Origin of the sequence: Microbacterium sp. T2.11-28 (assembly GCF_950097975.1) — a bacterium.
In the GTDB taxonomy this organism is placed as follows: Bacteria; Actinomycetota; Actinomycetes; order Actinomycetales; family Microbacteriaceae; genus Microbacterium.
The window spans coordinates 166618-279014 of sequence record NZ_CATNHF010000012.1; the positions used below are offsets into that span (position 1 = coordinate 166618).

General features: G+C 71.8%; 107 protein-coding genes (2 of these 107 only partly in view). 56 read left to right on the forward strand and 51 right to left on the reverse strand.

From position 1 onward, the window contains the following. Nucleotides 1-391, forward strand: partial view of an SPFH domain-containing protein gene (locus QQZ13_RS07855; RefSeq protein ID WP_284528466.1) — the end only. Its footprint begins 1082 nt before the window's first position; the window shows 391 of its 1473 coding nt (coding positions 1083-1473); the start codon falls outside the window, past its left edge; the stop codon is at nt 389-391. On the opposite strand, the gene QQZ13_RS07860 is transcribed toward QQZ13_RS07855, so the two are convergent. After that, entirely contained in the window at nt 349-1059 is a 711-nt protein-coding gene (locus QQZ13_RS07860; RefSeq protein ID WP_284528467.1) for a VIT family protein, read from the reverse strand. The two genes, QQZ13_RS07855 and QQZ13_RS07860, sit on opposite strands and share 43 nt — an antisense overlap. Nucleotides 1060-1403: 344 nt before the next feature. On the opposite strand from QQZ13_RS07860, the gene QQZ13_RS07865 reads away from it, so the two are divergent. Genes QQZ13_RS07865 through QQZ13_RS07875 form a run of 3 tightly spaced genes read left to right on the forward strand, consistent with a single transcriptional unit; the run spans nt 1404 to nt 3979 of the window. Then, nucleotides 1404-2087, forward strand: coding sequence for an ATP-binding cassette domain-containing protein (locus QQZ13_RS07865; protein ID WP_284528468.1), 684 nt, complete (start codon nt 1404-1406; stop codon nt 2085-2087). Between the two features lie 36 nt (nt 2088-2123). Then, the gene (locus QQZ13_RS07870; RefSeq protein WP_284528469.1) at nt 2124-3398 is read left to right on the forward strand and encodes a hypothetical protein; all 1275 of its coding nucleotides are present in this window, start codon (nt 2124-2126) and stop codon (nt 3396-3398) included. Continuing rightward, nucleotides 3395-3979 (forward strand): hypothetical protein, encoded by a 585-nt coding sequence (locus QQZ13_RS07875; RefSeq protein ID WP_284528470.1) that lies wholly within the window; start codon nt 3395-3397, stop codon nt 3977-3979. The genes QQZ13_RS07870 and QQZ13_RS07875 overlap by 4 nt, the downstream gene beginning before the upstream one ends. A 33-nt stretch (nt 3980-4012) precedes the next feature. Here QQZ13_RS07875 and QQZ13_RS07880 read toward each other — a convergent pair whose 3' ends face one another. Continuing rightward, entirely contained in the window at nt 4013-4654 is a 642-nt protein-coding gene (locus QQZ13_RS07880; RefSeq protein WP_284528471.1) for a GntR family transcriptional regulator, read from the reverse strand. 342 nt (nt 4655-4996) lie between these two features. Here QQZ13_RS07880 and QQZ13_RS07885 point away from each other — a divergent pair, with 342 nt between their 5' ends. Further along, nucleotides 4997-5203, forward strand: coding sequence for a cold-shock protein (locus tag QQZ13_RS07885; RefSeq protein ID WP_144806772.1), 207 nt, complete (start codon nt 4997-4999; stop codon nt 5201-5203). A gap of 7 nt (nt 5204-5210) precedes the next feature. On the opposite strand, the gene QQZ13_RS07890 is transcribed toward QQZ13_RS07885, so the two are convergent. From QQZ13_RS07890 to QQZ13_RS07905, 4 genes are all read right to left on the reverse strand, one after another. Continuing rightward, complete coding sequence (locus QQZ13_RS07890; RefSeq protein ID WP_284528472.1) at nt 5211-6467, reverse strand: hypothetical protein; 1257 nt, start codon at nt 6465-6467, stop codon at nt 5211-5213. Continuing rightward, complete coding sequence (locus tag QQZ13_RS07895; protein ID WP_284528473.1) at nt 6464-7144, reverse strand: HAD hydrolase-like protein; 681 nt, start codon at nt 7142-7144, stop codon at nt 6464-6466. The genes QQZ13_RS07890 and QQZ13_RS07895 overlap by 4 nt, the downstream gene beginning before the upstream one ends. Before the next feature lie 92 nt (nt 7145-7236). Next, the gene (gene nucS, locus QQZ13_RS07900; RefSeq protein ID WP_284528474.1) at nt 7237-7932 is read right to left on the reverse strand and encodes an endonuclease NucS; all 696 of its coding nucleotides are present in this window, start codon (nt 7930-7932) and stop codon (nt 7237-7239) included. Between the two features lie 79 nt (nt 7933-8011). Next, on the reverse strand, nt 8012-9235 hold the full coding sequence (locus tag QQZ13_RS07905; RefSeq protein WP_284528475.1) for an MFS transporter: 1224 nt from the start codon (nt 9233-9235) through the stop codon (nt 8012-8014). A gap of 58 nt (nt 9236-9293) precedes the next feature. On the opposite strand from QQZ13_RS07905, the gene QQZ13_RS07910 reads away from it, so the two are divergent. The 7 genes from QQZ13_RS07910 to mnhG are packed head-to-tail and all read left to right on the forward strand — an operon-like array spanning nt 9294 to nt 16627. Next, a complete protein-coding gene (locus QQZ13_RS07910; RefSeq protein WP_284528476.1) occupies nt 9294-10346 on the forward strand; it encodes a LacI family DNA-binding transcriptional regulator in 1053 nt (350 codons plus the stop codon). Between the two features lie 40 nt (nt 10347-10386). Next, nucleotides 10387-13326 carry a Na+/H+ antiporter subunit A gene (locus tag QQZ13_RS07915; protein ID WP_284528477.1) on the forward strand — a complete coding sequence of 980 codons (2940 nt, stop codon included), beginning with the start codon at nt 10387-10389 and terminating at the stop codon, nt 13324-13326. Next, entirely contained in the window at nt 13323-13859 is a 537-nt protein-coding gene (locus QQZ13_RS07920) for a Na(+)/H(+) antiporter subunit C (protein ID WP_284528478.1), read from the forward strand. Before QQZ13_RS07915 ends, QQZ13_RS07920 begins: the two co-directional genes overlap by 4 nt. Next, nucleotides 13856-15418, forward strand: coding sequence for a Na+/H+ antiporter subunit D (locus QQZ13_RS07925; protein WP_284528479.1), 1563 nt, complete (start codon nt 13856-13858; stop codon nt 15416-15418). Before QQZ13_RS07920 ends, QQZ13_RS07925 begins: the two co-directional genes overlap by 4 nt. After that, nucleotides 15415-16008 carry a Na+/H+ antiporter subunit E gene (locus QQZ13_RS07930; protein WP_284528480.1) on the forward strand — a complete coding sequence of 198 codons (594 nt, stop codon included), beginning with the start codon at nt 15415-15417 and terminating at the stop codon, nt 16006-16008. Before QQZ13_RS07925 ends, QQZ13_RS07930 begins: the two co-directional genes overlap by 4 nt. Continuing rightward, on the forward strand, nt 16005-16274 hold the full coding sequence (locus QQZ13_RS07935) for a monovalent cation/H+ antiporter complex subunit F (RefSeq protein WP_284528481.1): 270 nt from the start codon (nt 16005-16007) through the stop codon (nt 16272-16274). The genes QQZ13_RS07930 and QQZ13_RS07935 overlap by 4 nt, the downstream gene beginning before the upstream one ends. Next, complete coding sequence (gene mnhG, locus QQZ13_RS07940; protein ID WP_284528482.1) at nt 16271-16627, forward strand: monovalent cation/H(+) antiporter subunit G; 357 nt, start codon at nt 16271-16273, stop codon at nt 16625-16627. The genes QQZ13_RS07935 and mnhG overlap by 4 nt, the downstream gene beginning before the upstream one ends. Before the next feature lie 154 nt (nt 16628-16781). Here mnhG and QQZ13_RS07945 read toward each other — a convergent pair whose 3' ends face one another. The 4 genes from QQZ13_RS07945 to QQZ13_RS07960 all read right to left on the reverse strand — a co-directional run bounded on the left by QQZ13_RS07945 (nt 16782) and on the right by QQZ13_RS07960 (nt 22797). Next, on the reverse strand, nt 16782-19391 hold the full coding sequence (locus tag QQZ13_RS07945) for a penicillin acylase family protein (RefSeq protein ID WP_284528483.1): 2610 nt from the start codon (nt 19389-19391) through the stop codon (nt 16782-16784). A gap of 150 nt (nt 19392-19541) precedes the next feature. Continuing rightward, nucleotides 19542-21485 carry a YhgE/Pip family protein gene (locus tag QQZ13_RS07950; protein ID WP_284528484.1) on the reverse strand — a complete coding sequence of 648 codons (1944 nt, stop codon included), beginning with the start codon at nt 21483-21485 and terminating at the stop codon, nt 19542-19544. After that, nucleotides 21482-22171, reverse strand: coding sequence for a hypothetical protein (locus QQZ13_RS07955; RefSeq protein WP_284528485.1), 690 nt, complete (start codon nt 22169-22171; stop codon nt 21482-21484). Before QQZ13_RS07955 ends, QQZ13_RS07950 begins: the two co-directional genes overlap by 4 nt. Then, the gene (locus QQZ13_RS07960) at nt 22171-22797 is read right to left on the reverse strand and encodes a TetR/AcrR family transcriptional regulator (protein WP_284528486.1); all 627 of its coding nucleotides are present in this window, start codon (nt 22795-22797) and stop codon (nt 22171-22173) included. The genes QQZ13_RS07955 and QQZ13_RS07960 overlap by 1 nt, the downstream gene beginning before the upstream one ends. Before the next feature lie 248 nt (nt 22798-23045). Here QQZ13_RS07960 and QQZ13_RS07965 point away from each other — a divergent pair, with 248 nt between their 5' ends. Next, nucleotides 23046-23339, forward strand: a complete 294-nt coding sequence (locus QQZ13_RS07965) for a GIY-YIG nuclease family protein (RefSeq protein ID WP_284528487.1) — start codon at nt 23046-23048, stop codon at nt 23337-23339. 93 nt (nt 23340-23432) lie between these two features. Here QQZ13_RS07965 and argG read toward each other — a convergent pair whose 3' ends face one another. The 5 genes from argG to QQZ13_RS07990 form a co-directional block, all read right to left on the reverse strand. Continuing rightward, nucleotides 23433-24875, reverse strand: coding sequence for an argininosuccinate synthase (gene argG, locus QQZ13_RS07970; protein WP_284528488.1), 1443 nt, complete (start codon nt 24873-24875; stop codon nt 23433-23435). Nucleotides 24876-24938: 63 nt separating this feature from the next. Next, nucleotides 24939-25760, reverse strand: a complete 822-nt coding sequence (locus QQZ13_RS07975; RefSeq protein WP_284528489.1) for a MetQ/NlpA family ABC transporter substrate-binding protein — start codon at nt 25758-25760, stop codon at nt 24939-24941. A gap of 11 nt (nt 25761-25771) precedes the next feature. Further along, a complete protein-coding gene (locus QQZ13_RS07980; RefSeq protein WP_284528490.1) occupies nt 25772-26488 on the reverse strand; it encodes a methionine ABC transporter permease in 717 nt (238 codons plus the stop codon). After that, nucleotides 26485-27471, reverse strand: coding sequence for a methionine ABC transporter ATP-binding protein (locus QQZ13_RS07985; protein ID WP_284528491.1), 987 nt, complete (start codon nt 27469-27471; stop codon nt 26485-26487). Before QQZ13_RS07985 ends, QQZ13_RS07980 begins: the two co-directional genes overlap by 4 nt. Before the next feature lie 137 nt (nt 27472-27608). Continuing rightward, complete coding sequence (locus tag QQZ13_RS07990; RefSeq protein WP_284528492.1) at nt 27609-28322, reverse strand: Pr6Pr family membrane protein; 714 nt, start codon at nt 28320-28322, stop codon at nt 27609-27611. Nucleotides 28323-28405: 83 nt separating this feature from the next. Between QQZ13_RS07990 and QQZ13_RS07995 the strand changes: the two genes are divergently transcribed. Further along, a complete protein-coding gene (locus QQZ13_RS07995; protein ID WP_284528493.1) occupies nt 28406-29692 on the forward strand; it encodes an adenylosuccinate synthase in 1287 nt (428 codons plus the stop codon). Nucleotides 29693-29695: 3 nt separating this feature from the next. Then, nucleotides 29696-30880 (forward strand): beta-propeller fold lactonase family protein, encoded by a 1185-nt coding sequence (locus QQZ13_RS08000; RefSeq protein ID WP_284528494.1) that lies wholly within the window; start codon nt 29696-29698, stop codon nt 30878-30880. Between the two features lie 48 nt (nt 30881-30928). Here QQZ13_RS08000 and QQZ13_RS08005 read toward each other — a convergent pair whose 3' ends face one another. Continuing rightward, a complete protein-coding gene (locus QQZ13_RS08005) occupies nt 30929-32122 on the reverse strand; it encodes an AI-2E family transporter (RefSeq protein WP_284528495.1) in 1194 nt (397 codons plus the stop codon). A gap of 94 nt (nt 32123-32216) precedes the next feature. Here QQZ13_RS08005 and QQZ13_RS08010 point away from each other — a divergent pair, with 94 nt between their 5' ends. Beyond that, nucleotides 32217-32507, forward strand: coding sequence for a chorismate mutase (locus tag QQZ13_RS08010; protein ID WP_284528811.1), 291 nt, complete (start codon nt 32217-32219; stop codon nt 32505-32507). A 31-nt stretch (nt 32508-32538) separates the two neighbouring features. Here the strand turns inward: QQZ13_RS08010 and QQZ13_RS08015 are convergent, their stop codons facing one another. The 3 genes from QQZ13_RS08015 to QQZ13_RS08025 are packed head-to-tail and all read right to left on the reverse strand — an operon-like array spanning nt 32539 to nt 34510. Then, nucleotides 32539-33225, reverse strand: a complete 687-nt coding sequence (locus QQZ13_RS08015) for a hypothetical protein (protein ID WP_284528496.1) — start codon at nt 33223-33225, stop codon at nt 32539-32541. After that, complete coding sequence (locus QQZ13_RS08020) at nt 33225-34130, reverse strand: ABC transporter ATP-binding protein (RefSeq protein ID WP_284528497.1); 906 nt, start codon at nt 34128-34130, stop codon at nt 33225-33227. The genes QQZ13_RS08015 and QQZ13_RS08020 overlap by 1 nt, the downstream gene beginning before the upstream one ends. Further along, nucleotides 34127-34510: a GntR family transcriptional regulator gene (locus QQZ13_RS08025; protein WP_284528498.1), complete on the reverse strand. Its 384-nt coding sequence runs from the start codon at nt 34508-34510 to the stop codon at nt 34127-34129. The genes QQZ13_RS08020 and QQZ13_RS08025 overlap by 4 nt, the downstream gene beginning before the upstream one ends. A 412-nt stretch (nt 34511-34922) precedes the next feature. On the opposite strand from QQZ13_RS08025, the gene QQZ13_RS08030 reads away from it, so the two are divergent. From QQZ13_RS08030 to QQZ13_RS08040, 3 genes are all read left to right on the forward strand, one after another. Then, complete coding sequence (locus QQZ13_RS08030) at nt 34923-36239, forward strand: glycine betaine/L-proline ABC transporter ATP-binding protein (protein ID WP_284528499.1); 1317 nt, start codon at nt 34923-34925, stop codon at nt 36237-36239. After that, complete coding sequence (locus QQZ13_RS08035) at nt 36239-37153, forward strand: proline/glycine betaine ABC transporter permease (RefSeq protein ID WP_284528500.1); 915 nt, start codon at nt 36239-36241, stop codon at nt 37151-37153. The genes QQZ13_RS08030 and QQZ13_RS08035 overlap by 1 nt, the downstream gene beginning before the upstream one ends. A 104-nt stretch (nt 37154-37257) precedes the next feature. Then, complete coding sequence (locus QQZ13_RS08040) at nt 37258-38145, forward strand: glycine betaine ABC transporter substrate-binding protein (protein ID WP_284528501.1); 888 nt, start codon at nt 37258-37260, stop codon at nt 38143-38145. 81 nt (nt 38146-38226) lie between these two features. On the opposite strand, the gene QQZ13_RS08045 is transcribed toward QQZ13_RS08040, so the two are convergent. The 5 genes from QQZ13_RS08045 to QQZ13_RS08065 all read right to left on the reverse strand — a co-directional run bounded on the left by QQZ13_RS08045 (nt 38227) and on the right by QQZ13_RS08065 (nt 43257). Further along, the gene (locus tag QQZ13_RS08045; protein ID WP_284528502.1) at nt 38227-38976 is read right to left on the reverse strand and encodes a hypothetical protein; all 750 of its coding nucleotides are present in this window, start codon (nt 38974-38976) and stop codon (nt 38227-38229) included. A gap of 10 nt (nt 38977-38986) precedes the next feature. Then, nucleotides 38987-40084: a hypothetical protein gene (locus QQZ13_RS08050; RefSeq protein ID WP_284528503.1), complete on the reverse strand. Its 1098-nt coding sequence runs from the start codon at nt 40082-40084 to the stop codon at nt 38987-38989. A 177-nt stretch (nt 40085-40261) separates the two neighbouring features. Further along, complete coding sequence (locus QQZ13_RS08055; protein ID WP_284528504.1) at nt 40262-40414, reverse strand: hypothetical protein; 153 nt, start codon at nt 40412-40414, stop codon at nt 40262-40264. Further along, complete coding sequence (purL, locus tag QQZ13_RS08060; protein WP_284528505.1) at nt 40411-42744, reverse strand: phosphoribosylformylglycinamidine synthase subunit PurL; 2334 nt, start codon at nt 42742-42744, stop codon at nt 40411-40413. The genes QQZ13_RS08055 and purL overlap by 4 nt, the downstream gene beginning before the upstream one ends. Before the next feature lie 210 nt (nt 42745-42954). Further along, nucleotides 42955-43257, reverse strand: coding sequence for a hypothetical protein (locus QQZ13_RS08065; protein WP_284528506.1), 303 nt, complete (start codon nt 43255-43257; stop codon nt 42955-42957). A 251-nt stretch (nt 43258-43508) separates the two neighbouring features. On the opposite strand from QQZ13_RS08065, the gene QQZ13_RS08070 reads away from it, so the two are divergent. The 5 genes from QQZ13_RS08070 to QQZ13_RS08090 all read left to right on the forward strand — a co-directional run bounded on the left by QQZ13_RS08070 (nt 43509) and on the right by QQZ13_RS08090 (nt 46916). Further along, a complete protein-coding gene (locus tag QQZ13_RS08070) occupies nt 43509-43844 on the forward strand; it encodes a TraR/DksA C4-type zinc finger protein (protein WP_284528507.1) in 336 nt (111 codons plus the stop codon). 75 nt (nt 43845-43919) lie between these two features. Beyond that, nucleotides 43920-44423, forward strand: a complete 504-nt coding sequence (locus QQZ13_RS08075; RefSeq protein WP_284528508.1) for a MerR family transcriptional regulator — start codon at nt 43920-43922, stop codon at nt 44421-44423. Further along, nucleotides 44420-45487, forward strand: coding sequence for an aldehyde reductase (locus tag QQZ13_RS08080; protein ID WP_284528509.1), 1068 nt, complete (start codon nt 44420-44422; stop codon nt 45485-45487). The genes QQZ13_RS08075 and QQZ13_RS08080 overlap by 4 nt, the downstream gene beginning before the upstream one ends. A gap of 77 nt (nt 45488-45564) precedes the next feature. After that, nucleotides 45565-45924 carry a helix-turn-helix transcriptional regulator gene (locus QQZ13_RS08085; protein ID WP_284528510.1) on the forward strand — a complete coding sequence of 120 codons (360 nt, stop codon included), beginning with the start codon at nt 45565-45567 and terminating at the stop codon, nt 45922-45924. A gap of 32 nt (nt 45925-45956) precedes the next feature. Further along, nucleotides 45957-46916 carry an SRPBCC family protein gene (locus QQZ13_RS08090; RefSeq protein WP_284528511.1) on the forward strand — a complete coding sequence of 320 codons (960 nt, stop codon included), beginning with the start codon at nt 45957-45959 and terminating at the stop codon, nt 46914-46916. A gap of 133 nt (nt 46917-47049) precedes the next feature. Here QQZ13_RS08090 and sufU read toward each other — a convergent pair whose 3' ends face one another. The 7 genes from sufU to QQZ13_RS08125 all read right to left on the reverse strand — a co-directional run bounded on the left by sufU (nt 47050) and on the right by QQZ13_RS08125 (nt 56011). Next, a complete protein-coding gene (sufU, locus tag QQZ13_RS08095) occupies nt 47050-47493 on the reverse strand; it encodes a Fe-S cluster assembly sulfur transfer protein SufU (RefSeq protein WP_284528512.1) in 444 nt (147 codons plus the stop codon). Further along, entirely contained in the window at nt 47490-48752 is a 1263-nt protein-coding gene (locus tag QQZ13_RS08100; protein WP_284528812.1) for an aminotransferase class V-fold PLP-dependent enzyme, read from the reverse strand. The genes sufU and QQZ13_RS08100 overlap by 4 nt, the downstream gene beginning before the upstream one ends. A 207-nt stretch (nt 48753-48959) precedes the next feature. Further along, nucleotides 48960-51014: an APC family permease gene (locus tag QQZ13_RS08105; RefSeq protein ID WP_284528513.1), complete on the reverse strand. Its 2055-nt coding sequence runs from the start codon at nt 51012-51014 to the stop codon at nt 48960-48962. 133 nt (nt 51015-51147) lie between these two features. Further along, nucleotides 51148-51870 (reverse strand): hypothetical protein, encoded by a 723-nt coding sequence (locus QQZ13_RS08110; RefSeq protein WP_284528514.1) that lies wholly within the window; start codon nt 51868-51870, stop codon nt 51148-51150. Then, nucleotides 51867-53132: an amidohydrolase gene (locus tag QQZ13_RS08115; protein ID WP_284528515.1), complete on the reverse strand. Its 1266-nt coding sequence runs from the start codon at nt 53130-53132 to the stop codon at nt 51867-51869. The genes QQZ13_RS08110 and QQZ13_RS08115 overlap by 4 nt, the downstream gene beginning before the upstream one ends. 151 nt (nt 53133-53283) lie before the next feature. Next, on the reverse strand, nt 53284-54300 hold the full coding sequence (locus tag QQZ13_RS08120; protein ID WP_284528516.1) for a LacI family DNA-binding transcriptional regulator: 1017 nt from the start codon (nt 54298-54300) through the stop codon (nt 53284-53286). A gap of 1 nt (nt 54301) precedes the next feature. Then, nucleotides 54302-56011 carry a glycoside hydrolase family 13 protein gene (locus QQZ13_RS08125; RefSeq protein ID WP_284528517.1) on the reverse strand — a complete coding sequence of 570 codons (1710 nt, stop codon included), beginning with the start codon at nt 56009-56011 and terminating at the stop codon, nt 54302-54304. A 240-nt stretch (nt 56012-56251) separates the two neighbouring features. Between QQZ13_RS08125 and QQZ13_RS08130 the strand changes: the two genes are divergently transcribed. Beyond that, the gene (locus QQZ13_RS08130) at nt 56252-56788 is read left to right on the forward strand and encodes an adenine phosphoribosyltransferase (protein ID WP_284528518.1); all 537 of its coding nucleotides are present in this window, start codon (nt 56252-56254) and stop codon (nt 56786-56788) included. Nucleotides 56789-56812: 24 nt separating this feature from the next. Here QQZ13_RS08130 and QQZ13_RS08135 read toward each other — a convergent pair whose 3' ends face one another. Genes QQZ13_RS08135 through QQZ13_RS08150 form a run of 4 tightly spaced genes read right to left on the reverse strand, consistent with a single transcriptional unit; the run spans nt 56813 to nt 60418 of the window. Continuing rightward, nucleotides 56813-57628: an ABC transporter permease gene (locus tag QQZ13_RS08135; RefSeq protein WP_284528519.1), complete on the reverse strand. Its 816-nt coding sequence runs from the start codon at nt 57626-57628 to the stop codon at nt 56813-56815. Further along, complete coding sequence (locus QQZ13_RS08140) at nt 57625-58449, reverse strand: ABC transporter permease (protein ID WP_284528520.1); 825 nt, start codon at nt 58447-58449, stop codon at nt 57625-57627. The genes QQZ13_RS08135 and QQZ13_RS08140 overlap by 4 nt, the downstream gene beginning before the upstream one ends. 1 nt (nt 58450) lies before the next feature. Beyond that, on the reverse strand, nt 58451-59284 hold the full coding sequence (locus QQZ13_RS08145; RefSeq protein ID WP_284528521.1) for an ABC transporter ATP-binding protein: 834 nt from the start codon (nt 59282-59284) through the stop codon (nt 58451-58453). Nucleotides 59285-59302: 18 nt separating this feature from the next. Continuing rightward, nucleotides 59303-60418 (reverse strand): ABC transporter substrate-binding protein, encoded by a 1116-nt coding sequence (locus tag QQZ13_RS08150; RefSeq protein WP_284528522.1) that lies wholly within the window; start codon nt 60416-60418, stop codon nt 59303-59305. 196 nt (nt 60419-60614) lie between these two features. Here QQZ13_RS08150 and QQZ13_RS08155 point away from each other — a divergent pair, with 196 nt between their 5' ends. After that, nucleotides 60615-62120 (forward strand): chromosome partitioning protein, encoded by a 1506-nt coding sequence (locus QQZ13_RS08155; protein WP_284528523.1) that lies wholly within the window; start codon nt 60615-60617, stop codon nt 62118-62120. A gap of 12 nt (nt 62121-62132) precedes the next feature. Here the strand turns inward: QQZ13_RS08155 and QQZ13_RS08160 are convergent, their stop codons facing one another. Then, the gene (locus QQZ13_RS08160; RefSeq protein WP_284528524.1) at nt 62133-63050 is read right to left on the reverse strand and encodes a 2-hydroxyacid dehydrogenase; all 918 of its coding nucleotides are present in this window, start codon (nt 63048-63050) and stop codon (nt 62133-62135) included. 80 nt (nt 63051-63130) lie between these two features. Here QQZ13_RS08160 and QQZ13_RS08165 point away from each other — a divergent pair, with 80 nt between their 5' ends. Continuing rightward, entirely contained in the window at nt 63131-63562 is a 432-nt protein-coding gene (locus QQZ13_RS08165) for a DUF1761 domain-containing protein (RefSeq protein WP_284528525.1), read from the forward strand. A gap of 726 nt (nt 63563-64288) precedes the next feature. On the opposite strand, the gene purQ is transcribed toward QQZ13_RS08165, so the two are convergent. Then, nucleotides 64289-64996: a phosphoribosylformylglycinamidine synthase subunit PurQ gene (purQ, locus tag QQZ13_RS08170; RefSeq protein WP_284528526.1), complete on the reverse strand. Its 708-nt coding sequence runs from the start codon at nt 64994-64996 to the stop codon at nt 64289-64291. Next, the gene (purS, locus tag QQZ13_RS08175) at nt 64993-65238 is read right to left on the reverse strand and encodes a phosphoribosylformylglycinamidine synthase subunit PurS (RefSeq protein WP_284528527.1); all 246 of its coding nucleotides are present in this window, start codon (nt 65236-65238) and stop codon (nt 64993-64995) included. Before purS ends, purQ begins: the two co-directional genes overlap by 4 nt. 307 nt (nt 65239-65545) lie before the next feature. Between purS and QQZ13_RS08180 the strand changes: the two genes are divergently transcribed. The 5 genes from QQZ13_RS08180 (at nt 65546) to QQZ13_RS08200 (ending at nt 71415) form a co-directional block, all read left to right on the forward strand. Further along, entirely contained in the window at nt 65546-66826 is a 1281-nt protein-coding gene (locus QQZ13_RS08180; RefSeq protein WP_284528528.1) for an ABC transporter substrate-binding protein, read from the forward strand. An 86-nt stretch (nt 66827-66912) separates the two neighbouring features. After that, complete coding sequence (locus tag QQZ13_RS08185; protein WP_284528529.1) at nt 66913-67968, forward strand: carbohydrate ABC transporter permease; 1056 nt, start codon at nt 66913-66915, stop codon at nt 67966-67968. Continuing rightward, entirely contained in the window at nt 67965-68882 is a 918-nt protein-coding gene (locus QQZ13_RS08190; RefSeq protein WP_284528530.1) for a carbohydrate ABC transporter permease, read from the forward strand. Before QQZ13_RS08185 ends, QQZ13_RS08190 begins: the two co-directional genes overlap by 4 nt. Before the next feature lie 45 nt (nt 68883-68927). Beyond that, entirely contained in the window at nt 68928-70394 is a 1467-nt protein-coding gene (locus QQZ13_RS08195) for a GH1 family beta-glucosidase (protein ID WP_284528531.1), read from the forward strand. A gap of 7 nt (nt 70395-70401) precedes the next feature. Next, nucleotides 70402-71415, forward strand: coding sequence for a LacI family DNA-binding transcriptional regulator (locus tag QQZ13_RS08200; protein WP_284528532.1), 1014 nt, complete (start codon nt 70402-70404; stop codon nt 71413-71415). 118 nt (nt 71416-71533) lie between these two features. Here the strand turns inward: QQZ13_RS08200 and QQZ13_RS08205 are convergent, their stop codons facing one another. From QQZ13_RS08205 to QQZ13_RS08220, 4 genes are all read right to left on the reverse strand, one after another. Further along, nucleotides 71534-72880 (reverse strand): uracil-xanthine permease family protein, encoded by a 1347-nt coding sequence (locus tag QQZ13_RS08205; protein ID WP_284528533.1) that lies wholly within the window; start codon nt 72878-72880, stop codon nt 71534-71536. 117 nt (nt 72881-72997) lie between these two features. Next, nucleotides 72998-73891: a phosphoribosylaminoimidazolesuccinocarboxamide synthase gene (locus QQZ13_RS08210; RefSeq protein ID WP_284528534.1), complete on the reverse strand. Its 894-nt coding sequence runs from the start codon at nt 73889-73891 to the stop codon at nt 72998-73000. Between the two features lie 84 nt (nt 73892-73975). Next, nucleotides 73976-75307 carry an HNH endonuclease signature motif containing protein gene (locus QQZ13_RS08215; RefSeq protein WP_284528535.1) on the reverse strand — a complete coding sequence of 444 codons (1332 nt, stop codon included), beginning with the start codon at nt 75305-75307 and terminating at the stop codon, nt 73976-73978. 62 nt (nt 75308-75369) lie between these two features. Continuing rightward, on the reverse strand, nt 75370-75687 hold the full coding sequence (locus tag QQZ13_RS08220) for a TfoX/Sxy family protein (protein ID WP_284528536.1): 318 nt from the start codon (nt 75685-75687) through the stop codon (nt 75370-75372). Between the two features lie 122 nt (nt 75688-75809). Here QQZ13_RS08220 and QQZ13_RS08225 point away from each other — a divergent pair, with 122 nt between their 5' ends. Then, nucleotides 75810-76415 carry a M23 family metallopeptidase gene (locus tag QQZ13_RS08225; RefSeq protein ID WP_284528537.1) on the forward strand — a complete coding sequence of 202 codons (606 nt, stop codon included), beginning with the start codon at nt 75810-75812 and terminating at the stop codon, nt 76413-76415. 25 nt (nt 76416-76440) lie between these two features. Here QQZ13_RS08225 and QQZ13_RS08230 read toward each other — a convergent pair whose 3' ends face one another. After that, nucleotides 76441-79515: a C25 family cysteine peptidase gene (locus QQZ13_RS08230; protein WP_284528538.1), complete on the reverse strand. Its 3075-nt coding sequence runs from the start codon at nt 79513-79515 to the stop codon at nt 76441-76443. 178 nt (nt 79516-79693) lie between these two features. On the opposite strand from QQZ13_RS08230, the gene QQZ13_RS08235 reads away from it, so the two are divergent. Together QQZ13_RS08235 and QQZ13_RS08240 are read left to right on the forward strand one after the other, a co-directional pair. Further along, a complete protein-coding gene (locus QQZ13_RS08235; RefSeq protein ID WP_284528539.1) occupies nt 79694-80323 on the forward strand; it encodes a PadR family transcriptional regulator in 630 nt (209 codons plus the stop codon). Beyond that, the gene (locus QQZ13_RS08240) at nt 80320-81849 is read left to right on the forward strand and encodes a DHA2 family efflux MFS transporter permease subunit (RefSeq protein WP_284528540.1); all 1530 of its coding nucleotides are present in this window, start codon (nt 80320-80322) and stop codon (nt 81847-81849) included. Before QQZ13_RS08235 ends, QQZ13_RS08240 begins: the two co-directional genes overlap by 4 nt. A gap of 150 nt (nt 81850-81999) precedes the next feature. Here QQZ13_RS08240 and purD read toward each other — a convergent pair whose 3' ends face one another. Next, complete coding sequence (gene purD, locus QQZ13_RS08245; RefSeq protein ID WP_284528541.1) at nt 82000-83271, reverse strand: phosphoribosylamine--glycine ligase; 1272 nt, start codon at nt 83269-83271, stop codon at nt 82000-82002. Between the two features lie 149 nt (nt 83272-83420). Between purD and QQZ13_RS08250 the strand changes: the two genes are divergently transcribed. Beyond that, on the forward strand, nt 83421-83777 hold the full coding sequence (locus QQZ13_RS08250) for a sterol carrier family protein (protein WP_284528542.1): 357 nt from the start codon (nt 83421-83423) through the stop codon (nt 83775-83777). A gap of 108 nt (nt 83778-83885) precedes the next feature. After that, nucleotides 83886-84212: a potassium transporter Trk gene (locus QQZ13_RS08255; protein WP_284528543.1), complete on the forward strand. Its 327-nt coding sequence runs from the start codon at nt 83886-83888 to the stop codon at nt 84210-84212. A 76-nt stretch (nt 84213-84288) separates the two neighbouring features. Here the strand turns inward: QQZ13_RS08255 and QQZ13_RS08260 are convergent, their stop codons facing one another. After that, nucleotides 84289-84891 carry a zinc-binding alcohol dehydrogenase gene (locus QQZ13_RS08260; protein WP_284528544.1) on the reverse strand — a complete coding sequence of 201 codons (603 nt, stop codon included), beginning with the start codon at nt 84889-84891 and terminating at the stop codon, nt 84289-84291. Nucleotides 84892-84974: 83 nt separating this feature from the next. Here QQZ13_RS08260 and purM point away from each other — a divergent pair, with 83 nt between their 5' ends. From purM to QQZ13_RS08275, 3 genes are read left to right on the forward strand one after another with little or no spacing between them, the layout of a single operon-like run. After that, complete coding sequence (gene purM / locus QQZ13_RS08265) at nt 84975-86093, forward strand: phosphoribosylformylglycinamidine cyclo-ligase (protein WP_284528545.1); 1119 nt, start codon at nt 84975-84977, stop codon at nt 86091-86093. Nucleotides 86094-86115: 22 nt separating this feature from the next. After that, nucleotides 86116-87621, forward strand: a complete 1506-nt coding sequence (gene purF / locus QQZ13_RS08270) for an amidophosphoribosyltransferase (protein ID WP_284528546.1) — start codon at nt 86116-86118, stop codon at nt 87619-87621. A 37-nt stretch (nt 87622-87658) separates the two neighbouring features. Beyond that, nucleotides 87659-88888 carry a CynX/NimT family MFS transporter gene (locus tag QQZ13_RS08275; protein ID WP_284528547.1) on the forward strand — a complete coding sequence of 410 codons (1230 nt, stop codon included), beginning with the start codon at nt 87659-87661 and terminating at the stop codon, nt 88886-88888. Nucleotides 88889-88915: 27 nt separating this feature from the next. On the opposite strand, the gene QQZ13_RS08280 is transcribed toward QQZ13_RS08275, so the two are convergent. Continuing rightward, the gene (locus tag QQZ13_RS08280) at nt 88916-89095 is read right to left on the reverse strand and encodes a DUF3073 family protein (protein WP_144806857.1); all 180 of its coding nucleotides are present in this window, start codon (nt 89093-89095) and stop codon (nt 88916-88918) included. A gap of 197 nt (nt 89096-89292) precedes the next feature. On the opposite strand from QQZ13_RS08280, the gene QQZ13_RS08285 reads away from it, so the two are divergent. Beyond that, nucleotides 89293-89838 carry a universal stress protein gene (locus QQZ13_RS08285; RefSeq protein WP_284528548.1) on the forward strand — a complete coding sequence of 182 codons (546 nt, stop codon included), beginning with the start codon at nt 89293-89295 and terminating at the stop codon, nt 89836-89838. A 39-nt stretch (nt 89839-89877) separates the two neighbouring features. Here QQZ13_RS08285 and QQZ13_RS08290 read toward each other — a convergent pair whose 3' ends face one another. Further along, nucleotides 89878-90507, reverse strand: coding sequence for a PadR family transcriptional regulator (locus QQZ13_RS08290; protein WP_284528549.1), 630 nt, complete (start codon nt 90505-90507; stop codon nt 89878-89880). 2 nt (nt 90508-90509) lie between these two features. Continuing rightward, nucleotides 90510-91361 carry a DUF4097 family beta strand repeat-containing protein gene (locus tag QQZ13_RS08295; RefSeq protein ID WP_284528550.1) on the reverse strand — a complete coding sequence of 284 codons (852 nt, stop codon included), beginning with the start codon at nt 91359-91361 and terminating at the stop codon, nt 90510-90512. Nucleotides 91362-91775: 414 nt separating this feature from the next. Between QQZ13_RS08295 and QQZ13_RS08300 the strand changes: the two genes are divergently transcribed. After that, a complete protein-coding gene (locus tag QQZ13_RS08300; protein WP_284528551.1) occupies nt 91776-92540 on the forward strand; it encodes a MerR family transcriptional regulator in 765 nt (254 codons plus the stop codon). 110 nt (nt 92541-92650) lie between these two features. Here QQZ13_RS08300 and QQZ13_RS08305 read toward each other — a convergent pair whose 3' ends face one another. Then, a complete protein-coding gene (locus QQZ13_RS08305) occupies nt 92651-92815 on the reverse strand; it encodes a hypothetical protein (protein WP_284528552.1) in 165 nt (54 codons plus the stop codon). Between the two features lie 268 nt (nt 92816-93083). On the opposite strand from QQZ13_RS08305, the gene QQZ13_RS08310 reads away from it, so the two are divergent. The 5 genes from QQZ13_RS08310 (at nt 93084) to QQZ13_RS08330 (ending at nt 98751) form a co-directional block, all read left to right on the forward strand. Then, complete coding sequence (locus QQZ13_RS08310) at nt 93084-93353, forward strand: Rho termination factor N-terminal domain-containing protein (protein ID WP_284528553.1); 270 nt, start codon at nt 93084-93086, stop codon at nt 93351-93353. 49 nt (nt 93354-93402) lie between these two features. Next, nucleotides 93403-94365 carry a DNA topoisomerase IB gene (locus QQZ13_RS08315; protein ID WP_284528554.1) on the forward strand — a complete coding sequence of 321 codons (963 nt, stop codon included), beginning with the start codon at nt 93403-93405 and terminating at the stop codon, nt 94363-94365. Between the two features lie 20 nt (nt 94366-94385). After that, a complete protein-coding gene (locus tag QQZ13_RS08320) occupies nt 94386-94835 on the forward strand; it encodes a CrcB family protein (RefSeq protein ID WP_284528555.1) in 450 nt (149 codons plus the stop codon). Further along, nucleotides 94832-95209, forward strand: coding sequence for a fluoride efflux transporter CrcB (gene crcB, locus QQZ13_RS08325; protein ID WP_284528556.1), 378 nt, complete (start codon nt 94832-94834; stop codon nt 95207-95209). Before QQZ13_RS08320 ends, crcB begins: the two co-directional genes overlap by 4 nt. Nucleotides 95210-95364: 155 nt before the next feature. Then, a complete protein-coding gene (locus QQZ13_RS08330) occupies nt 95365-98751 on the forward strand; it encodes an efflux RND transporter permease subunit (protein WP_284528557.1) in 3387 nt (1128 codons plus the stop codon). 964 nt (nt 98752-99715) lie between these two features. Here QQZ13_RS08330 and QQZ13_RS08335 read toward each other — a convergent pair. Then, nucleotides 99716-100318: an antibiotic biosynthesis monooxygenase gene (locus QQZ13_RS08335; protein ID WP_284528558.1), complete on the reverse strand. Its 603-nt coding sequence runs from the start codon at nt 100316-100318 to the stop codon at nt 99716-99718. 309 nt (nt 100319-100627) lie between these two features. Between QQZ13_RS08335 and QQZ13_RS08340 the strand changes: the two genes are divergently transcribed. The 3 genes from QQZ13_RS08340 (at nt 100628) to QQZ13_RS08350 (ending at nt 104365) form a co-directional block, all read left to right on the forward strand. After that, nucleotides 100628-102826 carry a DEAD/DEAH box helicase gene (locus tag QQZ13_RS08340; RefSeq protein WP_284528559.1) on the forward strand — a complete coding sequence of 733 codons (2199 nt, stop codon included), beginning with the start codon at nt 100628-100630 and terminating at the stop codon, nt 102824-102826. 84 nt (nt 102827-102910) lie between these two features. After that, nucleotides 102911-103564 (forward strand): hypothetical protein, encoded by a 654-nt coding sequence (locus tag QQZ13_RS08345; RefSeq protein ID WP_284528560.1) that lies wholly within the window; start codon nt 102911-102913, stop codon nt 103562-103564. 87 nt (nt 103565-103651) lie between these two features. Further along, nucleotides 103652-104365 (forward strand): hypothetical protein, encoded by a 714-nt coding sequence (locus QQZ13_RS08350; RefSeq protein ID WP_284528561.1) that lies wholly within the window; start codon nt 103652-103654, stop codon nt 104363-104365. 145 nt (nt 104366-104510) lie between these two features. Here QQZ13_RS08350 and QQZ13_RS08355 read toward each other — a convergent pair whose 3' ends face one another. Continuing rightward, entirely contained in the window at nt 104511-105554 is a 1044-nt protein-coding gene (locus tag QQZ13_RS08355; RefSeq protein ID WP_284528562.1) for an Rv2578c family radical SAM protein, read from the reverse strand. A 103-nt stretch (nt 105555-105657) separates the two neighbouring features. Here QQZ13_RS08355 and QQZ13_RS08360 point away from each other — a divergent pair, with 103 nt between their 5' ends. From QQZ13_RS08360 to QQZ13_RS08385, 6 genes are all read left to right on the forward strand, one after another. Further along, nucleotides 105658-106644, forward strand: coding sequence for a M15 family metallopeptidase (locus QQZ13_RS08360; RefSeq protein ID WP_284528563.1), 987 nt, complete (start codon nt 105658-105660; stop codon nt 106642-106644). Between the two features lie 95 nt (nt 106645-106739). After that, a complete protein-coding gene (locus QQZ13_RS08365; RefSeq protein WP_284528564.1) occupies nt 106740-107903 on the forward strand; it encodes an acyl-CoA dehydrogenase family protein in 1164 nt (387 codons plus the stop codon). Nucleotides 107904-108266: 363 nt separating this feature from the next. Next, entirely contained in the window at nt 108267-109898 is a 1632-nt protein-coding gene (locus QQZ13_RS08370; RefSeq protein WP_284528565.1) for a TIGR04028 family ABC transporter substrate-binding protein, read from the forward strand. 54 nt (nt 109899-109952) lie between these two features. Next, nucleotides 109953-110930, forward strand: coding sequence for an ABC transporter permease (locus tag QQZ13_RS08375; RefSeq protein ID WP_284528566.1), 978 nt, complete (start codon nt 109953-109955; stop codon nt 110928-110930). Further along, on the forward strand, nt 110927-111850 hold the full coding sequence (locus tag QQZ13_RS08380) for an ABC transporter permease (RefSeq protein ID WP_284528567.1): 924 nt from the start codon (nt 110927-110929) through the stop codon (nt 111848-111850). Before QQZ13_RS08375 ends, QQZ13_RS08380 begins: the two co-directional genes overlap by 4 nt. Further along, nucleotides 111847-112397, forward strand: the 5' portion of a protein-coding gene (locus tag QQZ13_RS08385; RefSeq protein WP_284528568.1) for an ABC transporter ATP-binding protein. Its footprint extends 1111 nt past the window's final position; only the first 551 of its 1662 coding nucleotides appear in the window; it begins with the start codon at nt 111847-111849; the stop codon falls past the right edge of the window. The genes QQZ13_RS08380 and QQZ13_RS08385 overlap by 4 nt, the downstream gene beginning before the upstream one ends.

Consider the following 112397-nt stretch of genomic DNA (forward strand, 5'->3'; position numbering starts at 1 on the left):
GGAGAAGTCGGTCGCCGAGGCCGAGGCCATCCGTGCGATTGGTGAGGCCAAGGCCGCCGCCATCCAGGCCGAGGCCGAGGCGCTCCGCGAGAACCAGGATGCCGTCCTCGCCCGCGAGCTCGTCTCGCAGCTGCCGTCGCTCATGGCCGAGTTCGCCAAGGGCTACGCGAACGTCGGCGGCGTCACGCTCATCGGCGGCGACACCGCCGGCACGCACATCGCGCGCGAGCAGGCGGCGAGCCTCACCGCGACGTTCGAGTCGGTCAAGTCCGCCACGGGCGTCGACCTGAGCCAGATCCTCTCGGGGCATGCCCTCGGACGGGGGATCGCCGCAGGAGCCGCCCCGGCTCAGACGACGCCGGAGGCCCCGAGCAGCGACCCGACGATATAGGTCGCGATCAGCGCGAGCGCGCCGCCGAGCACCACGCGGACGATCGCGCGGATCTTCGAGCTGCCGCCGATCCACGCCGAGATCCCGCCGGTGAGCGCGAGCGCCACGAGCACGGCGACGAAGGTCACCGGCACGCGCACGCCCGCCGGCGGGAGGAGGATCGCGAGCATTGGGAGCAGCGCGCCGAGGGTGAACGCCGCCGCTGAGGCGATCGCGGCGTGCCATGCGCTGACGACGTCGTTCTCGTCGATGTTGAGCTCCGCCGAGAGGTGCGCGGCGACCGCGTCGTGGGCGGTGAGCTCGATCGCGACCTGGCGCGCCGTCTCGGGGGTCAGGCCCTTCGCCTCGTAGAGCCCGGTGAGCTCGTCGAGCTCCTCGTCGGGCATCTCGCGCAGCTCGCGCTTCTCCTTCGCGATGAGCGCCCGCTCGCTGTCGCTCTGACTGCTCACCGACACGTACTCGCCGAGGGCCATCGAGATCGCGCCGCCGACGAGCGCCGCGACGCCGGCGGTGAGGATGGGCGCGATCTCGCTCGTCGCGCCCGCGACGCCGACGACCACGGCGGCGACGGAGACGATGCCGTCGTTGGCTCCGAGGACCCCGGCCCGCAGCCAGTTGAGTCGCTGGGCCAGGCCCTGCTGATGCGGTTCGCCGACATGTGCGGTCATGTGTCCACTCAACCACCGGAGGCGCGTCCGGCACAGAGCAAAGGCCGGGAGAAGGACGCCCTGCCGAATCCGCCGTGGGAAGCCGGGAGACCGGCAGGGGGCGCGGCAGCTTCGCGTCCCAGATCCTCACCGAGCCTGCGCTCCGAGGCATCTGTCGCGCTTACGCCGGTTGACGTGCCGGACTTGTGCCACGACGCTCCTGTCATGACACGCATCTACGAGCGCGTGTGAATGAGCAGGCGCATGCACACACCCGATCGACCAGGAAGACAGGGTATTGAGTGACGGCCCCGGTGCTCGATGTTCATGTCGCCCGGTTCTCGTATCGGCGCGGGGAGCCCCGCTTGATCGATGTCTCCGTCGCGCTCGACCGCGGCCGCACGGTGCTGCTGGGTCCGAACGGGGCGGGCAAGACCACGCTGCTGAAGGCCATCGCCGGCGTGGTCGGCTTCGAGGGCTCGCTCTCCCTCGACGGGCGGGCGCTGACGACGACCCGCCGACGCCCGCCATTCTTCCGGCGACGGGTGGGGTGGTTGCCGCAGCACGTCACCGCGTTCCCCGGGCTGAGCGTCCATGAGCACGTGGCATACGTCGCCTGGCTGAAGGGGATCCCGATGCGGCGCGCGTGGCCCGAGGCGGAACGAGCGCTCGACGCCGTCGGGCTCGGTCCGCGACTCGACGAGAGCGCCGGGAGGCTCTCGGGCGGGCAGACGCGGCGCCTGGGAATCGCCGGCGTGCTCGTCCACGATCCGGCCTACCTGCTTCTCGATGAGCCGACGGCGGGACTCGATCCCCGCGAGCGCGAGCGACTCGTCGGCATCCTGCGGCGGATCGAAGAGGATCGTGCGGTCCTCGTATCGACGCATGACAGCGACGCGCTCATCGAAGACGGCGTGCAGGTGCACGTGCTCGCCGAGGGATCGACGCAGTTCGTCGGAGGGTTCGACGCCTTCCTCGCAGGCCACACCGGCGCGACGACGGCGGATCGGGTGCGCCGCGCGTACGCCACGCTGGTGCCGGAGGACTGAGCCCTGCGGTCGCCCATTCCCCTCCGCCGCCGGACCGTGTTCTGGCTCCTCCTTCCTGCTGCGCCCCTGCTGCTGATCACGGCGCAGTTCTCCCCGATCCTCGCTCCGCCGCCGCAATGGTGGACGTGGAGCATCGGACGATCCGTGCTGCTGATCCTTGTCCCTGCCGCGGTCGGCGCCACCGGAGCTGCCCTCGAGGCGTCGCGCCTGCGCGTGCGACGGACGGAGAGCGTCCTCGGCGTGCGCTCGCCGGTGTCCATCATCGCGGTGGCGCTCTGGCCGAGCCTCGTCTGCGCGCTCGTCACGATGGTGATCGCCGTCGGCGTGATCGTTGTCGCCGGTGGTGGCGGCACGGAGGGCGCGATCCCCTGGGGCATCGTCGGCGCCGTTGCGGCGATCCTGGTCTTCCACACGTGCCTCGGGTTCGCCCTCGGGAGCATCGTCCGCCCCGTGTTCGGCATCCCGATGGCGCTCGTGGCCAGCTACAGCTGGCTCGGCTTCACCGGCACGGTCGACTGGTTCGAGCTGCGGCATCTCTCGGGGCTGGTCATCGAGACGTGCTGCGAGTACGAGCAGCAGCCCATCGCCGCATCGCTCCTGTCGGCGACGCTCTTCTCCGTGATCGGCGGGATCGGGCTGCTCCTCTTCTCGTGCGCCGTCCTGCGCATCACCGGTCGGCACGGCATCGTCGTCGGCGCCACAGGTGTCACCCTCGTCACGGGTGCGCTGGCGGTCGGGCTCGCCGTCGCGACGGGGCTGGGGCCGTCCTCGGCCGGGCCTCGTGACCCCGACGCGCTGGTGTGCAGCGCCGGCGAGGTGACGGTGTGCCTCTTCCCCGAGCAGATCGCGGCCGACGCGGCGAGGACCGATCGCAGCGTCGCGAGTCTCCCCACACGGGTGTCCGCTCTGATCAGCCGAGCGCGCGCCGCGGGGGTGGACCTGCCGACGCGGGTGTCCGCCTACCCCGGCAGAGAGGAGGACCGGAATGTCGTTCGATTGATCTATCTGGAGGGGATGACCGACGAGCAGCTGGCCGCGTCGCTGGCGAGCGACATCCCTGGAGACATCTGCCCTCCGCACGCCGGCGACGAAGCGGCGCATCGTGAGACCTCTCGTGCCGTTGCGGTCGCGCAGCTGCGGGCGATCATGCTGGGTCGCGACGCGACCCTGGACGATGTCGACGACCTCTACGGGCAGGCTGCGGAAACCCTCGAGGCGGTCGTCTCCCTGCCGCTCGACGCGCAGGCCGCGTGGGTGGACGGAGTGATCGCGGCGCTCGAGGACTGCGCTCTCCACCCTCCCGTCCCGTGAAGCTCGCGCTGAAGACGCATCGCGTCGCGCCGATCGGACTGCTCCAGGCAGGGTTGGCCGCCCTCGCCGCCCTCGTCGGCGGCCACCTCGTCACGCTGCCCGGGCCGGCCGGTGAGGCGCCGCTCGGAATGTTCCTCGCCCTGGTCGGCACCCTGCTCATCGCGCCTGCGCTCGTGCGCGCGTGGCCGTCGACGCGAACGGACGCCGTGCGCAGCGCCGGACTGCTGGCGGCGGTCATGGTGAGCCTGCAGATCGGTCCCGCCCTCGTCGCGTCAGCACTCGCCGCGCTGCTCGCCGGGCCTGAGGTGCTGGCATACGTCGGAATGCTCACCTGGCTGCTGGCGCTGCAGATCGTGGGCGGCGTGCTGGTGAGCGCGACCCATCAGGGGCTGGTGCCTGCGGTGTACGTGCTGATCTGCGCGCTGCTCGGGCGCATCGACGGCGTCGTGCAGCCGTGGGCGTGGCCGCTCGCGGACATCGCCCCGGCCGTCATGGCGCTTCTGGGCATGACCGCGCTGATGTCGTCGCTCGGGCTGCTCGTGTCGTGCGGACTGCGCGTGCGCCCTGTCTCCGCGTCGTAGCGTCGGCATGCGCCGCGTCGGCGCGGCCCGACGTCAGCGCAGGCCGTGGATCATCCGGAGGGTCTGCTCCGCGCCGTCGCCGTCGCGACGGGCGATGCAGTCGCGCAACGCGACGTACGAGTCCGCACGGGCGATGGGGACGTCGAGGAAGGCGTCCCAGCCGCGCAGGTTCCGCTGGATCGCGAGCGCCGTCTCGCGCATGATGCCGATGAACACCGAGTTGCCGGTGGCGCGGGTGACCCCCTCGAACATCGTGACCGAGAGGTCGAACAGGGCGAGGCGGTCGCCGGACCGCGCCGCGCTCACCACGGCGTCGGCCGCAGTGAGGATGTCGTCGAGCTGGGCATCGCCGCAGACGGCGAGCGACATCCGCAGCGCGTTTCCCATCAGATGGACCGTCACGTCGGCGGTCTCGGCCCGCAGCCGCTCGTCGGGCTCGGACACGCGGGTGTAGCGCCCGACCGCGACCTCCACCAGACCGAACCGCTCCAGGCGCTGCAGCGCCTCGCGCACCGGGGTGCGGGAGATCCCGAGCTGCGCGGCGAGCTCGACGTCGCGCAGCCGCTGGCCGGGACGCAGCCGGCCCTCGAGGATGGCCGTGCCGATGGTCGCGTAGACCTCGTCGCTGAGGATGCCGCCGTGGGAGAGATCGAGTGGTGGCAGGGTCTCAGTCATGACGGCATCAGTGTACGACCGGCGCCTATGCGTTCCTCGGACCCGGGCCTCGTTCGCTCCCCGGCGTTTCTCGGCGGATTCTCATCGAGCACCATCTGCCCGACGTCGCCCGTTGACAGTAAAGTGAGCCCCGTCACGCTTTGCGTGGCCTATCCGGGGGGATCCGTCGACGCCCGGGCGAGCGCTCTGGCGTGACGCCCGGGCGTCGAATGGTTAACCGGACCGTCGTGCAACATTTGTGTCACCATCTTGAGCCCGGGTATGGCGCTGTCGGTGGCTTTCGTTACCGTGGGACTCGTCGGCGTGCATCCCTCTCCGACTTCAGCACAAGTAAGGCAGTTCATGAGCAGCAGCGGTACCGTCAAGTGGTTCAACTCGGAGAAGGGCTTCGGTTTCATCGCCCCCGACGAGGGTGGCGCTGACGTCTTCGCCCACTACACCGCGATCGAAGCGAGCGGCTACCGCTCGCTCGAGGAGAACCAGCGGGTCGAGTTCGAGATCGCCCAGGGCCCCAAGGGCCTGCAGGCGGAGAACATCCGCCCCATCTGATCGGACGCTAGCGTCCGTTGAGACGGTCGTAGTCCGCGAGGGCGACGGCGTCCTCGGCGTGCCGCAACGCGCGCCGAGCCGCGTCCAGCGCTGCGACCGGGTCCTGCGCCGACCGCGCGGCGGCCAGTTCGGCGTGAGCCGACGAGAGCCGCACGCGCGCGTCGGCGCTCGACGTCGATGCCGCAGCCTCCGCGCGCGCCACCGCCGCCCGCGCCGCTGCCAACGTCCCGGGCAGCGCCGTGCGTGCACCGCGCATGCGCTGCTGCGCGGTGCGGGCATCGCCCACGGCGGCGTCCAGGCGGTCCCGCATTCTCGCGACGCCGGCGATCGTGCTCGTCGGTCGCCCCGCCGCCCGAGCCTCCACCGCGTCGAGGTCGTCGGCGAGCCGGCGCAGCTCTCCGCCCAGCCGCTCCGCGTCCTCCGGCTCGAGGTCGGCGCGTAGCGCCTCCGCCTGCCGCAGGGCATCGCGCGCCGCGGCCAGCTCTCCCGGTGCCGCGCGGGCCGCCTCGGTCACCAGGCGATGCTGCTCTTCGAGGGCGCGCGCCGCGGTGCGAGCCCGGCGCAGCGCCCGCTCGGCGCGGGCCAGGGCGGGCAGCGCCGAACGCGTCGGGTCGCTCAGGAGCTCCGCCGCCTCCGAGAGGTCGGCCTCCGCATCGCCGAGCGCGGCCTTCGCCTGATCCGCGGCGGCGCGCGCCGCCTGCGCCTCGTCGTCCTCGACCTGCCGGGCGATGTCTGCGACGAGCGCCTCGGGGTCGCCGAGCTCGGCGCGCAGCGTCTCCAGCCGCGCTCGGGCCTGGACGAGTTGCGCATCGGCGGTGCGGTGCGCGGTCATCCACGCGGCATGCTCCTGACGGGCCTGCGCGATCTGCCCGGCGGCGACGTCGACGCGCGTGCGGATGCCGCGGGCGAGGCGGCGGATCTCGTCGGGGTGCGCATCGCCGGCCAGGTCGCGGAGCTGCGCAAAGCCGTCGTCCCGCGCGTGCTGGGCGGTCATGCGCGCGCGCCGCAGGGCGGGCGGGGCCGTGCCGTCGTAGAGCGCGCCCGAGAGCGCGACCTCGAGATCGAGCTCTTCGACGGCATCATCGAGGGCGATGAGGGCTGAGCCGGCGGCCGCGCGATCGAGCGCGGCTGCGGCGCGGGCGCGCGGGCCTCGGCGCGCACGGCGCAGCGCCCAGAGTCCGGTGACGGCGAGCAGGGCGGCGACCCCGAAGACGACGGCGGCCGGGACGCCCCAGCGCACCACCTCCTCCAGGGTCTCGTTCACTCGTCGTCCTCGATGAGCAGCAGGGCGCGCAGCTGGGCGGCGTCGTCGACGATCGCCTGCGCCCCCTCGGACTCGTGCGGCCAGCTGAATCCCCAGCGGACGAAGATCACCGGCACATCGTGCACGGCGCCGCCCTCGATGTCGTGGTGACGGTCGCCGATGAGCACGGGACGGCTCGTGTCGACGCCCTTCTCGCGGAGCTGGCGGAGCGCCTCGGCGACGATGTCGGCCTTGGTGGCGAGCGTCTTCTCGTCGGGGGTGGCGCCGACGATCACGCGCAGGTGCGGGGCGAGCGCGAAGTGGTCCATGAGCACGCGGACCTGGTTCTCCGGCTTGGAGCTGGCCGTGGCCTGCGGGACGCCGGCGGCGTCGAGCTCGGCGATGAGCTCCCCGACGCCGGGGTAGAGGCGTGCGCCGGTGGCGTAGCCGTCCTTCTTGCCGATCTCGCGGTAGTAGGCCACGGCCTCCGAGGCGCGCGCGCCGGTCATGCCGACGTTCGCCTGGAACGAGTCGTACAGCGGCGGGCCGATCCAGTGGACGAGCTCCTCACGGGTGGGTGCGGGGAGTCCGAAGTGGGTGAGCGCGATGGTGAGGCGGCGGAGGATGCCCTCGGACGCGTCGACCACGGTCCCGTCGACGTCCCACAGAATGCACGTCCACGGAGATCTGATCGTCATGCCTGCCAGCCTAGCCAGCGGGCCGACGGCACCGCCGCCCGCGAGGGCCGGGTCAGCGGGTCGGAACAGCCCCTGGCCGGAACAGATCCAGGTCAGAACAGACGGGGTGCGCCGGACTCGACGCCCTTCATGCCGTCGTAGTCGAGGGTCACGCAGCGGATGCCCCGGTCGGTGGCCAGCACCCGGGCCTGCGGCTTGATCTCCTGCGCCGCGAACACGCCGGTGACCGGCGCCAGATGCGGATCGCGCCCCAGCAGCTCGAGGTAGCGGGTGAGCTGCTCGACGCCGTCGATGTCGCCGCGACGCTTGACCTCGACGGCGATCGTGCCGCCCTCGGGATTGCGCAGCAGCAGATCGACGGGGCCGATCGCGGTCGGGAACTCGCGCCGCACGAGGGTGAGGCCGTCGCCGATCACGTCGACCTGTTCGGCGAGCAGGCGCTGCAGGTCGGCCTCGACGCCGTCCTTCTGCAGGCCCGGATCGATCCCGAGCTCGTGGGAGGAGTCGTGGATCACCTCGTAGATGCGCACGAGCAGGGCGTCGCCGGTCTTGGCGTGGGTGACCCGCCAGTGCTCGATGACACCGGCCGACGCGGATTCGGCATCCGGCTCTTCGACGGTCAGCGTGCAGGGCGGACTCATCCAGTTGAGCGGCTTGTACGAGCCGCCGTCGGAGTGCACGAGCAGCGACCCGTCTCCCTTGTGGACGAGAAGCCTGGTCGCCAGGGGCAGATGGGCGTTGAGCCGACCGGTGTAGTCGACGGAGCAGCGGGCGATCACGAGACGCACCCGACGAGCCTACCCGCCGCGTGCGACGTGTCTCCGGCGTCGCGTCCCTGGTCAGCCGCGCGTCGGGGAGGACGTCGGATCAGTGGTGTCCGGCGCCCACCTTCGACCCGGCGATCGGCTTGGCCGCGCCGGAGGCCAGCCCCGACAGAGCGATGAGGCCGACGATGATCCACAGGGTGGAGAGGATGCCGATCTGGTGGCTGATCCAGCCGAGCACCGGCGGACCGCACAGGAAGGCGAGGTAGCCGATCGTCGCGGCCGCCGACACCGAGGCGGCGGCCTTGGCGGGGTCGTCGGCCGCGGCGGACATGCCCAGCGGGAAGCCGAGCGAGGCCCCCGCGCCCCACAGCGCGACGCCGATGAAGGCGATCGGGGTCGACGGGGCGAGGATGAAGAGGATGAGCCCCACGCCGGCGGCGACGGAGAGGATGCGGAGCGTCCACACCCGGCCGATGCGGTCCACGAGCGGGCCGCCGAGCATGCGGAAGACGGTCATCGCCACCGAGAAGACGGTGAGCGCGATCGCGCCCGTCGCCTCGGTCTCGTCGTGGCCGTCGACGACCGCGATGGTCAGCCAGTCGTTGGCGCTGCCCTCGGCGAAGGCCATGCCCAGCATGATGACGCCGATCGCGTAGGTGCGCGGGTCGCGCCACACCACGAGCATGGCGCGGAAGCGCTCGCCGCGGGTGAGCTCGGGCGCATCCTCGGCGGGGGCGCCGTCGTGCGCCGGCACGTACGCCAGCGCGATGAGCCCCGCCGCGAGCACGACCAGTCCCGCGATCCACAGGTGCCAGGCGACCCCGACGCCCCACGCGGCCATCGCGACGCCGACCCCGGCGCCGGCGACGGTACCGAGGCTGAAGAAGGCGTGGAACATCGGCATGAGGGTGCGCTCGAAGCTCTGCTCGACCGCCGCCGCCTCGACGTTCATCATCACGTCGGTGCTCGCCATGCCGAGCCCCATGAGCGACAGCCCGACGGCAGTGATCGCGTACGACTCGGCGAACTGCACCCCGAAGCCGGTGATCAGCACGCCGACACCGAAGGTCGAGATCGTGAACAGCATCCCGCGGCGCGAGCCCCACCGGGCGACGATGACGTTGGCCAGCGACAGGCCGACGATCGAGGCGACGCCCATCACGAAGAGCAGGATGCCGACCCCGAAGTCGTCGATCGACAGGGTGGCCTTGACGGAGGGCAGGCGCGAGGCCCACGACGCGAAGCCGAGGCCCGTGACGAAGAAGATCGCGAAGATGGCGGTGCGCCAGTGGACCAGTTGCGCGCGCGTCAGGGTGTTGCTCACCGCCACAGCCTACCGAATCGATTCGACGACCGAAATCCCACGGGTTACGATCGAGGCGATGAACAGCCGCCGCGCCACCATCGCCGACGTCGCCCGCGAGGCGGGCGTCTCGCCGTCGACCGCGTCCGTCGTGTTCTCGGGCAAGACGCCGGTCTCGGATGCCACGCGTGCCCGCGTGCTCGACGCCGCCGCCGCCCTCGGCTACACCGGACCCGACCCGCTCGCGGCTTCGCTGCGGCGAGGACGCAGCGGCATCGTCGGCGTGCTCCAGCGCGGCCCCCTCGGCATCGCGTTCACCGATCCGGTGCAGCGCACGACCATGGACGGCCTCGCCGACGCCGTCGCCTCGGTCGATGCCAGCCTCCTCCTGCTGCGGCCGGTGCCGGGCGGGCCGGTAGGCGACTCCGGCACCGCTCCCGGCCCCGCGACGGGCGCGGCGACGCTGGCGACCGTCCCGCTCGACGCCGCCGTGCTGATCGGCACCATCCCCGAGGCCGCCGCCGATGTGGCGGCCCTGCGTGCGCGAGGCGTGCCCGTCGTCGTGATCGAAGGCGACGCCGGCGAGGGGGTGCCGCGGATCGGGCTCGACAACCACGACGCCGAGCGCTGCCTCGCCGAGCACGTGCGCCGCCTCGGGCACACCGACGTGGCGATCGTGACCCTGCGGAGCGAGCTCAACGTCACGCACGACCGGCTCGGCGGCGCCCGCGACGTCTTCCCCGACGCGCCCGCCTTCGCCACCCTGGCCAGCTCGATCGACGAGGGCCTGCGCGTCGGACGCCAGGTGTTCGCCGCCGGGCGCCCCACCGCCGTGCTCGCGCAGAGCGACCTGCTGGCGGCCGGCGTCATCCGCGCCGCCGAGGAGGCGGGGCTGTCCGTGCCGGGGGACGTGAGCGTCGCGGGCTTCGACGGCGTGCCCGTCGACGGCCTCGCCCCGTACGAGCTCACCACGATGGTCCAGCCCGCCGTCGAGAAGGGACGCGCGGCCGGCGCGGCGGTGGTCGCCATGCTCCTCGGCGAGCAGCCCGCGTCCGTGACCTTCACGAGCGTCTTCCGCGCGGGCAACACCACCGGTCCGGTGCCGGAGTCCCGCGGGGTCTCGCCCCGGTAGACTGGACGTCCGACCCCCGCGAACCCGTCTGGAGGCCAGATTGCTCGTGCTCCTGGCTGCGTTCGCGGTGATACCGCTGGCGCTGCCGTGGCTGGTGGGGCGGATCGGGTCGAGGGCGTTCTTCGTCGCCGCGGTCGTGCCGATCGCCGCGTTCGCCCATGCCGTCCTGCAGGCGCCGGCCGTCTTCGCGGGCGAGGCGCCGTTCGAGTCGTTCGCGTGGATCCCGTCGCTGGGCATCGATCTGTCCATGAAGATGGACACCCTCGGGTGGATCATGACGCTCATCGTCACCGGCGTCGGCGCGCTCGTGATGGTCTACTGCCGCTGGTACTTCGACGGCAAGAAGGACGGCGTCGGGCTCTTCTCGGCCGTCCTCCTCGCCTTCGCCGGGGCCATGTACGGCCTCGTGCTCACCGACGACCTCATCGTGCTCGTCATGCTGTGGGAGGTCACGAGCGTCCTGTCGTACCTGCTGATCGGCTTCTACCACGCGCGCGGCGCGAGCCGCCGTGCCGCTCTGCAGGCGCTGCTGGTGACGACGCTCGGCGGGCTCGTGATGTTCGTCGGCGCGGTGATGGTCGTCGTCCTCTACGGCACCACGAGTCTCACCGAGATCCTGTCGGCGGCGCCGCCGGTCGGCGTGGCCCACGGCGCCGATCAGGGCCTGCTCCTGAACATCGCGATCGTGTGCCTGCTGGTGGGCGCGCTCAGCAAGTCCGCGATCTTCCCCTTCCACTTCTGGCTGCCCGGCGCGATGGCGGCGCCCACGCCCGTGAGCGCCTACCTGCACGCGGCCGCGATGGTGAAGGCGGGCATCTACCTCATCGCCCGCCTGGCGCCGGCGTTCGCCGACAGTGAGCCGTGGCGGCCGATCATCCTCTCGCTCGGCCTGTTCACGATGCTCCTCGGAGGCATCCAGGCATTGCGCGAATCGGACCTCAAGCGCGTGCTCGCCTTCGGGACGGTGAGCCAGCTCGGCATGCTCACCGTGGTCCTCGGCTACGGCGAGCGCAACACGGCGCTGGCCGGCCTCGCCCTCCTCGTCGGCCATGCGCTGTTCAAGTCCTCGCTCTTCCTCGTCGTCGGCGTCATCGACCGTCAGCTCAACACCCGAGACGTCGGCGAGCTGTCGGGGGTCGGCCGCCAGGCCCCGACGCTCGCGGCGTTCTCGATCATCGCCGTGGCCTCGATGGTCGGCGTCGCCCCGACGGTCGGGTTCGTCGCGAAGGAGGCCACGCTCACCGCGCTCCTGGAAGGCGGCGCCGCCCCGCTGGCCCTGGCCCCGCTCATCGGCATCGTGCTCGGCTCCGTGCTGACCACCGCCTACGGCATCCGCTTCGTCTGGGGAGCCTTCTGGACGAAGAAGGACGCCGCCGGCGATCGGATGCCCGCCACGCCCTGGCCCGATCCGCCGCTCGGCTTCCTGGCGGCGCCGGTGCTGCTGAGCGGACTCACGGTGGTCGCCGGCATCGCCTCGCCGTTGCTCGACGCCGCGCTGGCCGGCTACGCCGACACCATGCCCGAGGCGGGCGACGCGTATCCGTACCACCTCGCCCTCTGGCACGGGCTCGAGCCGGCCCTGTTCCTGTCGCTCGGCTCCATCGCCGCCGGCGCCGCCCTCTTCTGGCTCGTGCAGCGCACGCAGTGGCACTCGCGCGTGCTCCCCTTCACCGCCGCCGACGGCTACAACGCCGTGCTGCGCGGCATCGCGAAGGTCGCGGTGTGGACCACGACCTTCACGCAGCGCGGCTCGCTGCCGGTGTACGTCGGCACGATCTTCGTCGTCTTCGTGGCGGCCGAGGGCACGGCGCTGCTCGCGAGCCCCTCCTGGCAGATCAGCCTCGAGGCGTGGCAGACGCCGATGCAGCTCGTCGTGGCGCCGATCATGATCCTCGCCGGCTTCGTCGCGGTGCGGGCGCGCAAGCGCTACACCGGCGTCGTGCTCGTGTCGGTCACGGGCCTCGGCATGGTCCTGCTGTTCGCCACCAGTGGCGCGCCCGACCTCGCTCTCACCCAGATCCTCGTCGAGACGGTGACCCTGGTCGCGTTCGCCCTGGTGCTGCGCCGCATTCCCGCGCGGCTGGGCGAGCACAACGCGTCGGTGCTGCCGGTCGCCCGCGCGGTCATCGCCGTCGCGGTCGGCGCGACCATGGCGCTCATCGCGATCGTCGCGACCGGCGCGCGCGTGGCCGAGCCGATCTCGCAGCGCTTTCCGGAGCTCGCCTACGAGCTCGGGCACGGCAAGAACGTCGTGAACGTCGCGCTCGTCGACCTGCGCGGCTGGGACACGATGGGCGAGCTGTCGGTGCTGATCCTCGCGGCGACCGGCGTGGCCTCCCTCGTCTTCGTCACCCACCGCTCCGATCTGCTCTCGCGCACCATCTCGTCGCTGCCGACGGGGGCCACCCGCACCCGCCGTCCCCTCATCGAGACGGTCGACGGACCGCGCCCGCGGGCCTCGGCGCCGGGGAGCACCCGTCAGGCCTGGCTCGTCGGCGGACAGCGCGTGCGTCCCGAGAACCGGGCGATCATGCTCGAGGTGATCGTCCGGATCCTCTTCCACACGATCATCGTCGTCTCGATCTACCTGCTGTTCGCCGGGCACAACCTGCCCGGCGGCGGCTTCGCCGGCGGTCTGGTGGCCGGGATGGCGCTCGTCATGCGCTACGTCGCGGGCGGCCGCTACGAGCTGGGCGCTGCCGCGCCGACGGATGCCGGACGCCTGCTCGGGGCGGGGATGACGCTCGCCGTCGCGTGCGCCGTCGTGCCGCTGCTGTTCGGCGCGGCGCCCCTCACGAGCACGTTCTGGGAGGCGGACATCCCGGTCCTGGGGCACGTCGAGTTCGTCACCTCGACACTGTTCGACGTCGGCGTCTACCTGGTCGTCGTCGGGCTCGTCCTCGACGTGCTCCGCTCCCTCGGCGGCGAGGTCGACCGCCAGGCGCAGGAGCTGCGCGAGCGGGGGGTGGTCGTGTCGTGACCGCCTCCCTCATCCTCATCGTCATCATGGGCGCCCTCTTCGCCGCCGGCGTCTACGCGATGCTCGAGCGCAGCCTCACCCGCGTGCTCATCGGCTTCCTGCTGCTGGGGAACGCGGCCAACCTGTTCCTGCTCGTGGTCATGGGAGAGCCGGGCGTCGCCCCGTTCTTCGGCGCCGCCGACTCGCCGGACGAGATGAGCGACCCGCTGCCGCAGGCCCTCACCCTCACCGCGATCGTCATCACCTTCGCGGTGTCGGCGTTCCTCCTCGCGCTCATCTACCGCTCCTGGCAGCTGGGACAGGCCGACACGGTCGAGGACGACGAGGCCGACCTGGCGCTGCGCGAACGCGACGCCGAGGACCAGGACACGATGGGCGACGAGATCACCGACGAGGACGACGACGCGACCACAGACTTCATCGGCACCGACACGGCCCCGATCGTCGTGCTGCACCACCGCGACCTCGACGCCATCCGCGACGACGCACCGACCGATTCGCCGCGGAACCCGACGAGCGGAGACGACCGATGAGCGCCCTCGTCCCGCTGCTGGTGGCGCTGCCCCTGCTGGGCGCGGCGATCGCGCTCATCTTCGGACGCCAGCGCAAGGTGCAGGTCGGCGTCTCGACGATCACCCTGACGCTGGTCCTCGCGATCGCCGCCGTGCTGCTGTACGCGGTGGACTCGTCGGGCAAGGCGATCGCCGTGTCGGTCGGCGGCTGGCCGATCCCGTTCGGCATCGTCCTCTACGTGGACCGGCTGTCGGCGCTGCTCGTCGTCGTCTCCAGCATCGTCCTGCTCGCCGTCCTGCTCTTCTCGGTCGGGCAGGGAGCGGCCGACGGCGACGACGAGACGCCCGTCACGATCTTCCACCCGTCGTACCTCATCCTCGCGGGCGGCATCTTCAACGCGTTCATCGCCGGAGACCTCTTCAACCTCTACGTCGGCTTCGAGATCCTGCTGGTCGCCTCGTACGTGCTGATCACGCTCGGCTCCACGGAGTCGCGCATCCGCACCGGCGTGGTCTACATCGTCGTCTCGCTCGTGTCCTCGATCCTCTTCCTCGCGGCCATCGCCGCGATCTACGGCGCGCTCGGCACCGTCAACATGGCGCAGCTGGCCGAGCGGATGTCGGAGCTGCCGCAGGACGTGCAGCTCGTGCTCCACCTCATGCTGCTGCTGGCCTTCAGCATCAAGGCCGCGGTCTTCCCGCTGTCGTTCTGGCTGCCCGACTCGTACCCGACGGCGCCCGCGCCGGTCACGGCGGTCTTCGCGGGCCTGCTGACCAAGGTCGGCGTCTACGCGATGATCCGCACCGAGACGCAGATCTTCCGCGACAACGACGTCAACACGCTGCTGCTGATCGTGGCGCTCGCGACCATGATCGTCGGCGTGCTCGGCGCCGTCGCGCAGGCGGAGCTCAAACGCATCCTGTCGTTCACCCTCGTCAGCCACATCGGCTACATGGTGTTCGGGCTCGCGGTGGCGACCCCGGCGGCCCTTGGCGCCACGATCTACTACATGATCCACCACATCGTGGTGCAGACGACCCTGTTCCTGGCCGTGGGACTGGTCGAGCGCCGCGCCGGATCGACGTCGATCCTCAAGGTCAAGGGACTCATGCGCGCCGCGCCCGTGATCGCGGTGCTCTACTTCATCCCCGCGATCAACCTCGGCGGCCTCCCGCCGTTCTCGGGCTTCATCGGCAAGTTCGCACTGTTCGACGCCGCCGCGCAGGTCGGCACGCCGCTCATGTACGCGCTGATCGTCGGGGGCATCGTCACCTCGCTCCTCACGCTCTACGCCCTCATGCGCGCGTGGAACCTGTCGTTCTGGCGGGAGGACGAGGAGCAGGGCGACGAGGGCGACGCCCCCGACCGCATCTCGTACCTCGGCGGAGCGCCCGCGGCGACGACCACGACCGAGCGGCGCGTCATCCCGCGCATCATGACCCTGGCCACCGCCGGCATGGTCGCCGTCACCGTCGCCCTGACCGTCTTCGCCGGGCCGCTCTACCAGCTGTGCGCGAGCATCGGGGAGGCGCTGCAGGATCCGGTGATCCTCGTCGAGATCGCGGAGGAGGCGCCATGACCCCGCAGTCGCTTACCCCGAAGGCCGTGGCCGTCACCGTCTGGCGCCAGCTGCCGTTCTTCATCTGGCTGATCGCGCTGTGGATGCTCCTGTGGGGGCAGTTCACGGTGCTGTCCTTCCTCACGGGCCTGGCGGTCGCGGTCGTCGTGACACGCGTGTTCCGCCTGCCGCCGGTGGAGCTGTCGGGCCGCGTGAACCTCTGGTGGGGACTCGTGTTCGGGCTCGAGTTCGTGCTCTCGCTCGTGCGCGGGTCGCTGACCGTCGCGTGGCAGGTGCTCGACCTGCGGCGTCAGCCGGGCACCGCGATCATCGCGGTGCCGCTGGTCACCGACGACGACCTGATCATGACGCACGTCGGCGTCACGGCATCCCTCATCCCGGGCTCCCTGATCGTCGACATCGACCGCGACCGCCGCATCCTCTACCTGCACGTGATCGGCGTGCGCGATGCCTCGCAGGTCGAGGCGCAGCGGCGGTCCGTGCAGCACTGGGAGGAGCGGATCGTCCGCGCCGTCGGCTCGCGCGCCCAGGTGGAGGCCATGCGGCAGGCGCTGGACTCCCGCGTGGGCGAGAGGAGGTTCGCCGGATGAGCGTGCTGCTGGCCGTCGTCTACATCGTCTTCGCCGTCTCGGCCCTGCTGACGGTGTGGCGGATCATCGTCGGACCCTCGATCCTCGACCGCGCCGTCGCATCCGATGTGCTGCTGACGCTCATCATGTGCGTGCTCGGGGCCGAGATGGCGCTGAACCACCACACCCGCACCCTGCCGCTGCTGCTGATCGTCGCCGCGGTGGGCGTGTTCGGATCGATCTCGATCGCCCGCTTCGTGGCCCGGCGCGACGGGGTGACGCGATGAACGAGGTGCGCGAGATCGCCGTGCTGGTGCTGATCCTCATCGGCGCGCTGCTCTGCCTGACCGCGGCCATCGGCCTGCTGCGGTTCCGCGACGTGCCCACCCGCCTGCACGCGGCGACGAAGCCCCAGGTCCTGGGACTCCTCCTCATCTGCATCGCGATCGCGCTGGCACTGGAGTCGTGGGCGGTGACGGCCTTCCTCGTGCCCATCATGCTCATCCAGCTGGCCACCGCGCCGCTGTCGGCGCACATGGTGGGTCGCCAGGCGTACCGCAACGGCACGATCGACGAGCGCTCACTGGTGGTCGACGAGCTCGCCGACGACAAGCGCACCCCTCCCGCCGCCGGCGGCTGACCCTCGCCATGGCCCCCCGCCCCCCGCGCGCCCCCGCTCGCGCTCATTCCGCCGAGCCGACACGTCGCGTGCGAGCCGACACGCTTCTGCGCGCTCGCAACGTGTCGGCTCGCGCGGAGCGTGTCGGCTCGGCGCCAGCCGGGGGGGTGGCGCCTCAGGGGGTGAGGGTCAGGATGTGGGTGGCGGCGGATTCCACGGCGTCGCGCGAGAACGGCCACGGCGTCTGCCGCTTCTGCTGCCACGCCTCGAACTGGTCGGCGTAGTTCGGGTGGAAGGCGTGGCCGCTGGCCCCGGTCAGGTGGTTCCACCGCGATGCGTCGAGGTCGGCGAGGTCGACCGTCATCCGCATCGAGGGCACCGTCGAGGTCGCGAACCCGTCGCCGAGCGCCCAGCCCGTGGCGTCCACCACCGACGCCCCGCCGCCCACCGGGAACGGGCCGCGGTTGAACAGCGCCTCGATCGGGGCGATGCCGCTCTCGCCGAAGGACTCGTTGGTGAGGGTGAGCGCGTGGAGCGAGCCCCAGTTCCAGCGCGCCGGGTTGTCGCCCTGCAGCTCGACGAGCCGGTCGTACGCATCCTCCGCGCTGCGGGCGAGCATCTCGCGCTGACCCGAGACGCCGATGTCGGCGTTGACCCACCACGAGGAGTCCGGGTCATCCAGCAGCCGGTCGACGACGAGGAACAGCCGGCCCTGACCGGCGAGGGATGCCGGAGCCTCCCGCCGCGAGAACAGGTTCTGCGCGAGCTCGTCCCACAGGACGTTGGCGTACGCGGCCGCGGCACTGTCGGCGGCGTTCTGCGCGTCCCACTGCTCCAGCAGCGCGACGGCCGCCTGCGCGCCCGCTCCGTCGACCTCGACGCCGGCCAGCGCGGCCGTGATCCGCTTGCCGATCCAGAACTCGTCGTCGGCCTGGATCGCGGTCATGTCGTCGGCGGTGAGCTTCGCGCTCGCCGCCGCCCGCTCGATCAGGTGGACGATGCGTGCGGCGCGCCAGCCGTAGTCCCAGTCGTTCGTGAGGAAGTAGGGGTAGTCCTCGTCGACGATGGCGTTGTTGGCCGTGACGATGTAGCCGCTCTCGGGGTTGTAGGACATCGGCAGCTCCTCGAACGGGATGAAGCCGCGCCAGTCGTACGCGGAGTCCCAGCCCGGCTGCGGCATCGAGCCGTCGCCGGCGCCGCGGATCGGCAGCCGGCCGGGCGTCTGGTAGCCGATGTTGCCGCGCACGTCCGCGTAGACGAGGTTCTGCGCCGGCACGTCGAAGAGCGACGCGGCGGTGCGGAAGTCCTCAATGTCGGCCGCGGTGTTGAGCGCGAAGATCGCCTGGGCGGTGGTGCCCGGCTCGAGCGCCGTCCACTGCAGCGACACGGCGTACTCGCCGGTGCCGGGGGCGTCCGACGGAGCGGTGACGGCGTCCGTCTCGCCCGTGTAGGGGTCGTCCGCGATCGCGGTGAAGTCGCCGGTGAGTCCCGAGACGATCGGGCCGTGCACCGTCGAGCGGATCTCGAGCTCCTCCGAAGCGCCCCCGGCGACCTCGATCGTCTCGGTGCGCACCTCCAGCGGCACGAGCTCCCCGTCGCGCCAGTACTGGTCGCCCTCGATCCTCTCGAGGTAGAGGTCGGTCACATCGGTGGTCAGGTTCGTGAAGCCCCACGCCACCTCGGCGTTGTGGCCGATGATCACGCCGGGCATCCCCGAGAAGCCGAATCCGGCCACGTCGAAGGCGCAGTCCTCGGTGACGACGCGGCAGCGCAGCCCGATCTGGTGCCAGACGCTCGGCATCGACGCGCCGAGGTGGGGATCGTTGGACAGCAGCGGCATGCCGCTCTCGGTCAGTGCTCCCGACACCACCCACGAGTTCGAGCCGATCCCCTCGCCGGTGCCGCCGAGCAGCGCGCTCGCCGCCTCGACGACGTCGCCGACCTCGGTCCAGTCGACGCGGAGCGAGGCCGTGTCGGCGTCGGGCTCCTCGTTGCCGCCGCCGGCGGGCGGTCCGGTGATGACGGGCACGATGACCGGGTTGGTGTCGTACGGGTAGCCGGGATACAGCTCGGCGATCTGCTCGGGCGTGTGGGTCTGGGCCAGGAGCGCGCGGGCGGTCTCGTCCTCGATGTTGCCGCGGAGGTCCCAGGCCATCGCCTTCAGCCAGGCGACCGAGTCGACCGCCGTCCACGGCTCGATCTCGTAGTCGGGGTTCTGCAGGCCCAGCACCGCGTACTCGAGTGAGGCGGCGCTGCCCTGGTGGTCGGCGATATAGGCGTTCACCCCGGCCGCGTACGCGTCGTAGTAGCCGCGCTCGCGATCGTCCAGCGCGTCGACCTCCTGCGCGGCGATCTCGTGCCAGCCGAGGGTGCGCAGGAAGCGGTCGGTGCCCAGCTGCGAAGCGCCGAACAGCTCCGAGAGCCGGCCCGCGGTCACGTGGCGGCGGAAGTCCATCTCCCAGAAGCGGTCCTGTGCGTGGACGAAGCCCTGCGCGAAGAACAGGTCCTCCGACGTGTCGGCGACGATCGTGGGGACGCCGAGGTCGTCGCGCAGCACCGTCACCTCGGCCTCCAGGCCGGGCAGCGCGATCTCGCCCTCCAGCTGCGGGAACGAGCGCTGCACGTGCCACAGCACGATGCCGGCCGCGATCAGGGCGAGGACGGTGATCCCCGCCACCACGCCGAAGGCCCATCGTCCGATGAGGCGGCCGATCCGCCGCCGCGGCGCGGGGGGCGCGGACGCCGTCGGATCGGTGGGTGCAAGCGCGTGTGAGGCGTCGGACATCGGCGTCGAGAGCTCCTCCGGGGCATCGGCTTCGTCGCTTCGGGTCGCGACCCGGCCGCACGCCCCAGCGGCGCGGCCGTCTCTGGCATCGTACCCGGAGGGTGAGACTCGGTGTCACGGGGCTTTCGCCTGCCGGATCAGACGTCGAACTCAGCCGATGAGGCTCGGCTGCAGGTCGCGGAGCGTGCGGCGGTGCGTCATGCGCGTGACGCCGATCGCAGCGACGGCGAGAGCCGCTCCCATCCAGAGGAGGAGCACGCCGACGTCGCCGGCGACCCGGTCGATCGCGCCGCCGTACATCAGCTGGCGCATGGCGTCCACGACATAGCCCATCGGGAGCACGTGGTGCAGCGCGGCGAGCGGGGCCGGCAGGGTCTGCCACGGGAAGGTGCCGCCGGCGGTCACGAGCTGCAGGACCATCAGCACGAGCCCGACGAACTGGCCGACCGAGCCGAGCCAGACGTTCAGCGCCAGGATGATCGTCGCGTAGGTGAACGAGGCGAGGATGAGGATGCCGAGGGTCCCGAGCGGGTGCGCGAAGCCGAACCCCAGGGCGATCGACAGCACACCGAAGAGCACGACCATGCCCACGGCGCCGAGGAGCGCGGGGGTGAGCCAGCCGGCGATCGTGACCCGGATCGGCGACCGCAGTGCCGTGACGGCCCGGCGCGAGACGGGCTTCACGATGAGGAAGAGCGCGTAGATGCCGATCCATGCCGCGAGGGCCGCGAAGAAGGGCGCCAGGCCCGCGCCGTAGTCCGAGGCGTGCGCGGTGGTGCTCGTGTCGACCGCGACCGGATCGGCGATCGTCTCGGCCTGCGCCGCCCGCAGCGCGGCGGAGCTGTCGGGGATCGCCGCGACCCCGTCGGAGAGTCCCTCGCGGAGCTCTGCCGCGCCGCCTCGCAGGGTGGTGAGTCCCGCCCGGAGGGAATCCGCCCCATCGTCGACCCGCGTGGCGCCGGCGGCGAGGTCGGCCGAGCCCGACGCCAGCCGTCCTGCTCCGGCCGAGAGCGTCCTCGCGCCGTCGGAGACGCGGGCAGCACCGGCGGCGACCTGGTCGGCGCCGTCTGACACCGTCGCGGCCCCTGCGGCGAGGCGGTCCACCCGCCCGACGGCGTCGGCGACCCGGTCGGCGCCCGAGGCGAGCGCGTCGCCGACAGGGTCGAGCTCGGCGAGCACGGCGGCGACCTCGGCATCCGACAGGCCGTGGTCCGCGAGCACGCGGGCGATGTCGGCCCGGGCGTCCGGGAGCAGCGCGGCCGCGTGCGCGACGGCGTCTCCCGCCCGGTCCGCGTACCCCGCGAGCGTGGCGGTGCCGTCGGCGACCTGCTGCGCTCCCGCGGCGACGCGCGCCGCGCCGCCGGCGACCTGCGCCGACCCGTCCGCGAGCGTGTCCGCGCCGTCCGAGAGGTCGGCCGCCCCGTCGGCGAGACGTCCGGCTCCCTTCGACAGCGAGGCGGTTCCCTCCGCGAGCCGTGTCGCGCCCGAGGCCGCGTCGGTCGCTCCCGCCGCCAGCCTGGTGGCGCCGTCGGTGGCGGTGACCAGCTGCGCGCGGATGTCGGCGACGCCGTCGAGCAGGCGGCCGGCCGCCTCCTCGGCCACCAGCTCGGCGACGGAGCGGCGGATCTTCTCGACGGCCTGCGTGCCGATCGACGACGCCAGGTAGTTGTTGGCGTCATTGGTCGCGAGCACCAGCGAGGCCTGATGGGGATGCTCGCCGGCCGCGCTCGTGAGCGCTTCGGAGAAGTCCGCGGGGAGGGTCACCGTGAAGTCCACCTCGCCGTCCCGGAGCGCCTGGGCTGCGGCGTCGGCGCCGAGGAGGCGCCAGTCGAACGCCTGGCCGTCGAGCAGCTGATCGGCCACGCGCGCACCGTAGTCGGCGGCGTCCTGATCGCCCGACGCCGGGACGCCCTCGTCGAGGTCGACGAGCGCCACCGGCACGTCGGCGAACTTCCCGTACGGGTCCTGGTTCGCCCACAGGTAGAGGCCGCCGTAGAGGACGGGGACGAGCATGAGCGCGATGAGCGCGATGACCGACATCCGGGTCGCGGTGAGGCGGCGGAGCTCGGCGGACAGGAGGGCGGGGATCTTCATCGGGCGCCTCCCGCGAGGTGACCCGCGACCTGCCCGCGGCGGCCGCGGATCCGGACGGCGCTCGCGCGCGGACGACGACGCCGCTCGGTGCCGCCGACCGTCTCGGCGACCACGGCGGCCGCGGTGCGCCCGGCGATCACGAGGACGGCGAGGCCGCGGTCCGCGAACTCCTCCGCCAGCGGCCACCACTGCGACGGCTCGGCGCCGTGGCGGTCCGGGGAGACGAGGACGAGCGCCTCGACGCCGGGTCGCCGTGCCGCGAGCTCGAGCAGCACGCGGAGGCGGTCCACGGGCTCGACGTCGGCGATCGGCACGCGCGAGAGGTGGCGCAGGCCGTGCTCGTCGAGCCAGCGGCGGGCGGCGATCGGGTCGGCGGGCAGCCCGGCGAACATCAGCTCCTCGGCGACGACACCGGCGAGGGCGATGTTCGGGGCGGGCTCGCTGACATCGGGGGCGTCGACGAGGGCGGCGCGGCGGCGGAGGTCACGAGGGCGCGAGACGCCGTCGAGCGTGACTGTTCCGGTGTCGGGGCGCATCCGGCCGGTGGCGATGAGGCCCAGCACGGTGGGACGCTGCTCCGTCTCGGCGATGGCGAGCGTGGCGCGACCGGAGCGGTAGACGAGCGACGTCGAAGGCAGCGCGAGACCGCGCCGACCCTTCGAGACGTCGGCGAGAGCGACGAGCATCAGGGCTCCTGAGGGGAGGGCGGAAGGGAAGAGAGCACGGCATCCGCCTCACGCCACGAGAGCCCGGCGATCGAGAGGACGGCGCGCACGGCCAGAGTCCCGGCTTCGGGGGAGGAGGCGTCGAGGCGCGTGACGACGGTGCGTGCCGTCTCCTCCACGAGGCGGGCAACGGTGGCGGCGGTCAGATCGGTGCGGATCGTCCCGTCGTCCTGTCCGCGTCGTACGACCGCGGCGACCGTGCGGCGCAGCGGCGCCAGGGCGGCGGCGGTGCTCTCCACGTGGGTCTCGTCGAGGGCGATCGCCGCCGCGACCTGCACGTGCGCGGCCTCGGTCCACAGCCGGGAGGTCAGGCGGGCCAGCGCGACCGGGGCCGGGTCGGACTCGTCGACGGTGGCGGCGATCGCGTTGAACCGCGGGGCGCCGGCCATGATGAGCTCGTGGAGCAGCGCATCGCGGTCGTCGAAGTGACCGTAGAGGGCGCGGCGGGAGAGCCCGGCGGCGCGCGCGATCGTGTCGATCGACGCGTGCGGGTCGTGGGCGATGGTGGTGGCCGCCGCCGAGAGGATGCCCGCCCGGTTGGCCGCGGCATCCCTCCTCGGGCGACGCGCCGGCGCGGTCGTGCTCATGCCTCCAGCGTACGAACGTGCACAGCGGTGTGCAAGTTATCTGGGCGAACTCCCAGCGGGCCGGAGGCGTTTCGTCTCGCTGCGCTCGCTCAACGGCCGGGAGGCTGGCGGGGGCGTTTCGTCTCGCTGCGCTCGCTCGACGACCGGGGGTGACGGTCTCGGTCGTTGAGCGAGGGCGCGCAGCGCCCGAGACGAAACGGCTGTGGAGGGACGGAGCGGATGCCTCACCGCATCCGTACGCTCATCCGATGCCTCACGTCTACATGCTGCTCTGCTCCGACGCAACGCTCTATGTGGGGAGCACGCGCGACCTCGCGCGGCGGCTGGCACAGCACCAGGCCGGCGAGGGTGCCGCGTACACGAGGCGACGACGACCGGTCGAGCTCTTCTGGTCGAGCGAGTGCGCCCGCGTCGAGGAGGCGTTCGCATGGGAGAAGCGGCTGCAGGGATGGAGTCACGCCAAGCGCGTCGCCTTCGCGGAGGGTGGAGTGGACGCCGTGCGCGGCTGGAGCGCCCGTCACCGCCGCACCTCCGGCGACTGACGGCGTTTCGTCTCGCTGCGCTCGCTCAACGACCGGGGAGGCGCTCGCTCAACGACCGGGCGGCTGGTACGGCGGTGGCGAACGGGGCGGCGGTCAGTCGGCGCCGAAGTCGAACGACGCCGACTCGGAGGCCTCGTCGACCGCCTCGGCGAGCTCCTCGCGCTTCACGTCGAAGGGGAGCGCGTGTCCGGTGATCTCGGCCGAGCCCCCGGTCGCGAGCTCGCCGACGAGTTCGGCGGTCGCGCCGCCGATGAGTCCGAGACCGGCGTACTGCTCGAGCCGGGCGCGCGAGTCGGCGATGTCGAGGTTGCGCATCGTCAGCTGTCCGATGCGGTCCACCGGGCCGAAGGCCGCGTCGCCGACCCGCTCCATCGACAGCTTCTCGGGAGAGTACGACAGGTTGGGGCTCGTGGTGTCGAGGATCGTGTAATCCTCGCCGCGCCGCAGCCGCAGGGTCACGGTGCCGGTCACGGCGGAGCCGACCCAGCGCTGGATCGACTCGCGCAGCATGAACGACTGCGGCTCGAGCCAGCGGCCCTCGTACATGAGGCGACCGAGGCGGCGACCCTGCTCGTGGTAGGTGGCGAGGGTGTCCTCGTTGAGGATGCCGTTGACCAGGCGCTCGTAGGCGATGAACAGCAGCGCCATGCCCGGCGCCTCGTAGATGCCGCGCGACTTCGCCTCGATGATGCGGTTCTCGATCTGGTCGCTCATCCCGAGGCCGTGACGGCCGCCGATCGCGTTCGCCTCCTGGACGAGCGCCACGGCATCCGCGAACTCGACGCCGTTGATGGCCACCGGGCGGCCCGCCTCGAAGGTCACGGACACGTCCTCGGTCTCGATCTCGACCGCCGGATCCCAGAAGCGCACGCCCATGATCGGGTCGACGATCTCGAGCGACACGTCGAGGTGCTCGAGCGTCTTCGCCTCGTGGGTCGCGCCCCAGATGTTCGCGTCGGTGGAGTAGGCCTTCTCGACCGAGTCGCGGTACGGGAAGTCGTGGGCGACGAGCCACTCGCTCATCTCCTTGCGTCCGCCGAGCTCGGTGACGAAGTCGGCGTCCAGCCACGGCTTGTAGATGCGCAGGGCGGGGTTGGCGAGCAGGCCGTAGCGGTAGAACCGCTCGATGTCGTTGCCCTTGTAGGTGGAGCCGTCGCCCCAGATGTCGACGCCGTCCTCCTTCATCGCGCGCACGAGGAGGGTGCCCGTGACGGCGCGGCCGATCGGCGTCGTGTTGAAGTAGGTGCGGCCGCCGGAGCGGATGTGGAACGCCCCGCACGCGAGCGCGACGAGACCCTCTTCGACCAGCAGCGGCTTGCAGTCGATCAGGCGCGACGCCTCGGCGCCGTACTGGAGCGCACGACCGGGGATCGACGCGATGTCGTCCTCGTCGTACTGGCCGAGGTCGCCGGTGTAGGTGAAGGGCACCGCGCCCTTGTCGCGCATCCAGGCGACCGCGACGGACGTGTCGAGGCCTCCCGAGAAGGCGATGCCGACGCGCTCGCCGACGGGCAGGGACTGAAGGACCTTCGACATGCGCTCAAGTCTACTGAGGCCGCCGCGGCGCGATCGGCCGCGTGACGGCGGCACCGACGCGCTTCAGTCGGTCACGGGGACGACGAGGCCGCCCCAGGTCTCCTGCTCGTAGTCGGCGGTCTCCTGCGAGGTGAGCAGGTCGTACAGCGCGGTGATGCGGGGGTCGTCCGCGAGCTCGGGACGCGTCGCGAGCACGTTGTAGTAGTCGCTGTCCGAGCCCTCGATGAGGATCGCCTGCTCGGCGGTCAGGCCCGCGGGCAGCGCGAAGCTGATGGTGACGAACGCGGTGTCGACATCGGGCAGCGCCTGCGGCAGCGTGGCGTTCTCGATCTCCTGGAACTGGAAGCCGCGCGGATTCGCGATGATCCCCGAAAGGTCCACGACGTCGTCGGCGGCCTCGATGAGCCCCTCGGCGGCGAGCATCTTCAGGGCGCGGCCCTCGTTCGTCGGATCGTTGGGGATGGCGATCGACGCGCCGTCCTCGAGCTCGTCGAGGCTCGAGATCTTCGTCGAGTAGAACGCGGCGGTCGGGAGGTACGCCTCGCCGACGCTGACCAGGTCGGCGCCCGCGTTGGTGTTGAAGTTCTCCAGGAACGTGGCGTTCTGGAACAGGTTGGCGTCGATCGATCCGTCGGCGAGCGCCGTGTTGGGCGTGTTGTAGTCGGTGAAGGGGACGAACTCGATCGTCAGGCCGAGCTCGGCCGCCCCGTTCTCGGCGACGTGCTTCAGGATGTCGCCGGCGGGCGTCTGGAGCGCCCCGACCTTGAGGGTGCCGAGGTCGTCGCCTTCCGCCTCGGGTGCGGTGCCGGTGGTGCCGCCGGCGCAGCCGGTCAGCAGGACGGCCACGGCGGCGGCCGCGGCGAGCAGGGGGAGTGTGCGGGTCATGTCGGGTCCTCTCAGAATGCCGCGGTCGCGGCGGGCGTGGTGGAACGGGGCGTGCGCCGGGCGAGGCGGCGGGCGCCCCAGGTGGCGAGCGACTGCAGGATCATGACGATCGCGAAGATGATCACGATGACCGAGACGATGTGGATCCAGCTGTACTGCTGGTAGCCGTAGCGGATGGCGACGTCGCCGAGGCCCCCGCCGGCGACGGTGCCGACCATGGCCGAGAAGTTGATGATCGAGGTGACCGTGGTCGACAGGCCCAGCAGCATCGGCGGCGCGGCCTCGGGCAGCAGCACCTTCGTCACGAGCTGCCAGCGATTGGCGCCGAGAGAGGACGCCACCTCGAGCAGCCCCGGATCGACCTCCTTGATCGCGATCTCGACCATGCGCGCGAAGAACGGGATCGCCACCACCGAGAGCGGGACGATGGCCGCCGTCGGCCCGATGAAGGTGCCCACCACGACCCGCGTGAACGGGATCAGCGCGACCATGAGGATGATGAACGGCACAGACCGGCCGAGGTTCACGATGAAGTCGAGCAGCCTGTTGATCACGATCCCGAGCCGCCTCGACCCGAACGGCGCCTCGAGGAACCGGCCCTGCTCCGTGCCGACGAGGACGACCCCGAGCGGCAGGCCGACGATGACGGTCGCCAGCAGCGCGAACCCGACCATGTAGAGGGTCTGGCCCGTGGCGACCAGGAGCACGGAGAACAGCTGATCGTTCATGCCGCCGCCCCCGTCCGCAGGACCTCGACGAGCAGGCCCTGACCGCGGAGGTCGGCGACGACGGCGGAGGCCGCCGCGCCCGGCACCTCCAGCCTCGTGCGTCCCGCCTGCGTGCCGCCGATGCGCTCGATCAGCGCACCGAGGATCGACACGTCCAGGCCGTGGTCCCGGGCGAGCTGCGCGATGACGGGGCGGTCGGCGGTCCCGCCGGCGAAGGTGATGTCGATGACCGTCGCCTCGGCGGGGACCGAGTCGGGGATGGGACCCAGCGGGAACAGCTGCGCGGTGAGCCGGGACCCCGGGGTGCGGATGAGATCGACGAGGCGTCCGCTCTCCACGACGCGGCCGGCCTCGACGAGCGCCGCCGAGTCGCACACCGCCTTGACGACGTCCATCTCGTGCGTGATCAGCAGCACGGTGAGGCCGAGCTCGGCGTTGATGCGGCGGTACAGCTCGAGGATGGATGCCGTCGTCTCGGGGTCGAGCGCGCTCGTCGCCTCGTCGGACAGGAGCACGCGCGGACGCGCCGCCAGCGCGCGGGCGATCCCGACGCGCTGCTGCTGACCGCCGGACAGCTCGTGGACCGAGGCGTCGGCGCGGTGGCTGAGGCCGACGAGGTCGAGCATCTCGAGCGCGCGCTCGCGGCGCTCGGCGCGCGGCGTGCCGTCGAGCTCCAGGGCGAGCTCGACGTTTCCGCGCACGGTGCGGCTCCCGAGCAGGTTGAAGCGCTGGAAGACCATGCCGATCCGGCGGCGGGCGGCGCGCAGCTCGCCCTCGCCCAGGGCGGTGAGCTCGGCGCCGTCGACGGTGACCGTGCCGGCATCCGGACGCTCGATGAGGTTCACGAGGCGCGCGAGGGTGCTCTTGCCCGCCCCGCTCTGGCCGACGATGCCGAAGATCTCTCCGGTCGGGATCGTCAGCGACACGTCGTCGACCGCGGCGACACCGCCGTATCGCTTGGACACGTGTTCGAGCGCAATCACGCGGGCAGGCCTCTCTGCTGGGGGGCGCGCCCGGTGGAGCGTCGACGCGTGCTCCGAGTCTTGCGGGGCACCGGCGCCATCGGCGAATCGCTGTTACGCCCTGTGTCGTCGCCGCTGGACGCGGGTGCGCCCGTGCGTCAGGAGGTGACTGTGACCGGCTCCGCCGCAGCGGCGCGCCGCCGGCCGATCCAGACGGTGAACGCGCCGACCGCGACGAACGCGATCGAGATGCCCGCGATGTACACGAGCACGGACGGCCACCCGCCGGGGTTGTTGGGGTTGAGGAACGGATACGGGTACCACCACGGGTCGCCCGTCGCCGGGTTGGTCACGAGCGGCCCGCGCAGGAGCGTGTACGTCACCCATACGAGCGGGAAGGCCAGCACCACGAGCACCGACCGCCACGGCAGATCGCGCCGACGCGGGCCGAACAGCAGGTCGAGGAGCAGGAACAGCGGGCCGATCAGGTGCAGCACCTCGTTCGACCAGGGCACGGGCTCGCTCCCCTGCGGCAGGGTGATGCCGCGCAGGAGCAGGTTGTAGACGATCCCGGTGATGATCATCGCCGTGGTGGCGCACGCCAGAGCCGTCGCGAGGGCCGGGCTCTCGACGGCCGTCCGGTCGCGCCGTCGCGCGTCGATCCCCGCCCACAGCAGCACCGACGCCGCGAGCACGTTGGAGAGGATCGTGAAGAAGCTGAAGAAGTTGGCGATCACGGTGCCGAGATCGCGGCCCAGCTCGACCGTCGTGGCGACCGATGCCACCAGCTGGGTGACCACGGCGGCGACGATGACGAGGCCCATCACGAGCCGCAGGATCGACCACGTCGTCGTGAATGCCGGGGAGCGCATGAAGGGAGGCTACTGGGTGTCGGGGCGTATCGGGGAGCACTCGATAGAATGGGGACTCACCGTCCATCCACGGGGGAGCATCCATGCCAGGCATCGTCATCGTCGGAGTCCAGTGGGGGGACGAGGGCAAGGGCAAGGCCACCGACCTCCTCGGTGAGCGGACCGACTGGGTCGTCAAGTTCAACGGCGGCAACAACGCCGGGCACACCGTCGTCATCGGCGACGAGAAGTACGCCCTGCACCTGCTGCCCTCCGGCATCCTCTCCCCGGGGGTGAACGCGGTGATCGGCAACGGCGTGGTCATCGACCTCGAAGTGCTCTTCGCCGAGCTGTCCGCGCTCGCGGCCCGCGGGGTCGACATCTCGCGACTCAAGGTGAGCGCCAACGCGCACGTCATCACCCAGTACCACCGCACCCTCGACAAGGTGACCGAGCGCTTCCTCGGCAAGCGGATGATCGGCACCACCGGCCGCGGCATCGGCCCGAGCTACGCCGACAAGATCAACCGCGTCGGCATCCGCATCCAGGACCTCTTCGACGAGAACATCCTGCGCCAGAAGGTCGAGGGCGCCCTCGACCAGAAGAACCACCTGCTCGTGAAGGTCTTCAATCGCCGCGCGATCAGCGTCGACGAGATCGTCGAGGACCTCCTGTCGTACGCCGACCGGCTGCGTCCGATGGTGTGCGACACCGGCCTGCTGCTGCACGAGGCCCTCGACGCCGGCGACGTCGTCGTCTTCGAGGGCGGCCAGGCCACCATGCTCGACGTCGACCACGGCACCTACCCGTTCGTGACGTCGTCGTCTGCCACCGCCGGCGGCGCGGCGACCGGCTCGGGCGTGGGACCGAACCGCCTCGACCGGATCGTCGGGATCGTCAAGGCCTACACGACGCGCGTCGGCTCGGGTCCCTTCCCGACGGAGCTGTTCGACGACCAGGGCGAGTGGCTGCGCACGCGCGGGTTCGAGTTCGGCACGACGACCGGTCGCCCGCGCCGCGTCGGCTGGTACGACGCCCCGATCACCCGGTATGCGACGCGCGTGAACGGCATCACCGATCTCGTGCTGACCAAGCTCGACATCCTCACCGGGCTCGACGAGATCCCGGTGTGCGTCGCCTACGACGTCGACGGGCAGCGCTTCGACGAGGTGCCCGTCAACCAGAGCGACTTCCACCACGCGAAGCCGATCCTGGAGTACTTCCCCGGCTGGAAGGCCGACATCTCCGGTGCGCGCACCTTCGAGGACCTGCCGCTGGAGGCCCAGGACTACGTGCTCGCGCTCGAGGCGATGAGCGGCACGCGGATCTCGGTCATCGGCGTCGGCGCCGCGCGCGACGCCGTGATCGTGCGACACGACCTCATCGACTGACGCGTGCGCTTCTTTCTGGGCGCGTACACGGACGACGGCGACGGCGCGGCCGCGGGCATCGGGGTGCTCGACGCGGGCGACCCGGACGGACCGCTCGCCGGCGGGCAGCTGTCGGTGCGCGCCGACGCCGTCCGCATCGGGGGCTCGCCGTCGTGGCTGGCGTGGCATCCGACGCTGGACGTGATCTACGCCGCCCGCGAGGGCGACGGCACGGTGCAGGCGTTCCGCCGCACCGGACCCGCATCCTTCGCCCCGCTCGGGCGACCGGTCGAAGCGGGCCCGCTGGTCTGCCACGTCGCGGTGGACCCGTCGGGCGCGTGGCTGGTCGCCTCGTGCTGGGGAGACGGACGGGTGGTGCGGATGGCGTTGGACGCCGAGGGCGCCCCGGTGTCGGCGCGGGTCGCCGAGCCGCGCGAGGACCTGGATGCCGAGGACGGCATGTTCCGGCAGGGACCCTTCGACGGGCTCGAGGGCGTCGACGGGCTCGAGGGCTTCGGCGGGGTCGGGGATCGACATGGCCCCGAGGATCGACGCGGGGTCGGGGATCGACATGGGGCCGGGGATCGACGTGGGGCCGAGGAGCGGGTGTCGCGGGCGCACCAGGGGCGCTTCGTCGGCGCGCGGACCCTGGTCACCACCGACATGGGCCTCGACCAGGTGCGCTTCTGGCACGCCGCCGGCGACGGGCTCCGCGAGGTCGACCGGATCGTGCTGCCGTTCGGCTCCGGGCCGCGTCACACCGTGTGGCACCCCAGCGGCCATCTGTACGTCGTCACCGAGCTGTCCCACGAGGTGTTCGTGCTCTCGCCGCCCCGCGACGGGCACGGCTGGCGCGTCGTCGGCGGCACGCCCCTGACAGCGGCGGCCGTCCCGGGCGCCGACTTCGCCGCCGAGATCGCCCTGTCGCGCGACGCCGGATTCGTCTACGTCGGGCTCCGGGGATCCGACACGATCGCCACCCTGCGGGTGCGCGGGGCCGGTGCCGAGCTGTCGCCGGTCGCGCTCGTGGAGGCGGGGGTCACCTGGCCGCGCCACCACGTCATCGCCCGCGACACCCTGCTCGTGGCCGGTCAGCGCTCCGACGAGGTGGCCTCGCTCGGACTCGACGAGCGGACCGGAGTGCCCGGCCGCGTCCGTCACCGGGTCGCCACCCCGTCGCCGAGCTGCCTGCTGCCCGATCGCGCCTGAGCGGGCCCGACGCGTCGCCGACCCGTGGGAGCGGTGCGCCGCCGGCGGCTAGATCTTCGCGTCCTGGCGCGGGATCCACACCTTCTTGATGATCAGGAGGATGGACGCCGTGACCGGGATCGCGATGAGGGCGCCGAGCAGGCCCATGAGGGTACCGCCGACGAGTGCGCCGATCACGACGAGCGAGCCCGGCACCGAGATGGTCTTGTTCATCACGCGCGGCGTGGCCACGTATGCCTCGAGCTGCATGTAGACGAGGTACACGCCCGCGAACACCAGGGCCGACAGCGGACTGGTGAACAGCGCCACCACCGAGCCGATGCCCCAGAACAGCACCGTTCCCACGAGAGGGATGATCGTGATGCAGAACGCGACCACCGCCAGCAGCAGCGGGAAGGGCAGCCCGAGCACCGAGTAGAGGATGAACGTCGTGATCGAGTTCAGCAGCGCCAGGATGACCATGCCGCCGAGGTAGCCGCCGACCGAGGCCGTGATCTCCTCGGTGAGCTCGGCGGTCAGCGCACGGTTGCGCGCCGGCACCAGGCGGTTCAGCGCGCGCTTCATCTCGGGCAGCGACGCCAGGAAGTACAGGCTCAGCACGATGATGATGATGATCCCCGAGATGGTGGTGCCGATCGAGATGCCGACCTGCAGGACACCCCCGCCGATCGCGGCGATGTGGGAAGGGTCGCTCAGGAAGCGCTGGATCTCGCTGAGCAGCGCCGGCACCTGGTCGCCGAACTGATCGCGTGCCCACAGATAGAACTCCGTGCGCTGGAACCCGGCGACCGTCGAGGGCAGGTCGCGGATGAACTGCGCGATCTGCCCGACCACGGTGGGGATGATGAGCCACAGCACACCCACCATCACGAGGGCGAACACGAAGTAGACGATGACGATGCCCCACGTGCGACCGATGCCCCGCTGCTCCAGCCGCCGCACGATCGGATCGAGCCCGAGCGCGGCGAACAGCGCGAACGCGATGTAGATCCAGATGGTCGCCAGGTCGGCGAAGGCCGACGAGAGGCCGACGGCGAGCAGGCCCCCGAGCACCAGCAGGAAGCCGACCGCGAAGGGCCGCTGCAGGATCGCGCCCACAGAGCGGATCGGCTCGGCCGGCGAGAGGGACGGGTCGGCGGGAGTCACGGCCGAGGCGCGGGGGGCGGGAGCATCGGCCGCCTTCGCCCGGCGGCGCGCGGCGCGGCGCGGGACACGGCCCGGATCCCGGGGAGCTTCGGTCATGGTCACACTCTAGGGGCGGCTCCCCGCCGGGTGCATCGGCTCCTGCGCGGCGCGTGGCGGTAGGGTCGGGCGGGGAGGAACCATGACCGACGACATGACCCAGGCCGCCGCTCGCCTGCAGAGCCTGCGCGCCAGCATCGACAACGTCGACGCCGCGCTCATCTTCCTGCTCGCGGAGCGGTTCCGCTGCACGAAGCAGGTCGGCGTGCTCAAGGCCGAGCACGGGATGCCGGCCTCCGATCCCGCCCGCGAGGAGCAGCAGATCGCGCGCCTGCGACGCCTGGCCATCGACGCCGACCTCGATCCCGAGTTCGCCGAGAAGTGGTTCAACTTCGTCGTCGCCGAGGTCATCCGCCATCACACGGCGGCGGCCGGACGCGACTGACGCGCCCGGCCGCGGTCGGCGTCCCGGTCGGTCAGGGTGTCGCCCGGCGGAGCGGCGCGAACGACAGCGCACCGACGACGACGGCGACCACCAGCGTCCACGCGGCGATGCCCGCCGTCCCCTGGGTGGCGATCCATGCCCCGACCGCCGGCCAGCCGTCCGCGCGTCCGATCAGCCACCCCACTCCCACCAGCGACAGGCCGATGCCGACGAGCAGCACCGTGAGCCCGACGCTGCCGAAGCGCTTGTAGAAGGTCGCGGAGCCGAACCCGATCATGAAGAACAGCATCGGGACGGCGAAGTACAGCAGCCATGCCGCGGCCGGTCCCGCATCCCAGATCCAGCCGATCGAGAAGAAGTAGCCCTCCATGCCCCAGCCGCCGGTGGCGCGCTCGACGAAGGCGCCCCCCACATAGATCGACGCCAGCAGTGCCGAGGTGAGGATCGCGGTGAGCGTGGTGCCGAAGAAGTACTCCCGGCGCGTGACGCTCATCGCCTGCGAGAACGGGAAGGTCAGCGTCAGCGCCTGCACGCCCACGACGCCGAAGTACCAGTACACGGCCTGCGCGCCGCCGCTGTACTTCTGGCCCCCGAACGGCACCATCGACCAGATCAGCAGCGTGAGGACGAACGAACCCGCGAGCACGATCAGCGGCACCCACACGTAGGTCTGCTTGTTGATCAGCTGCAGACGTACGACGTTCCAGGTGCGGTTCATCACAGGACTCCTTCCGCTGCCGCGGGCTGCGCGGTGTCGGCGTGCTGGGTGGTGCGGACGATGAGCTGCTGCAGCGAGACGGGCGCGATGTCGAGCCCTTCGGCGGCGACGCGGGCGCGATCGGCGTCGGTCAGCTCGCCGAGGACGGTCACCGACGTCACCCGGCCGAGGCTCTCTCGATGGATCACCTCGCGACCGGCGACGAACGACTCCACCCGTGCGGTGTCGCCGACGATGTTGGCGGCGCGGCCGCGGACGGCGTCGGTCTCCTCGTCCATGAGGATCCGGCCCTTGTCGATGACGATCACGCGCTCGAGGAGGTTCGAGACCTCGTCGATCAGGTGACTCGACAGGATGATCGTGCGGGGATGCTCCGCATAGTCCTCGAGCAGGCGGTCGTAGAACAGCTGACGAGCCACCGCGTCGAGGCCCAGATACGGCTCGTCGAAGAAGGTGATCTCGGCCCGGGACGCCAGGCCGATGATGACGCCGACGGCGCTCAGCTGACCGCGCGAGAGCTTCTTGATCGTCTTCTTCATCGGGAGCTGGAACTCGGCCACCAGCCGATCGGCGAGCTCCTGGTTCCACCGGGGGAAGAAGAGACGCGCCATGCGCAGCGCGTGGGTCGCGGTGGCGTCATCGGGGTACTTCTGGCTCTCGCGGACGAAGCACATGCGGCTGAGGACCCGCGCGTTCTCGTACGGGTGCTCCCCGAAGATGCGCACCTCGCCGCTCGTCGCGAAGTTCTGCGCCGTGAGGATCGACATGACGGTCGTCTTGCCGGCGCCGTTGCGGCCGAGGAGGCCGTAGATCGTGTCCTTCTCGATGGAGAAGCTCACGTCATCGGCGGCGACCGTGTCGCGGTAGCGCTTGGTGAGGTTCTTCACCTCGATCACGGTGGTCATCGTGCGGTTCCTTCCGTCGTGGTGCGGGCCGCGCGCTCGGCCAGGAGTCGCGCGACGTCGTCGGGGCCGAGGCCGAGGGTGCGGGCCTCTGCCAGGAGCGGATCGAGGTAGCGGTCGGCGAACGCCGCGCGCCGCTCGCCCAGCAGCAGCTCGCGCGCGCCGGGCGAGACGAACATGCCGATCCCGCGGCGCTTGTGCAGCACGCCCTTGTCGGTGAGCATCGCGATTCCCTTCGCGGCCGTGGCGGGATTGATGCGGTAGAAGGCCGCGAGCTCGTTCGTCGAGGGCGCCTGCGCGTCCTCCGCGAGCGATCCGTCGAGGATCGAGTCCTCCACGCTCTCCGCGATCTGCAGGAAGAGCGCGCGTCCTTCGTCGATCATCCGGCCCTGCCTCCTTGGTTACTTACTTGACTAACTAACCATGCAACGGCAGAGGCTGGATGTCAACCCCTCCTCGGCCATGTCCCACTTCCGGCTGATTCCGGACCTCGAATCCGACCGGATGTGGGACACGACGCGCGGAGAGTGGGACATCCTCGGTTTGCGGGTTGCTCTCGGGCTCGTTACGTTGGAAAGAGGGCCGAGAGGCCCCGACGACCAGTCCGCGGCTGCTCGAGCCGAGCGTCTCCGACGCCGCACGAGCGGGCGTACGGTCGGCGGTCTGGGCGACGGACCCGATGTGCGTCGCCGGAGCGCGACGTCCCCCGCGTCCGATGATGAGACGCGCGGCGGGTCGCGCCGGTGACCGTCACCCGGGCGTAACCGATGCTGTCGCGCGTGCGCGACCGCCGAGGTGAAGCACGTGATCGCACCCACCCCCGCATTGGAGGCGAAGGGCCTTTTCAAGGTCTTCGGCCGCAACCCCCGAGAAGGCGTCCGCCGGCTACGCGCCGGCCAGTCCCGCTCCGAGATCGCCGACGTCGGCACCGCCGCGGTGATCGACGCCGGCTTCACCGTGAACCCCGGTGAGATCTTCGTCATCATGGGCCTGTCGGGCTCCGGCAAGTCCACCATCATCCGCATGCTGAACGGACTGCTCGCGCCCACGGCGGGCGAGGTCCTCGTGGGCGGACGCAGCGTCACCGCCGCCTCGCCGTCCGAGCTGCGCGACATCCGCCGCTCGTCGGTGTCGATGGTCTTCCAGCACTTCGCGCTCCTTCCCCACCTCACGGTGCTCGACAACGCCGCGTATGCGCTGGAGATCCAGGGCGTCGGCCGCGCCGAGCGCCGCCGCCGTGCGCAGGAGATCCTCGATCGCGTCGGCCTCGGCGACCGTGCCGACGCCATGCCCGACGAGCTGTCGGGCGGCATGCGGCAGCGGGTCGGGATCGCCCGGGCCCTCACCGCCGGCACCGACATCCTGCTGATGGACGAGGCCTTCTCGGCGCTGGACCCGCTGATCCGCCGCGAGATGCAGGAGCAGCTCGTCGAGCTGCAGCGCGAGCTGGGCCGCACGATCGTCTTCATCACGCACGACCTCAACGAGGCGATGTTCCTCGGCGACCGGATCGCGGTCATGCGCGACGGCCGCATCGTGCAGAACGGCACGCCCGAGGAGATCCTCACCGACCCGGCCAACGACTACGTCGCGCAGTTCGTGCAGGACGTGGATCGCGCCCGCGTGCTAACCGCCGGCTCCGTGATGGAGCCGCCGCACCTCACCACGCCGCTCACCGCCGGGGTGCGCGGCGCGCTGCGGACGCTCCGCTCCCAGCAGGCCGGTGCCGTGTTCGCGACAGAGAACCGCCGGCTGGTCGGCGTCGTCACCGACCGCGCCGTCATCCGCGCCGTGAAGGCGGGGCAGACGGACCTCCGCGAGATCGTCGACGCATCGGTGCCCACGGTCGGACCCGACGACCTGCTGACCGACATCGTCGAGACGGCGGTCGAGGCCACCGTGCCGCTGGCCGTCGTCGATGCCGAGCGCCGCCTGCTCGGGGTGATCCCGCGGGTCACGCTCCTCGCCGCGCTCGGCAACGTGCCGGCGATCACGCGGGAGATGCCGATCATCCAGACGCCGATCGACATGGTCGCCGAGTTCACCACGCTGGTCGATGCGGCCGCCGCTGCTCCGCCGGCGGAGCCCGCGATGGACGGGGGTGCCCGCTGATGGAGCAGTTCGAGCAGCTCATCCGCATCCCGCTCGGCCAGTGGGTGCGCAGTCTCATCGACTTCCTCAAGGAGTACCTCGGCGGTCTGTTCGACGCGATCGCGACGGTCTTCACGTCGATCTACGACGTCGCGGCCTGGGTGTTCACGACACCCCCGTTCTGGGCCGTCATCGTCGTCTTCGCCGCCGCCGCCTGGCTGGTGAAGGGCTGGCGGCTCGCCGTCGGCACCGTGCTCGGCTTCGTCGTGATCCTGGCCGTTGACCAGTGGGAGAACGCGATGCTGACGCTCGCGCTCACCATCGTCGCCGTGCTGATCGCGACGGCGATCGCGATCCCGCTCGGGATCTGGGCCGCTCGCTCGCAGACGGTCTCCCACGTGGTCCGGCCCGTGCTGGACTTCCTGCAGACGATGCCCGCCTTCGTCTACCTGCTGCCGGCGATCTTCCTCTTCAGCGTCGGCGTGGTGCCCGGCATCGTCGCGACGATCATGTTCGCGATCGCCCCCGGAGTGCGGCTGACCGAGCTCGGCATCCGCGGCGTCGACCCCGAGGTCGTCGAGGCCGGGCAGGCGTTCGGCGCGACGCCTGGCCGCGTGCTGCGCCAGATCCAGCTGCCGCTGGCACTGCCGTCGATCATGGCGGGGATCAACCAGATCATCATGCTCTCGCTGTCGATGTCGGTCATCGCCTCGATGGTCGGCGCGCCCGGCCTCGGGCGGCCCATCGTGCAGGCGCTCAGCTCCGTCAACGTCCCCCTCGGCTTCGAGGCGGGTCTGGCGGTCGTCATGATCGCGATGATCCTCGACCGCCTCACCGGCGCCCTCGGATCGCGGCGCCCCTCCCGGCGCCCCGCCGCCACGGCGCGCGCGGCGAGCGACGCCCCCTCCGACGCGGTCGTCCCCGCCACCGCCTGAGTCCCCCGGAACACCGGCGCGTCCGTCCGTCGCGCCGGCGGCCCGTGGCATTCCTGCGGGCCTCCCCACACCCGTGACACAGCACACGGGAGGAAAGGAAGAACATGAACAAGCGACACCTCCTGAGCACCCTTGCGCTCGGATCCGCCGCCGCCCTCGCCCTGACCGGCTGCGCCGGTTCGACCGGCGACGACGCAGCGGCCTCGAAGGAGATCACGATCGGCGTCTTCAACGGCTGGCCCGAGGGCGAGGCCGTCTCGTACCTGTGGAAGCTGATCCTGGAGGACGAGGGCTACGACGTCGACCTCGAGTACGCGGACGCCGGGCCGGTGTTCCAGGGCGTCGCGGGCGGCGACTACGACGTGGCGCTCGACGGCTGGCTGCCGATGACCCACGCCGCCTACTTCGAGCAGTTCGGCGACGACATCGTCGACCTCGGCTCGTGGAACGACGACGCCAAGCTCACGGTCGCCGTGAACGCGGACGCCCCCGTCGAGTCGCTGAGCGACCTCGCCGCCGCGGCCGACCAGTTCGACAACCGCCTCATCGGCATCGAGCCGGGCGCCGGCCTCACCGCCGCCACGCAGGACGAGGTCATCCCGACCTACGGCCTCGACGGCATGGACTTCGTCACCTCGTCGACGCCCGCCATGCTCGCCGAGCTCGACAGCAAGCTCGCCGCCGGCGAGAACGTCGCGGTGACGCTGTGGCGTCCGCACTGGGCCTACGACGCGTACGACATCAAGGACCTCGCCGACCCCGAGGGCACCCTCGGCGACGCGGAGTCGATCCACACCTTCACCCGCACCGGGTTCGAGACCGATCACCCCGAGGTGAACGAGTGGCTCGCGGAGTTCCGCATGGACTCCGAGGTGCTGTTCTCGCTCGAGAACGTCATGTACAACACCGGCGAGGACGTCACCGACTACACCGACATCGTGCGCCAGTGGATGACCGAGAACCAGGAGTGGGTGGACTCGCTCACCGCGTGAGCCGCGTCCCTCTTCGCCGAACCGACACGCTCCGCCCGAGCCGACACGTCCCGCACGTCGCGGAGCGTGTCGGTTCGGCGTTTACGTGTCGGCTCGCGGGGCCTCGGCAGCCGGGACCTCGGAGGCGGGGAGTTCGAGGGCGACCTTCTTCTCGAGCACGACGATGGCCTCGTCCGAGAGGGAGATGAGGCCGTCGAGCTCCCGGCGGGCGCGCTTGTACGCGCTCTGCCGCTCGGCGGGTGTCGCCGCTTCGTCGACGGCGACCGACAGCAGCTGCTTCGCCGTCGCGAGGCGCTTGCGCTCGGCCTCGCTGAGACCGCTTGTGCTCTGGCGGCGGGCGTCACGCTCGGCGAGCTCGAACGCCACCTCGTAGTCGGTCACGGCGGCGCGGTACTCGGCGACCTGCTCGGGCGTCACCTTGGCGGACGCCGAGGCGGGACGCGCGCGGTCGGCGACCTTCTTCGCCTTCAGGAACGCGGCCGTGAGCGGCTGGCGACCATCGCTCATGGCGGGATAGTCGATGAGCTTGGCGACATCGAGCTCGTACTCGAGCCAGCGCGCGGTGACGTCGTCGTGCGTCTCGAACAGCTTCTGCAGCTGGTCCGGCAGCGGCGACGGGCGCGTGATCGGCTGCGGTTCCGAGGAGTGGGCGACCGCCTTGTGGCCGGCCTGCACGGCCTTCAGCTCGCCCTTGACCCGCAGCAGCTCCAGCCGCCGGTTGTGCCGGCGGGTGGCGAGGTAGTCCCAGCGCTTCACGGCGGCGCCGGCCACGCCCATCAGCGGGAAGGCCAGCCACCAGTAGTGGCCGAGGAAGGTGAGGATCTGATCCACTCGCCCGACCCTACCCTTCCGTCGTCGGGGGACGCGTCCGCGAGCGCGCCGGAACGGGCCAGACCGGCTCGGGGCCGGAGGTGGACCCCGGACGCCGCCGGGGTTCGCCCGCGGACTCGGGATCGCCCGCGGCCTCGGAATCGGTGGGGCCGCGGTCCTGGTCGTGCGCCGGCGGCCGGGGAGCTGCCTGCGGGGAGGGCGACGGCCGACGACCGTCCGCGGACGACAGCCGCGCATCCAGGGCGGATGCCGCCGCCTCCGCGGCCCGGGTGAGCGCCTCGGTCGAACGGGCGACCGCCGTCTGGGCGAGCACCGACCAGGGTGCTGATCCCGGTTCGGCGGGCGCGTCGCCCGTCGTGCTGCGCGGCGGTGCCGATGCGCCGGCCGGGGCGGTGCCCGCCGCGCGCGCCTGGCGCCACGCCTCCTTCTCGGCGGCGTCGAACGCCCGCTCCAGCCGCTGCACCGCATCCCGGTACGCCGCGAACTGCGCCGCCGCCACCTGCGATCGAGCGACCTGCGTCGGCGTCGGCCGCAGGCTCGAGGCCTCCGCGCGCACCGTCAGATACGCGGCGGTCAGCGGCTGCCGGCCGTCGCTCATCGCCGGGAAGGCGAGCACCCGTGCGGCATCGGTCTCGTACTCCATCCACCGTGCGGTCACCGCGTCGTGGGCGGCGGTGAGGCGGGCCAGCGGCAGCTCCTCGGTCGCCGAGGCCCCGCGGGCCGCATGGGAGAGTGCGGCGCGTGCAGCGGTCATCCGCGCGCGTCCCGCCCGCACGGCCGCCGTGGCTGCGCGGGCCTCGCGCTGGGCGGACTGCAGCTCGAGCCGCGCTGCGGCCACATCGGCGGCGGTTGCGTGCGACGCGGTCCGCTCGGCCTGCACCCGCGCGAGGTCGGCGCGGGCCACCCGGGCGGCGCCGCGGGCGGCGACGGAGCGCTGCCGGGCGATGCGCAGCTCGTGCTTGGCGGCCTCGTGCGCGAGGCGCCGGGCGCGCTCGGAACGCTGGTGCCGAAGCCCCAGCCATCCGAGCCAGCCGGCGGTGCCGGTTCCGATCACGGCCGGCCCCAACCACCAGAACTCGGCGATCGTCGTCCAGACGAGCGGGTCCATGTCCTCATGCTAACCAGCATGGCTGAATCCCCACCGGGCGTCTCGGGTCGTCTCCGCGGCGCCGTGTCCCATTTCCGGTCGGTCGCGTGGGCGAGGAACGACCGGAAATGGGACACGTGCCGCCGATGAGGGGACATGCGTCCGGTGCGTGCGAACCGGCGGGGACGGGGCGGGGGCTCAGCCGAAGAGCAGGGCCAGGACGGTGGCGCCGCCGCCGACGAGGATCAGCGACACGATCGCGATCCACGCGACGATGCGGGTGCGGCGCGTGCGCGCCTCGTTCATGCCGGCGTACTCGTCGGGTTCGGGAGACGACTTCGACAGGCTCATGCGCCCACCTCCTGGATGACATCGCCGAAGACCGCAGGCAGCGTGCCGCGCGACGTCTCGCGCAGCTGCGACAGCGGGATCGTGAACACGTCCTGCACCTCGAGCGCGGGCTCGTCGCCGTCGGCGGCCGGGTCGGTCACGCCGATGCGGAGCACGGGGTAGCCGCGGCCCTCGCAGAGGCCGCGGAACTTGACGTCCTCCTCGCGGGGCACCGAGACGATGACGCGGCCCGTGGACTCGCTGAACAGCGCGGTCGCGGCATCCACGCCGTCGCGCTCCATGATCTCGCGCAGCCACACGCGGGCGCCGACGCCGAAGCGCAGGACGCCCTCGGCGAGCGCCTGGCCGAGACCGCCTGCCGACAGGTCGTGCGCGCTGGAGACGAGCTCCTGCTGCGATGCCGCGTGGATCAGCTCGGCGAGCTTCTTCTCCTGGGCGAGGTCGACCGCCGGCGGGCGTCCGCCGAGGTGGTCGTGGACCGTGCCGGCCCATGCGGAGCCGCTGAGCTCGGTGGCGGTCACGCCGAGGAGGTAGATGTTCTCGCCGGCGTCCTGCCAGCCCGACGGGATGCGGCGGGCGACATCGTCGATGATGCCCAGCACGCCGACCACCGGGGTCGGGAAGATCGGCTGGTCGCCGGTCTGGTTGTAGAAGCTCACGTTGCCGCCGGTGACCGGCACGCCGAGCTCGAAGCACGCGTCGGCGAGGCCATCGACGGCCTGCCCGAACTGCCACATGACCTCGGGGTTCTCGGGGCTGCCGAAGTTGAGGCAGTCGGTGACGGCGGTGGGCACCGCGCCGGTGACGGCGACGTTGCGGTACGCCTCGGCGAGGGCGAGCTGCGCGCCAGCGTACGGGTCGAGCTGGCAGTAGCGGCCGTTGCAGTCGGTGGCGATCGCGAAGCCCAGGCCCGACTCCTCGTCGACGCGGATCATGCCGGCGTCGTCGGGGAAGCTCAGGGCCGTGTTCCCCATGACGTAGTAGTCGTACTGGTTGGTGATCCACGAGGTGTCGGCCAGGTTCGGGCTCGACAGCAGCTGCAGGAATTGCGTGCGCAGCGTCTCGGGGTCGTCGGTGCGGGGCAGGGCGGATGCCGAGTCGTCGCGCAGCGCGTCGATCCACGTCGGATAGGCGACGGGGCGCTCGTAGACCGGGCCGTCGACGGCGACGGTCGAGGGGTCGACGTCGACGATCTGCTCGCCGTGCCAGAAGATCTGCAGGCGTCCGTCGCCGGTGACCTCGCCGAGCACGCTCGTCTCGACCTGCCACTTGTCGACCACGGCGAGGAACGCGTCGAGCTTCTCGGGCGCGACGATCGCCATCATGCGCTCCTGGCTCTCGCTCATGAGGATCTCCTCGGGCGTGAGCGACGGGTCGCGCAGCAGCACGTTCTCGAGGTCGACGCGCATCCCGCTGCCGCCGTTGGCGGCCAGCTCGCTCGTCGCGCACGAGATGCCGGCGGCGCCCAGGTCCTGGATCGCCTCGACCAGCTCATCCCGGTACAGCTCCAGGCAGCACTCGATGAGCACCTTCTCGGCGAACGGGTCGCCGACCTGCACGGCCGGACGCTTGGTCGGGCCGCCGTCGGCGAACGTGTCGGAGGCGAGGATCGACGCGCCGCCGATGCCGTCGCCGCCGGTGCGCGCACCGAACAGCACGACCTTGTTGCCGGCGCCCGAGGCGTTCGCGAGCTTGAGGTCCTCGTGGCGCAGCACGCCCACCGCGAGCGCGTTGACGAGCGGGTTGCCCTGGTAGACCGAGTCGAACACGGTCTCGCCGCCGATGTTGGGCAGTCCGAGGCAGTTGCCGTAGAACGAGATGCCGCTGACGACGCCGTGCACGACGCGCGCCGTGTCGGGGTGGTCGATGGCGCCGAAGCGCAGCTGATCCATGACCGCCACGGGGCGGGCGCCCATCGAGATGATGTCGCGGACGATGCCGCCGACACCCGTGGCGGCACCCTGGAAGGGCTCGATGTAGCTCGGGTGGTTGTGCGACTCGACCTTGAAGGTCACCGCCCATCCCTCGCCCACGTCGACGACGCCCGCGTTCTGCCCCATGCCGACCATCAGGCGCTCGCGCATCTGGTTGCTGACCTTCTGTCCGAAGCGGCGCAGGTAGATCTTGGACGACTTGTAGGAGCAGTGCTCGCTCCACATCACCGAGTACATCGCCAGCTCGCCGCTGGTGGGGCGGCGGCCGAGGATCTCGCGGATGCGGTCGTACTCGTCCGGCTTGAGGCCCAGTGCGGCGTACGGCTGCTCGCGCTCGGGAGTGGCGGCGGCGTTCTCGACGGTGTCGGCAACGGCAGAGGGGGCAGGGGTGCTCACGCGGCTGGGCTCCAAGACTCGGGATGCCGGCGGGGGATCGGCCTCCAGTCTAGTTCGCGGCACCGCGCCGCCGCCGCCCTCCGCTGCTCATGCTCATGCTCATCCGCCGAGCCGACACGCTTCTACCGAGCCGACACGCTGCGTGCGGTTCATACCGTGTCGGCTCGCACGGCGCGTGTCGGCTCGGCGGCTGCGGTGGGGGGCCGGGGCTCAGGCCTCGTCGATGACGCCGATGCCGGTCGCCTGATGGCTGGGCTCGGAGTCGTCGTGCGCGGGTGCCTTCGGCTCCTCGCCCGGCGCCTTCTCGGTGCTGGGCTCCTCGAGCTCGGCGGTCGAGGGCACCTCGGCCTCCGTTCCGCTGTCGGCGGCGGGAGCCTCGTCGATCGCGGCGTCGGCGGTGCCGTCCGCGTCGGACGTGGACTCGGTCGCGTCGGGTGTCGACTCGGTCGCGTCGGGTGTGGACTCGGTCGTGTCGGGTGTGGACTCGGTCGCGTCGGGTGTCGATTCGGTCATGGCGCATCCCTCTCTCGACGGCGCAGGACCCCGCGCCGATGTGGACTCGTGCCGTCAGTGTCACTCCCCGGCATCCGCCGCGGTACGGGGTTGACACCGCGCGCCGAGCCGACACGGTCCCGCCGAGCCGACCCGAATCCACACGACCGCATCCAGGCGGCGCGCGCGCACCGTGTCGGCTCGGCGGCGGGGAGAGGGGCCGCGGGGGCGGGGGCGGAGAAACGGCGGCGAAACGGGCGTAGCCTCGGCCCATGACCCGGGCGATCCTCGAGGCGCGATTGCGCGAACTCGATACGGCGCTGGCGCGACTGGACGCCGACGACGCGTCGCTGCGTCACGACCGCGCCGACGCGACGGCCGACGACGAGCACGACCCCGAGGGGTCGACGCTGTCGGGCGAATGGCAGCGGGTCGACGCCCTCCGCCGGGCCCGGCTCGATGAGCGCGCCGAGGTGCTCGCCGCACTCGACCGGGTGGAAGCCGGCACGTACGGCATCTGCGCCGTCTGCGGCCGGCCGATCCCGGCGGCGCGGCTCGAGGTCCGCCCGATGGCGACGACCTGCGTCGCCTGCGCGGCAGCCGTCTGACGCCCACGAGACTGCCGCCCCAGCCGGCAGCCCCCGCCTTGACTTCAAGCGCATGAAGTACCGCAGGCTGGGTGCATGACGTCGATGAGCACCGCCGTGGTGGCGGGCACCCTCTCCATCCAAGAGACCTCGCGCCGGACCGGCCTGAGCGAACCGACGCTGCGCTACTACGAGCAGGTCGGGATCATCCCGCCGGTCCCCCGCGACCGGGAGAGCGGCCATCGCCGCTTCCCCGCGGCCGTGCTGACCACCCTGCAGACCCTCGCCTGTCTCCGCGCGGGAGGGATGCGGATCAACGACATGCGGCGCTACGTGGAGCTGATGGGCCGGGGGGATGCGGCGGCGGCCGAGCAGCGCGAGCTCTTCACCGTGCAGGCGGGGCGCCTCGCGGCGGACATCGACCGCATGCAGACGCAGCTGGCCTACCTGCGCGCCAAAGCGGCCCTGTGGGACGCGCGGGTGCGCGACGACACCGAGGCGGAGCGGCGGGCGACGGCGGAGGTCGTCGCCATCGCCGAGCGACTGAATCCCGAGGGTCGCGAACCGGTGGGCCCATCCGACGACAGGAGACGACCATGACGACCGACACCACGCCGACGACTGCCGGCCGCGAAGGTGGACCGGCGCCGCTCGTCCTCGTCACCGGCGGCTCCGGCTACGTGGGCGCCCACACCGTCGCAGCCCTCCTGCGGCAGGGCTATCGTGTCCGCACGACGGTCCGGTCCGCCGATCGCTCCGACGAGGTGGCGTCGCAGCTGGCCGCGGCGGGCGTCGACGCGAGCGGGCTCGAGTTCGCCGTGGCCGACCTCAGCGCGGATGCCGGATGGGGGGACGCGGTGGCAGGAGCGGATCACGTGCTGCACGTCGCGTCGCCCTTCCCTCCCGCCGGGACGGTGGACAACGACGACGAGATCATCGTTCCGGCTCGCGACGGCACGCTGCGCGTCCTGCACGCGGCGCACGACGCGGGCGTGCGACGAGTGGTGATGACCTCGTCCTTCGCCGCCGTGGGCTACGGAGCGGTTCCCCGAGACCTCTACACGGAGGCGGACTGGACCGAGCCCACCGATGACAACACCGCCTACATCCGCTCGAAGGCGATAGCGGAGCGTGCCGCGTGGGACCTGGTGGCGGGATGGGGCGGGTCCACGGAGCTCACCGTCGTCAACCCCGTCGGGATCTTCGGTCCGGCGCTCGGGCCGAAGCTGTCGGTGTCGCTCGGATTCGTGAAGGCCCTGCTCGAGGGGGCGATGCCGGTGGTGCCTCGCCAGATCTTCGGCGTCGTCGACGTGCGGGATGTCGCCGACCTGCACATCCGCGCCATGCTCCATCCGCGAGCCGGAGGCGAGCGCTTCCTCGCGGTCAGCGGCATGTCGAGCTTCTACGGGGTGGGGCAGATCCTTCGACGCCGACTCGGCGACCTCGCCGCGGCGGTGCCCGAGCGCGAGCTCACCGACGACGAAGTGCGCGAGCGCGCCACCTCGGATCCCGCCCTCAGGGAGTCCGTCAGCCAGCTCGGGCGGACGCCGGTCATCAGCAGCGAGAAGGCCCGCCGCGTTCTCGGATGGTCGCCGCGCGACGTCGAGGACACGATCGAGGACTCCGCGCGCAGTCTCATCCGGCTCGGCCTCGTGCAGGGATGACCGGTCGTCGCCGGGTTCGCACTCGGCGCACCCGGGGGTGTTGACACGGAGCTCCGCGCGGTCTAACGTGCAACCAAATGGTTGTACATGACACCTCCCACGGACGCAGTGAGCTGACCGACGATGAGACCGACCGCCTGTTCCACGCACTCGCGGCGGCGACCCGCCGCGACATCCTGCGCCGCACGATCGAGGCGGAGCAGTCCGTCTCGGCGCTCGCCGCGGCGTACGACATGTCCTTCGCCGCCGTCCAGAAGCACGTGGCGGTGCTCGAAGCGGCGCACCTGGTCGTCAAGCGCGCCGAAGGGCGCGAGCGGCTCGTGCGGGCGGATCCGGACATGATCGCCCGGGCCCGCGCGCTGCTGTCCCGCTACGAGGACCTCTGGAGGTCGCGCATCGACCGCCTCGACGCCCTGCTCGCCGACCCCGAACGCTGAACCCACCGGACCGACACAGAGAAGGAACCGCCATGCCCGTCACCGACATCACCACCGACGCCGAGGCGCTCACGATGAGCCTCACGGCCGACTTCGCCGCGCCCGCCGACCGGCTCTGGCGCGCGTTCACCGACCCCCGCCAGCTGGAGCGCTTCTGGGGCCCGCCGGGATGGCCGGCGACCTTCACTGCCTTCGACTTCACCGTCGGGGGACGCGCCGACTACCGGATGACCAGTCCCCGCGGCGAGGCGTCGCGCGGCGGCTGGGAGTTCCTGCGCATCGACGCCCCGTCGTCCTTCGAGGTGCTCGACTCCTTCCTCGGCGAGGACGGCGCGCCCATGGAGGGGTTCCCCTCGATGCGGATGGTCTTCACCTTCGAGCAGACGGATGCCGGCTCGCGCCTGCGCAACGTCACCTACTTCGACTCGCTCGAGGCGCTGGAGCAGACGGTCGCCATGGGCGCCGTCGAAGGATCGCGCATGGCGATGGACCAGCTCGACGCGGTGCTGCAGGACCTGCGCGACTACGCGGAGGGCAAGGGCACACGCACCGAGATCCTCGACGACCAGCACGTCCGCATCACCCGCCTGATCGACGGGCCCCGCGACCTCGTCTGGCGTGCGCACCACGAGCCGGAGCTCCTCAAGAAGTGGCTGCTCGGCCCGGACGGCTGGCAGATGGTCGAGTGCGAGGTCGGCGACACCTACCGCTACGTCTGGCAGCAGGGCGACGACGAGTCCACGCGGTTCGGCTTCGAGGGCGAGACCGTGCTCAGCGAGCCCACCCGCCGCGCGGTGACGACCGAGCAGATGATCGGGATGCCGGGGCCGTCGACGCTCAACGACCTCCAGCTGTACGAAGAGGACGGCGCGACCCTGCTCACCCTCCTCATCGAGTACCCCGACAAGGAGACGCGCGACATGATCCTCGCCACCGGCATGACCGACGGCATGGAGGCCTCGTACGCCCGCCTCGAGGGTGCGCTGGTCTGACGGCCCCGGCCAGGCAGTTGTTGTCCCACTTTCGGCGGGGCTCGTCCCCAATTCGGCTGATTGACCCGGGCCGAATCAGCCGAAAGTGGGACATGCCCCGGCGGTGACCCGGTGGGCCACCGCTGGCAGCGGCTCAGGCGCGGGCGAGCGCGTCTTCGAGCGCGACCCAGGCGAGCATGGCGCACTTCACGCGCGCGGAGAACTTCGAGACGCCGGTGAGGGCGGCGGCGTCGCCGTACACGTCCTCGTCGAGCTCGATCTGGCCGCGCGAGCGCAGCGCCTCGCGGAAGCCCTCGATGAGGGTGGCGGCCTCGGTGCGGGTCTGACCCTCCACGAGCTCCGAGAGCATCGATGCCGACGCCTGCGAGATCGAGCAGCCCGAGCCCTCCCAGGTGACGTCGCGGATGGTCTCGCCGTCGGTGTCGACGCGGGCGCGCAGCGTGATCTCGTCGCCGCACACCGGGTTCTTCTGATGGGAGGTCGCGTGCGCCCCCTCCGCCTCGGCGAGACCGAAGTGCTGCGGGTGCTTGGAGTGATCGAGGATCAGCTCGCGGTACAGGGTGTCGAGCTCGCTCATGACTCCACTCCGAAGTAGGCACGGATGCCGCGGACGGCGTCGACGAGCTCGTCGACCTCGTCGGCGGTGTTGTACAGCGCGACCGAGGCGCGCACCGAGGCGGTGATGCCGTACTGACGGTGCAGCGGGGCGGCGCAGTGGTGCCCGACGCGCACGGCGATGCCGCGGTCATCGAGGAACTGACCGGCGTCGTGGGCGTGGACGCCGTCGACGTCGAAAGCCCACAGGCCGACGCGCTCGGCATCCGCGTCGCCGAGCAGGCGGATGCCGGGGATCTCGATCAGGCCGGCGCGCATCCGCGCCGCCAGCGCCTGCTCGTGCGCGTGGATCCGGTCGAGCCCGACCTCGTCGAGGTAGCGGACGGCCGCGGCGAGCCCGATCGCGGGGCCCACCGGCTGCGTGCCGGCCTCGAAGCGCTGCGGCGGCGGGAGGTACTCGGCGGAATCGAGGGTGACGGTGGTGATCATCGAGCCGCCGGTGAGGAACGGCGGCAGCGCCTCGAGCCGCTCGGCGCGTCCGTACAGGCCGCCGACCCCGTAGGGCCCGAGCATCTTGTGGCCGCTGAAGACGGCGAAGTCGACCCCGAGGGCGGCGAGGTCCAGCGGCAGATGCGGCGCCGACTGGCACGCGTCCATCACGGTGATCGCGCCCACCTCGGCGGCCAGGGCCACGAGCTCGGCCACGGGGTTCACGATGCCGAGCACGTTCGAGACGTGCGTGAAGGCGACGACGCGGGTGCGCGGACCGATGAGGTCGCCGGCGGCATCCAGGTCGAGGGTGCCGTCGGCGCGCGCGGGGACGTGGCGGAGCGTCGCGCCGGTGCGCGCGGCGAGCTCCTGCCACGGGATGAGGTTTGCATGGTGCTCGATCGCCGTCGTGACGATCTCGTCGCCGGGCCGCAGCGCGAGGGAGGCGGAGTCCGCGCCGCCACGACCCGCCGTCGCGTTGCCGATCGCGTAGCCCAGGAGGTTCAGTCCCATCGTGGCGCCGCTGGTCCACACCAGCTGTTCGGCCGGTGCGCCGACGAACCCCGCGACGGTGGCGCGCGCGTCCTCGAACAGGTCGGTCGCCTCGGCCGCGAGGGTGTGCGCACCGCGGTGGACGGCGGCGTTGGCGTGCGTGAGGAAGTCGTACTCGGCCTGCAGCACCTGGCGCGGCTTCTGGCTCGTCGCGGCGGAGTCGAGGTAGACGAGGGGGCGGCCGTTCACGGTCTCGCCGAGGATCGGGAAGTCGGCGCGGATGCGGGCGACGTCGAGCATCGCGGGGGCCTCGGTCACGGGCGTTGTCTCGGTCGCGGAACTCACCCCTCTAGGCTACGCCCCGGCATCCTCCCCGGCTCCGGCGATGATCCTCCGATGCATCCTCGCTGCCGACTGGGTGATGTCCCACTTTCGGTCGCTTCACCCCTGCCCCAGCGACCGAATCTGGGACACGCCCCACCGGAAGTGGGACATCGCGGTCAGGGCTCAGACGGGATCGTCGGTGTGGGCGACCAGGCCGTAGCTGGTGATGCGGCCGGCGCGGTCGTCGCCGGGAAGCGGGCGCGAGCGGCGGCCGTAGACGAGCTCGGACGAGTCGAGCAGCCACGGCACCAGGGTGATCGAGACGCCGTGGACGAGCATGAGCTGCTGGGCGATCCGCTTGGCGCGACGGTTGTGGAGGAGCGACTCCCACCAGTGGCCCACGATGTACTGCGGCAGATAGACCGTCACCATCGTCGACCCGTGCTTCTCGCGGTAGGCCTTGATGAACTGCGCGACCGGCGCGGCGTACTGGCGGTAGGGCGACTCGATGATCACGAGCGGCACGCGCATGCGGTGCACCTCCCAGTCGGCCTGGAGGGCGGCGGTCTCCTCCGCGGTCACCGACACGTGCAGGGCGATCGTCTTCTCGTGGCGCGCGGCGAGGGCGTAGTCGATGGCCTTCGCGACGGGCTTCTGCAGCTTGCCCACGAGGATGAGGGCGACGTCGCCGCTCGCGCCGAAGCTGACGGTATCGTCCATGCTCGTCTCGTGCTCCACGTCGCGGTAGTAGCGGTGCACGCCGACCATGAGCACCGACAGCACCGGGATCGCGAGGAAGACGAGCCAGGCTCCGTGGGTGAACTTCGTGACCGTGACGACGACGAGGACGAAGACCGTGAACGCGGCGCCGACGGAGTTGATGAGCAGTCCGGTGACGATGCCGCGCCGCTCGGCGACGTGCTTGGGGTGGACGAGCCGCAGCTCGCGCCGCCAGTGCTTGACCATGCCGATCTGCCCGAGCGAGAACGAGACGAAGACGCCGATGATGTACAGCTGGATGAGCGTCGTCAGACGGGCCTGGAAGACGATGAGCACCACGATCGCGGCGGCACCGAGGATGAGCATCCCGTTGGAGAAGACCAGGCGGTCGCCGCGCGTGTTCAGCGACTTGGGCGCGTAGCCGTCGCGCGCGAGCACGGCGCCCAGCAGCGGGAAGCCGTTGAAGGCCGTGTTGGCGGCCAGCAGCAGCACGCAGGCGGTCGCGGCCTGGATCACGTAGAAGGGGATCGACCCCGCTCCGAACGTGGCGGAGGCGACCTGCGCCATGAGGGAGGGCTGCGGGGTCCCCGCGCAGTCGAAGCCGATCAGCTGGCACGGGTTCTCGGCGTAGTGGACGCCCGTGATGAGAGCCAGCGCCGTGAGGCCGGCGAACAGGAGCGTCGCGATCGAGCCCATCGTCACGAGGGTCAGCTGGGCGTTGCGGATCTTCGGCTTGCGGAAGGCGGGCACGCCGTTGGAGACCGCCTCGACGCCGGTGAGCGCCGAGCATCCGCTCGAGAAGGCCCGGAGGATCAGCAGGAGCACGGCGGCCTGGCTGAGGTCCTCGGCCTGGACGGCGTACTGCGCGCTCTCGGCCACGGGCGCGTCGCCGAGCAGCCAGCGGATGAGGCCGGTGACGATCATGATGCCGACCGATCCGATGAACACGTAGGTCGGCACGGCGAAGGCCGTCGACGCCTCCCGCACGCCGCGCAGGTTCACGACGATGATGAGGACCACGAAGCCCACCGCGAGCTCGATCCGCCAGGGGTCGAGCTCGGGCACGGCGGAGATGATGTTGTCGACGCCCGAGGCGACCGACACGGCGACGGTCAGGATGTAGTCGACGAGGAGGGCGGATGCCACGACCACGCCGGCCTTCTCGCCGAGGTTCGTGCGCGCCACCTCGTAGTCGCCGCCGCCCGACGGATACGCCTTGATGAGCTGCCGGTAGCTGAGCACGACGACGATCAGCAGCGCGACCACGGCCGCCGCCACCCACGGGGTGAAGGCGAGGAACGCGGTGCCGCCGATGAGGAGGATCATCACGAGCTCCTGCGGCGCGTACGCCACCGACGACAGCGCGTCGGAGGCGAAGATCGGCAAAGCCCTGCGCTTGGGCAGGGCTTGGTCGTCGAGCTGCTCGCTGGTGAGCGGATCCCCCAGCAGGATGCGTTTCGCGATCGGCGTCGTCTCGTCGGACGGATCGCGACTGTCGTCAGTCACGACGCGCGACATTACGCCTGCGCGCCCGCGCGCGCAACGTGGAAGCGCCGGGCAGTCGCAGGCGCCAAGAGAAGGTGGCGCAAATCGCGGCCTCCACACGCGGGAATCACCCGATCGCGCCACCTTCTCGGCGGGGTGGCGAACCTCAGAGCTCGGGCGCGTAGGTGTAGGTGATCCAGAACGACGAGTCGTCGATGGTGACGACGGCGCCGAACGTGCGCTTGCCGTCCGCGTAGAACGTGGCGCGGTCCTTCCCGAAGAGGTACGCGGCGGTGCCGCCGTCGGCGTGCGCCTCGTCGGGGTTCAGCGCATCGAGCTCGTCGGGCGTCATGCCGATCTCGATCCCGAGATCGTTGGTCACGTCGACGGGCACACCCGTCCCGTACGACACGTAGGTCGGCGCGGGCACCTCCGACCGCTGCCGGTCGCTGCCGTCGAGGAACACGTCGAAGAAGCGGAATCCCTCCCACTCGTACACGTCGTAGGCCCAGTTCTCGGCGTCGCCGTTCTGGAAGTCCTCGGTCGGCTCCGTGCCGAACAGCGCCGTGAGCGCGTCGATCGCCGGCTGCGGATCGTCCGCCCACTCGTGGGTGAGGCTCTCGCCGTCTTCGCCGGTGATGGTGAACCCCGTCGCCGTGACGTCGATGCCGGCGTCGCTCGACGAGGACTCGGTGGGGCCCGGCGCGGGGTCCGCCTGCGTCGAATCCGGTGCCTGAGGCGCCGGCGACGAACCCGTGGACGCGGGCGAGTTCGGGCGGAGGAAGTACACCGACAGCGCGATCACGACGGCGACGGCGAGAATGCCGGCGATGATGCCGAGGATGAGCGGCGTGCGGTCGCGCCGCGCGGGGACCTGGGGCGCGCTCATGCGTCCGCCTCTCCGTGGCTCTCCTCCGCGAGGAACTCGCGCGCCGCGACGACGAGCGTCTCGACGCCGCGTTCGATCGTGGGATGCAGGATCGGGGCGAAGTACGGGGAGTGGTTGGTCGGCACGTCGACGTTCACGGTGCCGCCGGCCACGGCGTCCGCGTAGGCCTGCGGGTCGTGGCCTCCCCAGAACCAGAACACCAGCGGGACGCCCGACTCGCGGGCGAACCAGGACACGTCCTCGCTGCCCGTGAACATCCCGGGGTCCACGACCGCGCCCTCGCCGAACGCGCGCTCGAACGCGGAGGTCAGTCGCGCGGTCGCCGCCGGGTCGTTGATGGTCGGCGGCAGGGAGTGGTCGACGGTGATCACGGGGGACTCCTCGGCGCCGGAGGCCGCCGCCTCGGCGCGGACGATCCGCTCGACGCGCGCCATGACGTCGGCGCGGGCGTCGTCGTCGGGGTAGCGCAGGCTCAGCTCCAGGGTCGCGTCGGCCGGGATGATGTTGTTCTTCAGGCCCGCGTGGATCGAGCCGACGGTGACGACCGCCATCTCGCGGGGATCGATCTCGCGGGAGACCACCGTCTGCAGGCGCATGACGGTCGCCGCCGCCATGACCACGGGGTCGATCGTCGCGTGCGGTCGCGATCCATGGCCGCCGCGGCCCAGGAGCTTCACGGTGAGGCCGTCGCTAGCGGCCATCTGGGTGCCCGGCCGCACGCCGATGATGCCCGCCGGGAGCGGGGTCAGGTGCTGGCCGAGCACGATGTCGGGCTTCGGGAAGCGGTCGAGCACGCCGTCGGCGATCATCGCCTGCGACCCGGCGCCGTACTCCTCGGCGGGCTGGAAGACGGCGACGACCGTGCCCGACCACTGGTCCTTCGTGGCGACGAGCCGCTCGAGGGCGCCGAGGAGCGCGGTGACGTGCATGTCGTGCCCGCACGCGTGCATCACGGGCACGTCGTTGCCGGCGGGATCGGTGCCGCGCGCCGTCGAGGCGTACTCGAGTCCGGTGAGCTCGCCGACCGGCAGCCCGTCCATGTCGGCGCGCAGCCAGACGACCGGGCCCTCGCCGGCCCCTCCTGAGCCTGTCGAAGGGTTGACGATCGACGTCGCCACGCCGGTCTTGCCGAGGCCCTCGACGTACTCCAGCCCGAGGGCGGCGAGCTCGCGGGTGATGACCCCCGCGGTGCGCGTCTCCTGGAACGACAGCTCCGGATGCCGGTGAAGGTCGATGTAGAGGGCTTCGAGATCGATCGTCATGCCTTCGAGCCTACGCGCCGTCGCGAGAGCGACTGGGGCGTTTCGTCTCGCTGCGCTCGCTCAACGACCGGTGGGGCGGGTGTCGTGCCCCGGTCGTTGAGCGAGGAGCGCAGCGACGAGACGAAACGCCACCGGGGGGCTGACCGGCGGCTCAGCGCGGCGGGGCGGTCGAGGAGCGGATCACCAGTTCGAACGGCAGAGCCGGATCGGGGGGCGCCACATCCTCGCCGAGGGCGGCCAGCGCGGCGTCGGCGGCGCGCTCGCCCTGCGCGTGCGGGAACTGCTCGACGGTCGTCAGTCCGAAGAAGCCGCTCAGCTCGTGACCGTCGACGCCCACGATCGAGATGTCGCCCGGCACGGCCAGGCCGGCGTCGCGCGCGGCGAACATCGCCCCGAACGCGAGCTCGTCGGAGGCGGCGAACACCGCCGTGGGGGCCCGGCGGTCCACCGGCTCCCCGCCGGCGGTCGTGCGCAGGAGCTCGCCCATGGCGCGGTGGCCGTCCTCGATCGTGAAGTCGGTGGCCACGAAGCGCGCCGGCACCACGCCGGCACCGGCCATCGCCGCCTCGAAGCCGCGCCGGCGCATCGTGGGGATGTCGGGGTCGCCGCCGTCGCGGCTGCGCCCGATGTGCGCGATGTCGCGGTGGCCGAGCTCCAGCAGGTGCGCGGTCGCGAGCCGGGCGACCGCCTCGTCGTCCACCCGGAGCGACGACAGCCGCGGGTTGGGGGTGCCGAGGCCGACCAGCGGCAGCCCGAGCTGCTCGAGCACGCCCAGCTCACCGGCGTCGAACTCCAGCGACAGGGCGATGACGGCATCCACCCGCCCGCGGCGCAGCGACGTCTGGAACAGCTGGCGCCGCTGCGCCGCGTCGTCGGTGACGTTGTAGAGCGTGATGTCGTAGCCGTGAGGGGCCAGGCGCGACGCGATGCCGTCGAGCACGTTGGCGAAGAACCAGCGGTCCACCAGCGGGACCAGCACGCCGATCGACCGCGTGCGGCCGGTCGCCAGGCTCGACGCGGTGGCCGAGACCACGTACCCGAGCTCGGCGGCCGCCGCCCGCACCCGCGCACGCGTCGCGTCGGACAGCCGCCCGCGCCCGCTCAGGGCGCGCGAGACGGTCGCCGTCGAGACCTGTGCGCGACGGGCGACCTCCTCGAGGCTCGACATGTCAGTCGGTCGCCAGCCACACCGCCGTGTCGACGGGGAGCAGGCCGCCCTCGAACGGCTCGCTGGCCACCAGCACGGTCGCCGCCGGCAGTGCCACCGGCTCGGTCCCGACGTTCGCGATCACGGTCACCGCGCCGCCCTCGGCCTGCACGCGGAACGCGAGGACGTCCTCGCCATAGCCGTCGAGCCACTCCAGCGTTCCCGCCCCGAGCCCGGTGGACCGGCGGGTGGCGAGGAGGCTCCGGTACAGCCACAGCGTGGAATCGGCGTCGCCCTCCTGCGCCGAGCGCGCCAGCGGCGCCCAGTCCGCCGGCTGCGGCAGCCACGATGCGCCCGTCGGGCTGAAGCCGTAGGCGGGGGCGTCGGCATCCCACGGGATGGGCACCCGGCAGCCGTCGCGACCGTAGCGCTCGTGGGCCGTGCGGAACCACGTCGGGTCCTGGCGGGCGTCGTCGGGCAGGTCGATGACCTCGGGGAGGCCGAGCTCCTCGCCCTGGTACACGTACGCCGAGCCGGGGAGCGCGAGCATCACCGTCGTCGCGGCGCGCGCTCGGCGCAGGCCGACGTCGGGGATCGGCTGGCCGGGGGAGTCGGGGCCGATGCCGTGGCCCTGCGGGTTCTCCGCGGTCAGCGCGAGCCGCGAGGCGTGCCGGACGACGTCGTGGTTGGAGAGCACCCACGTCGCCGGGGCGCCGACGGCGGGGAAGGCCCGCAGCGACTCCGAGATGACCTCGCGGATGGCCGCGGCGTCCCATGCCGTCATGAGGTACGGGAAGTTGAACGCCTGGTGCATCTCGTCGGGACGCACCCACAGGGCGGTCTTGTCGACGGTCGGCAGCCACGCCTCGGCGCACAGCGCGCGGTCGCCGCCGTACTCGGCCAGCACGCGGTTCCAGTCGCGGTAGATCTCGTGGACGCCCTCCTGGCCCCAGTACGGGACGTCCTCGTCGCCGCCGCCCATGCTGTCGGCGTCGACCGCCGGCAGGTGATCGGGCAGGCCGTCGGACTTCACGAGGCCGTGGGCGACGTCGACCCGGAAGCCGTCGACGCCGCGGTCGAGCCAGAAGCGGAGGATCCGGCGGAACTCCTCCTGGACGACGGGGTTCGACCAGTCGAAGTCGGGCTGGCTGGAGTCGAAGAGGTGCAGGTACCACTGCCCGGGCCGGCCGTCGGCCTCGGTCACGCGAGTCCAGGCCGGACCGCCGAAGACCGACTCCCAGTTGTTGGGGGGAAGCTCGCCGTCCTCGCCGCGGCCGTCGCGGAACATGTAGCGGGCGCGCTCGGCGCTGCCGGGACCGGCGGCCAGCGCCTCCTGGAACCAGACGTGACGGTCGGAGCTGTGGTTGGGCACCAGGTCCACGATCACGCGGATGCCGCGTCCGTGGGCCTCGGCGAGCATCTCGTCGACGTCGGCGAGCGTGCCGAACAGCGGGTCGACGTCGCAGTAGTCGGCGACGTCGTAGCCCGCGTCGTTCTGCGGTGACCGGTAGAACGGGCTCAGCCACACGGCGTCGACGCCGAGCGAGACGAGGTCATCGAGGCGGGCGGTGATGCCCGGGATGTCGCCGATGCCGTCGCCCGAGGCGTCGGCGAAGGACCGGGGGTAGATCTGGTAGATCACCGCGGTGCGCCACCACTCGGAGCCGGGCCGGCGCTCGTCGGAGTTCTCCGCCGCGGAGGGCGCGAAGGCAGAAGTCGTCGTCGAAGTCATGGCATCCATCGTAGAGCAAGCGCTTGCGCACGTCGACCACGGCCACCGCACCTCGACCTCACGGCTCGGACGCGTCCTCAGCCCCGCGGGTGTCGGTGGTCCGCCGTTCACGACTCCGGAAGCCCGACGCCGGACCGCTGCGGAACCAGGGCTGCGGGCCCGATTCCCACCAAACTTCCGGAGTTGCGCGCACCCCGCCTCCGAGCCCCGCGGCGACGGGCGGCTCCGGGCGCCGCCGTGATGCCCGCGTACGCTGGTGCGGTGACTCCCGACCTCGCGCGCGCCGAATCCCTCATCGCCCGGATCCCCGACTTCCCCGAGCCGGGCATCCTGTTCCGCGACATCTCGCCGCTGCTGGCCGACGCGTCCGCCATGCGCACCGTGATCGATGCGCTGGTGGCGCCGTTCGCCGGGGAGTTCGACGTCGTCGCGGGCGTCGAGGCGCGCGGGTTCCTGCTGGCCGGGGCGGCCGCGGTCGCGGCGGGGGTGGGCATGGTCCCGATCCGCAAGGCGGGGAAGCTCCCGCGCCCGGCCGCCGGGGTCACCTACGACCTCGAGTACGGGCGGGCCACCATCGAGATGGCCGCCGACCTTCCCGTCGGGACGCGGGTCCTGCTGGTCGACGACGTGCTCGCCACGGGCGGCACGCTGCGCGCGGGGCAGCGCCTGCTGGACGAGCTCGGCTACCGGCTCGCCGGAACCGCCGTGCTGATGGAGCTCGCCGACCTCGGCGGCCGCGAGGTGTGCGGCCCGGTCCACAGCGTCTTCACCGTCTGACGCCGCCGGTCGGGCCGCCCGCGGTCAGGTCAGGGTGCCGGTCATGCCCATCCGGGCGAGCACCGCGGTCTCCACGATCTGCACGACGTTGTAGAGCACCAGGGTCACCAGCGTGATCACGGCCACCGACGCCCACAGCTCCTCGAAGCGGGCCGAGGCGTTGAACTTCTGGATCATGCCGCCGATCCCCTGACCCGTCGAGAGCCACTCCGCCAGGAGCGCACCGGTCACCGCACCGGGCACCGACACCCGCGCGGCGGCGAACAGCGAGGGGAGCGCCCCGGGCACGTTCACCTTGCGCAGCGCGGTCAGCCGCGACCCGCCGTACACATGGACGAGGTCCAGGCTCTCGGGGTGGGCGCGGCTGAGCCCGAACAGCACGGACGCCAGCGCCGGGAAGAGCACGACGATGCTCCCGATCACGGCCACCGACGCGGCCGAGCCGCGCCCGGTGATGAGGATGATGACCGGCGCGAGGGCCACCAGCGGCACGCTGCGCAGCAGCAGGGCCAGCGGCATGACGCCCGCCTCCACGCCGCGCGAGAGCGAGAACAGGATCGCGAGGGCGATCGCCGCGAGGATGCCGATGACGAAGCCGAGCGCGGCGTCTTGCAGCGTCTGAGCCAGCAGCGGCGCGAGGGCGGCGCGGTTCTCCGCGGCGCTTCCCGGCTCGTCGCCGTCGCTGAAGAGGAACGCCCACACCTCGGCGGGGCCCTTCGCGACGTAGGCGGAGATGCCCGTGAGGCTCACGACGCCCTGCCACAGCAGCAGGATGATCGCGAGGGTCACGACCGCGTTGAGCGCGGCCCGCCCGACCGCGCGCCACATCGCCCGGTTCATCGGCGCGCCCCCGCTCCGCTCGCGCGACCCGACACCCACGGGGTCACGAGCCGGGACAGGAGGCCCACCAGCGCGTAGCCGGCCAGGGCGATGAGGGCGCACAGCAGGAAGACGACCCACACGCGGGCGGAGTCGAGGTTCCCCTGCAGGCGGATGAGGGTGATCCCGACGCCGCGATCGATCGCGCCCATGTACTCGCCGAGCACCGCGCCGAGGAAGGCGCTGGGCACCGCGATCTGGAGGGCGTTGAGGATCGACGGGAGGGCGGCGATCAGCCGGACCTTCCGCAGCTGGGTCAGCCGGGAGCCGCCGTAGACGCGGACGACGTCGAGCGAGGCCCGGTCGGCGGCGGTGAAGCCGAGGACGGCGCCGACGACGGTCGTGAAGAAGACCGCCAGGGCGGCGAGGAAGACGGCGGTCGAGCTGGCGTCGCCGGGCTGCTTCGCTCCCCCGAGGGTCACGATCGCGATGCCGCCCACGGCGACCACCGGGAGGCAGTAGCTCACGACGGCGATCTGCATGACGATCGGCTCCAGCCGGGGCAGCAGCAGCACGGTCGCCGCGAGCAGGAGTGCGATCCCGTTGCCCCAGGCGTACCCGATCGCCGCCTCGCGCACGGTGACGCCGAAGACCGACCAGTACGCGGCGGGACCGTCGGAGACGAGTGTCGTCACGACCACCCACGGCGAGGGCACCGGGGTGTAGTCGGTGCCGGGCGCGGGGGTGAACACGGTGGCGGAGAACACCCACCACACGGCGATGAGCACGGCGGTGCCGATCACGGCGGCGACCCATCCCGGCATCCGGGTGCGGGCACGCACGTCAGGCCTCCGCGGCGGCGCGCCCGTCGGCGCCGAAGAGCAGCTCCGACGCGCGGTCGACCAGGGCGTGGAACTCGGGTGTCCGCTGCATCTCGGGCGTGCGGGGCCGCGGCAGGTCGACCTCGATGATCTCCTTCACGCGGCCCGGCCGCGGCGACATGACGGCCACGCGGTCCGACAGGAAGATCGCCTCGGAGATGCCGTGGGTCACCAGCAGCGTCGTGGCCGGCTTCTCGCTCCAGATCCGCAGCAGCTCGAGGTTGAGGTTCTGGCGGGTCATGTCGTCGAGCGCGCCGAACGGCTCGTCGAGCAGCAGCACCGAGGGCTTCAGGGCCAGCGCCCGCGCGATCGAGACGCGCTGCCGCATGCCGCCCGACAGCTGCGACGGCCGGGACTTCTCGAACCCCTGCAGGCCGACCAGCGCGATGAGCTCGTCGATGTAGGCGTCGTCGACCGGGCGCCCGGCGACCTCGAAGGGCAGGCGGATGTTGCTGCGCACGCTCCGCCACGGCAGGAGCGCGTGGTCCTGGAACGCGATGCCGAGCTCGCCCGAGGCGCGCAGCTCGTGCGGGGTCTTGCCGTCGACGCGCACCTCGCCGCCGGTGGGCGTCTCGAGGTCGGCGAGGATCCGCAGGATCGTGGACTTCCCGCACCCCGAGGGGCCGAGGAGGGCCAGGAACGAGCCCTGGTCGGTGTGCAGGTCGGTGTCCTGCAGGGCCGTGACGGTGCGGCCGCGACCGGTCGCGAACGTCTTGGTCAGACCGTCGATCCGGATGCCGGTGCCCCCCTGCGCGGGGAAGGCACCGGCATCCGTCGTCGTGGAGCTCTGGTTCATGGATTCAGGTGCGGCTGATCAGGGCAGGTAGTTCTTGAGCTCGGCGTCCTCGGCGTAGATCTCGTCGATGATCGTCGTGTCGAAGAGGTCGTCGACCGAGACCTCCCACCCGGCGGCGGCGAGCGAGTCGACCGTCTGCTGCTTGAGCTCGTCGGAGATGGTGAACAGGCCGTTCGCCTCGGTCTCGGGGGTCGAGATGAGGAGCTTCTCGGCCTCGAGGCCCATGCCGGTCTTGACCGGGTCGAGGGCGCCGAACACGGCCTCGAGACCGTCGGCGGACTCCTCGGCGGCCGCGTTGTAGTACTTCTCGATGAGCTCGACCGAGTCGTCGGTGGAGTTCTGGAAGACGTCCGTCCAGCCCTTGATCTCCGCGGTGAGGAACGCCTTCAGCAGATCCTTGTTCTCGGCCAGGTACTGATCGGTCACCGAGAACGTCTCGGCCACGTAGGGCACGCCGTTGTCGGCGTACGACAGGTTCGTGATCTCGTAGCCGGCGAGCTCCACGGTCAGCGCCTCGTTGGTGAGGTAGGCCATGAAGCCGTCGACGTCGCCGTTCATGAGCGGTGTCGGGTCGAAGTCGACGGGGACGACGGTGACGTCGGCCGGGTCGATCCCGTTCGCGTTCAGGAGCGCCTGGAAGACCGACGCGTTGGAGTCCTGCACGCCGATCGTCTTGCCGACGAGGTCCTGCGGGGTGGTGATGTCGGCGCCGTCGGCCAGCGACAGGATCGTGAAGGGGTTCTTCTGGAACGTCGCGCCGATGATCTTCAGCGGGGCGTCCTGCTCGGCGATCGCCGCGCCGATCGAGGCGGCGTCGGAGAGGGCGACCTGCACGGTGCCCGACAGGAGCTTCGCGACACCGGTGTCGGGGCCGGAGATGCCGATGACGTTCGAGAAGCCGGCCTCGTCGTAGTAGCCGTTCTCGTAGGCGTAGAACTCGCCGGCGAACTCCTCGTTCTTGATCCACGAGTACTGGACGCTGATCTCGCCGAAGTCGGCCGCCGCGTCGCCGGAGCCCGACGGGGCCGGGTCGCCGCTTCCCGCGCAGGCGGAGAGTGCGAGAACGGATGCCACGGCAACGGCTGCCGTGGCGAGGACGCGGGCGCGCGGGCGCCGGGTGCTGTGGATCGCCATCGAAGTCCTTCGGAGGTGGTGTCGGGTGCGGTGTCGGTGGAACGGATTGCGGTGCAGGTGGCACCATGATCGCGCCGTCGTGTGTACGGCTACGGCCGCTCGTGTTTCCACCGTGTGACAAGTGCGGCAGCCGGGGGCCTCGGCGGCGGGGGGTCGCGGGTGGGATACTCGTTGTGCCCTTCAGGAAAGGACCGCTGTGGGAACCACCACCTACGAACCGACCGTGCACATCACCTCGAGCACGGGAGCCCAGATCCACGTCGGCGGCGAGATCGACGAGGTCTTCGCATCGACCGAGGAAGGTCTGCGCGCGCGGGTCGTCGAGGCGATCCGTCAGCTGGCGGCGTCGGCGGGCGAGCCCGTGACCGCCACCGTCGTCGACGGGGCCGCACGCTGGCCGATGATCGTGCACCCCGACGGCACCTTCCTGGAGGCGACGTCGCTGTCGTCGGCGGGCGAGGCGGCGCCGATCGGCGAGGGCGACGTCCCGACCCCGGTCGCTGCGGCCGCACCCGTGCCCGCCGACGCTCCCGCGCCCGCGCCGGTCGCCGAGGAGGCGCCCGAGCCGGTGGCGGCGGCTCCTGTCGCGGCGGCACCGGCGGCCGAGGACGCACCCGCTCCTGTGGCGGCGGCACCCGTGGCGGCGGCCCCTGTCGCGGCGGCGCCCGTGGCGGCGGCGGCCCCGGCGGCCCCAGCCCCGGTGGCGTCCGCGCCGTCCGGCGCACTGCGCGGCGACGGTCTCCGCCGCGAGCAGTCCGCACCGCGCACCGCGCCCACGGTCGACGACCTGCTGAGCTCGCGCAGCGACCGCTCCCGCCCGCGCGCCACCGAGGGGTGGCAGGGCTCGATCCGCCGGTTCACCGGCGGTGCGATCTCCCCGCGCCCCGGCCGGGCCGAGCGGTCCCGCCTGGAGCGGGAGCGCAAGGTGCAGCGCCGGCTCGACGCGCCCCGCACGATCGTCATCCTCAATCCCAAGGGCGGCGCGCACAAGACCACGAGCACGCTCCTGCTCGCCGCGACCTTCGGCACCCAGCGCGGCGGCGCGACCCTCGCCTGGGACAACAACGAGACCCGTGGCACGCTCGGCTGGCGCGCGCAGCACGCCCCCCATCACCGGACCGCCGTCGACCTGCTCGCCGACCTCGACCGGTTCACCGAGCCCACCCACGCGAGCCTCGCCGGACTCGACACGTACGTGCGCACCCAGGTCGACGCCCGTTTCGACGTGCTCGCCTCCGACGAGGACGCCGCGGCATCGTCGACGATCGACGCCGCCGCGTTCGACCGGCTCCACGGGGTGCTCTCGCGCTACTACCGTCTGCTCATCGTCGACACCGGAAACAACATGCGGGCGTCGAACTGGGTCGCGGCCGTGGCCGCCGCCGACCAGCTGGTCATCGTCTCGACCGTGCGCGAGGACACCGCGGCCAGTGCCGCGTGGCTGCTCGACGGCCTGCGCGAGAAGGGCTTCGACCACAAGATCGACCAGGCGGTGACGATCCTGGCCGCCCCGTCCGCGCGCCCCGACAAGCGCCTGTCGGAGCGTCTGGAGCGCCACTTCGAGCAGGTGACGTCGGCGGTCGTGCACGTGCCGTTCGATCCCGCGCTCGTCGACGGCGGACCGATCGATTTCGACGCGCTGTCGGCCGAGTCGCGCGACGCGTGGCTGACGGTCGCGGCGACGGTGGCCGACCGGCTCTGAGCCGAGGACGGCTCAGGCGGGGAGCACCACGTTCTCGTACTCCTCGCCGGCGCGCAGGTGCGCGATCTGACGGCGCAGCAGCGCAGCCAGCCGGGGCCGCATCGCGCTGGACGCCCCGCCCACGTGCGGTGCGATCAGCACGCCGGGCAGGGTCCACAGCGGATGGTCCTGCGGCAGGGGCTCGGGGTCGGTCACGTCCAGGGCGGCGCGGATGCGCCCGTCGGCGACGTGCCGCACGAGCGCGTCGGTGTCGATGAGGGGGCCGCGTCCGACGTTGACGACGAGCGCGCCGTCGGGGAGCGCGGCGAGCTCGGCGTCGCCGATGAGGTGACGGGTGGCCTCGCCGCCCGGCAGCGACGCGACGACGATGTCGACGGTCGGCAGCAGCTCCGCGAGCTCGTCGATGCCGTGGACGTGGACGCCGTCCTCCTCGCGCGCCCGGGAGGCGACGGGGACCAGCTCGACCTCGAAGGGCGCGAGGCGGGCGCCGATCGCGGTGCCGACGCCGCCGTAGCCGAGCAGCAGCACCCGCCGGTCGGCGAGGCTGTCGGCGAAGACCGGCGCCCAGGTGCCCGTCTGCCCGTCGATCGCGAAGCGGTGCACGTGTCGCTGCACGGCGAGGGTCAGGGCCACCGCCAGCTCCGCGGTCGACGTCTCGTGGACGGTCGAGGCGTTGGCGAACGGGATGCCCGGGGGCAGCACGTCCTCGACGCCCTCGTAGCCGATCGCCTGCCCCTGGACGAGGCCGATCTCGGCCTCGCCCAGGCGGGCGAGGAGCCCCTGCTGCGTCATGTACGGCGGCACCACGATGTCGAGCCGTTCGCGCGGCGCCGGTGACTGCAGGTCCCACACGATCACCTCGACGTCGTCGGGGACGGAGGCCAGGTCGGCGGCGAGCTCGGCGGTCGGGACAGTCACGGCGAAGGTCATCCTCCACACGCTACCGGCAGCCGCAGCGGCAGGACGCGACGGAGTAGCCTGCTCAGTACCCTGCGACAAGGAGATCGCCGATGATTCCCGAGATCAACTACTGGGCCGTGATCGTGGCCACCGTCGCCGCGATGGTGGTCGGCTCCGTCTGGTACGTCCCCAAGGTGTTCGGGGAGCGCTGGAAGCGGCTCGCCGAGGTGCGCGACCCCGAGACGTCGCTCCAGGCGATCCTCCCCCTCATCGTGTCGATCACCCTGTCGTTCCTGCTCGCGTGGGTGCTCGCCGGATCGGTCGCGATCGCGTGGCACTTCTACGGCGGCGGCTACCTGTCGTCGGCGCTCGTGACGGGACTGACCCTGTGGGCGGGCTTCACCGCCGGCCGCATGATCGTCCACGACGTCTTCGCCGGCCGCCCGTCGCAGCTGACGGTGCTCAACATCGCCCACGAGCTCGTGCTCATCGTGGTGATGTCGCTGATCATCGGCATCTGGCCGCCCGCCGGCACCGTCTAGCCCAGCCCGGCGCCGGGGATTGGTTGTCCCACTTTCGGTGGTGGGTTGTCCCAGTTTCGGTGGTGCATGTCCCAGTTTCCGCTGAATCGGGCGGTGTGAACCAGCCGAATGTGGGACACGCCCGGCGGTGGGTGTGTGCGGTCACCGAAGGTGGCGCATCAGTGCCCTGACCCTGAGGGGATGTCCCAACTTCTGCAGTGGATGTCCCAGATTCGGCTGACTGGACAGGGGTGAACCAACCGAATGTGGGACATGGCCCCCGGCGCAACCAACCGAATGTGGGACATGGCCCCCGGCGCAACCAACCGAATGTGGGACATGGCTGGCGGTGGGTGTGTGTGCGGGGTCACCGAAGGTGGCGCATCAGTGCCCTGACCCTGAGGGGATGTCCCAACTTCTGCAGTGGATGTCCCAAATTCGGCTGACTCGACAGGGGTGAACCAGCCGAATGTGGGACATGCCCCCGGCGCAACCAGCCGAATGTGGGACATGGCCGGCGGTGGGTGGGTGTGTGCGGTCACCGAAGGTGGCGCATCAGTGCCCTGACACTGAGGGGGTGTCCCAGCTTCTGCAGTGGATGTCCCAAATTCGGCTGACTGGACAGGGATAAACCGGCCGAATGTGGGACATGGCCCCGGCGCAACCAGCCGAATGTGGGACATGGCCCCCGGCGCCAGCAGCCGAAAGTGGGACATGGCCCGGCGCAACCGGCCGAAGGGGGGAGCGTCAGGCGGCGGCGGATGCCAGGGAGGCGATCGCCGACGTGAAGAAGCCGAGCCCGTCGACACCCGATCGCATGGCGGCGGTCGTGTCGGGGCCGAAGCCGGCCTCGACGGCGTGCTCGGGGTGGGGCATGAGGCCCACGACGTTGCCGCGCTCGTTGGTGAGGCCGGCGATGTCGTCGAGCGACCCGTTGGGGTTCACGCCCACGTAGCGGAACGCGACGAGGCCCTCGCCCTCGATCCGCGCGAGGGTCTCGGCGGAGCAGATGTAGCCGCCGTCGCCGTTCTTCAGCGGGATCGTGATCTCCTGACCGGCCGAGAAGTGCGAGGTCCAGGCGGTCGACGCGTTCTCGACCCGCAGGCGCTGATCACGGCGGATGAACTGCTGGTGGGCGTTGCGGATGAGGCCGCCGGGCAGCAGGTGCGCCTCGACGAGCATCTGGAAGCCGTTGCAGATACCGAGGATGGGCATGCCCTGGGCGGCGGCGTCCTTCACCTCGGCCATGATCGGCGACAGCGCGGCGATGGCGCCCGCCCGCAGGTAGTCGCCGTAGCTGAATCCGCCGGGAAGGACGAGCGCGTCGACCCCCTCGAGGTCGTGCGAGCCGTGCCAGAGGGCGACGGGCTCGGCGCCCGCGAGGCGGATGGCGCGCTGGGCATCGCCGTCGTCGAGCGAGCCGGGGAAGGTGATGACCCCGATGCGCGCGGTCACTCGACGACCTCGATGCCGACCACGTCCTCGATCACGGCGTTGGAGAGGATCTCGTCGGCGATCCGCTTGACCGTGGCCAGCGTCTGCTCGTCGGCGGTGTCGACGGTGAGCTCGAACCGCTTGCCGATGCGGACGCCGGAGATCCCGCCGACCTCCAGGCGCGAGAGCGCTCCGGCCACGGCCTTCCCCTGGGGGTCCAGCAGCTCGGCCTTGGGCATGACGTCGACGACGATGGTGGGCATCTGGTCCTCCAGGCGGCCGCGTTTCGCGGCCGCGGCTTCGGTCGTTGAGCGACGAGCGTCGCGAGGAGTCGGAACGCCGGGAAGTCGCGGAAAGGGGTGCGCGACCAGTCTACGGGGCGGCGGCTCGGCGGCGGAGCGGTAGCTGTGACCGAACCGTGACCTCGTTCGTGGGAGCGCTCCCTTGACAGCCGTGGGAGCGCTCCCGTACGGTCGAGGTCGTTCGGTGAGAGCGCTCCCAAACCCGCGGAGTCACCGTCGCCGACGACAGCGAACACGCAGCAAGACCCACACCACAAAGGAGTGACACGTGAATTCACGCGCACTGCGCCGCATCGGGATCATCGCCGGCGCCGCCACCACCACCGCGATCGTGCTCGCCGGCTGCGCCGGCGGGGCGACCCCCACCGAGAGCTCGCCGGCCGGCGAGGAGAACTTCGAGGGCGTCGAGCTGACGCTCGCGACGTTCAACGACTTCGGCTACACGGACGAGCTGCTCGCCGAGTTCACCGAGGAGACCGGCATCACGGTCGTCCACAACAAGGCGGCGACGTCCAACGACGCCCGCGCGAACTTCTTCCAGAAGCTCGGCAAGACCGGTCTGGCCGACGTCGAGGCCGTCGAGATCGACTGGTTCGCCGAGATGATGCAGTACGCCGACCTGCTCGCGCCGGTCTCCGACGACCTGAAGGGCCGCTGGCTCGACTGGAAGGAGGCGTCGGCCACCGACGGCGAGGGCAACCTCGTCGCGTACGGCACCGACATCGGCCCGCAGGGCATCTGCTACCGCGCGGACCTCTTCGAGAAGGCGGGCCTGCCGACCGACCGTGCCGAGGTCGCCGAGCTCTTCCCGACGTGGGACGCGTTCTTCGACGTGGCCGACGACTACAAGGAGAAGACCGGCCAGCCGTTCATCGACTCCGCCAACGCCGTGCTGCAGGGCATCCTCAACCAGGAGGAGATCACCTACGAGAACACGGACGGCTCCATCGTCGCCACCGAGAACCCGGTCGTGAAGGAGGCCTACGAGACGGTCGTCGACCGCGCCGTCCCGATCGCCGCCTACGCCGGCCAGTGGAGCGAGGACTGGTTCGCGTCGCTCGCCAGCGGCGAGTTCGCCACCATGCTCTGCCCCGGCTGGATGCTCGGCGTCATCTCGGGCAACGCGCCCGACACGACCGGCTGGGACATCGCCGACGGCTTCCCGGGCGGCGGCGGCAACTGGGGCGGCTCGTACCTCGTGGTCCCGGCCAACGGTGAGAACGTCGCGGCCGCGCAGAAGCTGGCCGACTGGCTGACCGCGCCCGAGACGCAGATCAAGGCCTTCACCAACGCGGGCACCTTCCCGAGCCAGAACGACGCGCTCGCCAGCCCCGAGCTCGCCTCGGCGACCAACGAGTACTTCAACGACGCCCCGTCGGGCGAGATCCTCACCAACCGCGCGAACGCCATCACCGTCGCGCCGTTCAAGGGACCGAAGTACTTCCAGTTCCACGACGCCCTGCAGAACGCGGTCACCCGCGTCTTCGACGGACTCGAGGACAAGGACACCAGCTGGAACACCTGGGTGACCGAGGTCAGCGCGTTCTGACCCGGCCCCTGCTCGGCCCCTGATGCCGGGGCGCGGCGACCCGAACGCCGCGCCCCGTCATCCCCTCCCCGACCCGAAGGACGATCGTGACCACGACCACGCCGCGACCGGCGGCACGCACCCGGACCCCCGAACCCGGCCCCCGCCAGCCGCGAGTCATCTCGTTCTCGCAGAAGCTCAGCAAGTGGGACCTGAAGTTCTCGCCCTACCTCTACATCTCGCCGTTCTTCCTGATGTTCGCGGTGGTGGGCCTGTTCCCCATCGGCTACACGGCCGTGATCTCCTTCATGGACTGGGATCTCATCCGCAACTCCGGCGAGTTCATCGGCTTCGACCAGTACGTCTGGATCCTCACGCAGCCGCACTTCTGGACGGCCCTGCGCAACACGTTCAGCATCTTCGTGCTCTCGAGCGTCCCGCAGCTGATCCTGGCGATCTTCATCGCCGCGGTCCTCGACCGCAACATCCGCGCGAAGACGTTCTGGCGCATGAGCGTGCTGCTCCCCTTCGTCGTGGCGCCCGTCGCCGTCGGCCTCATCTTCACGGCGATCTTCGCCGACAACTTCGGCCTGGTGAACAACTGGCTCACATCGCTCGGCCTCACGCCGATCCCCTGGCACAAGGACCCGTTCTGGAGCCACATCGCGATCGCGACGATGGTCAACTACCGCTGGACCGGCTACAACACGCTGATCCTGCTGGCCGCGATGCAGGCCGTCAACCGCGACTTCTACGAAGCGGCGACCGTCGACGGCGCCGGCCCGGTGCGCCAGTTCTTCTCCATCACGCTGCCGTCGCTCAAGCCGACCCTCATCTTCGTGATCATCACCTCGACGATCGGCGGCCTGCAGATCTTCGACGAGCCCCGCGTGTTCGACCAGTTCGGCCGGGGCGGCGCCGCCCAACAGTGGCTGACGATCTCGCTCTACCTCTACGACATCGGCTGGGGCCAGTGGAACTTCGGCCGCGCCGCGGCCATGGCGTGGATCCTCTTCCTCATCATCCTGCTCATCGGGCTGCTGAACCTCCTCATCACCCGCACGCTCGTGCGCGACGAGGGGCTGCACCGCGAGCTCACGAAACGACAGCAGCGCGCTCTCGAGAAGACGGCGAAGCGCGACGCGAAGGAGGGCTCGCGATGAGCACGCTCGGCACCCCCACCCCGCTCGCGACGGTCGAGGAGACCATCCCCGACGCCGGCGCGCGCCGCAAGGCCGGACGCACCGTGAAGATCCGCGGCTCCCGCCCCGGCTGGGTGGTCTACGGCATCCTGTCCGTCGTCTTCCTCACCGGCGTCTTCCCGCTGTACTGGTCGTTCATCATCGGCTCCGGCGACGCGTCGTCGCTGCGTCGCCCGTTCAGCTGGGTCCCCGGCGGCAACTTCTGGGACAACGCGCTCGCCGTGATGAACAACCCCGCGGTGAACTTCTGGCCGGCGCTGTGGAACTCGATCTACAGCTCGTTCCTCATCGCCGCCGCCGTCGTGATCACCTCCACGCTCGCCGGCTGGGCCTTCGCGAAGCTCCGGTTCCACGGCGGGCCCGCGCTGCTCGTCTTCGTCGTCGCGACCATGGCTGTCCCGCAGCAGCTGGGCGTGGTGCCCCTCTACATCCTCTTCAGCGAGCTCGGCTGGACGGGACAGATCGGCGCGATCATCATCCCCGCGCTCACGAGCGCGTTCGGCGTGTTCTGGATGACGCAGTACCTGCGTCAGGCCGTGCCCGACGAGCTCATCGAGGCGGCGCGCGTCGACGGCGCGTCGATGATCCGCACCTTCTGGACCGTCGGCGTCACCGCCGCCCGGCCGGCTGCGGCCATGCTGTTCCTGTTCACCTTCGTCGGGGCATGGAACAACTTCTTCTGGCCGTTCATCGTGCTCGACCGCCAGAACCCGACCCTGCCCGTGGCCCTGTCGCTGCTGCAGTCGAACTACTTCGTCGACTACTCCATCGTCCTCGCCGGCGTCATCCTCGCCACGATCCCGCTGCTGCTGCTGTTCATCTTCGCCGGCAAGCAGCTCGTCAGCGGCATCATGGCGGGCGCGGTCAAGGGCTAGGCGGTACTCTCCATGAGCCACGTTCCTCGAGAGGACTCTGCCTCCATGTCCCGCACCTTCCCCCAGGGCTTCCTGTTCGGCGCCGCCACGGCGGCCTTCCAGATCGAGGGCGCCGCCTTCGAGGACGGCCGCACGGCGTCCATCTGGGACGCGTTCTGCCGCGTCCCCGGAGCGGTCATCAACGGCGACCACGGCGACGTCGCGTGCGACCACTACCACCGCTACCGCGACGACGTGGCCCTCATGAAGGATCTCGGTCTCGACACGTACCGCTTCTCGGTGTCGTGGTCGCGCGTGCGCCCCGACGCCGGACCCCTCAACCCGAAGGGCCTCGACTTCTACAAGCGCCTGGTGGACGAGCTGCGGGATGCCGACATCCTGCCCTGGCTCACCCTCTACCACTGGGACATGCCGCAGGCGCAGCAGGAGCGCGGGGGATGGACGGCGCGCGAGACCGCCGACCGCTTCACGGAGTACGCCCTCGACGTGCACGACGCGCTCGGGGACCGTGTGCAGAACTGGACGACGCTCAACGAGCCGTGGTGCTCGTCGTTCCTGAGCTACACCGGAGGCATCCACGCGCCCGGTCACTACTCGGTCACCGAGGGCGTCCTCGCCGCCCACCATCTGCTGCTGGCCCACGGCCAGACGGTGCAGGCGCTGCGTGGGCGCGACGACTCCCTCGACCTCGGCATCACGCTGAACCTCACCGTCGCCGAGCCCGCCGACCCGACCGACCCGGCCGACCTCGACGCGGCGCGGCGGATCGACGGTCAGTTCAACCGCTGGTTCCTCGACCCGATCTTCCGCGGGAGCTATCCGGCCGACATCGTGGAGGACTTCCGGGCCGTCGACGCGGCGGCGGTGGACGCGCTCGAGGCGGCGACGCTCCCGGGCGACCTCGACGTCATCTCGACGCCGCTGGAGGCGCTGGGCGTCAACTACTACCACGGCGAGTACGTGGGCGGACGCCCCGACCCGAACCCGCCGACGCCCGGTGACGCGCCGACCAGCCGCCCCACCGCGTCGCCCTTCCCGTCGCACCAGGACATCCACTGGCACGAGCGGGGCCTGCCGCGCACCTCGATGCACTGGGAAGTGCAGCCCGAGGGGCTGACCACGCTCCTGCAGCGGGTGTCGGACGAGTACACGAAGGATGCCGGGACCGCGCTCTACGTCACCGAGAACGGCGCCGCCTACGACGACGTCGTGACGGGGACCGGCGGCGAGACCCGCGTGCACGACGTCGAGCGCACCGACTTCCTCCGGGGGCACCTGGGCGCAGTGCTCGACGCGGCCGAGGCCGGCGTCGACGTGCGCGGCTACTTCTACTGGTCGCTCCTGGACAACTTCGAGTGGGCCTGGGGATACGAGAAGCGGTTCGGCATCGTCCGCGTCGACTACGACACCCAGCAGCGCACGATGAAGGACAGCGCGCTGGAGTATCGTCGGGTCATCGCCGCCCGCGCGATCGACATCCCCGCCCGCCCCGCCCTTCGCCTGCAGAGGTAGCCCCGCCGTGACCATCGATTCGACGCGCTCCGCCGCGACCATCGAAGAGGTGGCTGCTGCGGCGGGCGTGTCCCGGTCGACGGTCTCGCGCGTGGTGAACGGCTCCACGGCCGTGAGCCCGGCCGCGCTGGAGGCGGTGCACCGCGCCATCGCCGAGCTGAACTACGTGCCCAACCGGGCGGCGCGCTCGCTCGCCAGCCGGGCGACCATGGCGCTCGCGCTCGTCGTCCCCGAGGACACCACGCGGTTCTTCGGCGACCCGTTCTTCGCGGCGATCGTCTCGGGGATCAACGCGCGGCTCAGCCGGTCGGACTACGTGCTCAACCTGATCATCGCCAGCGACGATCCGCAGGACAAGGCGACGGCCTACCTGCGCAGCGGCGCGGTCGACGGGGCGATCGTCGTCTCGCACCACACCAGCGACACGTTCATCGACCGCATCGCCGCCGCAGTGCCCGTCGTCTACGGCGGCCGTCCCGTGCGCGAGCGCGAGCGCGACCACTACGTCGACGTCGACAACGTCGCCGGCGGCCGCCGGGCGACCGAGTACCTGATCGGCAGGGGACACCGCCGGATCGCGACCATCGCCGGGCCGCTCACGATGCCCGCGGGGGAGGACCGGCTGCTCGGCTATCAGCAGGCGCTCGCCGCGGCCGGGCTCGAGGAGGTCGCGGTCGAGGACGGCAACTTCACCGCCGACGGCGGCGCCGCGGCGATGCAGCGGATCCTCGACCGGGGGGCCGACTTCGACGCCCTCTTCGTCGCCAGCGACCTCATGGCCCGCGGCGCCCTGGCCACCCTCGGGCGCGCCGGCCTCCGTGTGCCCGACGACGTGGCCATCATCGGCTTCGACGACTCGCCGGTCGCGCAGACGGTGAGCCCGCAGCTCACGACCATGCGGCAGCCGTCGTTCCAGCAGGGCGAGCGGATGGCCGACATCCTGCTGTCGATCCTCGCCGGCGGCAACCCGCCGCACGTGACCATCCTCGAGACCGAGCTGATCGTCCGCGTCTCCGCCTGACGCGACGGGGGTGTGCCGGTGCTTCCGGCGCCGACCCCACCCCGACGCGACGACCCCACCTCGTGCGCGCGGTGCGCAGCGGGTGGGGTCGGCGCGAGCGGGTGGGCTCGGCGGAGGGTTACTGCGGGTCGCCGCCGAGCTGGCCGATGGGGACGATCGGGCCGCCGTCGTCGGCGCCGGTCTTGCGCCACCGGGCGATCGCGTTGCCGCCGTGGTAGATCACCAGGGCCGCGAGCGTGCCGAGGACGATGGCGCCGAAGCTCAGCGTGCCGAGGTTCATCGTGAATCCGGCGATCGCGATCACGAACGCGACCGCCACGGTGTACTGGTTGACGGGGCGCGAGAAGTCGACCTGGTTGTCGACCCAGATCTTGATGCCGATGACGCCGATGAGGCCGTAGAGCGCCGTCGTGACGCCGCCGAGCACGCCGGCGGGCATCGCGAAGATCACGGCGCCGACCTTGGGCGAGAAGGCGAGCAGCACGGCGACGGCGCCCGCCACCCAGTAGGCGGCGGTCGAGTACACGCGGGTGGCGGCCATGACGCCGATGTTCTCGCCGTAGGTCGTGGTGCCCGATCCGCCGAACGCGCCGGCGAGGGTCGTGGCCAGGCCGTCGGCGGCGAGCGCGCGCCCGGTGTGGCGGTTGATGCCGGGGTCGCCGGTCATGGTCGCGACGCCGCGCACGTGTCCGACGTTCTCGGCGATGAGCACCAGCACGACCGGGAGGAACATCGGCAGCATGCTCCAGGCGACCGCGTCGCCGAAGGCCGGGAGGTGGAACTCGGGCAGCCCGATCCAGGCGGCGTCCGCCACCCCCGAGAAGTCCACCCGGCCGAGGATGATCGCCACGAGGTAGCCGACGACCACCCCGAGGAAGATCGAGATGCGGCCGAGGAAGCCGCGGAAGAGCACCGCGAACAGGATGCACGCCGCGAGGGTGATCGTGCCGAGGAGGGCGTCCTGGCTGAAGTTCTGCCAGGCGACCGGGGCGAGGTTCAGGCCGATGAGCGCGACGATCGCGCCCGAGACGACCGGCGGCATGAGCTTCTCAATCCAGCGGGTGCCGGTCGCCTGCACGAGGAAGCCGACACCGGCCAGCAGCAGACCGGCGACGAACACGCCGAGCAGGGCCTGGCTGATCTGCTCCGCCGTCTCGAGCGGCGCGCCGTCGCCGGGGCCCAGAGCCAGGATCGGCGCGATGAACGCGAACGACGAGCCGAGGTAGCTGGGGAGGCGGTTGCGGGTGAGCAGCAGGAAGAGGAAGGTGCCGACACCCGAGAACAGCAGGGTGGTGGAGACGGGGAAGCCGGTCAGCAGCGGGACCAGGAAGGTCGCGCCGAACATGGCGACGACATGCTGGGCGCCGATGGCGATCGTGCCCGGCCAGCTCAGGCGCTCGTCGGGCTTGACGACGGCGCCGCGCTCGACGTGGCGGCCGTCGCCGTGGAGTTTCCAGGTGGGCATGGCGATGCTCCTCAGAATCAGGGGGAGGTCGGGCGTGGTGCTCGACGTCAGGCTACCTGGGAGATCGCTGGGAGCGGGTGAGCGGCACGCAGCCGACGGGCGCGCGGGAAGGCCGGCTCAGGCGGAGAGGAGCTGCAGCAGCTCGCGGTACTTGCCCGCCGTGCGCGCGACGATGTCGGCGGGAAGCTCGGGCGGCGTGCCCGTCTTGTCCCAGTTCGCGGCGAGCCAGTCCCGGACGATCTGCTTGTCGAAGCTCGCCATCCGCTCGGCCGGGGTCGTTCCGGTCCGCCACGCCTCGGCGTCCCAGTACCGCGACGAGTCGCTGGTGAGCACCTCGTCGGCGAGGGTGAGGACGCCGTCGGCGTCGAGGCCGAACTCGAACTTGGTGTCGGCGAGGATCAGCCCCTTCGCCTCGGCGACGGCGGCGGCCCGGGCGTAGATCTCCAGCGAGGCGTCGCGCAGCTCGGCCGCACGGTCGGGTCCCACGATCTCGGCGGTGCGGGCGAAGCTGATGTTCTCGTCGTGCTCGCCGAGCGGCGCCTTGTACGCCGGCGTGAAGATCGGCTCGGGAAGGCGGTCGCCGTTGGCGAGACCGCCCGGGAGGCCGATGCCGCACACCGTCTGGGTCGCGCGGTACTCCGCCCATCCCGATCCGGTGAGGTAGCCGCGGACGACGCACTCGATCGGCTGCATCTCGAGCGCGCGGACGACCATCGCGCGGTCCGCGACCTCGGCGGGCGGCTCCGTCCCGGGGACGAGGTGGTTCGGGATCGCGCGTCCCCCGTCGGCGCCGGCGAGCTGGTCGAACCACCACAGGCTGAGGCGGGTGAGCAGCGCGCCCTTCTCGGGGATGCCGGGGCTCAGCACGTGGTCGAACGCGCTCACGCGATCGCTCGCGACGACGAGCATGATCCCCTCGGCGGCGTCCGCGTCCTCCGCGGGACGGTACAGGTCGCGCACCTTGCCCGAGTACACGTGGGTCCAGCCGGGGAGTTCGCGCGCGTCGGTCACCCGTCCATTATCCGGGTCGCCGCGTCAGGGCGGTGCGTCTGGTCGCGGCGTCGATGAGCGCGGCGGTGCCCGGAGGCCGGCCGTTCACGCCGTCAGCTCGTAACGCGCGCGACCTCCGCGGCGCGGCGCGCGGGTGGGGTCGATCCAGGGTGGCGGGATGAGCCACACCGTGGCGGTCGTACCCGTCCCGTCGACCTCGACCTCCCAGCCGTCGTCGTGGATGCGGTGGTGGCACCCGGAGCACAGCAGCACTCCGTTGGCAAGGTCGGTCGTCCCGCGGTCTCGCTCCCACCATCGGATGTGGTGCACGTGGGTCCACGCGGCGGGCGCCCCGCAGGACGCGCAGCCGCCGTCGCGCTCCCCGAGGGCGAGCTTCTGCGAGCGGGTGAAGAGGCGCTTGGCTCTTCCCCAGTCGAGGATCTCGGACTCGCCGCCCAGCACGCACGGGATGAGCTCGGCGTCGGCGGCGATCCGGCGCGCGGTCCGGGCGCTGACGGGGGTGTCGATTCCGTCGATGGTCGCCACGCCCTCACCGGAGATCAGGGCGTCGAGCGCGACGCGCACGACCACGGTCGCCGACGGGGCAGCGGGCAGCGCATCGCAGCCGAGCGCGTGACGGCAGAGGTCGGCGAGCGCGTCTGCCTGCAGCTGCTTCACGCTGCGCTGGTCGCGCTCCGCCTCCTCGCGGTGCTCGTTGCGGCGCAGCGCGCCGGTGACGATCCCGTCGATCGCCGCCCGGACCGGCGCGGCAGTCTCGGGGTCGAGTCGGGCCGTGAGGAGTGTCATACCATCACGCTCCTGGATCATCAGCGAGCGGTCGTCGCGTCGCTCGTGCTCGCGGGGTTCGACGCCGTCGGGGTCGAGGTGCGCCTCGGCGCGCGCGATCACCCGCGTGAGTTCATCGGGACGGAGCCCGGGGGCGAGATCGACCAACTGCCGCTCGGCGTCGTCGCGCCGGGCGGCGTTGACCCGGAACGCGAGGCGGTCGAGCAGCCCCACGATCTGCGACGCGGCCCAGGTGCCGACTGCGCCCGCGGCGAACGCCGCGGCCACGTGCGGGTGAGCGGCCGGCAGCAGCTCGCCGGTGAGCGACCGGCGCGGTGCCGTGGCCTCGCCGACCTGCAGGAGTCGCGCCGCCTCGCCGCCGGTAGAGGCGGTGGCGGTCGCGATCATCGCCACCGGAGTCCGGAAGCCCTGTCGCCTCGCCAGCGAGTCGCGACCGAGTTCTGCGCGGGACTGCCGGGCGACCTCTGCCGCCACGGGCGCGAACGCCGCCTCGACGTGCCGCCGGAGCGCCCCGAAAGCGGCGGTCACCGCGATCAGCTCGCCGGGTGACAGCGCCTCGGGCGCGCGCTCGCCGCCCGCGCTCGCGAGCGCGTCGAGAGCCTCGGCGATGCGATGGAGCGGGGTGGTCATGCGTCGAGAATAGAACAGATGTTCGATGATCGAAGAGAGTTATCCACAGCCCGCGGTCGCAGTCAGGGGGTGATCTCGTCGACGAAGGCGAACGCCTCCGCGACGACTTCGGGCCACAGATCCGCGGCGGCGTCGGGCACGTGCACCCACTCCCGCATCGCGCGCTCCCGCATGATCATCCGCTCGGCACGGCCGCTCTCCTCCCAGTGGGTGACGCGATCCTCAGGGAGTTTGGCGATGATGCCGTCTTTCACGACGAACGCGAAGACCTTCCCCCGGATGCGCAGTCCTTCGCTTCCGAACATCGGGCCGATGTCCACGCCATCGCGCGTGAGGTACGCGGCGGCGATGTCGTCGAACTGCTCGTGCGGGCGGCTCATGAGCACACACTAGGACCCGAGCCGCGTGCGCCGCACCGGGCGAGGCGCCCGCGAACGCGCCACGAGTGACAGGCTGGCGGCGGGGACCGCGCCGCGCGCCCCCGGATGGAGGCGACTGCGCCATGGTCATCGATCTCGCCTACCCCTTCGAGGGTCGATGGCGCGCCCTCAACAGCCCCGTCGACCGGGTGCCGAGCCATGGCACGACCCGCTTCGCGAGCTCCTACGCGATCGACTTCGTCTTCGTCGGCGAGGAGGGGAGGTCGGCGCCCTTCACGGCGGCCTCGCTCGTGCGCCCCGAGCCGCCGGAGCGGTTCGGGGGGTTCGGTCGCCCGCTGCGCTCGCCGGTCGCCGGGAACGTCGTCGGAGTCGCCGATGCCGCGCCCGACCACGCCGCTTTCCGCGGGCTGCCCTCGATCGGCTACGCGCTGACGCAGGCGTGCCGGGCACGGGAGGGCTGGTCCGCGCTCGCCGGCAATCACGTGATCGTCGAGGCCGACGGCATCCTCGTGGCGCTGTGCCACCTCCAGCAGGGGAGCGCCTTGGTCCGCGCGGGGGACCGCGTCGGACGCGGCGATCCCGTCGCGCGCTGCGGCAACTCCGGCAACAGCACCGAGCCGCACGTCCACGTACAGGCCGTCGACGATCTCGACCTCGCGCGCGCCCGCGCCGTCCCCCTCACCTTCGACGGGACGCTCCCTCGGTCAGGCGCGATCGTCCACGCCTGACCGTGACCGCTGCGGATCTCGCCCCTCAGCCTTCGCGGCCGGCGAGCTCCACCACGGTGACGGCGGCGTCGCCATGGGAGGCCGTGACCTCGAGTGCACGACCCCGCAGCGCGCGCGGCACCTTCGCGAACCCGTCGGCATCCGTCTCGAGCAGCACCTCCTCGCCCTGCCCGTCGTCGACCGCACGCACGTGCACCAGCGCGCCCTCGACGGGGCCGGGGTCCCCGGGGCGCCCGGGGACGGGCTCGGCCCGCTCCACCGTGACCCGGAGGCGGTCGTGCCCGGGATCGGCCTCGACGACGAGCCGGGGGAAGGCGGCGCGGTACACGCGCAGCTCCGGGTCGCCGAGGAGGTTGAGGCTGAAGATCTGCCAGCGGTCGTAGCCGCTCCAGTATCCGGTCGTGCCGAACACGCTCAGGCGGCTGTCGTTGAGGAGCCCGAGATGACGCGTCGATGCGAGGCGGTGGAAGAAGGCGCGCTGGAAGTCGTCGCCGACGCCGATCCACGAGAACCGCGTATTGCCGACGTATCCGACGGCGCCGCCCGCTCCGTTGAGCAGGAGCGCCTCGGACATCGCGTCGCTCGCGTCGAACCCGTTCGTGAGGCACGAGTCGGCGTAGCCGATGAAACCCGGCTCGCCGTTGCGGAGCGCCTGCGCCATCGAGGTGCTCAGGTGCGCGACCCCGGACTGGCTGCCGTGGCCGGAGAGCGACACGAGGTGCGGCGCCGCGTCGAGGCCGCCCCGGAGCCCGGACTCGGTCAGGTACTGCACGGGGGCGGCCCAGCGGTCGAACCAGGGGAGGTCCCGCTCGTCCTCGTAGTGCCGGGAGAACCGGTCGATGCCGGGCACCTCGGCGCGGATCTGCCGGCGCAGCCGCTCCTGATCGGCCATCGATCCCTCCGCGCTGCGGGGGTTGAACTCGTACGCCGCCGGCGCGCGCTCCGCCGCGACGCCGTGGACGACGATCCACGCGCTCGGCACCGGGAAGGTGAGCGTGATGAACCACAGCGGGATGCGGATCGCGCTCGGCCGGTCGTCGGTGGCCGACATCGCGTAGTACCAGCCGCGGACCGACGCCGACGGGTCGGTCTTGAACGGCAGCTCGCGACGGTCGGTCTCGCTGATGCGTGCGACGAGGTCCCACGTGAAGTCGGCGGGCGGGCCGGCGAGCTTCAGCAGGGCGCGGCTCTGCGACGCCTGCGTGACGAACTGATCGTCGCCGGGGACGGCGGAGGCCGTCGGCCACAGGAAGGTGCGCCCGCCCCAGTCCGACGACACGAGCACCATGCGGCGCGGCCAGTCGCGATCGGCGAGGAGCCCCCAGCCGCCGCCGGCGCGCTCGTAGGCGAGCGTCTTGTCGACGAAGACCTGTGCCTGCGCGGCGTCTTCGACCGGAGCCCGCCCGACGCTGAGGTCGGTGCGCAGCACCACGCCGTCGATGTCGGTGCCGTCGGCGTGGTTCTGCCCGTACACGCCGTTGCCCGCGGCATCCCACGCGTGCTCGGGCACGTACACCCACGGCACCGTGAAGGTGAAGGGTCCGACGTGGAGACGGGCGGTCGTGACGATGAAGCTCGAGAGGCTCGCGTAGTAGAAGTCGGTGGGGATCGTGTTCCACGCGTACAGGAACTGCAGCGGCGTCTCGATGAGCGCCCGCGGCCCCTCGACGCGGATCCACTCTGTCGGCATCGCGCTCCGGGTGGCGTAGTCGTCGCCCGTCGTGAAGTACCAGCCGGGCGACGCGCTTCCCGAGGTGCCGGCTGCGTCGTACGGGATCAGCGTGCCGTCGCTGATCCGCGTCAGGCGGTTGTCGGCGCTGTTGCCCCACCAGTCGCCCAGTGCGTGCGCGTGGATGCGCAGGTGATCCCCCGTCCAGAAGCTCTGGCCGTTGTCGGGGGTCGCCTTCGTGCCCACCGAGACTCCACCCAGGACGCCGCCGGCCGCCTGCCGGGCGGGGACGATCGAGACGTCGCCCCCGACGAGCAGCCACGAGATCCCCCAGTCCTCGCGCTTGTCCGCGAGGAATCTCCGGATCACCTCGGCGAGGTCGCGCGAGCCGGTGCGGAAGTCGCCCCAGCGTCCGTCGACGATCTCGCTCACCGTGACCACGCGTGCGCTGATCCCGCGGGCCCGTTTGGCCTGCGCGAGGCGTTCGAACTGCGCGACGATGCCGGGCCGCGCGGCGCCGCGGGTGATGGTGGCGTTGTCCCAGGTCGCGTCGTCGGTGACGATCACGTACGCCGAGGGGAACTCGAAGCGCGGCCAGGACAGGTCGAGCTTCCCGATGGCCTCGGGGTTGAGCACCGACCCGCGGGCGATCTCGCGCGCTGTCGCGCTCTCCGCCTCGCTGACGGGCATCGCTTCGGGCCGCAGCCGCAGGCGCTCCTCGTCGAACGCGTCGCCGAAGCGCTCGCGGAACTCCTGCGCGGCCGCTTCCCGATCGTCGACGACCGGCTCGGCGCCGAACGCGACGGTCACGGTGAACGAGACGCAGAGCTCCAGGACGGCCTTGCGGGTCATCCGCACCGGGGCGATCTCCAGGACGGCGATGCGGATGCCTCCGATCATCTCGATCCCGCCGCTGCGGACCACGGGCGGCGGCTCCTCCGCGGCGGCGAGGTACGCGTCGACGTCGGGCGGCACCACCGGCGGCGCCGGGAACCCGGTGTCGATGGGCGCGCGGTCGGTGCGGCGGCAGCTGCAGTCGGCGTCGCAGTGGACGTGCGTCGTGCGGGGCGCCGGACGGGCGTGCTGCGCGGGAGCCACGAAGGTGAGGCCCCGCGTCACCCGCGTCCACTTCTCGGACTCGACGGTCAGGCCGACGGGCCACATGCCGTCGGGCGCGGCGATGCGCACCCGGGCGGAGGGAAGGGCGGGATGACCGGGCGCGCCGCCGGTGGTGAAGTCCTCGAGCGCCACGATGACGCCCAGCGGTGTCTCGGTGAGGCGGAGGTCGCGGCGGTCGATGCCGAACGTGACGGTGACCGGGCGGCCGTCGCGGCCGTCGCGGCGGTCGCGGCGGCGGCGGTGGCCGCGGCGCGGGTCGGCGTGCTCCGGTTCGGTGTGCTCCGGGTCGGCGGGGTGCAGTTCGGTGCGCATGAGCAGCTCCGTTTCGCGAGGTGGAGGCGGACGTCGCCTCATCGGGAAGGAGGGAATCCGCCTCCGCCTGATACCGGTGTCGGCGAACGGGTATATAGTCCATCTGGACTATTCGACGCACAGTCTTCGGCCGGGACAATTCCCGCGGACGGGCGCTGGACGCAGCAGGGGGGACGACATGACCGACGCCGCGCGCGCCCTCACGCCGCTCGGTGTCGTCGTGCTGGGCCTCCTGCGCGAGAGCGACATGCACCCGTACCAGATGCTCCGGCTCCTGCGGCAGCGACGCTACGACCGGATCGTCGGCGGCTCGCGCGGCACGCTGTACCACACGGTGTCCCGCCTGGAGCGGTGCGGTCTCGTCGCGCAGGCCGGCGTGGACCGCGACGGCAACCGGCCGGAGCGCACGACGTACACGGTCACCGACGCCGGCCGCGCCGCGGCCGACGACTGGGTGCGCGACCGCCTGCCGCGCATCGACGGCATCCTCGAGTTCCGCGTCGCGCTCGGCGAGGCCCACGACCTGCCCCGCAGCGAGGTCGCCGAGCTCCTCGGCCGGCGCCGCGCCGCGCTCGCCGCGGACCTCGACGGCCTCGACGCGAGCCTCGCCGGCGCCCAGGAGCGCGGCGTGCCGCTGCAGTTCATCGTGGAGCTCGACCGCGAGCGGCACATCGTGGGCGCCGACCTCGCCTGGCTCGACGGGCTCCTCGCCCGTCTCGCCGACCCCGACATCCCCTGGGGCGTGCACGAGGTGCCCGCCGCCACCCTGGCCCGCCTCGCGGCCTTCAGAGAGAGCGTGATCGCATGACCGATCCTTCGACCACTCCGGCGCACACCGCGGGCGCCGCCTCCGCATCCGTCCCGCCCCGTGCCTCCGACCGCACCCCGGACCGCACTCCCGAGCGGAGTCCGTGGCCGGCGCTGTGGGCGCTCGTCATCGGGTTCTTCATGATCCTCGTCGACACGACGATCGTCTCGGTCGCGAACCCCGCGATCAAGGCCGCGCTCGATGCCGACACCAACAACCTCGACAACGTCGTGTGGGTCACCTCGGCGTACCTGCTCGCGTACGCGGTGCCGCTGCTGATCACCGGCCGGCTCGGCGACCGCTTCGGGCCGAAGAACATCTACCTCATCGGGCTGGCGATCTTCACGCTCGCCTCGCTGTGGTGCGGCCTGTCCTCGACGCTGGAGATGCTGATCGTCGCCCGCGCCGTGCAGGGGCTCGGCGCGGCGCTCATGACGCCGCAGACGATGGCGGTCATCACCCGCACCTTCCCGGCCAACCGGCGCGGGGCGGCCATGGGACTGTGGGGCGCGACGGCGGGCATGGCGACGCTGATCGGCCCCCTCGCCGGCGGTCTGCTGGTCGACGGCCTCGGGTGGGAGTGGATCTTCTTCGTCAACCTGCCCGTCGGAGTCATCGGCTTCGTCCTGGCGTGGATGCTCGTGCCCTCGCTCGAGACCCACCCGCACCGGTTCGACCTCGTGGGCGTGGTGCTGAGCGCGGTCGCGCTGTTCCTCATCGTCTTCGGTCTCCAGGAGGGCGAGAAGTTCGCGTGGACGACGTGGATCTGGCTCATGATCGGCGCCGGCGTGGTGGTGCTCGCGGTGTTCATCTGGACGCAGTCGCGCACCCGCAGCGAGCCCCTGGTGCCGCTGGAGCTGTTCGCGAACCGCAACTTCTCGGTCGCGAACCTCACGATCGCCGCGGTCGGGTTCACCGTGACGAGCATGTCGCTGCCGCTCATGTTCTTCGTGCAGCTGGCGCGCGGTCTCACCCCGACGCAGGCGGCGCTCCTCCTCATCCCGATGGCCGTGCTGTCGGGTGTGCTGGCGCCGTTCGCGGGGCGCCTGCTGGACCGCACCGACCCGCGGCTCCTGCTGGTGCCCGGCCTGCTGATGGTCGCGGTCTCCCTGTTCTGGTACTCGACGCTCATGAACGTGGACACGCCCATCTGGATGTTCCTCCTGCCGTCCGCGCTCATGGGAGTCGGCAACGCCGGCATGTGGGGTCCGCTCGCGACCACCGCGACGCGCGACCTGCCGCCGCGCCAGGCCGGCGCCGGCGCGGGCATCTACAACACGACGCGCACCGTGGGGTCGGTCATCGGCTCGGCCGCGATCGCCGCCGTCATGCAGTCCCGGCTGAGTGCGAACCTGCCCGGCGCCGGCGATGCGACCGAGAGCTTCGGGGGCGGCACCCTTCCGCCGTTCGTCATCGACGGCTTCTCCACCGCGATGGCGGAGTCGATCCTGGTGCCCGCCGGCGTGCTCCTCATCGGTGTGGTGGCGGTGCTGTTCCTCCGCCGCCCCGAGTCCGTCGCGCACTGAGCCCCTCGCCGCCGGCGTGCCCTCGCCGTCGTCCCCTTCGCCGAGCCGACACGCTTTACCCGAGCCGACACGCTGTGAACCGCGCGGAGCGTGTCGGCTCGGCAGAAGCGTGTCGGCTCGGCGGGGCAGTCGGGCGGACCCGGCCGTGCGTCAGTCGGCGACGCGCGCGGCGATGTCGGTACGGTGGTGGGCACCCTCGAGCGAGATCTCGCCGAGCGCGCGGTAGGCGCGCTCCCGCGCTTCGGTGAAGGTGTTGCCGAGCGCCACCACGTTGAGCACGCGGCCGCCGGTCGCCACGAGACCGCCGTCGCGCTCCGCGGTCGCGGCGTGCGCCAGGTGGACGCCCTCGACGGATGCCGCGGCCTCCAGCCCGGTGATCGCACGCCCCGTGACCGGCGCCTCCGGGTAGCCCTCGCTCGCCAGCACGACCGTCACCGCGACGGCCTCCGCGAACGCGGGCGCCGGCTCGTCCTCGAGGGTGCCGGACGCCGCCGCCAGCAGCAGGCTCGACAGCGGCGTGACCAGCCGCGCGAGCACGACCTGGGTCTCGGGGTCGCCGAAGCGCGCGTTGAACTCGATGACCTTGATCCCCTGCTCGGTGAGGATGAGGCCCGCGTACAGGAGTCCGATGAAGGGCGTGCCCTCGGCATCCAGCCGCCGGATCACCGGCTCGGCGACGGTGCGGGTGACCTCCTCGACGAACGCGTCCTCGCCGCCGAAGGCGCCCGCGAGCCACGGCAGGGGCGAGTAGGCGCCCATGCCGCCGGTGTTGGGGCCCGCGTCGCCGTCGTAGGCGCGCTTGAAGTCCTGCGCCGGGCTGAGCGCCCGCACGGTGTCGCCGTCGGAGACGAAGAAGAGCGAGACCTCGGGGCCGCTCAGGAACTCCTCCACGAGGATCGGCCCGGTCGGCAGGTACGCGTCGGCGTGCGCGAGCGCGGCGTCGCGGTCGGAGGTCACGACGACGCCCTTGCCGGCGGCCAGCCCATCGGCCTTGACCACGTAGGGCGCGCCGTACTCGTCGAGGGCCGCGGCGACCTCGTCGCGCGAGTGCGCGCGGGTGGCGCGTCCGGTCGGCACGCCGGCGGCGTCCATCACCCGCTTGGCGAACGCCTTGGAGCCCTCCAGCTGCGCGGCCGCCTTGCCGGGGCCGAAGACGGGGATGCCGCGCTCCCGCAGCGCGTCGGCGACGCCGGCGACCAGGGGCGCCTCGGGACCGATCACGACGAGGTCGATCCGCTCCGCGTTGGCGTAGTCGGTCACGGCCGCCGGCGAGTTCGCGTCGAGGTCCGGCACGAGGACCGCGTCGGCGGCGATACCGGCGTTGCCGGGTGCCGCGAACAGCTCGTGACCGGCAGCCTCCGCCTTCAGGGCGAGGAGGATGGCGTGCTCGCGGGCACCGGAACCGAGGACGAGGATGCGCACCCGCACAGCCTACCGAGGCCGGTCGCCGCGCCGTGCGGCCGCCGACGCGTGCGCAACTCCGGAAGATCGGGCCGCGGGGGCACGGGAGGCCCGCTCCCGGGCGTCCGGCACACGGACTTCCGGAGTTGCGAACGGCTACCGTGGAGCACATGGCTCGGAAGATCACCGTCGACGAGGGGCGCGCGGCGCTCGCGGCGGTCGCCGCGGCCGAGACGCCCGCCCGCGCGGAGCTCGCGACGGCCGTGCGCTACCTGCTGCAGCTGCTCGCCGAGAAGGCCCCGGGCAACTCGGTCGAGGTGCGCGTGCCCCCCTTCGGCGCCGTGCAGGCGATCGAGGGCCCGCGCCACACCCGCGGCACGCCGCCGAACGTGGTCGAGACCGACGCCCGCACCTGGATCGCACTGGCGACCGGGGCGGAGAGCTGGACGGATGCCACCGCCGCCGGCCGCATCCTCGCCTCGGGCACCCGCGCCGACCTCACGCCGGTGCTGCCGCTGCGCCCCTGATCGTCCGCCGGGCGGGCACCCGCGAGCCCGCGCCCGCGAGCCCGTCCCGGGGCTGACTCCCAGGCTGCGGGCCCCCGCGGGCGGCCGCCCGGTGGGACAATGGATGCCATGTCGCACACCGAGCACCACCTCGAGTCGGCGCAGCTGCGCCGGAGCCCCCGCTACGGACGGCTGATGGTCGCCGGCGCGGTGCTCGGGCTGCTGGTCGCGATCGTGCTCACCCTCGCCTTCGACGGCACCCGGCAGATGAGCGAGTACACGCGCGTCGTCTACTCCACTCCGCAGGTGCTCGGCTTCGTGGCGCTGATCTGCATCCCCGTGGGGATCGCGCTCGGCGGCGCGGTCGCGCTCATCCTCGACCGGGTCGTCGGACGTCGCACCCGCGAGGTGCGGATCGACCGCGAGACCGTGGTCGAGCAGCTCCCCGAGGCCTGAGCCCGCCCGCCCGCGCCGGCCCGCCGCGAGCCCGCGCCACTTCCCGCGCGACGGCCCGCCGCCCCGGGCGGCCCCGTCAGGCCAGGTCGGCGATGACCGGCGCGATCGCGGAGTCGAACGCCGCCACGTCTCCGCGGAGCCCGTCGGTGACCGCGACGGTGAGCGAGCCGATCCACCACACGCCGCGCTGCGTGAGCGGCAGCACCTGCACGTTCAGCTCGAACGAGTGCGCGCGTCGCCCGACGTTGCGCTCGTGCTGCGCGATCGCGCTCGCATAGGCGCGGTAGGACGAGCCGGTGCCGAGCCCCGCCCGGTAGCGCTCGTGCGCGCGGCGGGCGACGGCGACGGCCTCGGGGCCGTGGCCCGCGATCGCCCCGCGCAGCTCGTCGAAGCCCTCCGTGGGCAGCGCGATCAGCATGTCGTAGCCGTCCACGAGGTCCAGGGGCACGGGCGACGGATGCGCCTGCGGCTCCACGGTCATCTCCCAGAACGCCCGCCACTGCCGCTCCAGGGCGGGGGACCTCTCGAACTCGCCCGCCTCGGCCGCCGGCACCCCGCGCAGCAGCGGGAGCTCCTCGGGGAAGCGCAGGCCGAGCACCTGTCGCAGGTACAGCGCGACGAGCACCGGGAGCCCGGCGTCCTCGCGCACGACCCACTCCGGTCCGGCGGCGGCGTTCATGCCGCCATCCTAGGCAACGGCCGGGCCCGAGCGGCGGCCCGAGCCCGGCTCCCACTGCCCCGGTGGGCCGGTAGGCTGGTCGTGTGGCCTCGACCCCACCGAATCCCTATACCCAAGCCGGCGTCGACACCGCGGCAGGCGATCTCGCCGTCGAGTTGATGAAGTCGGCGGTCCGGCGCACCCACGGGGCGGAGGTGCTGGGCGGTGTCGGCGGCTTCGCCGGCCTCTTCGACGCCTCGGCCTTCCTGTCGTACGAGAAGCCGCTGCTGGCGACCTCCACCGACGGAGTCGGCACGAAGGTCGCCATCGCGCAGGCCATCGACAAGCACGACACGATCGGCCAGGACCTCGTCGGCATGGTCGTCGACGACATCGTCGTGGTGGGCGCGAAGCCGCTGTTCATGACCGACTACATCGCGTGCGGCAAGGTCTACCCCGAGCGCATCGCCGACATCGTCCGCGGCATCGCCGACGGCTGCTCGGCCACCGGCACCGCCCTGGTCGGCGGCGAGACGGCCGAGCACCCCGGCCTCCTCGGACTCGGCGACTACGACGTCGCCGGAGCGGCGACCGGCATCGTCGAGGCCTCGAAGGTGCTCGGCGCCGACCGGGTGCGCGGCGGCGACGTCGTGCTGGCCCTCGCCTCCAGCGGCCTCCACTCCAACGGGTACTCCCTCGTGCGCCACATCGTCGCCGGCGCGGGGATCGGCTACGGCGACAACGCCGCCGACTTCGGCACCACCTGGGGCGAGGCGCTCCTCGAGCCCACGCGCCTCTACACCTCGCCCCTCCTGCGGCTGATCGACGGTCTGCCGGACGCCGTGCACTCCCTCAGCCATGTGACCGGCGGCGGCATCGCCGCCAACCTCGCCCGCGTGCTCCCGCAGGGCACGTGGGTCGACGTCGACCGTGCGACCTGGTCGCCGGCTCCCGTCTTCCGGGTGCTCGCCGACCTCGGCGGGCTGGAGCTCACCGCCACCGAGGGCACCTGGAACCTCGGCATCGGCTTCCTCGCCGTCGTCGCCGCCGATCAGGCCGCCGCCGCCACCGCCGCCCTCACCGCCGAGGGCATCGCCACCTGGCAGGTCGGCGTGGTGCGCGACGACGCGCGGCCGGACGGAGAGTTCGAGCAGGGCGCCAAGGGCGTCGACGGCGGCGCCGTGCGCCTCGTCGGCGCGTACCGCGATGCAGGGGCTGAGTGACACCGGGATGGTCGAGTAATACATGTGCGGAATCGTCGGGGTCGTCGGTCAGGGACCCGCGAACCAGGAGGTCTACGACTCGCTGCTCCTCCTGCAGCACCGCGGTCAGGACTCCACCGGCATCGCCACGGCGGAGCCCAACGGCGTCTTCCACATCTTCAAGGCCAAGGGACAGGTCCGCGAGGCGTTCCGCACGCGGGACATGCGCGCCCTCCTCGGCAACATCGGCCTCGGCCACGTCCGGTACGCGACGAAGGGGACGGCCTCCAGCGAGGAGGAGGCGCAGCCCTTCTACGTCAACGCGCCCTACGGCATCGTCCTGGTCCACAACGGCAACCTCACCAACACGCGCGAGCTCACCGAGGAGCTGTTCCGCAACGACCGTCGCCACCTGAACACGTCGTCCGACACCGAGCTGCTGGTCAACGTCCTCGCGAACGAGCTGCAGCAGTCGATCTCGGGGCTGGAGCTCGACCCCGAGCAGATCTTCCAGGCGGTCAGCCGCGTCCACGAGCGCGTCGAGGGCTCCTACGCCGCGATCGCCCTGATCGCGGGCTACGGCCTGCTCGCCTTCCGCGACCCGTTCGGCATCCGTCCGCTGATCCTCGGCACCCGCAAGGTCGACCCGGCGACGAGCCCGGCGGCCCACGCGGCCGGCTCGGCGACCGGCGCGCGGTACGAGTGGACCGTCGCCTCCGAGTCGCTCGTGCTCGAGAACGGCGGCTTCGAGGTCGTCCGCGACGTCGAGCCCGGTGAGGCCGTGTTCATCGACCTCGACGGCAACCTCCACACCCAGCAGTGCGCGACGAAGCCGCAGCTCGTGCCCTGCTCGTTCGAGTACGTGTACCTCGCCCGCCCCGACAGCATCATGAACGGCATCTCGGTCTACGAGGCGCGGCTGCGCATGGGCGAGCGTCTCGCCGACACGATCGCCAAGTACACGCCCGAGGGATCCATCGACGTCGTGATGCCGATCCCCGACTCGTCGCGGCCGGCCGCCATGCAGGTGGCCCGGAAGCTCGGGATCGAGTACCGCGAGGGCTTCTACAAGAACCGCTACGTGGGCCGGACCTTCATCATGCCCGGCCAGGCGGTGCGCAAGAAGAGCGTGCGCCAGAAGCTCAACGCGATGTCGAGCGAGTTCAAGGGCAAGAACGTGCTGCTGATCGACGACTCGATCGTCCGCGGCACGACCTCGCGCGAGATCATCCAGATGGCGCGGGATGCCGGTGCGCTCTCGGTGACGTTCGCCTCGGCCGCCCCGCCGGTGCGCTTCCCCCACGTGTACGGCATCAACATGCCGTCGCGGCAGGAGCTCGTCGCCCACGGCCGGACGATCCCCGAGATCGCGAAGGAGCTCGGCTGCGACTACCTCGTGTACCAGGAGGTCGCCGACCTGAAGGCCGCCATCCTCGAGGGCTCGCCCGACGTCGAGGACCTCGACATGAGCTGCTTCGACGGCCGCTACATCACCGGCACCGTGTCCGAGGAGTACCTCGCCTGGGTCGAGGGCACCCAGGAGAGCTGACGCGCCCGAGCGTGCGGCGACCGCCTAGGCTGGGGCGGTGACGTCCGCCTCCCCCCGCCCGCTGTGGCGGGGCCGCGTCCTGGCCCTCATCGGCATCGCGCTGTTCGCCTTCTCGCTGCGATCGGCGGTCGCCTCGCTCTCGCCGGTGCTCGACCACATCCGCGTCGACTTCGACGTGCCCGCCTGGATCGTCGGCGCCATCGGCACCGCGCCGCCCGTGTGCTTCGCGCTGTTCGGGCTCCTCACGCCACGGCTGGAGCGGCGACTGGGGCTCGAGCGGCTGACCGTGGTGGCGCTCGTCGTCGTCTCGGCGGGGCTCGTCGCGCGCGGACTGTCGACCGACGCCGGCATGCTCGCCGTCACGACGGCGGTCATCTTCGCGGGGGTGGGTGTGGGCAACGTGCTGCTGCCGCCGCTCGTGAAGAAGTACTTCCCCGACCGCATCGGGCTGGTGACGACCCTCTACTCGACGACGATGGCGTTCTCGACCTTCCTGCCGCCGCTGTTCGCCGTGCCCGTGGCCGATGCCGTGGACTGGCGCACCTCGCTCGGGCTGTGGGCGGTCTTCAGCGCGCTGGCGATCCTGCCCTGGGTCGCGCTCCTGGTCCGCGAGCGCGCGGCCCTCGCCGTCGACATCGAGCAGGCGAACCCCCGCCTGTTCGGCCGCCTCTGGCGGCTCCCGCTCGCGTGGGCGGTGACGGTCACCTTCCTCGTCTCGAGCGCCGTGGCGTACACGAGCTTCGCGTGGCTGCCGTCGCTGCTGGTCGACACCGCGGGGGTGACGCCCGCGCAGGCCGGGGCGCTCCTGTCGCTGTTCGCGGTCATGGGGCTGCCCGCGGCACTCGTGGTGCCCGTGCTGGCCTCACGCCGCAGGGTCATCCCGGTGCTGTTCGCGGTCGCCGTCGTGGCCGGGCTGGCCGCGGTCGCCGGTCTCCTCTGGGCGCCGAGCGCCGCACCCGTGCTGTGGGTGGTGCTCCTGGGCACGACGCCGCTCTTCTTCCCGCTGGCCCTGGCGCTCATCGGCATCCGGGCGCGCACCCATGAGACCGCGGTCGCGCTCAGCGGATTCGTGCAGAGCATCGGCTACGCGATCGTCGCGGCGCTGCCGCTCGGTGTCGGCATCGTGCACGATCTCACCGAGTCCTGGACGATCCCGCTGATCGCCCTGGCCCTCGTGATCGTGGCGTCGATCCCCGCGGGCGTGCGACTGGCGCGCCCCGGCACGGTCGAGGACGAATGGGAGCGTCGCCACGGACGGACCTGGTGACCAGGTCCGGGTCGACGTCGGTCGGGCTCAGGCCTTCTCGAGCTCGTCTTCGTCGTCGGCGTACTGATCGGCCCACTTGTCGACGTACGCGTCTTCTTCGTGGTGACCGAGCTCCTTCTCGAGAGCGGAGTAGTTCACGTTGTACGTGTCGTACTTGAGTTCGCGAGCGATCTTGGTGTGCTTCGCCTTCTGACGGCCACGCCCCATGCGAGACCCCCTCATTTCAGAGTCACGGGCCTGGTGATATGCCCGTCGCAGAATGGTCCGGCGCTCAGCCGGGAAGAGTAGCATTCAGGATAACACGGGGCATCCGACTGCTCGCCGTCGGATGCCGCGGTCCCCGGCGGACACCACGCTCGATCACGAGTCGACAACGGGTCCGCCACGAGTTCGGAGGCTGATCAATGACCGACCAGACCGATCCCTACGGCGTCGACGCCGGCTCGGGGGGAGCCGTGCCCCAGCGCGCGGTGATCGTCGGAGCGATCCCCGACCAGCCCAACCGGGTGCTGAAGGAGGCCGCGCGCTACGCGAAGCTCTTCGGCGCCCCGCTGCTGGTCGCCCATGTCGACGTGACGCGCTTCGTGACCTACGAGGATCCCGACGGCTACGTCCACTCGGCGCCCATCGACATCGACCTCACCGGCGGCGAGAGCCAGCTCGCCGCGGTGACGGCCGCCGCGGCGGCGGTCCTCGACGGGAGCGGCGTGGAGTGGAGCGTCCAGCAGCTCGTCGGCGATCCCGCGCTCGCCATCAAGCACCTGGCCGAGCGCGCCGATGCCCGCCTCATCGTCGTCGGCACGCGCCGGCGGGGTCTGGGCGAGTCGATCCGCGAGTTCTTCACCGGTTCGGTCGCCGCCCGCCTCGCGCACCGGCAGTCGCGCCCCATCCTCGTGGTCCCGCTCGAGCAGCCGGCCCGCGACGACGAGGAGCTCTGGCCCGACAGCTGACCGCCCCGCGCGGGGGCGGGGCGACCGGCTGCCGGGTGATCAGCCCCGCAGGGCGATCGTGAGCGCCCGCTGGGCGTCGGTGAGTGCGGCGGCGAGGTCGTCCACGGCCGAGGCCGGCAGGTTCCCGCCCCGGGCGACGTGCGTCCGGAGGTCGGCACGGACGGTGGCGCGGAACTCCGATACGGCGGCATCGGCTCGGCGCAGCTGCTCCCGCGACGCGGCACGCGCGTCGTCGGCGGGCCGAGGGGGTCCGGTGCGCTCGGGCGCCCCGCGTCCGGTCGCGCGGTCGGCCGCTGCGGCGGCGGCGAGGTCCGCACGCAGGCTCTTCATGGCCTCGCGCACGCTGCCGCGGACCTCATCGGCGATGAGCCGCACGCTGTCGGCGAGTCCCGCCTCGATCCCCTCCAGGTCGTCGGCGCGCGCCGCGACCTCGGCACGGCCGGCCTCCGTGATCTCGTAGACGGTCTTGCGGCCGTCGACGGTCTTGGTGACCAGGCCCTCCTCCTCGAGCTTGGCGAGGCGGGGGTAGATGGTGCCGGCGCTCGGCGTGTACGTGCCGCCGGTGCGGTCGGACAGCGCCTGCATGAGGTCGTACCCGTGCCGCGGCCCCTCGTCGAGCAGGCGGAGGAGGTACAGGCGCAGGTCGCCGTGCGAGAAGACGGGAGCCATGCTCACCACTCCTCGGGGGTCGGCGCGTCGTCGGCGCCGACGGGGTCGGTCGTCCGGCGCAGCACGGTGACGTCGCCGGAGACCGAGTTGACCCGCACGTCGACGAAGCTGCTGCTGAGCTCGCCCACCGAGTCGGTGTAGTTGGTCGGCGCGGAGGTGGAGCGCTTGACGCCGTCGACGGTGACCCGGCCGCTGACGCTGCGGAGCACGTAGTTGGCGGGGCGTCCCTCGTCCACGCGCACGCTCGCGTCGCCGCTGACCGTGTTGAGGTTCACGGCGAGGATCTCGCCGACGGTGTCGATGAGCATCCCGCCCGAGACGGTGTCGACCGAGGCCTTGCGCAGGCGGCCCGTCGCCGCGACGTCGCCGGAGACCGAGTTGGCGCTCAGGGCGCCCTCGAGTCCGCGGATCTGGACGTCGCCCGAGACGGCGTTGACCGACACGTCGCCGGTGTGTCCGTCGACGATGATGTCGCCCGAGACCGTGTTGAGGCGGGCGTCGGTGGTTAGGCCCGACACGAGCGCGCTCGCGCTCACGACGCCGAGGTTCAGCTCGGTGCCGCGGGGCACCGCGACGCTGATCTCGGCCTTGGGCCCGCCGCTGCCGAAGTTGCGGAACACCTCGAGGAAGTTGTCCCAGCGCAGCTGCGCGTGGTCGATCTCCACGGTGTCGCCGGTCGCCTCGATGCGCAGGTCCTTCGTGGTCACGCCGTGCACCTCGATGCGGATGCCGGGCTCGTCGTGGGCCACGACGTCGACCTGCCCGCCGACCAGTCCCACCTTGAGCTTGCGCACGCCCTCGATGTCGATCACGCGCGTCTCGCCCGGGTGGATGAGCCACTTCTCCAGGGTCATGATGTCTCCTCAGTCCTTCGCGATGATCCGGATGGATCGAGATATATCGCGTGCCGTCACTGTAACACGATATATCTCGACTTTGTCAACCCTTCCGCTGTTGTTGTCCCACTTTCGGTGCGGGATGTCCCACTTTCGGTTGCTCAGCCGGTGTTACTCCGACCGAATGTGGGACATGCCGACGGGCTGAGGAAGTCAGCCGGTGCGAGGGCGGCGGACAGCCGGCGCATCGCCTGCGCGCTGACCCGTGGTGGGCATGTCCCAGAATCGGCTGGTTTCGCGGGGCGGAATCGACTGAGAGTGGGACATGCCCTGCGGAGAGTGGGACAAGCCCTGCGGAAAGTGGGACACACCGGAGTTGACCTTGACGCAGCGCTTGACCTTGACGCAGCGTCAACATCTACCGTGGGTGGCATGACGAAGGAATGGTCGATCCAGCAGATCGCGAAGCTCGCCGGTACGACGAGCCGCACCCTGCGGCACTACGGCGAGCTCGGGCTGCTGCCGCCGTCGAGCGTCGGGAGCAACGGCTACCGGCGGTACGACGGCGCGGCGCTCGTGCGGCTGCAGCGCATCCTGCTGCTGCGGGAACTCGGACTGGGGCTGCCGCAGATCGCCGAGATCCTCGCCCGTCCCACGAGCGAGGAGGGCGCGCTGGAGGGCCATCTGGCCTGGCTCCGCGAGGAGCGCGAGCGGCTGGCGCGGCAGATCGCGTCGGTCGAGACGACCATCGCGGCGATGAGAGGAGGTGAGGAACTGATGGCAGAGGAGATGTTCGACGGCTTCGACCACACGCGGTATCGCGCGGAGGTCGAGGAGCGCTGGGGCGCCGACGCGTACGCGGCGGGCGACGCCTGGTGGCGCGGCATGAGCGCGGAGGACAAGGCGCAGTGGCAGCGGCGGACGACCGAGCTCGGCGCCGCCTGGACGCACGCCGCCGCGCGCGGCATCCCGTCCGACGGCGACGAGGCGCAGGCGCTGGCGGAGCGTCACGTGGCGTGGCTCACCGGCATCCCCGGCACCCCCGCGGGCGATCCCGGCGGAGAGGTCGCGGGCTACGTGCGCGGACTCGCCGACATGTACGTGGCGGATCCGCGGTTCGCGAAGAACTACGGCGGCCAGGCGGGCGCCGAGTTCGTGCGCGACGCGCTGAGGCACTACGCCGCGGCGCGCCTGTGATCCCGGTCCGGACGCGGATCCGGGGCACGGTGGCCGCGCGCATGCGAGCCCCCGTGCACAGCAGAACGCCCCCACGATCCACCGTGGGGGCGTTCTGCGTTCTCAGTCCGTCAGGTGCGGCTGCCACCGCGCACGACGCGCAGCAGGAAGGCGATCAGGGCGATGACGCCGACGATCAGCGCGACCCACAGCAGCCACTGCAGCGAGGCGTTCAGTCCGCTGACGATGGCCAGCACGATGGCGACCACGATGATGACGAGGAGTGCGATGTTCATGTCTGTTTGCTCCGTTCTGCGGGCCCGCAGCCGATCGGCGAGCGGGGTACCGTTCGATCCGAAGGTAGGCCCGGCGGCAGTTGCGCGACAGGCCCTTGACGCTGCTGAACCGGCGGTGCTATCGCGTGCGAACGCGGGGTGACGGACGGGCGACGGCCTCGGCGCCGCACGCACCGACTCCGGCCTACTCCCGCCGCCGTCCCGTGGTCAAGCCCCTCGGGCCGCGCGGGCGGCGGGCCGTAGCCTCGCCCTGTCGAAGGAGGATGCCATGCCCGGCGGACGCGGATCGAACAGCCTGAAGGACCCGGAGCTCTACGAGGAGCTCCGCAAGGACGGCGCATCGAAGGAGAAGGCCGCGCGCATCTCGAACGCCGCGGCCCGCGACGGCCGTCGGGCCGTCGGACGGCGCGGCGGCACGTCCGGAGACTACGAGGACTGGACGGTGGCCGACCTGCGTGCCCGCGCGAAGGAGCTGGGCCTGCGCGGATACTCCGGCGCGCGCAAGGCGGAGCTCATCGAGATGCTCCGCTCCCACTGAGGGGCCGCCGATGCCGACGGCCGCATACGACGCATGAGAGATTGAAGGAATGCCGAGACTGGTGCGCGTCCGCCCCGGGGTGGACCTGGGATACCGTCGCCTGCGCGCCGGCAACGGCTTCCGCTATGTGGACGCGGACGGCGCGGCGCTGCCCGCCGCCGAGCGCGAGCGCGTGGTGGCGCTGGTGCTCCCGCCCGCGTGGCAGGACGTGTGGATCTGCGCGTCGCCGAACGGCCACATCCAGGCCACGGGCATCGACGACGCCGGCCGGATGCAGTACGTCTACCACCCGCAGTGGACCGCGGGGCGGGACAAGGGCAAGTTCGCCCGGGCGCTCCAGCTGGCCGAATCTCTGCCGCGCGCCCGCGCCCGCGTGACGACGTCGCTGCGGCGAGAGGATCTCGACCGCGAGCGCGTGCTGGCGGCCGCGTTCCGGCTGCTGGACCAGGCTGCCCCGCGCGTGGGATCGGAGCGCTACCTGGAGCGCCACGGCAGCCGGGGGCTCACCACCCTCAAGCGCCGCGACGCGGTGATCGAGGGCACGCTCACGAGCCTGCGCTTCCCCGGCAAGAGCGGCAAGCGGCAGCGCCTGGAGATCGACGACGAGGACCTCGCGATCGCGGTCGCCCTGATGGCGGCCGGCCGCCCGGGGTCCGCGCTGCTGGCGTATCAGCGCAGCCGCCGACGCGTTCCGCTCACGCCGAGAGAGGTCAACGCGTATGTGCGCGCGATGACGGGCGGCACGTTCACCGCGAAGGACTTTCGCACGCTCCGCGGCACGATCCTCGCCGCCGACGCCCTCGCGCGGATCGGAACGGTGGACACGGCCGCCGACCGCAAGCGCGCCGAGGTGCTCGCCGTCCGCACCACCGCCGAGGCCCTGGGGAACACCCCCGCCGTCGCGCGCGGCTCCTACATCGACCCACGGGTCTTCGGCGCGTACAAGAAGGGGCGGCTGCTGGACACGTCGGTATCGCCCGAATCGGCGATCCGTGCCCTGATCCTCGGCTGAGGTGGCCCTAGCGTGAGGGCGTGGCCCTCCCGCGCTGGTTCTCTCCCGCCGCGCTCGTCGTCGTGGTCCTCGGCGGCGCCGTCGGCGTCGCGGCGCGCGCGCTGCTGGTCGTGCCGCTGTCGGCGGGCACCCATCCGCTGGTGGTCCCGGCGGTCACTCTCGGGATCAACGTCGCCGGATCGCTGCTGCTGGGCGTGATCGTCGGCGCGCTCGACGGTCGCCGCCCGCTGCTGCGGCTCTTCCTCGGCACCGGGATGATGGGCGGATTCACCACCTACAGCGCCTTCGCGGTGCACGTGGTCACCACCTCGAGCGCGGCGCCGATCGTGGGACTCGGCCTCGTCGTGCTGTCGGTCTTCGGCGGTGTGGTGGCGGCCACCGCGGGCCTCATGATCGGCCGCCGGCTCTCCGGCCACCCCGAGCAACCCGGGCGGCCCGGGGCGGCAGAGCCGCCGGAGGTCGCGGAATGAGCGCCCTGGAGCTCGTCGCCCTGGTGATCGGCGGCGGCCTGGGCGCGGGGGGCCGCTACGTGGTCGACGGCCTCGTGATGCGGGGCCGCACCGGGGTGTTCCCTCTCGGCATCCTCGTCGTCAACGTGACCGGGTCGTTCGCGCTCGGCCTCCTCACCGGGATGGCCGCCGTCATCGGCCCGCTGTGGATGACGATCCTGGGCGTGGGCGTGCTCGGCGGTTTCACGACGTTCAGCACGGTGTCGGTGGAGAGCGTGCTGCTCGCGCAGGCCGGGCGTCGCGATTGGGCATGGCTCAACCTGCTGGGCACGCTCGTGGCCGCCGTGATCGCCGCCGCGGTGGGGTTCATGCTCGGCGGGCTCCTCCCGCGCTGAGCCCGGGCGCATCCTCGCCTCCTCCCCAGCGGGGGTCCTCCCGCGGACCCCCGACAGGATCCGTCCCGGGGAGGAGGTCCCGCCGGGGTGCGCGTGGGACAATCGGAGTCGATACAGGTCTGTATCGGCTGACCCTCGCATCGCAAAGGCCTCCCGTGTCGAATCTCGCCGTCCTGAGCCTCAAGAACCGCGCCCTCATTGCGCTCATCACGATCGTCGCGGCGATCTTCGGCGGCCTCGCGCTGACGAGCCTCAAGCAGGAGCTGATCCCCTCGATCGAGTTCCCGCAGCTGTCGGTGCTCACGACCTACCCCGGCGCCTCGCCCGACGTCGTCAACAACGACGTCTCGACACCGATCGAGACGGCCATCCAGGGCATCCCCGGGCTGGAGTCGACGACCGCCACGAGCACGACCAACGCGTCGATCATCCAGGCGTCCTTCACCTACGGCACCGATCTGGCCACCGCCGAGCAGAAGATCCTCCAGGCGATCAACCGCATCAAGAGCGACCTGCCGGAGGCCGTGGAGCCCAACGTCGTCTCGTTCTCGATCGACGACCTGCCCGTCATCGCCCTCGCCGTCACCGGCTACGACGACGCGCGCACCATCGAGGCGCAGCTCGAGGCGAGCGTCATCCCCGACCTCGAGGACGTCGACGGCGTCAGCGCGGTGGCGATCATCGGCGGCCAGGGCCAGCGCGTCACGATCGTCCCCGACCAGGCGGCGCTCGCCGCAGCGGGCTACACCCAGACGGCGATCACCGACGCGCTCGACCAGAACGGCGTGCTCTTCCCAGGCGGCTCGGTGACCGAGGGCGACCAGACGCTCACGGTCCAGACCGGCACGAAGCTGTCGTCGGTCGACGAGATCGCGGCGCTCCCGCTGGTTCCGGGTTCGGCGGAGCAGCTCGCCGGCGGCGCCGTGACGATCGCCGACGTCGCCGACGTTGCACTCGACGAGGACCCGGTCACATCGATCTCCCGCGTCAACGGCGAACCCGCCCTCACGCTGTCGATCACCAAGCTCCCCGCGGCCAACACCGTGGACGTCTCCCGCGGCGTGGCCGCCATCATCCCCGACCTGCAGGACGCCGTGGGCGCCGACGCCGAGTTCACCGTCGTGTTCGATCAGGCGCCCTACATCGAGCAGTCGATCGAGGCGCTCGCGCAGGAGGGGCTGCTCGGGCTCCTGTTCGCGGTGATCATCATCCTGGTGTTCCTGCTGTCGGTGCGCTCCACCCTCGTCACGGCGATCTCCATCCCGACGAGCGTGCTCATCACCTTCGTCGGCATCCAGGCCTTCGGCTACTCGCTGAACATCCTCACCCTCGGCGCCCTCACGATCGCGATCGGTCGCGTCGTCGACGACTCGATCGTCGTGATCGAGAACATCAAGCGCCACTACGTGGGCGACGCCGACAAACTCCGGGCGATCCTGCTCGCGGTGCGTGAGGTCGCGGCGGCCATCACCGCGTCGACCATCACCACCGTGGCGGTCTTCCTGCCGATCGCCTTCGTCGGCGACGTCACCGGCGAGCTGTTCCGCCCGTTCGCGCTCACCGTCACCATCGCGATGACGGCGTCCCTCTTCGTCGCGCTCACGATCGTTCCCGTGCTCGCGTACTGGTTCCTGCGCCCGGGCAAGCCGCTGCGCGACGCCGAGGGGCGCGTGGTCGACCCCGAGCACCCCGACGCCCCGCCGTCTCGACTGCAGAAGGCGTACCTCCCGGTGCTGCGCTGGACGCTGAAGCACTCGTGGGTGACGCTGCTGCTGGCCGTGCTCGTGCTGGCCGGCACCATCGCGGCGGCGCCGCTCATGAAGACCAACTTCCTGGGCGATTCGGGCCAGAACACGTTCACCGTCACGCAGGAGCTCGGCCAGGCGCCGAGCCTCGACGCCGAGGACGCCGCAGCTGCGAAGGTCGAGGACGCGATCCTCGGCGTCGACGGCATCGAGACGGTGCAGACCTCGATCGGCTCCAGCGGGTCGGCCGTGCGCGACGCGTTCGCCGGCGGCAGCGCCGGCATCACCTACTCGATCACCACCGACACCGACGCCGACCAGGTCGCCGTGCGCGAGGCCGTCCAGGAGGCGGTCGCCGACCTCGAGGACGTCGGCACCGTCACGGTCTCCGCGGGTCAGGGCGGATTCGGGTCGAGCGACATCGAGGTCGACGTCACCGCCCCCGACGCCGCGACGCTCGGCGAGGCGACCGACGCGGTCGTCGCCGCCCTCGACGGCGCCGAGGGCATCGGCCAGGTCACCTCGAACCTCGCCGCATCGCTCCCGTTCGTCGCCGTCACCGTCGACCGCGAGGAGGCGGCCGCCCTCGGCCTCTCGGAGGTCGCCGTCGGCGCGCTGGTCTCCAACACGATGCAGCCGCGGGGAGTGGGCTCGGTCGAGATCGACGGCACCGCCCTGACGGTGTACCTGCAGGCCGACGACATCCCGCAGACGATCGCCGAGCTCAAGGACCTCGAGATCGCCACCGCCGCAGGCCTCGTCCCGCTCGACCAGGTCGCCACCGTCGAGGAGAGCCAGGGGCCCACCTCGATCACCACCCAGCGCGGGCAGCGCACGGCGACCGTCACGGTCACCCCCGCCACCGACGACCTCAACACGGCCTCGGCCACCGTCAGCACCGCGCTCCTCGATGTCGACCTGCCCGACGCCGCCGACGCCCAGGTGGGCGGCGTGCTCTCGCAGCAGCAGGACGCCTTCGGGCAGCTCGGCCTCGCGATGCTCGCGGCCATCCTGATCGTCTACATCGTCATGGTGGCGACCTTCAAGTCGCTGCGCCAGCCGCTCCTGCTGCTGATCTCGGTGCCGTTCGCCGCGACCGGCGCGATCCTGCTGCAGATCGCCACCGGCGTGCCGCTGGGGGTGGCGTCGCTCATCGGCGTCCTGATGCTCATCGGCATCGTGGTGACCAACGCGATCGTGCTCGTCGACCTCGTCAACCAGTACCGCGAGAAGGGGCTCACGACGCACGACGCGACCCTCGCCGGCGGTGCGCGACGCCTCCGGCCCATCCTGATGACGGCCCTCGCGACGATCTTCGCGCTCACCCCGATGGCGCTCGGCATCACCGGGCACGGCGGCTTCATCTCGCAGCCGCTGGCGATCGTCGTCATCGGCGGACTGATCTCCTCGACCGTGCTGACCCTGCTCGTGCTCCCGACGCTGTACAACCTCGTCGAGGGCGCGCGCGAGCGTCGCGCGATCCGCCGGGGCGAGCTCGTCCCCGCCGAGGTGTCCGCCGGTGCCCCGGCGACGCGCCGTGCGCGGCGCGAACGGGACGCCGCAGGCACCGGGGACGCCGCAGCCACCGGCGACGCCGCAGCCACCGGTGCCGCGCCCGCCGCCGTGCTCGTGGAGGCCGAGGCCGGGTCAGTCGCCGGCGACGCTCAGGAAGCGGATGAAGACGGCCAGCCAGCCGAAGATCAGCGCGAAGACGACGATCTCGAACGCGGTCAGGCCGAAGTAGCCGACGGCGAAGAGCACGATCGACGCGACGAGCGCGGCCAGGAAGCCCCATGACGCATAGAAGTACGTGCGGGGCATGCCCCGCAGCAGGCGCGGTCCGCCCGCGAGCAGCAGCAGGTACATGAGGGCCATCCCCGACGCGGAGAGGTTGTGGAGGAGCAGGTTCACGTCGACGGGGAAGATCCCGACGCACGCGAGCATGATGCCCATGACCATCAGCGCGCCGGTGACGACCCGGGCCTTCGGCCGCGCATCCCCGCGGCCGACGCGGCGCAGGTCCCGGCCGACGTACAGGGTGAAGGTCGTCACCAGCAGGCCGCCCGCGATGAGCGTGCCGTTGAACAGCAGGCTCGAGAGGTCGCCGAACGTCCCGAGCTGACTGAAGTGCAGCTCCCACCACGCCGGATCGGAGGTGGTCACCATCGCCGCGAGCGTGCCGATGCCGATGAACGACACGAGCAGCGAGGTGAGGCGCTGGGTCGTCATCCGCGACGAGGACAAGTACGACAGGTAGCCCGAGAGGCCGGCGGCGAGGGCCAGGAGGGTCACCGTCCAGAACCCGTTGACGGCGACGCCGATGAAGGCGCGCGCCAGCAGGGCGAACAGCGCGAGGACGGCGATCGCGGTGAGCGCGACGTGCGCGATCATGACCGACGTGGTCGACACGACGTAGCGCCAGTCCGAGATCTCTCGCCGCCACTCCTCGCCGTCGGTGGTGCGGGAGCGCCAGAAGCCCAGCGCGGAGCTCACGGCCGCCGCCGCGGCGCCGCACAGCGCCGCCCACGAACCGAGCCCCCACGGCGCCCACAGCGACAGCGTGCGGGCGACGAGCGCCAGCACGAGTCCGACGAGGGCGCCGCCCGCGCCCGCGATGAACGCCGCCAGCAGCGCCTCGGACTCGGCGCGCAGAGTGGGGACGGAAGTGCGTGCGGCGTCCGCAGCCGGTGCCGCATCCGGGGTCGTCATGGGCCACAGTGTACGACCGGGGCGTGCCCCGCCAGGAGTGTCCTCCGCCGGGTCAGCGCTGGAGCCAGCGGCGCAGCAGCCGCGTGACCCAGGGCAGCACCGCGTAGGTCATCACCGGCGTCAGCAGCACCGTCGAAAGGAGCACGCGCGCCCACAGCGGCCACTCGGTGAATCCGGGCGCGAAGCCCAGCAGCCACGAGGCGAGCAGATTGGTCGGGAAGAAGCCCAGCCAGATGGTCACCGCCTGCTTCCAGCGCGGCGGGGCCGGCGGGATCGGCAGTGCGACCGGACCCGTCGGCGTGGCATCCGCTCCCCGGCGGGACTCGACGCCGGTCGCGAAGGGCGCGTCGAACCAGCCCTCGATCCCGGTGCGGCGTTCGACGCGCTCCTCGCGCGCGAACGCCTTGCCGGACTCCAGCCACCAGCCGCGCTGAGCCGACTGCTCCCACGACTCGAGGGTCGCGATGTCGTGGAAGCGGTAGAGCATGTACCAGAGGTCGCTGTCCTCGCCGGCGCGCACCCATCCCGAGCCGAGGAATCCGGGGAAGGTCGTGGCGAGATCCGTGCCGGCCTGCATCCACGCGGTCGCCTCCCGCGTGCGGTCGGGGTCGATGCGCCGCTCGATCGCGACGGTGATCGGATGCGTGTCGGCCATGGCATCCATTGTCCGTCGTCCGAGCGCAGTCTCGGACCGGTCCCGGAGGCGGCGGGCACTCTCCCAGGATCATCCGCTAGAGTTGCTCGGTCGGCTCTGGACACCGTGCGTGATGCGCGGATGGGTTTGTGAGTCCAAGGGGCCGATGGTGGGAGCGAATCCGCTCCGACGACCATCACTGTGAATGGCCCCCGGCCGACGGATGTCCGGGTTACTCCACGCCGCGTGCGCGGCCGCGTCCACTCCCTGTCGGAGTGCGTGATCTGAGGAGTGCTGTTCTCGCGCGAGACAACCCAGAAGGACACCACCATGCCCAAGAACAAGAAGCCGGCCGGCGGCCGAGCCCAGAACTTCGAGCCGCGCTACGGCAGCAAGACCTCCTACCAGGACGCCAAGCGCCGTCCCGGTCAGTCGTCCGCCGGCAAGCCCGGCAGCAAGAGCGCCGGTCACCGCGGGTACCGTCCCGCCGAGGCCGACGCGCCCGCCAAGAAGCAGCGCTGGACGGCGCAGGAGCGCGCCGGCCGCGACGAGGCCCGCGGGATCCGCACCCATGCCCGCAGCGACGCCGGGGACCGCCCCGCCCGCTCCTACGATGACCGTCCCGCGCGCAACTCCGGAGATTTCGACCGCAGCCGGTCGGAGCGCCCCGATTCGGGCCGCGAGCGCACGGATCGCCGGAGTTACGACCGTCCGGCCCGGTCATTCGACGACCGTCCCCGCGGCGAGCGTCAGCCCCGCGACGACCGGCGCACGTTCGGCGACGCGCGCCCGTCGTTCCGCGACGACCGTCCCGCCCGGTCGTTCGACGACCGCCCGCGTCGCGACTTCTCCGACCGTCCCGCGCGTAACTCCGGAGATTTCGACCGGAACCGGTCGGAGCGCCCCGATTCGGGCCGTGAGCGCACGCAGCGCCGGAGTTATGACCGTCCGGCTCGGTCGTTCGACGACCGTCCCCGTCGCGACTTCTCCGACCGTCCCCGTCGCGACGACCGTCCCGCCCGGTCGTTCGACGACCGTCCGCGTCGTGACTTCTCCGACCGTCCCGTGCGTAACTCCGGAGATTTCGACCGGAACCGGTCGGATCGGGCCGATTCGGGCCGTGAGCGCACGGAGCGCCGGAGTTATGACCGTCCGGCTCGGTCGTTCGACGACCGTCCGCGCCGCGACTTCTCCGACCGCCCGCGCCGCGACGACCGTCGCGACGGCTTCGCCGCCAACCGCTCCGACTGGGACGCCGACAAGAAGGCGAAGGCCTTCGAGGCCCACGTCGACGTCGTGCACGAGAAGCTGCAGGCGGAGGCCGTCCAGGCCGAAGAGGTCGCGGACGTGAGCTTCGGCTCGCTGGGCCTCGGCGACAACATCGTCCGCGCGCTCGCCGACCTCGGCGCGGCCTCGCCGTTCCCGATCCAGGCCGCGACGATCACCCCGATCCTCGAGGGTCGCGACGTCCTGGCCCGCGGCCGCACCGGTTCGGGCAAGACCATCGCGTTCGGCGCCCCGCTCGTCGAGTCGATCCTGCGCGCCCAGGCCGGTCAGCGTCGCGAGTTCGGCCGCAAGCCGAAGGCGCTCGTGCTCGCCCCGACCCGTGAGCTCGCCCTGCAGATCGACCGCACCATCCAGCCGATCGCCCGCAGCGTCGGCCTGTTCACCACGCAGATCTACGGCGGCGTGCCCCAGGCGCGCCAGGTCGGTGCGCTCAAGAAGGGCGTCGACATCATCGTCGGCACCCCCGGCCGCATCGAGGACCTGCAGGAGCAGGGCAAGCTCGACCTCTCCGAGGTCCGGATCGTCGTCCTCGACGAGGCCGACCACATGAGCGAGCTCGGCTTCCTCGAGCCGATGCAGCGGATCCTCCGCCTCGTCCAGGAGGGCGCCCAGAAGCTCCTCTTCTCCGCGACGCTCGACCGCGAGGTCGCCGCGCTCGTCGACGAGTTCCTCGTGGAGCCCGCCGTCTACGAGGTCGCCGGTGAGGACCAGGACTCGGGGACGATCGACCACCGCGTGCTCGTGATCGACCACCGCGACAAGGCCGAGATCCTCACCTCGCTGGTCGACCGCGACGCCAAGACGCTCGTCTTCGCCCGCACCCGCGCCTACGCCGAGATGCTCGCCGAGCAGTTCGAGGACGTCGGCATCCGTGCCGTCGCCCTCCACGGCGATCTCAACCAGGCCAAGCGCACGCGCAACCTCGAGCGCCTCACCTCGGGCCGTGTCGAGGTGCTGGTCGCGACCGACGTCGCCGCCCGCGGCATCCACGTCGACGACATCGACCTGGTCGTCCAGGCCGACGCGCCCGATGAGTACAAGACGTACCTGCACCGTTCGGGCCGCACCGGCCGCGCCGGTCGCAGCGGCACCGTCGTGACGCTCATCACGCGTCAGCGTCGTCGCAAGATGACCGAGATGCTGGAGCGTGCCGAGATCGCGGCGCCGTTCGACGAGGTGCGCCCGGGCGACGACGTGCTCGAGGAGCTCGCCGGCCGCCAGCTGGCCGACGTCGACGCCTGATCCGACTGCTGCGAGAAGCCCCGAGGCCCTGGTCCTCGGGGCTTTTCGCGTGCACCGCCGGACTTGATCGCCTAGGCTCGGGGCATGACCAGCCACGTGCGCATGGTGGTCGTGCTGGGGGCTGTCGTCGCACTTCTGGGAGGGTGCGCCGCGACGGATGTGCCGACGCCGACGCAGACGACGTCGACGACGGCGCCCTCGAGCGCCGGCCCGACGCCTTCCGCCACGCCGATACCGACGCCGACGCCCACGCCGACGCCCACGCCCACCGCATCCGCCGCCGGCGTGCCCGAGACGTGCGAGGCGCTCCTTCCGCTCGCGACGATCAGCGGGGAACTCGGTGAGCCCTGGCACCCCATCGACCCCGACAACCCCTCGGCGCAGATCCCCGGGCCTCAGGCGCGCGCGGCGGCGGCCGCAGCGATCGAGACACTGCCCTGCCTCTGGGGCCCCGACGCGGTGACCGAGGGGTACCTGCTCGGCTACGCCTTCAGGCTGGATCCCGCGACCCGGGTGGACCTCGTCGACGCGCTCAGCGAGGCGTCGTCGTACAGGACTCTCCAGATCGAGGGCGCGGACATCGCGTTCTCGACCTCCGAGCTGCGCGGCGACCTGCGCCACACGACGATCTACGCATTCGCGGGCGATGTGTGGATCGTGCTCATCGCACCGCTGTACGACATCGTGCTCACGGGGTTCGCCGAGGAGGCCCTCGACGCCGCGCTCGCCGCCGGCTGACTGCTCCGGGCGGCTTGCGAGCGCGGCCCTGGACGGAGCGCGGCCGGCCTCCTCCTGACCCGGCCGCTCGCGACGTAGGATCGCCCCATGACCCCCCGGTCCTTCGTGTCGCTCACCGTGCTCGCGGCCACCCTCGCGCTCGTGCTCACGGCCTGCGTGCCGGAGCCGCCGGCCGCTGGCCCGACGACATCGCCCGCTCCCACCGGCACAGCGACCGCACCGGCGACCCCGGGTCCGACCACTCCCACTCTGCCGGGTACGCCGACCGCGAACCCGTCGCCGACGGCCACGACGACCCCGAGTCCGACGCCGAGTCCCACCGCGACGGCGGGCGCATCGGATCGGGCCGTCCTGCCGTCGTGCGGCACGCTCTTGCCGCTGTCGACGGTGCACGCGCTGTTCGGCGACGCGGCCGAGCCGCTGGATGCCGGCGGCTCCGCGGCGGACCACATGCCGGGGCCGCTGGCCGCCGAGACCGCGGCCCGGGCTGTGCAGTCCGAGGTGTGCTCGTGGGGCATCCCGTTCTCCGACGGCGGGTTCAGCGTCGTGGCCGCCGAGCTGACGACGGCGGCGCGCGACCGTCTCGTGTCGTCGCTGCGCACGGCGGCGTCGTATCGCGCGACGACCATCGCCGGCGCGACCGCGTTCACGCACTCCGAGGAGAGCGAGTTCGGCACGATCGCCGTCGTCTACGTCTTCACGGGCCGGGTGTGGATCACCGTCACCGGCACCCTCACGGTCGAGACGGGGAGCGAGTTCGCCGGTTCCGCGCTCGACGCCGTCCGGGCCGCCAACGCCTGACGCGATTCCCTCTCGCCGAGCCGACACGTCCCATGCGAGCCGACACGGTTCGCACTGCACATCGCGTGTCGGTTGGGCGGAAACGTGTCGGCTCGGCGGCAGGCGCGGTGGCGGCGCGGGGCGGGGCGGGGCAGGAGCGAGGGCGTCAGAAGAGCATCGCGGGAGCCGGCGCGGATGCCGTGGCGCGCACGGGCATGAGGCGTGACGCGCGCGGCGCGGGGGCGTCGTCCTCCGCCCCGCCGGTGAGGCCATGGCGGCGCAGCAGCGGCCGCACCCGCGCCGACAGCAGCTTGCGGTAGCCGACCGGCGCGCTCACCGAGGCCCCGGGGTACAGCCCGCGGTAGAGCGGCAGCAGGTCGGGACGCTCGCGCTCGAGCCACTGCCAGAACCACTCCTTGGCGCCGGGGCGCAGGTGGAGCGCCCCGAACACGACGCGGCGGGCGCCCGCCTCCTTCAGCTGCCGCAGCGCGTCGTCGATGATCGCCGCGTCGTCGGTGAGGTGCGGGAGGATCGGCATGAGGAAGACCATCGGGCGGAAACCCGCCTCGCTCGCCGCGCGGATCGTCTCCACCCGCGCGCGGAACGTCGGCGCGCCGGGCTCGAGCGATTCGCGCAGGGCGTCGTGGCTGATGGCGATCGACATCGACACGTCGACGTCGACGACGGACGCCGCAGCCGCCAGCGCCGGCAGGTCGCGGCGCAGCAGGGTGCCCTTGGTCAGCACCGAGAACGGCGTGCCGCTGTCGGCGAGCGCCTCGATGATGTCGGGCATGAGCCGGTAGCGCCCCTCGGCGCGCTGGTACGGATCGGTGTTCGTGCCCAGCGCGACGTGCTCGCGCGCCCACGACGGCCGGGCGAGTTCGCGGCGGAGCACCTCGGCGACGTTGGTCTTCACGACGATCTCGCGATCGAAGTCGGCGCCGGAGTCGAAGTCGAGGTACTCGTGCGTGCGACGGGCGAAGCAGTAGACGCAGGCGTGACTGCAGCCCCGGTAGGGGTTCACGGTCCAGTCGAACGGCATGGCCGACGGACCGGGAACGTGGTTGAGCGCCGACTTCGCCAGCACCTCGTGGAAGGTCATGCCCGCGAATTCGGGCGTCGTGACGCTGCGGACGAGCCCGCCGAGGGACTCCAGCCCGGGCAGCGCGTCGGGGTCCGTCGCCCCCACCTGCTGACCCTGCCACCTCATCCTCCCAGGGGAACACAGATTCGACACTCCGTCAACCCATGAGCGACGACAGTCGAACATCGCGCAATCCCGGGCGCCGCGCGCCGTCGCGCGACAATGGAGTGTGCCCGCCGCGTCCCCCCACACGCGCCGCGCCCACCGCACGTCGCGTCGGGTGCGGCTCGTCCGCCGCCGCGTGCTGGCGGTGACGCTCGTGCTCGTCGTCGGCGCGTCCATCGCCACGTTCGCGCTGCCGCGTCCGAGCGACGCCGAGGCGGAGGCGCCCCCCTCGCCGTCCGCGACCTCCCCCGCGCCGACGCCCACCGCAGCTCCCACGCCGGCCTCGCCCGCTCCGACGAGCCCGGCCCCTGCTCCGACATCCCCTGCGGTCTGCGACGACCCCGCGGTCGTCGACGCGCTGGCCTCGGGGACGGACGCCGAGGTGGTCGCGGCTCTCGGCGGCGGAGAGGGCTTCCGTGCAGCCGTGGCATCCGGCGACGCTCCCTGCATCGACGTGACCGAGGCGGGCCGGACATGGGTCGTCGTGAACAAGCGGAACGCCCTCGACCCCCTCGACTACTGGCCGACGCCCCAGGCGCAGCCGCAGGGCATCCGGGTCGTCTCGGGCGGCGGATGGCTGCGGGCCGACGCCGCCGACGCCCTCGACGAGCTCGCCGCCGCGATCGTCGCCGACGGCGTCGGGACCCTCGGCGTCGACAGCGCCTTCCGCCCGTACGCCTACCAGGTCGACCTCTACAACGGCTACGTGGCCTCGCGGGGCCGGGCCGCCGCCGACCTGCGCAGCGCCCGCCCCGGGCACAGCGAGCACCAGACGGGGCTGGCGGTCGACGTCGTCGCGTGCGACGGCGGCTGCGGGTCGCACGACGGCTTCAAAGGCACCGCCGAGGCGGAGTGGCTCGTCGACAACGCCTGGCGGTTCGGCTTCATCATCCGCTACGAGGACGGCGCGACCGCGACGACCGGCTACTCGTGGGAGCCGTGGCACCTGCGCTACATCGGGGTCGAGCTGGCCGAGGCGTACGACGCCGGCGGCTACGGCACCCTCGAGGACTTCTTCGGACTCCCCGACGCACCTGACTACGACGCCTGAAACCCAGTACCATGGATGCCGGGATGCAATCCCACGGCCGGCCCTGCCGCACACCCTGCGGCAGCGGCACTCGAGGATGAGAGGACGGGCGCACGATGGAGCGCGACATCTACGACGAGGACCACGAGGCGTTCCGCGACGTCGTCAAGGAGTTCTGCAAGCGGTACGTGACCAACGAGGCGCGCGAGAAGTGGGACGCCGACGGTGAGGTCGACCGCGCCACCATGCTCGCCGCCGGCGAGGCCGGGATCATCGGCCTGAGCGTGCCCGAGGAGTTCGGCGGCGCCGGGATGCTCCAGGACTACCGCTTCCGCGCGGTCGTCAACGAGGAGGTCATCCGCGCCGGAGCCGGATCGCTCGCCGGTGCCTTCGGCATCCAGGACGACCTCGCCGTCCCCTACCTCGTGCACATGGGCACGCAGGCGCAGAAGGAGAAGTGGCTGCCCGGCATGGCGACCGGCGAGATCCTCGGCGCCCTCGCGATGACCGAGCCGGGTGCGGGCTCGGACCTGCGCGGCATCAAGACCACCGCCAAGAAGGTCGACGGCGGCTACCTCGTCAACGGCGCCAAGACGTTCATCTCGTCCGGCAAGACCGCCGACATGATCGTCACCTTCGTGAAGACCGGGGAGGGGAACCGTCCCGACGCCTTCTCGCTGCTCATCATCGAGAACGGCATGGAGGGCTTCGACCATGGCAAGAAGCTGCACAAGATGGGCTTCCAGGGACACGACACGGCCGAGCTGTCGTTCAGCGACGTGTTCGTCCCCGAGGAGAACCTCATCAGCGGCACCGAGGGCCAGGGCTTCGTGCAGCTCATGATGAACCTTCCGCTGGAGCGCCTGTCGATCGGCGTCGCCGGTGCCGCCGCGGCGGCCGCCGCGCTGGAGTGGACACTCGCCTACACGAAGGACCGCGAGGCGTTCGGCGAGCGCATCATCGACTTCCAGAACAGCCGCTTCCAGCTGGCCGACGTCGCGACGACGGTCGACGCCCTCTGGGCCTACATCGACCGTGCCCTCAAGGCCTACGCCGAGGGCAAGCTGTCGGCCGAAGAGGCGGCGAAGGTGAAGTTCTGGGCCACGGAGCGCGAGTGGGACGTGCTCGACATCTGCGTGCAGCTCCACGGCGGATACGGCTACATCACCGAGTACCCGATCGCGCGCGCCTTCCTCGACGCCCGCGTGCACCGCATCTACGGCGGCACGAACGAGATCATGCGGGAGATCGTCGGCCGTCAGCTCGCCGGCAAGCGCTGAGGCCCGCCCACCGCTGAACCGACGCCAGAACCGCCCCGGCCGCCCGGCCGGGGCGGTTCTGTCTGTCCGTCGGCGGGGGTCGGGCCGCCGGCGGGGGCGAAAGCAGGCTGGGCCGGGTGCGACCGCCGCGCCGGATGCCACCGCGCCCGGTTCAGCCTGCTTTTGCCACGCGGGACGCAGCCCACGCCACCACGGGACGCAGCCCACGACACCACGGGACGCTGTCCGCGGCACGACGGGACGCAGCCCGCGGCCGCACATGACGCCGGATGACGGCGGATGAAGTCGCGTAACGGATGCCGTCGGGGCCCCGCAGGGCCCGCTCCTACCGTGGGGGATTCCACCCACCAAGGAGCAGCATCCATGAACCCTCACGCCCGCCGCGCCGGCGCCGGCCTCGTCGCCGTTGCCGCGGCGCTCGCGCTCGCCGCCTGCAGCACCCCGTCCGCGTCTTCGCAGAACTCCGCCGCGGCGGCGGGTGAGCCGGTCACCGGCGGCACCCTGACCTTCCTCGAGTCGCAGGCGCCGACCTGCTTCTACGCGGGCGGCGGCGGGTTCTACCCGGTCGCGACGATCCTCAATCAGGTCGCCGACAAGCTCACCTACCAGGACCCGGAGACCCGCGAGATCTCGCCGTGGCTCGCCACCGACTGGGAGGTCGACGACGACGCGACCGAGTACGTCTTCCACCTGCGCGACGACGTCACCTTCTCCGACGGCACGCCGCTGGACGCCGAGACCGTCGCCCTGAACTTCGACCACTTCGGCCTGGGCGACGAGTCGCTCGGCCTCGCGGCGCAGGAGTTCGTCGCGAACTACGAGGGGTCCGAGGTGATCGACGACCACACCGTCAAGTTCACCTTCTCGGCTCCGACCCCCGGGTTCCTGCAGGCGACGTCCGTCGTCGGCTCGGCGATCGTCGCGAAGTCGACGGCGGAGCTGCCGTACGAGGAGCAGTGCCAGCTGGAGAACCTCGTCGCCACGGGCCCGTTCACGGTCGGCGAGGTCGTGCCCGAGCAGAAGTACTCCCTCGCCGTGCGCGAGGACTACGACTGGGCGCCCGAGGTCTCCGAGCACCAGGGCCGCGCCTACCTCGACGCCGTCGAGATCATCGTCACCCCCGAGGACAACGTGCGCACCGGCGCGCTGACCGCCGGCCAGGCCGACGCGATCCGCGCGGTGCAGGTGTACGACGCGGACGCTCTGACCGCCGCGGGCAACGGCGTCCACTACGCACCGACCAACGGGGTGAACCCGCAGTTCGCCCTCCGGTGGACCAATCCGCTCCTCGCCGACCTCCGCGTGCGCCAGGCGCTGCAGAAGGCGACCGACACCGCGGCGATCGTCGACACGATCTACCAGGGCAAGTTCGCCCAGGCGACGTCGGTGCTGAGCCGCGGAGCTACCGGCTACGTCGACCTCTCCGACAGGCTCGGCTACGACCCCGAGGCGGCTGCCGCGCTCCTCGACGAGGCCGGCTGGGTTCCCGGCGATGACGGCATCCGCGAGAAGGACGGTCAGCGCCTCGAGCTCGAGACCTGGGTCGGCGCGGTGTTCCCGCTCAACCAGCAGCTCGACGAGCTCGTGGCCGAGCAGTGGGAGAAGGTCGGCGTGAAGCTGAACATCGACACGCCGGATGCCGCGACCGCCACCGCCGGTCAGAAGGATCCGCTGCTGCTGCCGGTGGCGATCACCCACGTCGGTCGCGTCGACCCGGACGTGCTCAAGAGCAACTTCCACAGCGCCTCCAACCGCAACGCGCTCGTGTCGGACGACGAGGTGCTCGACGGGCTGCTCAACGAGATCTCGACCCTGTCCTCGACGGAGGAGCGCTACGCGAAGGCCGCCGAGGTGCAGGAGTACCTCATCGACAACGCCTACACGATCCCGCTCTACGAGCTGCCGCAGACGTACGCCACCTCGGCGGGCACGCACGGACTCACGTGGGAGCCGGTCGGGCGGGTCGTGCTCTACGACACCTGGCTGTCCGAGTGACGGCCGCCGGCCGGTAGCCACCGCATCACGCAGAGCAGGGAGAAGGGAACGGACATGCGCCACCTCATCGGACGCGTCGGACAGGCGGCACTCGTGCTGTGGGCGGCGTACACGGCGACCTTCTTCCTGCTCTCGGTGCTGCCGGGCGACGGCATCATGATCGCGTTCGAGAACCCCGAGATGGGGCTGTCGGCCGAGCAGATCGCCGCCATCCGGGAGTACTACCGCGTCGACGACCCCGTGCTGCTGCAGTACGCGCATGCGCTGCTCGGCACGGTGCAGGGCGATCTCGGCTACTCGATCACGAACGCGATGCCGGTCGCCGACCGCCTCGCGGCGGCGCTGCCGCAGACGGTGCAGCTGGCGGGGGCGGCGTTCGCGCTGGCGCTCCTCATCGCGGCGGCGATCGCGGGAGCATCGGTGTTCGCGCCGTTCGCGTGGGTGCGGCGGGCGCTGGACGCCGTGCCGTCGCTGTTCATCTCCCTCCCGGCGTTCTGGCTGGGCCTCGTGCTGATCCAGGTGTTCTCGTTCCAGCTGGGGTGGGTGCCGATGATCGGCGCGACGCCGACCGAGGCGCTGATCCTGCCGGTGATCACCCTGGCGATCCCGATCTCGGCGCCGCTCGCGCAGGTCTTCTGCCGCAGCCTCGACGAGGTGGCCACGCGCCCCTTCGTGCAGGTCGTGACCGCGAAGGGCGCGAGCCGGTCGTGGATCCTGCTGCGGCACACGGCGAAGAACGCCCTGCTGCCGACGCTCACCATCAGCGGGCTCATCGTCGGGGAGCTGATCGCCGGATCGGTGGTCACCGAGACCGTCTTCGGGCGGGCCGGCATCGGCCGCCTCGTCAACGACGCCGTCGCCGGGCAGGACCTCCCCGTCATCCAGGCCGTCGTCCTGCTGTCGGCCCTCGTCTTCGTGACGGTCAACCTGATCGTCGACCTCCTCTTCCCGGTGCTCGACCCGCGCCTGCGGACGCGCGCTCGCGTCCGCGCCGCGGCGACGGCGCCCGAGCCGATCGGAGCTCTCGCATGACCGCTCTCGCCGCCGCTCCCCTTCTCGGCGACCTCACCGCCGCCGCCGGCACCCCGCCCGGCCCCGGTCCGTCGCCGGCTCCCGCGCCCGGACCGGCGGCCCGTCGCCGTCGCCGGATCCGCGTCTCGCCCACGCTGCTGCTGTCGGGAGCGGCGCTCCTCGTCGTCGTCGCGTGGGCCGTCGCCCCCGCGGTGTTCTCGCCGCACTCGCCGTACGCGCCGGTCGCCGGTGCTCTCCAGGCGCCGTCGCTCGCGCACCCCTTCGGCACCGACTCGATCGGTCGCGACCAGCTGGCGCGGGTCATCTTCGGCGCCCGCGAGTCGCTCGTCGGGGCGGCGATCGCCGTGTCGGTCGGTCTCGTGGTGGGCGTGCTGCTCGGTGCCGTCGCGGCCGGCGTCGGCGGGGTCGTCGACGCCGTCGTCATGCGCGTCGTCGACGTGCTGCTGGCGATCCCGGGGCTGCTCCTCGCGCTCACCGTGGTGGTCCTCCTCGGCACCGGCACGGCCAACGCGGCGCTCGCCGTCGGCGTCGGCTCGATCGCGGGGTTCGCCCGGCTCACCCGCTCCGAGGTGGTGCAGGTGCGGGGCACCGAGTACGTCGAGGCCGCCTACGGGAGCGGCGGCACGTTCGTCTCGGTGCTGTTCGGCCACATCCTGCCGAACTCGCTGCGCCCTGTCCTCGCCCTCCTCGCGCTCCAGTTCGGCGGGGCGATCCTGGCCCTGTCGACGCTCGGCTTCCTCGGCTACGGCGTGACGCCGCCCGATCCCGAGTGGGGCATGATCATCGCGCAGGGACGGAACCTGCTGGGCGCCGCCTGGTGGGTGACCGCGTTCCCCGGCCTCGTGCTGCTGGTCGTCGTGCTCGCGACCAACCGCATCAGCCAGGTCATCGGGTCGCCGGCGGTCGGAGCACGGCGATGAGCGCGGTGCTCGACGTCCGCGACCTGGCCGTCGCCTACGAGACCCGGTGCGGACGCGTCGTGGCCGTCGACGGCATCGACATCCGCATCGAGCCCGGCGAGGCGGTCGCCCTGGTCGGCGAGACCGGATCGGGCAAGACGACCGCCGCGCTCGCGTCCATCGGGCTGCTGCCGCGGGGAGCCGTCCGGCTGCGCGGCACGGTGCGGCTCGGCGCGCTGGACATCACCGGCTGGTCGCCGCGCCGCCTCGAGCGGATCCTCGGACGTGACGTCGGTCTCGTGCCGCAGGACCCGACCGCATCCCTCGACCCGCTGAAGACCGTCGGCTGGCAGATCGGCGAGGTGCTCCGCATCCACGGCGAACGCGATCGCGCGCGGATCGCGCAGGAGGTCGAGGGGCTGCTGGAGCGCGTGGGCCTCGCCGACACGGCCCGCATCGCCCGGTCGTACCCGCACGAGCTGTCGGGAGGACAGCGCCAGCGCGTGCTGATCGCCGGTGCCGTCGCGCTGCGGCCCGGGCTCATCGTCGCCGACGAGTCGACGAGCGC

Bases quoted from the DNA above. Each gene is read 5' to 3' on its own strand.
- QQZ13_RS07860 (WP_284528467.1), bottom strand. From the start codon at position 1,059: ATGACCGCACATGTCGGCGAACCGCATCAGCAGGGCCTGGCCCAGCGA.
- QQZ13_RS07880 (WP_284528471.1), bottom strand. From the start codon at position 4,654: ATGACTGAGACCCTGCCACCACTCGATCTCTCCCACGGCGGCATCCTC.
- QQZ13_RS07885 (WP_144806772.1), top strand. From the start codon at position 4,997: ATGAGCAGCAGCGGTACCGTCAAGTGGTTCAACTCGGAGAAGGGCTTC.
- QQZ13_RS07895 (WP_284528473.1), bottom strand. From the start codon at position 7,144: ATGACGATCAGATCTCCGTGGACGTGCATTCTGTGGGACGTCGACGGG.
- QQZ13_RS07910 (WP_284528476.1), top strand. From the start codon at position 9,294: ATGAACAGCCGCCGCGCCACCATCGCCGACGTCGCCCGCGAGGCGGGC.
- QQZ13_RS07925 (WP_284528479.1), top strand. From the start codon at position 13,856: ATGAGCGCCCTCGTCCCGCTGCTGGTGGCGCTGCCCCTGCTGGGCGCG.
- QQZ13_RS07930 (WP_284528480.1), top strand. From the start codon at position 15,415: ATGACCCCGCAGTCGCTTACCCCGAAGGCCGTGGCCGTCACCGTCTGG.
- QQZ13_RS07935 (WP_284528481.1), top strand. From the start codon at position 16,005: ATGAGCGTGCTGCTGGCCGTCGTCTACATCGTCTTCGCCGTCTCGGCC.
- mnhG (WP_284528482.1), top strand. From the start codon at position 16,271: ATGAACGAGGTGCGCGAGATCGCCGTGCTGGTGCTGATCCTCATCGGC.
- QQZ13_RS07945 (WP_284528483.1), bottom strand. From the start codon at position 19,391: ATGTCCGACGCCTCACACGCGCTTGCACCCACCGATCCGACGGCGTCC.
- QQZ13_RS07950 (WP_284528484.1), bottom strand. From the start codon at position 21,485: ATGAAGATCCCCGCCCTCCTGTCCGCCGAGCTCCGCCGCCTCACCGCG.
- QQZ13_RS07955 (WP_284528485.1), bottom strand. From the start codon at position 22,171: ATGCTCGTCGCTCTCGCCGACGTCTCGAAGGGTCGGCGCGGTCTCGCG.
- QQZ13_RS07960 (WP_284528486.1), bottom strand. From the start codon at position 22,797: ATGAGCACGACCGCGCCGGCGCGTCGCCCGAGGAGGGATGCCGCGGCC.
- QQZ13_RS07965 (WP_284528487.1), top strand. From the start codon at position 23,046: ATGCCTCACGTCTACATGCTGCTCTGCTCCGACGCAACGCTCTATGTG.
- argG (WP_284528488.1), bottom strand. From the start codon at position 24,875: ATGTCGAAGGTCCTTCAGTCCCTGCCCGTCGGCGAGCGCGTCGGCATC.
- QQZ13_RS07975 (WP_284528489.1), bottom strand. From the start codon at position 25,760: ATGACCCGCACACTCCCCCTGCTCGCCGCGGCCGCCGCCGTGGCCGTC.
- QQZ13_RS07980 (WP_284528490.1), bottom strand. From the start codon at position 26,488: ATGAACGATCAGCTGTTCTCCGTGCTCCTGGTCGCCACGGGCCAGACC.
- QQZ13_RS07990 (WP_284528492.1), bottom strand. From the start codon at position 28,322: ATGCGCTCCCCGGCATTCACGACGACGTGGTCGATCCTGCGGCTCGTG.
- QQZ13_RS07995 (WP_284528493.1), top strand. From the start codon at position 28,406: ATGCCAGGCATCGTCATCGTCGGAGTCCAGTGGGGGGACGAGGGCAAG.
- QQZ13_RS08005 (WP_284528495.1), bottom strand. From the start codon at position 32,122: ATGACCGAAGCTCCCCGGGATCCGGGCCGTGTCCCGCGCCGCGCCGCG.
- QQZ13_RS08010 (WP_284528811.1), top strand. From the start codon at position 32,217: ATGACCCAGGCCGCCGCTCGCCTGCAGAGCCTGCGCGCCAGCATCGAC.
- QQZ13_RS08015 (WP_284528496.1), bottom strand. From the start codon at position 33,225: ATGAACCGCACCTGGAACGTCGTACGTCTGCAGCTGATCAACAAGCAG.
- QQZ13_RS08020 (WP_284528497.1), bottom strand. From the start codon at position 34,130: ATGACCACCGTGATCGAGGTGAAGAACCTCACCAAGCGCTACCGCGAC.
- QQZ13_RS08025 (WP_284528498.1), bottom strand. From the start codon at position 34,510: ATGATCGACGAAGGACGCGCGCTCTTCCTGCAGATCGCGGAGAGCGTG.
- QQZ13_RS08035 (WP_284528500.1), top strand. From the start codon at position 36,239: ATGGAGCAGTTCGAGCAGCTCATCCGCATCCCGCTCGGCCAGTGGGTG.
- QQZ13_RS08040 (WP_284528501.1), top strand. From the start codon at position 37,258: ATGAACAAGCGACACCTCCTGAGCACCCTTGCGCTCGGATCCGCCGCC.
- QQZ13_RS08050 (WP_284528503.1), bottom strand. From the start codon at position 40,084: ATGGACCCGCTCGTCTGGACGACGATCGCCGAGTTCTGGTGGTTGGGG.
- QQZ13_RS08055 (WP_284528504.1), bottom strand. From the start codon at position 40,414: ATGAGCCTGTCGAAGTCGTCTCCCGAACCCGACGAGTACGCCGGCATG.
- QQZ13_RS08065 (WP_284528506.1), bottom strand. From the start codon at position 43,257: ATGACCGAATCGACACCCGACGCGACCGAGTCCACACCCGACACGACC.
- QQZ13_RS08070 (WP_284528507.1), top strand. From the start codon at position 43,509: ATGACCCGGGCGATCCTCGAGGCGCGATTGCGCGAACTCGATACGGCG.
- QQZ13_RS08075 (WP_284528508.1), top strand. From the start codon at position 43,920: ATGACGTCGATGAGCACCGCCGTGGTGGCGGGCACCCTCTCCATCCAA.
- QQZ13_RS08080 (WP_284528509.1), top strand. From the start codon at position 44,420: ATGACGACCGACACCACGCCGACGACTGCCGGCCGCGAAGGTGGACCG.
- QQZ13_RS08085 (WP_284528510.1), top strand. From the start codon at position 45,565: ATGGTTGTACATGACACCTCCCACGGACGCAGTGAGCTGACCGACGAT.
- QQZ13_RS08090 (WP_284528511.1), top strand. From the start codon at position 45,957: ATGCCCGTCACCGACATCACCACCGACGCCGAGGCGCTCACGATGAGC.
- sufU (WP_284528512.1), bottom strand. From the start codon at position 47,493: ATGAGCGAGCTCGACACCCTGTACCGCGAGCTGATCCTCGATCACTCC.
- QQZ13_RS08100 (WP_284528812.1), bottom strand. From the start codon at position 48,752: ATGCTCGACGTCGCCCGCATCCGCGCCGACTTCCCGATCCTCGGCGAG.
- QQZ13_RS08105 (WP_284528513.1), bottom strand. From the start codon at position 51,014: ATGTCGCGCGTCGTGACTGACGACAGTCGCGATCCGTCCGACGAGACG.
- QQZ13_RS08110 (WP_284528514.1), bottom strand. From the start codon at position 51,870: ATGAGCGCGCCCCAGGTCCCCGCGCGGCGCGACCGCACGCCGCTCATC.
- QQZ13_RS08115 (WP_284528515.1), bottom strand. From the start codon at position 53,132: ATGACGATCGATCTCGAAGCCCTCTACATCGACCTTCACCGGCATCCG.
- QQZ13_RS08120 (WP_284528516.1), bottom strand. From the start codon at position 54,300: ATGTCGAGCCTCGAGGAGGTCGCCCGTCGCGCACAGGTCTCGACGGCG.
- QQZ13_RS08125 (WP_284528517.1), bottom strand. From the start codon at position 56,011: ATGACTTCGACGACGACTTCTGCCTTCGCGCCCTCCGCGGCGGAGAAC.
- QQZ13_RS08130 (WP_284528518.1), top strand. From the start codon at position 56,252: ATGCCCGCGTACGCTGGTGCGGTGACTCCCGACCTCGCGCGCGCCGAA.
- QQZ13_RS08135 (WP_284528519.1), bottom strand. From the start codon at position 57,628: ATGAACCGGGCGATGTGGCGCGCGGTCGGGCGGGCCGCGCTCAACGCG.
- QQZ13_RS08145 (WP_284528521.1), bottom strand. From the start codon at position 59,284: ATGAACCAGAGCTCCACGACGACGGATGCCGGTGCCTTCCCCGCGCAG.
- QQZ13_RS08150 (WP_284528522.1), bottom strand. From the start codon at position 60,418: ATGGCGATCCACAGCACCCGGCGCCCGCGCGCCCGCGTCCTCGCCACG.
- QQZ13_RS08160 (WP_284528524.1), bottom strand. From the start codon at position 63,050: ATGACCTTCGCCGTGACTGTCCCGACCGCCGAGCTCGCCGCCGACCTG.
- QQZ13_RS08165 (WP_284528525.1), top strand. From the start codon at position 63,131: ATGATTCCCGAGATCAACTACTGGGCCGTGATCGTGGCCACCGTCGCC.
- purS (WP_284528527.1), bottom strand. From the start codon at position 65,238: ATGCCCACCATCGTCGTCGACGTCATGCCCAAGGCCGAGCTGCTGGAC.
- QQZ13_RS08190 (WP_284528530.1), top strand. From the start codon at position 67,965: ATGAGCACGCTCGGCACCCCCACCCCGCTCGCGACGGTCGAGGAGACC.
- QQZ13_RS08195 (WP_284528531.1), top strand. From the start codon at position 68,928: ATGTCCCGCACCTTCCCCCAGGGCTTCCTGTTCGGCGCCGCCACGGCG.
- QQZ13_RS08205 (WP_284528533.1), bottom strand. From the start codon at position 72,880: ATGCCCACCTGGAAACTCCACGGCGACGGCCGCCACGTCGAGCGCGGC.
- QQZ13_RS08215 (WP_284528535.1), bottom strand. From the start codon at position 75,307: ATGACCACCCCGCTCCATCGCATCGCCGAGGCTCTCGACGCGCTCGCG.
- QQZ13_RS08220 (WP_284528536.1), bottom strand. From the start codon at position 75,687: ATGAGCCGCCCGCACGAGCAGTTCGACGACATCGCCGCCGCGTACCTC.
- QQZ13_RS08225 (WP_284528537.1), top strand. From the start codon at position 75,810: ATGGTCATCGATCTCGCCTACCCCTTCGAGGGTCGATGGCGCGCCCTC.
- QQZ13_RS08230 (WP_284528538.1), bottom strand. From the start codon at position 79,515: ATGCGCACCGAACTGCACCCCGCCGACCCGGAGCACACCGAACCGGAG.
- QQZ13_RS08235 (WP_284528539.1), top strand. From the start codon at position 79,694: ATGACCGACGCCGCGCGCGCCCTCACGCCGCTCGGTGTCGTCGTGCTG.
- QQZ13_RS08240 (WP_284528540.1), top strand. From the start codon at position 80,320: ATGACCGATCCTTCGACCACTCCGGCGCACACCGCGGGCGCCGCCTCC.
- QQZ13_RS08250 (WP_284528542.1), top strand. From the start codon at position 83,421: ATGGCTCGGAAGATCACCGTCGACGAGGGGCGCGCGGCGCTCGCGGCG.
- QQZ13_RS08255 (WP_284528543.1), top strand. From the start codon at position 83,886: ATGTCGCACACCGAGCACCACCTCGAGTCGGCGCAGCTGCGCCGGAGC.
- QQZ13_RS08260 (WP_284528544.1), bottom strand. From the start codon at position 84,891: ATGAACGCCGCCGCCGGACCGGAGTGGGTCGTGCGCGAGGACGCCGGG.
- purF (WP_284528546.1), top strand. From the start codon at position 86,116: ATGTGCGGAATCGTCGGGGTCGTCGGTCAGGGACCCGCGAACCAGGAG.
- QQZ13_RS08280 (WP_144806857.1), bottom strand. From the start codon at position 89,095: ATGGGGCGTGGCCGTCAGAAGGCGAAGCACACCAAGATCGCTCGCGAA.
- QQZ13_RS08285 (WP_284528548.1), top strand. From the start codon at position 89,293: ATGACCGACCAGACCGATCCCTACGGCGTCGACGCCGGCTCGGGGGGA.
- QQZ13_RS08290 (WP_284528549.1), bottom strand. From the start codon at position 90,507: ATGGCTCCCGTCTTCTCGCACGGCGACCTGCGCCTGTACCTCCTCCGC.
- QQZ13_RS08295 (WP_284528550.1), bottom strand. From the start codon at position 91,361: ATGACCCTGGAGAAGTGGCTCATCCACCCGGGCGAGACGCGCGTGATC.
- QQZ13_RS08300 (WP_284528551.1), top strand. From the start codon at position 91,776: ATGACGAAGGAATGGTCGATCCAGCAGATCGCGAAGCTCGCCGGTACG.
- QQZ13_RS08305 (WP_284528552.1), bottom strand. From the start codon at position 92,815: ATGAACATCGCACTCCTCGTCATCATCGTGGTCGCCATCGTGCTGGCC.
- QQZ13_RS08310 (WP_284528553.1), top strand. From the start codon at position 93,084: ATGCCCGGCGGACGCGGATCGAACAGCCTGAAGGACCCGGAGCTCTAC.
- QQZ13_RS08315 (WP_284528554.1), top strand. From the start codon at position 93,403: ATGCCGAGACTGGTGCGCGTCCGCCCCGGGGTGGACCTGGGATACCGT.
- crcB (WP_284528556.1), top strand. From the start codon at position 94,832: ATGAGCGCCCTGGAGCTCGTCGCCCTGGTGATCGGCGGCGGCCTGGGC.
- QQZ13_RS08335 (WP_284528558.1), bottom strand. From the start codon at position 100,318: ATGGCCGACACGCATCCGATCACCGTCGCGATCGAGCGGCGCATCGAC.
- QQZ13_RS08340 (WP_284528559.1), top strand. From the start codon at position 100,628: ATGCCCAAGAACAAGAAGCCGGCCGGCGGCCGAGCCCAGAACTTCGAG.
- QQZ13_RS08345 (WP_284528560.1), top strand. From the start codon at position 102,911: ATGACCAGCCACGTGCGCATGGTGGTCGTGCTGGGGGCTGTCGTCGCA.
- QQZ13_RS08350 (WP_284528561.1), top strand. From the start codon at position 103,652: ATGACCCCCCGGTCCTTCGTGTCGCTCACCGTGCTCGCGGCCACCCTC.
- QQZ13_RS08355 (WP_284528562.1), bottom strand. From the start codon at position 105,554: ATGAGGTGGCAGGGTCAGCAGGTGGGGGCGACGGACCCCGACGCGCTG.
- QQZ13_RS08365 (WP_284528564.1), top strand. From the start codon at position 106,740: ATGGAGCGCGACATCTACGACGAGGACCACGAGGCGTTCCGCGACGTC.
- QQZ13_RS08370 (WP_284528565.1), top strand. From the start codon at position 108,267: ATGAACCCTCACGCCCGCCGCGCCGGCGCCGGCCTCGTCGCCGTTGCC.
- QQZ13_RS08375 (WP_284528566.1), top strand. From the start codon at position 109,953: ATGCGCCACCTCATCGGACGCGTCGGACAGGCGGCACTCGTGCTGTGG.
- QQZ13_RS08380 (WP_284528567.1), top strand. From the start codon at position 110,927: ATGACCGCTCTCGCCGCCGCTCCCCTTCTCGGCGACCTCACCGCCGCC.